Here is a 115343-nt window from a genome sequence, read left to right on the forward strand (position 1 = left end):
CGATACCTCTTCCAGCGATATGCGCTGTCCGAGATTAAGCGAGACGTATTGGAACGCCTCGGTTATTTCGCGGCGTCTGCTGACTGGCGTCATTTCTTCCCGTGTATGAAGAAACGACTGCAATTGCCCCTTCAGCCATTGGAATAACTCAAGCAGCGTATCGAACTGGGCAATTTCCTTATGCAGCGTCTCCGCAGAGGACGACGAAGGCTGATACAACAGCGCATGAAGCTTCAACCTCAGATCGATGAGCAGCTTCAGCACCCAGTCTCTCACTTCTTCCGACGGGTATCGCGCTTCCTGCATCCGTTTCTCCCATACGGAAGCAATCGCCAGCATCTTCGCCTCATTCTTCTCCATGAGCGCCTCGCGGATATCAGCGCTCGCTTGATCGTACAGCGTGAATAGGCCTGCTCCCGACACCTGTCCCGACTGCCATCTGGCGATCTCGCCCGGCAAGAGATAGAAGCGCTGCTCGACAGCGCCAAGCAGTCCGCAGAGCATCGGCTTCAGCTTCTCTGGATGCTCGCAGCTGCCGCCAATCAGAAAGGCCATCTTAATCTTCAGCACCTGCTCAAGCGTCTGTCCAATCATCCGCAGGCTCTGCTGCACTTGATCATGCACATTCGTCTTGATGCCGGGCTTGAATGCGAACAGCAGAAGCGACTGCCGGTTGGTATAGCCGATATGCACCGTACGCAGCGGCAGCGTGCCGATTATCTCTTCCATTACATTGCTCAGCGCAAAATGCAACGTCTGATCCGAATCGAACCGATGTTTAATCACATCGTAATTGTCGAAACAGCCGATGACGGGCAGCACTTGTTCACCAGCGTGGAACAAACCGTACGCGCCAAATGTTTTCTGCCAATCCGCCATCGACAGCATCGGCTGTTGAATAAAGTCGCGGAATGCCTTCTCCTTGCGCAGTTCCCTCGTCTCATTGACGAGATGCTTCATCTGCACCTGCTCCTGCTGCAGCACACGCTCGCCGTCGAGTCCCGACTTGAACTTCGCCAGCAGCTTCTCCAGATCTTCCGGCTCCAGCAAATCCTTCAGCAGATAATCCTGGATATTCAGCCGCATCGCCTGCTGCGCATACTGGAATTCGCTGTGGCAGGATAGAATCGCGATCCGTACCGAAGGATTCAACTCCTTCATATGGGCAGACAGCGTTAGCCCATCCATCTTCGGCATCCCGATATCGGTGACGAGAATATCGGGCGGTTCCGACTGCGCCTGCTCCCAAGCCGCAAGCCCATTCTCATGTTTACTGCAGAGCGTAAGGCCAAGCGACGTCCAATCAACCGCCTCGGACAACAGCTCGAGCACCGGATAATCATCATCTACGAGCATGACTTTATACATAATGTCTACTCTCCTCTCGCAGCGGAATGTGCATAATGATCCGAGTTCCTTCATTAGGACTGCTGTCTGCCGTCATATCGAATGCATCGCCGAACATGATACGCATGCGCTCGGCTACATTCATAACGCCGATGCCCGACATACCGCCTCTCGGCCGTTCTCCCTTCGCCTCTATCAGAGCCGCGGCGGCAGCAAGCTGCGAAGACAGCTTCGCCAGCGCTTCCGGCTCCATCCCATTCCCGTTATCTTCAACGGTCAGCTCCAGGAACCGCTCCTTCATAACGGTGCGCACGATGATCGTGCCGGCGCTCCGGTTCAACCCGTGGATAAGCGCGTTCTCGACCAACGGCTGAAGAATGAATCTCGGAACCTCGATATGGAACGCTGATGCATCCACTTCGAGCTGCAGCCGAACTTCTTCCTTTTGCCGCAAATTCATCAGATCAACGTAATGCGTCAGCAGCTCAATCTCTTCATGGAGCGTAATCGCATCCTCATCTCGGCTGATCGTCATCCGAAGCAGCTTGGATAAAGAGGCGATCATCTTCGCGCTGTCCGAGTCGCCGCCGCGCATCACTTTCATCCGAATCGAATTGAGCACATTGAACAGAAAATGTGGATTAATCTGCGCCTGAAGCATCGCGAGCTCCGCCTTGCGCTTACGCGCCTGCGTCACGGACACTTCCGTAATCATATCTTTAATCCGGTCGAGCATCTGGTCGAACAGGAAGCCGAGTCTTCCGATCTCGTCCTGCCCGCGAACGCCGGAGCGAACCTCCAGGTTGCCCCGCTGTACGCTCGATGCGACTCGGCCCAGACGAATTAACGGCTTCGTAAACGCTCTCATAAGTACCAAGAGCAGAATGAGAAAGACGAAGAACGAGACGATCTGGAACGTGAATACTCGACTGAAGATAGAGCTGATATTAAGAATCGCATCCTGATACGGCTGCTCCGCTACCAGATGCCAGTCATTGAATGAAAGCTTCGACGTCGTGACAAGAAGCTTCTGCTTGCCATCCCGCATAATCTGAGAAGCTGGCGTTAGTCCATCCTCATTCAGCAGATCGCGATATTGAAACGGTGAATTAATGCGTTCCCCATGCGAGGAGGAAATGATCGTCCCTTGGCCATCGACCAGCATGACGTCCTGCCCGCTTGTAAGTCCATTGAATATCTTGCTGATCTTGGTCTCCATCATCGTGACGATGACATAACCATAGATCTTCGAGCTCTCCAGCCGCAATGTGCGCGCAACTGAGATTTGATACGGGTTATCGATTCGATCATAAGGGAATACGGTCGGCGTCGACCCGACCCAATACGAGCGTAAGCCCGCCAAACCTTCCAGCTGCTGAAACCATGACTCTTGCTTGAACTTGAGCGGATTGAATTCATCCTTCGAATAATTCGTGAACGTCGCGCCGTTCGTCAGAATGATTGTAATATAACTTTTCTCGCCGATGTAGGTAAGGCCTTCCAGCTGCTGCATAATGCGGCTCGTTGCCGTAAATCGGTTGTACGGGTCGGCGGTAGACTCCGAACCGTCTGCGATTCGTTTCAAGGTGCTGTTAATATCGGTATTGACTTGAATATAATTCGCTAGGTTGAGCATCCCCTGCAGCAAATTGTTGACTGATCCTCTGACAAGCTGCATCGCATCCTCACTGTTCGAGCGCGCCTGCTGTTCAACAGCGTCCTTGGTTAGTGCATTGTAGATCAGCATGGTGAAGAGCGCCGGCACAAGAATGCATACGATCGAAGCGAACGACAGCTTCGCACGCACCGTCTTGAAGTAAGAGCCGCGAAGAAGCCGGTACATGGTTCATCCCCCTCGTCTATAGAAAGCAAAAGGGGGACTGGCGAACCGTCCCCTTTTGACTCATTATATCGACTATTTTTTGTTCGCGGCAATGATTTCGTCAACGCGTTTCTTCGCATTGGCAACCGTTGTATCAATGTCCTGCTTGTCGAGGATGAGCTTCTCGTATTCCTCGTTGATCGCCTTATACACTTCGGCTTGATACGAAGCCGGTGCGATGATCTGCGATGCTTTGGATTTGACGAGCGTATCGACGAGCGACGCCTTGTCGACGAGCTCTGGATTCTTCGTGCCGCTAAGGATCGTATCGATGATGCTCGCCACTTGGTCCGAATTCACGCCGTTCCATGCTGGAATGTTCTTGCCTTGAACCACTTGGCCCTCCGTTGTGTACCAACGAACGAATTGGTACGCTTCTTCCTTATGCTTCGACGTATCGGACACGGCTACATAGTCCGTCGTCACTGGCGTCAAGCCCGTCGGATCGCTTGCGTTGTTCTTAGGGAAAGGTGCGACAGCGACGTGGAACGTAAGCGGCACTTTATCCGTTCCGCCGATCTCCGTATTCATCCAAGAGCCGATCGTCAGCATGCTTGCCGACTGGTTGAAGAACTGGTTGCGATAAGCAAGCTTCTGCGAAATCATATCCGAATAAGGAACGGAAGACTTATCTTCCTTCTCCATCTTCACGCGCAGCTCAAGCGTTGCCTTGAAGTTCGGATCATCCAGGTTCGAGGAACCGTCTGCCTTCAAGAATTCCGAACCTTGCGGCTGGTTCTCCATCTTCAGCTTCAGGTACTCCATCCATCCGCCGTTCTGCGGGCCGTGGAAATAAGTGCCGTAACGTTTGGTCGCGCCTTCGCCTTTCGTCAGCTTCTTCGCATAGTCCGCATAGTCGTCCCATGTCCAGTCTGTTGGTACCGTTAGTCCCGCTTCGTCGAGATGATCCTTGTTCAGCAGCACGTACCATGGGTTGAATTTGCCTGGTAGCGCATACACTTTGCCGTTCAGATGGGTGTCGACTTTGTAGTCCTCTTCAACCTTGTAGCCATCCTTGGTGATATAGTCATCGAGAGGTGCCGCCATGCCAAGCGCTACGCGCTGAGCATAAGCAGCCGCGTCACTGAACATGAGAATGTCGATCTGCTCGGAGGAGGCTGCAGCAAGATCCAGCTTCTTCGTCGCTTCCTGCGTATCGCCCTTCTCGCTCAGCTGTACCAGCTCGATCGTTACGCCTGGATGAGAGTCTTGATAAGCGGTGAGCGTCTTCTTCCAGTTGTACGCTTCTTCGGTGCCGTACGTGTAAAGCCTGAGGTTGACGGGATCGCTCTTCTTCGTGTCGTCCGTCGTGCTCGTATTGCTTGTCGTGTCTGTACTGGCATTCGTATCTGTCGTCTTCTTCGTGTCATCGGTTTTGTCGCTGCCGCATCCTGCGAGCAACCCTACTACCATGACGCTTGCCAGGCCTGCCGTCCAAATTTTCTTCATCTTGCTGCCCCTCCTAAAAGTTTTTTGTGCAGCTTCCATGCGTGATCTACTTGTAAGCAAAAAACTTGCATCGGAAGCATACGCTTTGTTTTTTGTGCAGCTTCCATGCGTGATCTACTTGCAAGCAAAAAACTTGCATCGGAAGCATACGCTTTGTTTTTTGTGCAGCTTAGCTTCCTGCGTAATCTGCTTGCAAGCAACAAACTTTCGTTCGCACTAGCTATGTTTTATCTCTTACGGGTTTGATTATAGGGAGCATCCGGCATCGCGTGATGCAAGTATTTTTACTTATTTGCAAATAATTCGACTTTTTAGCGTTATCTTACATCAACCTTTTACGCCACCCAAAGCGATGCCCTCGATGACGCTCTTCTGTCCGATGATGAAAATAATGAGCAGCGGCAGAATTGCCGACACCGCTCCTGCCATGATCAGCGAGTAGAACTCGCCGCTGAGCGACGTGAACTTCTGCATGGCCAGCGGAATCGTAAACAGCTTATCGCTGCGCAAGAAGATGAGCGGATTCTGATAGTCGTTCCAAGTCCAGATGAAACGGAGGATCGCATAGGTTGCAACGGCTGGTTTGACGAGCGGCAGGCCGATGCTCCAGAAGATGCGGAAGTGATTGGCCCCGTCCATTTTGGCAGACTCGATAAATTCCTGATGCACCCCCATGAAGAACTGGCGCAGCATGAATGTTCCGAGCACACTGAAGCTTCCTAATAGGATAAGGCCAATATGGCTGTCGAACAAGCCGATCTGCCGGTACAGGATGAACTGCGGAATAAGAATCGCTTGGCTCGGCACCATGTACGTCGCGAGTACGATCAAGAATACGTAGTTGCTGCCTTTGAAATGGATCTTCGAGAAGCCATAGGCGGCAAGCGCGGATACCAATGCCGAGATGGCAGTTGTCGATACGCTGACCTTGATGGAGTTCAGATAATATTTCCAGAATGGATAGTCGCCCGCCCATACTTCCTTGTAGTTGGAGATGGCGTTCCATTCCTTCGGTATCCATTGGATCGGGTAGACGAATACGTCCTTCTCGATCTTGAATGAGGTGACGAGCATCCAGAAGAACGGCATCAGAAACAGAAGACTGACAGCGAACATAAGCAGCGTCAAGATAAGCTTACGCCAGTTCTTCGCAGCGAGAGTGGTAGGCATACGGCCGTTACGCTCCTTTCTTCGAGCATTTATCGTTTAGTAGTTCACCCATCGCTTCTGCGCCAGCCACTGTCCGAACGTAATGAGCAAGACGAACAGGAACAGTACTGCAGCGATGGAGGAGGCGTATCCGACCTTCAAATTGACGAATGCCGTATCGTACAAATACCAGACCATCAGCGAGGTCGAGCCGATCGGCCCCCCTTGCGTCATAACCGCGATGATGTCGAACACTTTGAACGTCGCGATCACGCCTGTTACGAGCAAGAAGAACGATGTTGGCGACAGCAGCGGGAACGTGATGCGGCGGAATTTGGTCCAACCGTCCGCACCGTCGATGTCAGCCGCTTCATAGAGATCCTTCGGAATCGACTGCAAACCTGCGATGTAGATAATCATGTTGAAGCCTATCGAGGTCCAGACGACGATCATCATGATCGAGATGAGCGCATACTTCGGATCGGCAATCCACATCGGCGGATGGCTGATGCCAATCGCCTTCAGCATCTCGTTAATCGGACCATACGATGGCTGGAACAGTACCTGCCATACGACTGCGACCGCTACAATGCTGGAGATGTATGGCATGAAGTAGGCAACCTTGAAATAGCTCTTGAGGTAAACATGACGGTCAATGATTACCGCTAGCACCATCGAGATCAGCATGTAAGCCGGAACCGTGAACAGGAATAGGAAGTTGTTGCGCACCGAGCGAATGAACTGGTCATCATGCAGCAGCTTCTTGAAGTTGCCAATGCCGACCCAGTTGATCCCGTCCCAGCCCTGCACGAAATTCCAGTCGGCGAAGCTCAGCACGATCGTCGCAATGATCGGTATCAGCACAAGCACGAACACACCGATGAGCATCGGACTGATGAACAGCCAGCCGGCCAAGTTCTCTCCGGTCGACAGCGACCACGCCTTCCTTGGCTTCTTCTCAAGCCCGCCTTTCACAGCGGCTTGGGTTGGAGTCTCCATAACGAACACCTCTAATTCAATGAGTAGGATGTGATGTTGTCTTCATTATAGGAAACGGGCAGGCGGTGCCGATGACGGTATTTTGATCTCTTATGCGACAAATTTGACTTCTTGCTGGAGGAGGAGGGAAAAGAGTAAGAGGTGGAAACGGAACATAGAAAAAGCCAACCAGAAAACTCTGGCTGACCTAATAGTACGAGGAAGCTCTCCCGGGTGGGAGAGCTTTGGATGTAGAGAAACGGTATTCGGTCCGATTACCTGCTGCTTCTTGTCCGTGCACTCGTCGGCTCATACTCGACCTGACCAGACATAACCAGACCAGACATGACCTGTCCTGTCCTGTCCTGTCCTGTCCTGTACTCGCTAACGGACTATAGTGACGCTATTCGATCTATAGAGGTCAGTCTGTCGTGTAGCGGACTGAGCGGGCGCTATTCGGCACTTCGTCGGCTCAAACCGCCGATTTGCTGCTCAATAGCGTCACCTGTGTCCGTTAGCACCCCGATAGGTGCGTTTTGCACACAATAGCGCCTTTCTGGTCCGTTAGCAATCGACTCCTGCTTGTCCGCACACTCGTCGGCTTATACTCGCACTGACCAGACTTAACCAGACCTGACCTGTACTGTACTCGCTAACGGACTATAGTGACGCTATTCGATCTATAGAGGTCAGTCTGTCGAGTAACGAACTGAGCGGGCGCTATTCAGCTCATACTCGTATCAAACCGCCGATTTGCTGCTCATTAGCGTCACCTGTGTCCGTTAGAGTCCCAATTGGTGCGTTTTGCACACAATAGCGCCTCTCTGGTCCGTTAGCATTCTACTATTGCTTGTTCGCAATTACCTCGTCACCACCTGCATCGACTGACAGAGTGACGAAACTCTATACCAACATGTTCATCGCAATAATATGCATGTTCGTGCATACCGGCAATTGAATGGAGTCTATAACACCATCTCCGTCAAAAGAAACCGTAACGCGGAATAGATAGGCGTCGCTCATGTTCAACCCTTTATTTTTATTGACCAAGCTTAGTTTCATCTCAATCGATTCGTTATAGCTCGGCTCGGTTACGATATCCGATAGGATAAAAGGGTACTTCTTCACCGTACCATCTTGATGGTTAACGGTAAGGAACGCGCTGCTGTCGCCCCATTCGGAGCAGCCTAGTATCGCAACTCCCTTACAGCGCGTCGGTTCAATAGGGATGACCTGCCCCATACAGGAGATATTGTCATTTCGATCTCGATCGATCGTCGAAATATGGAAGGTGCTGGACTGCAGCTGGCCGCAAGTTACATACACATACTCGCCAGTTCCCGTTATATCAGCCTCGCTAGCCGCTGAGAGCTCATGGGAAAAGCCTTGATTGTTAAGAAGCTCGGAAAGATCAAGCTGCACGTGACGCCAATGTTCCGTAAGTTCCCCCGCTTTCTTCTGTTCTTGAGTCGCCTCGCTTGAATCGAGTGACATCGACACGATCATATGGGCAAGGCCGTATTCCAATTGAACGATATCTTTCGCTTTCGTAATGAAATGGTCTTTCATTCGCGGACTGATCTTCGAGTAAATTGCGGCTTTGGTCAACGCATTCAAGGCTGCTTCCCAATGCGTAATAATGAGATCTAACTGAACAATCATAGCCTGGAGAACCGGATGTTGTCCTACTTCATCGATACAGTGCTGGACGAACTGCTTAAACTTATGTCGATTCAGGATGATATGTGTTTTGATCACCCGATAGAAATTCGTATGCCAGAAGGTTAAGCCCTCTGAAACTTTGCTCCAAATAAAAGATAGATCGTCCGTCCAATATCGTTCCATATCCGATACAAATTGCAGCATCCCGTTTTCTTGCAGAAAACGTTCACCCGATGCGTACAGAAGCTCCAATGATGCTGGACTGTCAACGACCGGCAATAATTTCACGCTGCCGTAATGTCCGCCTGCCGCTTGCTCGATCACCTCAAAAGGAACAACTTCATTCTGTTTACCGAAATAAGGGTCGCATATCGTAAACGTACGCGACTGCCGATCCATTCCGGTGATGAGGCATGAGTGATCATTATGCTCTTTGCCGTACAATTGGTCCCACGGGTTGTAATACGAATCGAACCTGGATATAACGGGAAGATTCTGAGTCAAATTCGATTCTACCAGTTCGAACACTTCATGCGATTGCAGTTCATTGTGCAAGACGATTTCGATTCCGAGCAGAAAGTACAAACACTTCGCTTGAGCGTCCGACAAAATAAACCTCTCGGCTATCGACTTCCCGCCATCCGACGAATCATAATCAAATGTCCATGATTGCGCAAACATCAATCGGTGATCTCTTCCGACATGTTCAGCAATAGAAGCGATGATGTCATCTGTGCAGGTTTGAAAGCTATTTCGGGGAATTGAAGGGAAACACTGCTTACCAATTAGATCGATCTGCATGAACCATAGCCCCTTTGAATCAGCGATTTTTCAAACTCTATTAGTATACCAACGAACTATTAATTAAACAATATATTACATAATTAACAATTGTGTTAATCTAAACTGATATTTATATAAAAACAGACCCCCTATAATGACAGGGAGTCCACGGGGTCCAATTCAACCTCAAATTTCATTCGTCACTTCACGAGTTCATTCTTTTGCCAATAAGAGAATCGGCCAAGCATATCTTTACGCCGATAGGCACCCAGCATAAGTCCAAGCGCCCCCAGCTCGAATATCGTCCAGCTCGACCAATTGACGATTGGCAGCTGAATCCCCATAATCGGCAGCAATCCGATGCACATCAACATCGTCCACACATATTGAACAGCGAATACGGAGGTTAAACCAATGATGATGCTTCTAGCATATCCATCTCTTACTTGCATGCCCATTCTCGCGATCCGAATGATCAACATTAAGGCAAGCAGCGCCACAGCTATACCAAACACCCAGCCTAAGCTATAGACCAAATACGAGAAGGTCATCTCGCTATTAACGCCAGGCAATCGTTCGCTTGGTACTCCAAAGCCATGCCCCCACCAGCCGCCGGCATGGATCGCCTCGATTGAACGGTTCAACATGTATGAATTTCGATCTGTAGGGTGGATGAAAGCCATGTGACGCTCCAATGTAAATAACAGCTTATCTCCCTTCCATATTGGCAGCGCAGTCAGCAGCAATCCCCCCATCGTAATGCCACTGGCAAGGATCATCTTCCATTTCCCTTTAATGAGCAAGAGAACAGAAATGCTAATGATATAAATAAGGAGAGGGCCCATCGCAGGCGCCGCGATGAAGAAACAGGACGGCACAATGATATATATTAAGGCACCCTTCCAGAACTGTCGCAACCGCTGCATATCATCCCCAACCGGCGCGCGAGCCTTTTCCTGGTATAGTAAACCTGCAGCAGCGACAATCAATAGATAAGGCACCGTTGTATAGACATTCCATGTAAACGTCGCAAAGGAGAGATATTTCACTCCATTGATAGCGAAGCCATACCGAAGGGTAATGACCATGAGGAGCAATGTTCCTACATAAAGGAGCCCGGAATACTTCAGCAGCCGTCGATAATCAACGAAATACAGCACGCTCATAGCGGCGACACCGACTGCTGCGAACGATATTTTGCGTAGAATCGATATTTTTCCTTCATCCATGGCACTGTACAACGAGAATAAGGTGATTCCGCCAATGATCATCATACCGACTAGCAGTGCGACAACATCCCATGCCAGCTTCGGCCGATGTGCCGCATTCAACTGCTTCCCTAGCAAGTTCGGATCGCCCATCTGCTCGACTGCAGCAGCAATCGCTTCTTCCTCCGTCTTTCCTGCGTCCAATCCCTCGATGATGCGCTCCTCGAGATGATTCAGCATCTCCTGCCGAATGTCGTCATGTACCGCAGATGCCCGGACCTTACTGCAAATGCGATCGAGGAAGTCCTGAACGAGAGGATGTTTACCTACATCACGTTTCAGGTTCATACACTCCCCTCCCCAACGATACGGGACACGGTGTTGCTGAACAGCGACCATTCCTGCTGCTTCAGTCCAAGCTCTCGGCGCCCTTTGTCCGTAATTCGGTAATATTTGCGTTTGCGGCCGCCTTCTTCATCCCAATAAGACTCGACCAACTGCTCCACTTCTAGCGTATGAAGGATAGGGTACAGCGTCCCTTCCTTGAAGGTGAACAAGCCTTCCGACTTCTGCTCAATCAGCTTCGTCATCTCATAACCGTACAGAGCTTTGCTATCTAGAAGCTTCAGAATCAGGATGACCGTGCTGCCCTTCATCAGTTCTTTGTTGATTCTCATGTTGTGGTTATCCCTCCTTACCATCGTTTATCTATGTATCGGATATCTAGGTATCAGTATACATAAAGACTACTCCGTTTACAAATAAAACCATCACAAGAAAACGAAATTCATTCCATTGACCCCGCCTTCGACAAAAATACAAAGGACCTGTTTATTAAACAGGATGGCAAGACGGCTATTTTGCTCGTCGAGCAGAGTCTTGAATTTGTCCGAAGCGTGGTGACTATTTCTATACATTCTCGATAAAGGCGCTGTTGCTTGGGATGGCGAGCTTCATAGGCTGAGCGATGAAGTGGTGCGAAAGTATTGGACGGTATAGGTGCGGAAGAAAAGGAAGTGGGGATGAAGGAAAGCCCCTCAGCGGGCTAACTGATGCGACATCGAAGATGATTGTCATGTTTTATATGAATTCTCGTACACCCCCCTGACTCCATACGACTTCCTGACCGCTTTGTATGATTATTCGTACAAAAACTCAATCTTAAGTTGGATGTCGGCCCGTATTATATGATTTTTCACACAAATCGCTTATATGAGTACCATTGCCTATCTGGTTTGTACGATTTTTCGTACAAACCTTATGACTCAAGTGTATATATTGTAAAATTTTCCAACCAGTTGCGCATATTGTCCGCTTGTACCTCCTTAGACAATAGTTACTTCATTATGTTATAGGCGGCCGTTAAATTGGTTCTGTTCCATCTTCGGATAGGAGCAGTCTGACAAAAAGACCCGCGTCTGCCGAAGCTGCGCGGGCCTTTCGAATACACATTGTGCTGTTAATTCATCAGCCCTGCCGCTTGCAGCAGTCGGCCAATGACGACGGTTGCCTCTGCGCGGGTTGCGAGATCGCGAGGCGCAAACTCACCCGATGGATTGCCTTGCATAATGCCTAGCTGAGCCGTCAATGCGACGGCATCCGAAGCCCAACCGTGAATGGTTGAAGCATCCGAGAAACTAGCCGATGCCGCTTCACCGGAAGTCGATTGCTTACCCTTCACGATCGCAATCGCCTTGGCAAGCATAACCGCCATCTGTTCCCGTGTAATCGAATCGCTTGGGTGGAACGCACCGTCCGCCATCCCTTGCACGAGACCGAACTGCGATGCCGTACGGACGTCTTGCGCATACCAGGCGTTCGCTCCTACATCCGAGAAGCTCGTGCCGCCTGATTGCTCATGAAGGCCAAGCGCGCGAACGAGCAGCGCTGCGAACTCCGCTCTAGTAATCGAACGGTTAGGGGCGAAGGAAGAAGTCGCGACGCCTTTGACGATCATTCGGGATGCGAGCTGCTCGATCCATCCTTTCGCCCAGTGCGTCGATACATCTCCGAACGTAACGGGATGAACCGCCACGCCATAGATGCTGTTGCCCATACTCATGATCGTCACCGTCGTCTTGCCTCCGGACGATGCGAATGTTGCCGGCACGTATTGGAATTCGCCCGTCGCCTCGTTGTAGGCGAGTGCGGTTGCCGTCTTCGGATCGAGCGTGCCGTCTATCACGAGCGTGCGAGTGACATAAGTGCTGCCGAAGCTATCGATAGCCATCGTCTTACCGTTAGCTTGCAGCGTGATGCCGAAGTCGATAAGCGTTCCCTTGAGATCAAGTCCCTGCTTCTTCGCCAGCACTGCCAGCTTATTCGCTGCCGCTACTTCAAGCGGTTTGACGGTGAACGTCACCACTGCATCCGAAGGAATGGACTGACCTTTCAATAGATCTGCTATCAACGGCAGTGGCAATTCATAGGATGTGCCGCCATTCTGTACGATGATCGTGCCGTCCGGATGTGCAGCGATTGCTGCTCGAAGCCCTTGCACCGTGAACGCTGCTTGACCCGCAGCTCCTGACGAATCAACGGCGAACGTAATCGTGCTTCCCGTCATCGCCGCCAAGCTTGCATCGTTGTCAGCCGCACTGCCGCTTACGATTACGCCGCCTTCACCCGTCGAGCCTGTGCTGCCTGTATGACCTGGATTAGTGATTGTGCCGCCACCGCCATTGTCGCTGCCCGCAGACGGAGCGACGACAATCGTGTAAGCACGAACGGCACCGTTGTAAGTAACCGTAAGCACCGCTTCACCTGCCGATTGCCCCACAATAGCCTTGCCATTGCCAGACATTGCAGCCGCGCCAGATCCACTGATCGCCAGCTGCGCTTGTGCCGTTACATCGCTTCCGTCGCTATTCAGTACTTGAATAGCGAGCGAGCTGCCAGTCGTAATGCGGAAACGGCCCGTCGTGCCGTCTGCCGCCTTCAGCGAGAACGGCTTCACTACATTAGCGAAGCCTTCGTTCACTTCTTTCAGTTGGAAGTGGGCTGCATTGTTCGCTACCTCCGCGATCCGGCTGTTGCGGACAATGACGTTATCGATCACAAGCTTGCCGCTTACGCTGCTCGCGACATCGACGCCTTTGGTACCAACACCATCGATAACCAAATCTTCAACAGAGACATTATCGACTCCATAAATCCCCTGCACCGTCAAGCCCAAGTAGGTGCTGTCGAGCGCAACATTATTGCGAATAATGACCTTGCCATTCAAATCTTTCTCGCTCGCGAATACCCAGATCGCGCCCAAGTCCGTCAAGTAACCCGTATCATAGCTGCCCGTACGAATGAGCGTATTGCGTTCCACGATCGTTGTGCCGGCAAATGGAACCGGATTGAACCGCGTCGATACCGCGATGCCCGCACCGTTCGTAATCGTATCCCTCGCAATGTTGTCCTGAATCTTATTGCTCGTACCGCCGAATACGACGATGTTATCCGCCAGCCAAGGCAGCGCCACTGTGTTGAAGCGAGCCGTATTATTAATGCTCGCGCGTCCTTCAGCCGACCACATCGCGATGCCATCATCACCTGGATAACGGATGTCGCTCTGTTCCATCATGCTGTTGCTTGTGCCGACGCAGAAGTTGATTCCGTCAGCCATCAGGTCGCGAATGCGCAGACCAACCATGTACAGACCATCTGTGTAATCCTCGCTGTCCTTCAGTTTCGTAAGCCACAAGCCGGTCTTGGAATGCTCGATCCATACGTCCTGGATGACAGATCCTGGACCAAAAGCGCCTTCAAACGCATGGGTATGCGCTTCGTCATCGCGGATATTGAGATCGCCGTCAATGAGCAGATCATACACCTCAATATCGCTGCCCTTGCCCATGAAACGAGCGCCGGTCAGCTGCGTATACCACATCCCTGCGCCGCGAATCGTTACATGACTGCCAAGCACAATCTGATCGCCGCGCAGCTCGAATTCGCCTTGCGGAATCCACAAGCCTGTGCCGCCGGCCTGCGCCGCAGTAAGTGCCGCTTGGAAGGAAGCCGTATCATCGACGCCATCATTAGGTGCCGCGCCATAATCGGCTAGCGACACGAAACCGTCCGGCATCTCAAGAGGCGCTGCCACTTGCTCCAGTTCAACTAAGTCCACGACGTAATAATCCGCCATGCTGTCCGCATCCTTCTCCAGACGAATCGTTGCGCCAGCCGGCACATCGCCGATCAGCGCATGCGCCTCGTCGAAGAAACGGTGTGCGCCGCCTTGGTTCGGATCGTTGGACCAAGGATAGCTGCCATATTCCCAAGCATGATCGGAAGAAAGGTTCAGCTTCTGACGGAACTCGCCATTGACGTACAGGCCAAGCGTTGAATCAATCCCCGTACCTGTGCTGCTGTCTGGCATGGAGAACCGCACAACGATGGAATTGATTGCTTCTGTCGTTGTGAATTCCACATACTGGCCCGTTGTATCCAGACGAACCGCTTGTCGACCCGACGCTTCCGATGCAACGTTCATGTACGTACGGGAAGGTCCAAGCTTCGTTCCGTTCGTCACCGCTTGCTCGGCTTCATAAGCGGTATAAGGGACCGTTGCTCCTCGACCGTCCGGCGCTGTACTGTTCTTCACGGTAAGCGAATCGATCAAGGCATTGCCGCCGCTGCTGCCGCTGTCATATTGCACCGTTACATTGTTAATGCCTGCACGCAGCTCAATCGTTAAAGCTGCGTCCGTCCAGCCTGCCGATGCCGGCAAGTCGATCGGCTGCGACAGCAGTCCATTCACATAGACGTTCAGCTTGGCATTCGCTCCGCTTGCCTTGTAGCGGATTGCTGCCTGATAGCTTCCTGCCTCAGGCGCATGAACTGCGAATGCAAGCTTTGCACCTGCCTTCGACAATCCTTCGGCGTAACCAGTGCCCATGAAGCCCGCTGTCGACTGCGATTCTTGAGCACCGCCGCCCATGAAGGCTTGCTCGGCTTCATAAGTAATATCTGCGCGAATCGGCTGGATCGTCCAGCGTGAGTCGCTGGCAGCGGCATTCTCTTCTGCTTTCGCCTTGCCTCCCGAATGCGTCAGCGTCGGACTGGCATTCGAGGCGCTGCGAATCGTCTTGTAGCCAATCGCCTCATCGATCCTCCACTGCGATCTCACATCCACTGCGTTGCTGAAAGCCTCAGCAGATAACGAACCGCTATCTTCGAGCGTCAACAACTTGCCAGTCGCCTTGTTCTGGAGCAGTTGGCGTCCGTTGTAATCGTAAGCGAGCCACTGCGTGTCAACGCCCGTGCCGTCTGCACTCAGCGAAATCGCACCGTTGGCTTCGCTCAAGTAACGCACATCAGCAGCTTCTGCTGCCGGCACGGCAATGCGCACTGCATTGCGCGACGGGAGCGCCGGCGTACTCGTCGCATCATTGCGTGCCGCGTCGACGGACGGTGTATCGAAGTCCGTCGGAGCTGTTTCGAATTGCCATTGCAGCGATCCGTAGCTCGACGGGTAGAGGCCGCGTTCAGCGTAACCGGCGCTATTTTGCACATTCATATACTCATCGTCATAGCTGCCGTTCAAGCTCCGAATTAATGAACTCGCTCCGTCTGGCGTCGGTTCGATCGCCCACAGCGACGACGAATCCGTGCCGCCAGAAGTGGATACACCTTCGATGTAGCGGTAATCGCCGCTCATCGCCATCGCGTCACCGGTTACACGGTTCACGATTCGTGTGCTGCCATCCGGCGATTGCTCCAGCAGCCAATGCGAGTAGCCATTCGATGCGTCCACATTGCCGTAGAGCACAACGCCGCCCTTATTCTCGTATAAGTACTGCTGATTGAACACGTTGCGGATACGGATTGCGCCAGTTGGCAGCTCCGGTGTACCCGCTGTTGCAGTTACTACGCTGAACAGCGCCGAATCGGCGATTGAGCCGTCTTCAGCCTTCACCGTTTTGCTCACCTTGGCGGCGCTGTCCGGGTCTTCAGCCTTGATATAATGCTGCGCCCAAGCGCTTCGCAGGGCGATGTAGCCCGGCTCCTGCGTCGTATCCATGTACCACTTGGCGCTGCCCCATGTCGGATAGATCGTCTCGAGCGTCTGCAGCGGTTCCGGCGGATTATCGAGCGTGACGTCGGTGTCGCCAACATTTTGCATCGTGATGTAATGGTTCGTTGCCGTATTCTTCAGTCGAATCGCGTTATCGCCTGCATCCTCAATGAACCAGACGGAAGCGGCATCAGACTCATCGCGAACACCGTATTTCACAGTCCCTTGCGTTGGGTCGGTCGCCGACACTTCCTCATACAAAGACTGGCCCGACTTGTTCACAAGGCGAATGTTCGTTGGCCGGTCGTCAACGACGTTTATAAACTTCCATTTGGGACTGCCCCAATTGCGGTTAATGACGGCATACTCCGCATATTTGGTCAAGTTCTGCAAGTTGATCAGACGATCGGTCTCGCTGCCTGAGCTTGGATCGTTAACGCTGTGAATAAGCTTCGATCCTCCGCTCACCGTCTCGATGATCCAGATCGCGCTCCGCCAATCATCCTGCACATCGGTCACTTGAATGCGGCCGTCCTTCATCGACTGAAGGTTGATGTAATGGCCCGTTGCACGGTTCTTGATCCGTTTGCGACCGTTAAACTTCTCGATCGCCCACTGGTCGCGTTGATCATCACGCATGTTGCCATACTTCAAGTTGCCCTGCCTATCTTCATACAACACGAACGGCTGCCATTCATTCTGAATGCGAATGTACTGTACCGACCCGTTGGTCTTAACTGCCGGATCCTCAAGCAGCCACTGCGCACCGTCCGAATTCGGATCGACTCCGCTCACATGCGCCGTATCGGCGGCTGCCTCAACATTCAAGTAGCCCCCAGCCGCGCTTCCGATCGAGACATAATCGTCATATTGCAGCGAAGCTGCGATCTGCCATTGTCCACTCGAAGCAGAGGCAGCCGTACTGTCACCCATCGTCAACGAGTCGCCCGCAAGCGCGTAGCGGCCCGTCTCCGCATTGCGAATCCGCTTCGTTCCGTTATAGTCCTCAACGTACCATTGATACTTAAGGTTATCAGCGTTAGCCGCGCCTAGCGCACCATGCTTCACGGCGCCGCTTTCCTCATACAGATAGTCAGTACCCACATTGCCCGTCGTAAAATTAACGATACGCACCGGCTTCATATCGGCAGCAGGTACGACCTTCCAATGCGCATTCGCGAGCTTCGCATTGGACCAATCGTTCGAACGTGCATAGCTGTCCGTCGGGAACTGCGTATTCAGCACATAACCGCCATTGAATGCGCTCGAGATCGTCACAAAGCCTGGAACTGGCGTATCCTCAAGGTTGACGGAAGGCTTAATGCTCCATTCCAGCTTCAACGGATCGTCCGAATCGCCCATCTCGATTGCACGCCAATAATCGCCGCCGTCGAACTGAACGATATATTGTCCTGTCGCACGATTCTTCAGCCGGTAATTCCCGTTATCGCCAGGCTCTAAATACCAATGCGAGCTCGGATCGTTGGCATCGACTTGGCCGAATGCCGCAACGTCCGCTGTCCGATCTTTGTCCGGGTTCGTCTTCACGTACAGCGCTTGTCCGGCCCGCTCCTCGTTAATAATGCGAACCGGCTCACTATCTTCGACCGGCTCTAACTTCCACTGCGGACTTTCGAACGTTACATTAATGTCGCTGCTTACTTCCGCGAAGCCAAGCTGGTCCTCCTCGTGAATAACGAGATTGACCGCTGAATCGGCTGCCGCACTCTTAATCAACACGTAACCGGGACGGCTCGCCGTCTCGATATACCATTGATCGCTGGCGCTTGTCGCCGCAACTTCACGACTCGTCAGCGCATCCCTTCGTTTCGATACATCAACGATCGTAATGAAATGACCCGTCTTGCGGTTCTGAATCCGCCTCTTGCCGTTCTCATCAACGATTTGCCATTGCGACGATTGATCGTTGACCGCCGTAAAGCCATAACGAACAATGCCATCGGTCGATTCGTACAAATAATTGCTTTGCCACTTGTTCTTAATGCGGATGAACTCCGCTGTAGCAGCCACTGGCGCAGCCTGAGCAGCAAACGTCGTTCCATCATCGCCCTTCGCCGAGTCATCTGCCGCTATGCTCTCCGCATAAGCCGGTAGTGAGCCGAGAAGCAGCATCACCGTCATGAGACAAGCCAGCCATGTCCTGAATCGTGCCATGAAGAATAGACCTCCCCAATATCTGGATTCGATTAAACTCGAACCTATCATATTGAGAAATCGCTTATACAGCGATGTGTATTCTTCTAGGATGTAGTCGTTTTATTACGCACTTGTATGATGCCGATTGCAACCATAAAGTGCAGATGTACGTCAATGACTGGGTCTGGTTTATTACGAAGAGGGAGGGTATCAGATGAATCTGCGTATGCTCTGTTTAGTCGTTCTATTCATTTTATTAACGGGTTGTCAGGAGAAGGAAGCAGCGCTAGATGAACCAAATCCAAGCAGCGAACAAACTGCTGAACAAGGAATGCCCCAGGCTCTGCAAGCTGACGACCAATCCGATGATGAATCCATGAATGCCTCTCCATCAGACGACGGTTCTGTAAACCAGCGCGAGGAAACCTTTTTCCTAAACGATCAAATCGGGTGGAAAGCAGCGTACAAAGATTATGGCATGCATCGTGAAGATATGATCCTATACAAAACGACGGACGGGGGTGCCAATTGGGCTTATATCGCAAGCTCCGATGATGCCCACAGTAATCTTCCAGGGGGAGTAAAGTCAGGATTCGTGTTCTCGAGTGAAAAGAATGGCTGGATGACGACAAATGCTCCATGGCAGGGGAAGGTTGGATTGTCTTTCACTAGTGACGGAGGAGTGACGTGGAATGAGGAGCATCTAGCTGTGCCTGAGGAATTGAAAGAGGCTCAATTATTCGCTTTCGCACCCTTATTTATTACACAGGACGAGGGAATTGTAGTTGCACAATCAGACACATCATCGATCATCCTATACTTCACGATTAATGGCGGTCAGGATTGGGAGTCATTTTCCAATAAGAGCAGCGGTGAATACAAAGGATTATCCTGGAACGTTTCCGAGAACACTATCTCGATCTCAGCCCATAGCAAGGAATGGACAATCCACACATCGGAGAATGCAAGGTGGTTCCAAGACTGATCAATCAGACCTTATCCTTATTGCTCAGAAAAACATCGACCTTATTACAAAGAAAGACAAAGCGAGCACGATATTCGTAACGCCGAGGAAGGTCGAGAACTTTTGTTCTTTGGTCATATTGTTCTTCTTCAGCTCCATACGATCAATGCGAAGGATCATAAGCCCTGAGAAAAGCAGAAGAGGAATCGCATAGCCGATAAAATTAACCGTATAACCAACAACGACATTCATGACGATCCCTCCTGCTGCACCAGCGTCTTACATTGACATGGGTATCAATATCGAACGTCACGTCCTTATATTGCTCCTGCCACCGCTCTTTTGTTGTTACATTCGTGTTCCAATAGCTTCTCTTCTTGGCTCGGATGAACTCCCCGAACCCGAAGATATCGCTGCCCGCTTCCTGCGTTTGCGCGATAAGCATTCTTCAGTCCGTTATTATTGGCAGTAAACGAGCTGTTAAGCGGCATCGTGATCCCCCCTGTATCGGTATAGCCACATACTAATATGTGGAATTTGATGATATTTATTCTTTCGTGCGTTCCAAACAAAAAGCTGACGCAGGTTTTAACCCGCATCAGCTTTATTAGCGTTATTGTATTTCTAGATACTACTGCTGCTGTTGTGCATCAAAATGGTAAGTTCCCGAGCCGACGCGGAATTCCAGCCACTCTGCCGTCTCGACGATATCGGTTACGCCCTCCGCAGCGGCGAGCGCAAGACCTGATTCGGTTACGCTGGACTTGCTCGCTCCTTGTAACCGTACCAGTGCGGACGTGTTAGCCGGTACCGTCACTTCGTACGCAATTCCGCCGTCCTTCTGACGCGACCACGCCGATCGGATCTCGCCATATGGCGACTCGAGGGACGCTTCAGCGGATGTCAGCGAGCCGCCGGGAATCGGGCGGATGATGATACGTCGATAACCTGGCTCTGTCTCATCGGCATCAATGCCTGCAACTGTGCCGAACAGCCAATCACCTACTGCTCCATAAGCGTAGTGGTTATAGGAGTTCATATCGTCGCTCCAGAAGCTGCCGTCCGGCTTAATGCCATCCCAATGCTCCCAGATCGTCGTTGCTCCCTTCGTTACCGGATACAACCAAGACGGATATTCGCGCCGTTCGAGCAGCTTGTAGGCAAGCTCCACATGACCGAACTTGGTGAGCACATGGCACAGATAAGGGGTGCCAACGAAGCCAGTCGTCAGTTGGTTGCCTTCTTCTTCGACTATCTTGGCAAGCCGATCCGCTGCTTGAACACGATCTTCTTCCTTCAGCAGGTCGAACATTAACGCAACAGCGTAGGCCGTCTGCGTCGGTGATGCAACCCGACCGCTTGGCGTCACATATTCATCGCGGAAAGCTTGCTCGATGTTCGCTCGAAGATCCGCATACTTGGCTGCATCTTCCGTATAGCCCAGCAAGGCAGCCGCCTTAGCCAACAACCCCGTTGAATGCGCATAGAAAGCTGTCGCAATCAAATCTCGCGGTGTCGCGCCTACATAGCTGTTCTCCTTCGCATCGAGACCAAGCCAATCGCCGAAGTGGAAGCCCGTATTCCACAGCAGTTCGTTCTCTCCCTGCGCACGAATGTACTCTACCCAGCCCTTCATGCTCGGGTATTGCTCACGCAGCACTCGTGCATCGCCATAGCGCTCATACAATACCCATGGCACGATCGCTGCCGCATCTCCCCAAGCTGAGGAGTTCTCGCCAGCAGACGTCGATAGATCCGGCACAACATGCGGAACGCTTCCGTCTGGCTTCTGATCCGCAGACAGATCCCGCAGCCACTTCGTGAAGAACGGCATAACGTTCCGATTATAGGTCGCTGCCCGTACGAAAGCTTGTGCATCGCCTGTCCAGCCCAACCGTTCGTCACGCTGCGGGCAATCCGTCGGCACGTCAACGAAGTTGCCGATCTGGCCCCAGACGATGTTGTCCGCCAGCTTATTAATGAGCGGATCGGAGCAGCGGAATTGTCCCGCTTCCTGCAGGTCGCTCGTCAACACACAACCGACGAAGCGGCCAGGAATTTGCTCAGGCGAGATGCCTTCCACCTTGACATAACGGAATCCTTGGAACGTAAAGAATGGCTCGAACGTCTCTGCGCCGTTACCTGAACAAATATACGTAACCGTCTGTTCGGCTCTGCGAAGGTTACCGATATAGAAGTTGCCGTTACGATCCAGCACTTCGGCATGCCGAAGCTTCACGACCGTCCCCGCCTTAGTCTGAACGCTGAAGCGCATCCAACCCACCATGTTCTGTCCCATGTCGAGTACGGTCTCACCGCTTGGCGTCGTTAACACAGATATAGGTACGATTGTATTCACGATCCGAACCGGCTCATTCTCCTGCGCGACGAGCAGCTCCTTCGAGTGATCATAGTGGACGACAGTTCCCCATTCCGAATCGTCGAAGCCTGCAAGTGACCAACCGATGCGTTCCAGCCTTGCATCGTACCGCTCGCCATCGTAAATTTCGGAGCTGCGGATGGCTCCGTCGCTGCCCTTCCAGCTGTTATCCGAGCTAACGATGTATTCCGAACCGTCCTCGTAACGCACGTGCAGAACAACTAGCGCTGCCCTTGTGTCGCCATAATACTGCTTCTTGTCCCAGCCCATCTCGCCGCGATACCAGCCGTTTCCGAGCATGACGCCAAGTGCATTATCACCTTCCGACACCAGCTGAGTCACATCATAGGTCTGGTACTGCAGCCGTTTGGTGTAACTCGTCCAGCCTGGATTGAGCCTTGTGTCGTCTGCTTTCTCTCCATTCACGAACAGCTGGTACATGCCAAGCGCCGTCGCATAGACGCGGGCTGAAGCAATCGGCTTATCGAGCGGGAAGCGCTTGCGCAAATAAGCGATTGGTTCGTCCCCTGCTTCGTCGCGCGGCTGCGGATACGAGATCCATTCGGCTGCTGCCCATTCCTCATTCGACAATAGCCCTGTTTCGAAATAAGCTGGCGCGCTCCATGCCGACTCCGCTCCACCCGTTCCCCATGTCTTCACCCGGTAGTAATACCGTGTCCGCGGCTGCAGCGGTGCTCCTTCATATCCGACATTCGTCGATTGGCCGCTCACTCGTCTTCCTGTACTCCAATCAAGCTCACCGCTGAAATCCACACGCTTCCCAACTTGAATCTGATAGCCCTCTTGTAGAAAAGCCCTTCCTGCCGAACGAATTTTCCAGCTTAACGCAGGTGCTGCGTCACCGATTCCGACTGGGTTCAACCTATGATTACATGTTAGTCCGTATACTTCGATTTCCGTCATCCGTCCATTCTCCTATCACGTATAGAGTAGCTGCTTCTGACAGCAGTGTACCGCATACTAGACGTTTGTTATATTGCTGTTTCGGACGAAAATACATGGTAAAATAGACATAATAGCAATCACTCAAGGAGGCGATGAAATGGCGCGTCGCACCATAAGAGGGGTTGACCTGTTTCGGAGCGGGCTGAGCGTATTCGTCAACCGAATCGAGGAGAACTTCGTCAATTCAGATCTCCACGAGCATGACTTCATCGAGTTGAATTACGTCGCCGAAGGGATCGGCTTTCAATATCTTGGGGACAAAGCCGTTCCTGCTTCCCGCGGCGATTTCTTCGCGCTGCCGATTGGTTCCTCTCATGTATTCCGTCCCTATTCCACCGAGAAGAAGAATAGGCTCGTCGTCTATAATGTCGTATTCACACCGGCAGTGTTGGAACAAATCTCTCAGGCGGCACCTGAGCTTGCGTTCGACCGCATATGGCAATCGCTGTCCGAACAATCGATCGAGAGCGGGATCGTGCGAGATACGCGTTCTACGCTGGCACCATTGTTCGAACGCATTTATGTGGAGCATGCCGCTATGCGGCCTGGTGCATCGGCTATGTTGACGGCCTTGTTGACGCAAATTCTAATTGAATGGACGCGACTTCGTACGACGGTGGAAGAGCCGAATTCATCCGCGCTCGCGAGTATGGACGAAGCGATCGGCTATGTACGCGAGCGAGCATTGGAGCGGCTGACGCAAGCTGATGCAGCTGCTCGGTTCGGGCTAAGCGAGCGGCACTTCCAGCGCCTGTTCCAGCGTCATACGGGACAGACGTTCCTCGACTTCGTCCAGCATCAGCGGATCATGACGGCGTGCGAACTGCTTCGCAGCACGCAGCACAAGCTGGAAGCGATCGCCGGGCTAGTCGGCTATCGCGACATCCAGTCGTTCAGCCGCGTGTTCAAACGGATCGAAGGCGTCACGCCGGGCCAATATCGCAAAGCGACAGTTAAGCTGCAGCCCGACAAATGAAAAGGTCAGCCCATGCATGAGGCGCTTAGGCTGACCTGCTATTTTACTCCACAACAAGAATCAAGAAAAGCAAAGAGCTGCTGCTGCAGCATCCGCACATGCAGGTCAAAGAAATCGCAGCGCTGACGGGCTTCGATACCCCTGATCAGCTCATTTGACATTTCCCGGGAAATTGCGACGATTCGGGTCTAAACAACCGACATTATTCCATATACTCATGACCTTTATCATATAGCTGGATGTTCCGAATTGATCTAGAATGAGGTCACCCTTTCGGAAAAGAGGCAATGACCTTATGACGGATATACGACCTTTTCTAGCTAAAATACGGCGTTCTATCGCAGCCCATCGAACAGCCGCTGCTGATGGATACCGCCGTAAGCTATCCGACTCATCTGCATCGGCGGATTTATACGGAACGGCGAACGCGGTCATTTTGCTATATACGATAAATGAACTGCCAGCGTTCGGTACAGACGAGCACCTTGCTTTCGTCTCTTCCCTGCAGCAGTTTCAAGATCCGCACACAGGCCTGTTTAACGGAATCGGACATCATCCTCTGCACGGAACCGCCTTCGCGATCTCGGCGCTGGAGCTGCTGGACAGCAAACCTCTGTATCCCCTGACTGACTTACAGGAACTTAAGGATAAGGCTGCGCTTTATGAATTTCTTGCCGGCCTTAACTGGGTGCGCGAGCCCTGGGCAGAATCACATAAAGGCGCTGGCTTGTACGCAGCAATGGTACTAGCTGGTGAAGTAGACGCTGCTTGGGAAGACGCATACTTCAACTGGCTGCACGAAGAGACGGACCCGGCAACCGGCCTATGGCGAAAGCAAGCGATGCATACAGTTGCTAGCGCACCATTGTTCCATCACTTAGCCAGCTCGTTCCACTATCTATTCAATCTCAATTACCGCAACCGCAAGATGCGATATCCGGATGCATGGATTGATACCTGCTTGCAACTTAATAACGCGGGCGAGATCCCTTTGAAGGCAGATGCCTTGTCGTTCGTTGAGCTCGATGTGCTTTACACCCTGATTTGCGCAGCCTCACAGACCGAACATCGGGCAGCGGAACTTCAAGCCATGATCCATGCCATTTGCCACCATCTTCTGAATAGCGTCGAGTCCCTATCCGGTGGACCAGACGACGACGTATTCGAAGATATTCATGAGCTGTGCGGCACGACCTGCGCTCTAGCGCTTGTGCAATCGGTCATGTCGGGGCAGATCGTTTCCGGTCGCATACTGCAGAAGGTACTCGATCGGCGGCCTTTTATCTAACCGTTATAGCTGCTCGAAACTTATGGTTGCTTGGTTAGTTGACAGAACATTGAATCTATTGTAAAAATGTACTATCCCAATTTTATACAACTATGCATTGATGAAGAGAGTACGCATAACGAATACTCCAGAGAGCTGATGGGTGGTGCGAATCAGCGTAGGGATTATGCGGAAGTGGGCTTCGGAGCATCCAAACCGAAACGTTGCGAGTAGGCTTTGGCGAAAGTCCCGTCGTTACAAGGGACGCGTATTCAAACATGCTGCATAGACATGTTTAGATACGTCAAAGCGAGTCCGATGATTCCCATCGGGCTAACGAAGGTGGTACCACGGGGTTTTCTCGTCCTTTACAGGATGAGGAAACCTCTTTTTGCATTGATAAGGAGGAATCATATGAGTCAAGAAATCGTATTAACAGGCATTAAGCCAACGGGCAAAGTACATCTTGGAAATTACATCGCAGCCATCAAGCCTGCGCTTGCCATCGCGCAAGAACGTCCATGCACCGCGCTCTATTTCATTGCCGACTATCATGGACTAACGTTCATTCAGGATAGGAATGAATTCAACGACCTTTCCTACGGAATTGCAGCAACATGGCTGGCAATTGGTCTGGATCCGGAACGTGTTATTTTCTACAGACAATCCGATGTTCCAGAGATATTCGAGCTGAGCTGGATCCTATCATGTCTGACTCCCAAAGGGCTGATGAATCGCGCCCACGCCTATAAAGCTGCTCTTGATACTAATCAGCAGTTAGACGTTGATCCAGACACTGGCGTTAATATGGGCTTATTCACTTACCCGATATTGATGGCGGCTGATATCCTGCTGTTTCAATCGGACATCGTGCCTGTCGGCAAGGATCAGATCCAGCATGTTGAGATCGCTAGAGATATTGCAGAAGCCTTCAATCGAAATTATGGGGAAACGTTCAAGATGCCGAATTACTTGGTAGACGAACATACTGCAGTCATCCCCGGTCTCGATGGCCGCAAAATGAGCAAGAGCTACAATAATACGATTCCGCTGTTCGAAACAGCAGAGAATCTGAAGAAGCTAATCGGCAAAATCAAAACCGATTCCACTCCCCCTCATGAACCAAAGGAACCGGATACATCGAATATTTTCTCGTTGTATACCCATTTTGCGACGCCAGATCAGATAGAAGCATTCAGAGATCAATTCCGCAGTGGGATTAGCTGGGGGGATGCGAAGCAGGAGCTGTTCCGAGTCGTGAATGCATTCTTGGAGCAACCGCGAGAGAAGTACAACGATCTCATTGCATCGCCAGATCAAATAGATAAGATTCTATATGAAGGCGCACAAAAGGCAAGAGCTCTGGCAGCACCTTTGCTGAATGAGGTCAAGCAGAGGATCGGACGTTATAGATGAGCAAAATGAAGACCGGGTAAGCGGAAGCTTATCCGGCCTTCGAGTTACACTCAGTTTTACCTATCCTAACTAATGCTGTTGATGTCCGTCACCATCAATTCCTTATTGGAATCTCAAGACAAAACCGATAATGCCCTTGGTTATGGTTAAGCGTTAGGTCGCCGCCATGCAGTCGGGCAATGCTTTGTGCAATAGCAAGTCCCAGCCCGGTACCCGATCCAATTAATGTGTTATCCGATGCACGCGAGTCATCGACACGATAAAATCGATCAAATAACCGCTCTTCCTGCTCGCTGGATAAAGCTTCCCCGTCATTCTCAATCTGAATGCTGATGCTGTCATTGATTAATGCGCAATGGACTTTAATCTCACCAGGACGATGCGAGAACTTTAAGGCATTCATAAGAAGATTGTCGATTGCACGAACCATTTTGTCCGGGTCAAGCAAAGCTGCTGTTTCGCTATCTGGCAATGTCCATGACACGGCGAGATCATGCTCCGCTGCAATCGGTTGAAATTCTGTTAAAAGTTGATGCAATAGTTCTTTAAAGTATATCTGTTGCAGTTGCAGCTTGGCCTCAGGGGAAGTAAGCCGGGTGTATTCGAATAACGAATCTATTCGTTTCTGAAGGCGAATGGCCTGATGATAAGTATGCTCTACGTATCTATCATATTCGGTTTCCGTTCGATAGCTCCTATCCTTCAGGAGATGAATATATCCGATCATGCTTGTGAGCGGAGTCCGAAGATCATGAGAGATCCCCGTAATAAGCTCCATGCGGTTCCGTTCATCCCGCCGCTCCTTTTCCCGTTGAATTTGCAATCGTTCAGCCATCGAATTGATATGAACGGCCACTGTTCCGAGTTCATCTTCTCGATCCACGGATGCTCGTTCTTCGAAATTTCCTGCGGCAATGACGGAGATGCTGTGGATTGTTTTCTGCAAGAAGCGAATAATCGGTCGGGTCAGCAGAAGAAAGGTAAAAAAGAAACTAAGAAGAAAGATAGATGTCGGCAACATAACAAACACGCTTATGGTGAAGCTATTAATATTATCTTGAATCCATTCCCCTACCCATTGGAAGGCGATTCCCCAAACAAGATAGGTGAAAATTAAAGCGAGTATTGCGCTTAACAACATAAGCCAGAACAATTTCAGACGTAAATTACTGATGCCAAATAGTTTCAGAACCCTATGCATCTATTTTGTATCCCACTCCCCAGACAGTCTTAATGAACCGCGGTTCTCGTGGATTCGTCTCGATCTTCTCTCGTAAGTTGCGAATATGAGCCATGACATTGTTCTCGGAGTTCATCGCTCGTTCTTTCCATACCGCTTCGTAGATGTGATTTGCACTAAACACCTGTCCCCGATGTCTCCCAAGCAGTTCCAATATTCCGAACTCAAGCGGTGTCAGCTGCACTTTCTTCTCTCCTATGCTCACCAGATGACGTCGGAAATCGATAATAAGGCTGCCGATTTGAATATAGTGTTCGTCCTGTTGAGGCGTTATACGTTGACTTCGGCGCAACTGCGCTTTGACCCGAGCCACTAACTCAAGCGGATTAAACGGCTTACCTAGATAATCATCTGCCCCCATGGTTAGTCCGTTAATCTTATCAATGTCTTCTTGCTTTGCCGATAACATAAGAACCTGAACCTCAGACTGTTCACGGATTTTCCTACAGGTCATAATACCATCAAGCCGGGGCATCATAACGTCGAGAATAACCAAATCGACCATCTCTCGACTCATAACTTCCAATGCTTCGATTCCGTCAGCAGCCTCAATGGTTCGTATATTTTCATTGTTAAGATACACAGTAATGACATCGCGAATATCTTTCTCGTCATCTACGACAAGGACTAGATGCTGTCTCAAGTCAATCAACCCCTTAACTCTAATGCTAGTTCCATTCTTCCTGCTCCGTCCATTTGCGGCAGCAATAAACAAATGCAGGCGGTAAATTCAATGGTACCAGACGAATATCTTCGATTTCAAAGCATTTCGCCAGCAGCGGCTTCATTTGAAGCGAATATTGAAAGGCTATAAACTGTCCTCCAGGCTTCAGCGACATTGTAATTTGTTCAAGCAGCCTTTCCCTGATTGCTGGAGAGAAATTGAAGAATGGGAGCCCGCTTACGATGCAATCTACCTGATCAATCCCATTCTGATGAAGAGCATCCACCATATGCTCAGCAGCAGGATAGCAGTGGTAATCGGGAAACTTAGCTTGAAGCTCAGAAGCCAACCTCGGTTCTTTCTCGAACAACACCACTTTTGTATCGCAGTGAACACGCTGCGCAAGTGCGCGAGTAATAGCGCCTGTACCGGCCCCAAGCTCCGCAATTACGCCTAACGAATCTTCCCTGATCGCATTCACCATCGTTGTGGCTAGTCGAGGGGAACTCGGAATGATGCTCCCCATTTGTCTTGGATTCCTTAAGAAATGAGTTAGAAACGAGCGGCGCTCCTTATTCAGTAGAAACATGATGCTTGCCTCCTTTCAGAGTCAAGCGTCTCTGCTGCATCCACACTAAAGCGATACCCGCAACTTGGAATAATAACTCACCGACTAGAATGCCTCCGACAACATCTGCTAATACGTGCTGCTTGATCAATATCGTGGAGGAGATAATAAGGACGGACATCGCTGTTGTTGCCCACCGGAATAATCGGTTGAATCCTGCTCCGCCGCGAAGCATGAGATAGCTGGTTAACACATGAATGCTCGGGAAACAGTTGAATGGCTGGTCATGTCGATACACGATCCAGACTAAGCGGTTGAACAATCCAGTCTCAGGCAGATTCTCCGGACGCGGGACAGTCGTTTGAAATATATAATATACGAAATATGCAACGATCAGGCCGCTGCATAATGCAAACAGCGTTCTATAATAGGCCGCCCTATCCTTGAATGCCAATCCGATTAATACAACCGCAATAAACGGATACCACAGAACATACGGGATAACGAAACTTGAAACGAAAGGCGTTATTCGATCAAGATCCGTTACAAGACTATAGACGTGTTCCGTGGGATGGTTTAATCGCTGATAACAAATATTTAATAATGGAATCATGAGAAGCCATAGTAGAGGCAGCCACGTTGAACGGTTTCTTGTTAATCGGTTCACAGTATCATCTCCTGAGTTTGTTGATAAGGAGAATGATATCCATCAACTCTGAGAACCTTAGAAGGATTTTTCTGAAGAAATTCTGAAGAAGTATAGGATGCTCATGGATTAGACCGCCGCTTTAATACAATATAAGAACTTGATGCTACCATGATGAGAAGCAAGAGCATTTTCTGATCAAATAAGGGGTTCAACATGTCCCCTAGGTGACTTCCGACAAACTTGCCAAATACAAAAAAGGTAGATGTCCAAACGAATGCACTGGAATAAGAAATTAAAGCGAATTTCTTAAACGACACGTTGCTTAAGCCTACAAGCAGGGGAAACATGTATCGCACGATCGGCACAAAAAAGGCAAGACACATAGCGAGATCTCCGTGTTTCTTAAAAAGATTGTTCGCTTTTTCAAAATAACGATTCTCTTGAAGCTTTTTGTTGAATTTCTCCCCGAACAATCTACCGGCAGCAAAAGAGATTGTTATTGCGATGAATAAGCCGACTAAGATCGATATATACACCAGCCAGGGATTTAATGCACCTTTATTGCTTAGAATGGCACCTGTTAATAACGTGACTTCATTGGGAACTGGAATTCCGAACGGTCCTAAGCAGAAAGCTAAGAAAAAAATCAAATATCCGTAATGCTCCACTTGATGGATGATGATATCGCTTATCATTAATACTCTCCCCTTGGAATGTCGTTGAGAGTATATTAGTTTAGAGATCTGAAAAGCTTAGCAGAATAATTCTGAAGAAATTCTGAAACTCTCATGAGTCGTCTCGGGCAGTCAAACAGAGGATTGGATGTTATAGATGAGCAAAATGAAGACCGGGCAGACGATTGTCTGCCCGGTCTTTCACCAGTCGTACGAGATTAAACCCCAGTCCATTTCGCGATCAACGCTTGCGCGTCTGCGATCAGAATGCTTCGCACCGTGCCGTCTACGGCCTGGACCGAAGCGTTATTCAGGTGCTTCAGGAAGTCTTGCATATGCTTAGCCGCTTGATCCGGTCGGTTCATGTCCAGCTTATGCTGCGCTTGATCGAGCGCATTGTGCAACTGCTGGCTCATCGCGTTGTTGAAGCTGGCTTTATACCGCTCGAGCAATTGATTGATCGAATCAATGCTTGTTGTTACATTGATTCCTAAGCTTTGTTCAAGCTTGTTGCCTGCCGCATCCACTACGGTAACAGCAGCTGTGTAAGCTCCCGACTTGCCAGCTAGATCGACCACTGCTTCTGTACCTTTGGTAAGATCCACTTGATAGATCGTACTATCAATTACGATCTGGGCTGCAGCTACACCGGACAAGTCGTCCGCAACTCGGAACGTTAACGGTATGCTATCTTCGATCGTACCTCCATCTGCGAACGGCTGACCATTCACGGACAGTTCGAAGCTAGGCTTCTTCTGATCAAGCAGCACGGATACCGCATCCGACAACGCCGATTCCCCTGAGAGACTTGAGCTGCTGACCTTGTAAGAATAGGTCACCGCAGGATTCAGACCGCTGTCCGTAAAGGACGTTGCGCTTCCCGAATAAACCGGACTGTAAGGACCATCCGAGCTTGCAGCTCGGTATAGTGTATACGATGTTGAGCCGATTACTTTATCCCAAGCCAAGGATGCTGAATCCGTCGTTGTCGCGGTGACTTCAAGCCCCTTAAATGGATTCGCCGGGATCGTCAGATCGTTGTCGACGATCATGATCCAGTTGATCAACGGATCCTGCGCCGCCGTATTCCGTACCGTTACATCGATCATGCCGTCCGTAACGTTAACCGTGTTGGCATACACTTGGTTAGAGATGAACGTAATGGCCGTCTTCTTCACGCCATTGATGTACAGATCTGCCTTGCGGGATGAATTGCTCCAAATATCGTTGAAGCCTGTATAAACCGTGTAAGCACCGTTGTGTACCGTAAACTTATAGGTCAGGTCCGTCCCTGCAGAGGAGCCGGAGACATTGCCGCCATTCAAATAACGAAGTGTGCTGAAAATATCGCCGTTCGCAGCGCCTGCCGGATTCGACTTCGTTCCCACATAGCCCCAAGGAGCCGGATCTCTTGGATTATAAGCTTGCTCCACAACAGATTTATTGATTAGTGTCTGCTGCATGTACGAGGCCATCAAATTATAATCACTTGTTGCTAGACCACCGCTGTTTACCCAATAGACCGTCTTCTCCGGAATGGCGCTGATCGTGAACCGCAGCGCTTTGTTGTTGAAGGCTGTCAGCTTGGCATCGAGCGTATAGGTGCCTGGCATTGCGAACGTATTTGCCGTCACCGGCTGCGAGTTAACCGACCAGGTGACCGGTGTTACAACGGAAGCCGACGATCCGATCGGCGTAACCGGAATTGCGGTTGGCAGCGTAAGCGCTGAGCCCGTTGTAACGACTTCCGGCAGCTGAATATTCGCGTGCACCCCGACCATTTTATCCAATAAATCCTTCGTCCAGCTGCTGTACCACTTGATCGTCATCTCGGAATCTTGGCCGAACTCAATCGGCAGCCATACGTACTTCGCGGCTCCGTTCGCAAACGATCCGCCGTTCCAATCATCGCCGACATAGATGAACTTGCCGCTGGCAGCATCAACTGGAATTACCGCCGACGACTGGGAGTTGAAAGCTTTCTTCGGATCGGGATCGGAGGCCGATGTTCGAACGAACGGATCGGACAGGGTCGACCATGTTCCGAGCATACTGTCCGCCACGCTGAACATGTTCACGTTCGGAGCCCATCCCGTTGCGCCTGACGTGATCAGGTAATACTTGCCGTTATATTTGAACGCAGCAGGAGCTTCACGCACACCACCTGGGAAGACTCGAATATAATCCGTGCCGTATATCGCTTTGTAAGTCGTGTCGCGAACCGGATTGCCATTGGCATCAACATTGCCGTCCTTGTGCCAACCTGCAACGTCGGAGTAATCGTCCAGCAGCTTGGAGATGTAGATCGTCCGATTCTCTTCACTGGAGTAAATCAGATAGGCAGTGCCGTCATCATCCTTGAACAGGTTCATATCCCGCGCCATCCCTTTGTCGGATGGGAAATAGTCCGTCTGATCCGCAGGTGCCATATCCATCCGGTAGCTCCGCTGGTAGACGAATGGACCCGTCGGCGAGTCGCTTATCGCGTAACCTGCTTGCGCTTTGCCATAGTTCTGCGCATTGTTGTCGGCATTCTTATCGCCGTCCATGTGTGCCCACATGACGTACTTATGCGTCTTCTCATTGTAGATCACTTTCGGACGCTCGAGGATCCGCCCCACCCGAATATCCGCCCAAACGTTATACGTATCCGTTCTGCTGGCATACAGCTGGGAGATAAGCGGATCGTTCGTGAAATCATCCATCGACTTCACCAACGTAAGCGCCATGCCTTCATCCTTCCAATTGTACAGGTCTGTGGACGAATAAACGCGGACGCCTTGACCAGGCCACACCCCGTTATGGTACTCGCCGTACCAATAATATTTGCCCGTCTGCTCATCGTACATAAAGCCAGGTCCATGGGCATCAATCACGTTGCCATCCGTATCCCGCATGATCTGATCTGGCAGGAAGGACGTGTAAGGTTCCATATGAAACAGCCCCGTACGCGCGGCGGCCAGCTTGCTTAGCTGATCTCTAACCCCGCCTGCTCCGATCTGGGCAGCATCTGAGTCCATAACGATTCCTCCGCTAGTCACCTTATCCGCAAAAGCTTGCGCCGCGACGAGTGCAGCATTCGCAGCGGCAATCGTACTGGAGGTATAGTAACGTGTGCCGTCCGCATTCGTCCGTAACATCTCAGACTGCAAGTCTGCGATCTTCGTCTGTAAGAATGACAACGGAATAGCCGTCTGTACCGTAATCAATCCAACCATCGGGTCATGATATTGATCATAAGGACCAGCCGAAGGCGCTTTCACCGCTACATTCAGTTCACCGTCGGAAACATTCACTTTATAAGAACGTTCCACGAGTGTAGTCTCAGGCATACTCAGATCGCCGGAGACGTTGCTTCCTTCCAGCACAATGCTGAAGTTCCGCGTGCTCCAAGGGTTCCTGACGCCAACGGTTACATAATAATTGCCAGCCTCCGGCAAAGCGAAGCTGTAATTGACTGCCGTGTTAGTATTGTGCGTACTGCCCGAATAATAGCGGACCGAAGAATACTTATCGCCCGAGGTGCTTGTCCCCGTGTTAGAGCCGTATCCCCACTTCTTGCCCGTTACCGGATCGGTACCATACGCCTGATCCGTTACGCTCTGATATAAGCCCATCACATCGCCCGGGTCTGGTTGAGTCGGACTGGCGTCAGCGGCATCAGCGTAATAAAGCGTGTAATGATGATCGGCAAGCTGTTCATCCGAATAACCGCCAGCGGACGAATCGGCCGCTGCCGCTATCCCTGTCAACGCCTGCGTTAAGGTGAGCGATGAGAGCAGAGGCAGCATCATAAGTTTGGACTTCATTCTCATAAGTTCATCCCCTCTTTCCAAGTATGTATGATGGCATCCCGTACAGCATCAGTATAGAGGGAGACGAACAGAGAAGGGGAGTGAACGATTCCGCGAAGTCTGTCCATATGGCGGCGGCGGCATATGAACTTTTTGGACACAAGTGAACAAATACGGAAAAGTGCATAGGAATGCGGCTTCCGAGTGGTTTAATGCGTTATTCCTACCGTTAAAAAAAGCTCACCGCCTCATGCGCGGCGATGAGCTCTCCTTTAGGTGACTATTCGGGTCAGGACATGATCCCAACATGCTTCTTAAAGTTAATGATTAGTTGGTGCCGCAAGTCCAACCTGCTCGATCAATTTCTTGCTTTCTTCATTCAGGCCGATGATGACGACCTTTTTGCCTAATTGCTCATATTTCGTGATCGCCTTCCCAATAGCCGTGACTGCCGAATGATCCCAAACATGCGAGGAGCTGAAATCAATGACGACAGACTCCGGATCGTTGCGGAAATCGAACAGATCTACAAAGTGCGTCATCGTGCCGAAGAAGAGTTGTCCGGTAATGCGATAAACCTTCGTTCCCTTCTCATCGACCGATGCATTCGCTTTGATCTTCGCCAGACGCCATCCGAAGTTCAGTGCGCTTAAGATAACACCGGTAATTACACCGATTGCGAGGTCAGACGTCGTAACCACCACCGCTACCGTAACAACCATAATAACGGCGTCACTGCGTGGGATCTTCGTAAGAGTCCGCAAGGAATTCCAGTCGAATGTGCCGATGGACACCATGAACATGACACCAACTAACGCTCCCATTGGAATTTGTTTGACGACGCTGCCCAATACTAGAATCAAGAACAGAAGAACAACGCCGGAGACGAGTGTAGAAAGACGCGATCGGCCGCCAGACTTCACGTTAATGACCGTCTGACCGATCATCGCGCAGCCTGCCATACCGCCGAATAGACCGGATACTACGTTCGCAATGCCCTGCCCTTTCACTTCTTTGTTCTTATCGCTCTTCGTTTCCGTCATTTCATCAACGATCGTTGCCGTCATTAATGACTCCGTAATCCCTACGACTGCAAGCGCAAGCGAAATCGGCAGGATCGTCCAAATCATATCCAAGGATAAGACAACGTCAGGGAGATGGAAGAACGGCAGCTTCTGCGTGATCTCTCCCATATCGCCTACCGTCCGCAGATCAAGATTGAACGTAATGGATATAATCGTCATGATGATGATTGCTACTAATGCAGATGGAACAGCCTTCGTCACAAGCGGAAGCAAATAAATAATCGCCAGCGTTGCCGCAACCATCACGTACATAAGCCACGTTGCTCCTTCAAAACTTGGAAGCTGCGCCATGAAGATAATAATCGCCAATGCATTCACGAAGCCCGTGACGACGGAATGCGGAATAAACGTGATGAACTTGCCGAACTTCAGAAGTCCCATTACATACTGAATGATGCCGGTAAGAATCGTCGCTGCAAATAAATATTCGATGCCATGCTTCACGACTAATGGTCCCATCAAGGAAGCCATAGCTCCGGTAGCCGCAGAGATCATGCCCATCCGACCGCCGACGATAGAGATCGTAACTGCAATGCAGAAGGAAGCATACAGTCCGACCATCGGGTCGACGCCGGCAAGAATCGAGAATGCAATCGCTTCCGGAATCAACGCAAGCGCAACGGTCATGCCGGATAGGATGTCCCTTCTCACGTTGAACAACCAAGAATTTTTCAGTTTGTGGTACAACAAAAAAACGTCCACTCCTTGTCTCTTTTTAATAATAATGGGGTCCGCTCATATACGTTGGGGTGAAGCAATACAAGTAAAATGACTTTCCACTCTCAGAAAAGTCGGGTCCGATAATCAACGTTTTCAATTATACCTAGGATGACTATTTTTCTCTACCTCAAATTTTGTAAATGCTCTTGTCTTTTAAACTAAGTTGTATATAATGGAGTCTAAGTTTAAAACTTTTAAGGTTATCTAGGGTTCCGCGATGATGAATCGGCTGGTCCGAGAGATAACGCACAACTAATAGGTTGTGTCACGGAGGGATAAAAGCCTGGGAGATAAACTGTCGATGACAGTTTGTTTCCCAGGCTTTTTTGCTGCTTAAGGACACACCATCAACAAGATTTCGACTCTGAAAGGGAGTGTTTGGAATGAACAAAACATGGTTGTCCGTATTAATTGCCGCATTATTCGAAGTGACTTGGGTAATCGGTTTGAAACATGCCAATGAAGTCTGGGAATGGGGCGTTACCATTGTTGCAATCATTGTTAGCTTCTATTTGATGATCATGGCGTCTCGCTCGCTTCCCGTGGGGACTGTTTACGCTGTTTTCGTAGGCCTAGGTACCGCTGGCACTGTTCTAGCTGAGATCCTGTTATTCGGTAATCCCGTACAGCTCTCCAAGGTGGTGCTTATCGGCACGCTGCTTGTTGGAGTAGTTGGGCTGAAGATGTTAAGCAAAGATACACAGAAGGAGGCTGCATAACATGGCTTGGGTATCTCTTGTTCTAGCTGGTTGTTTCGAGATGTTTGGTGTTCTTATGATCAACAAATTAAACAAAGACAGAAATGCCGCAGCCTTGTTACTGCTATTAGCAGGCTTCGGGTTAAGCTTTCTGTTCTTATCTATAGCAATGAAGACTCTGCCGATGGGAACAGCGTACGCAGTATGGACGGGAATCGGCGCATCCGGGGGAGCCATTCTTGGGATGATCTTTTATGGCGAACCTAAGAATATCTCCCGCATCCTATTCATTGCGTTGGTTCTGGCATCGGCAGTCGGGTTGAAGTTGGTTAGTTGACGATTCACGGATAAGAAGACACAAAGAGCGCGACCGCCTAATTCGGGCAGTCGCGCTCCGTTCTGTGACCTACTGTGCCGATACGTTCATACTATCGATATTCGGCCCCTCCGTGCCGGTCGTTACGACCCGAATCGTATTCGTTCCGCTGTTCATTGCGACCTGGATTGTTTGCTCTCCCCATGTCGTCCAACTGCCAGTCGCCGCGAAGGCTGCATTGCTGATCACTTTGGTTCCATTCACGTATACATCGAGGTTTCTTGTACCGGATGCGAGTGCGTACCGGAACTTCACATTTTTCGTTCCGGCTACGGCGCAATATACATTGTTCCACTGAATGGCTGCATCCGAATAAGCATTGAAATTGACATAGCCAGTGCCGTTATAACCTGTGTACAGCGTTTCGGTCACGGCGTTCGTCAAGGTTGTGCCCGTCTCTGCTTCATACGTCGTACTGCTGCCGCCTCCCGTGCTGCCCGTGCTGTAATCGCCAACGAAGGTTGTCACGCTCTGAGCCGGAAGCTGGGCCGTGAAAGCGCCATTCGATACGCTAATGTTGCTTTGCGCTGCCGCGTTTCGGGTTCCGTCCGTTACATATGGCGTTACTTGTGCAGCGGTTCCGTTCTGCAGCACGAATCGTTGACTCACTGCGGATGTCCCTCTGTTAATCGCTACAATAACGACCTTGCCGCTTCCTTTATAAGCAGACACAAAGACGTTCGTATCCGGGTTCTTCGTTGCATCGACCCTGACATATCCAGGACGAACGAACTTCGAGAATTGCGCCATGGAGTAACCGCGTTTGCTTATCGTTCCATCCTCTTTCAATGGACCGTATTGCCTGCGAATATACCACCATACATACGTTTGAAAATCGCCTTCGACCATCGCGTTGTGCATATGATAGGCAACATCCAGAGCTTCAGGCCAGCGATCCGCCGAGTTGGCGTCGCTGTTCGGATAGTACACTTCCGTCATCCACAACTCTTTGCCCGCTCCTTTCTGCTTGAATAGCGGATAGGCGAAGCTGCTGAACGGCGTACCGTACGTATGGGCTCCCAGAATGTCCATATTCGCAAGCGCTTGCGCGTCGTTCAGTATCGGGTCGGACATGTTCTTAAGATATTGGAACGATTCCGGCGCCATCACTCTGCTATTGATAGAGCCCGCATTCTCTTTCATGAAACGAAGCATCTCTTCAGGCGTCCACCATGTCCACGTATGCGCGTAATCGGGTTCATTCTGAACCGAGATGGCATACAGATTGACGCCGTTATTTTTCATATACGTTACAAAATCATTCAGATGCTGAGCATAAGCCGCATACTTATCGTAACGCAGCCTCTTCGCTGTCGTATCGCCGTTGCGATTGAACGTCTCTGTCATGCTGCTTGGCGGGTTCCACGGCGTAGCGAATACGATCGCGCCGTGCGCAATCGCGCTCTGCGCGGTCGGAAGCTCTTTATACCAATTGTTCGGATCCTCATCGACATGAATCCTCAGAACGGAGAAGCCAAGCTGATTATTGCCATTGCCGAAAACCGTTTCCCGCTGCGCAGCAGTCAAGTCCGTTGTCCACACTGGGTGGTTCATGCCGCCAAAGCCGCGAATCAACTGCTTCTCAGCCGATAGATTGACGACCGCATCGCTCGCGGCTGATACCTCGTTAGAGTAACTTGTCGTTAGCAGACACGATAATGCCGTTACGCATGCGAGAAGCAAGCTGATTGACTTTCTTAGGCCAGTTTTCACTGCATTCATCTCCTTCATATTTTATTCACTTCCTGCAAGCTCGAATTCCTTTTTCCTGTCATTCTCCTCCTTCTAAGCATTTGACGCCGTACAAGTGCTCCTCCTTTCATGGAATGTAAGGGAGTTTGGTCGTGCAACTAGATATTAAAACGCTTTCTTTTCCAGTTAAAGCAACTATTTTTTACTTTTAGTTCACTTTTTGTCATCTTCACTCGGCTACTAATCAAGCTAGCTTAATAGAAAAATAGCGGCAGCTATGGACTGCTAAAGTCCACGGCTGCCGCTATTTTCTTGTTTCGGTTGACTGTTCGATTAACGTACCGTAATTAAAAAGGCGTACTGTACGCCTACCGCTCCTCTACGATCGCTACACCCCAACGCGCCAGCTCGATCGTCTCTCCTGAGACAACTTCCCGATCGTTAAGCAGTTCGCTGCCATTCCCGTATGGATAAACAAACGACTGCGGTTGGTCCGAATAGTTGAAATAATAGCGAACATTATTGTCTTGCTCGTTAGTCCCGGACTTTACAATGATCGGGAATTGAAGCTCCTGATCCACTCCCCATATTCCCGCTTCTCGGCTGGCGCCCTCCAACACTTTGCGTACAACGGCTTCGCTTGGCAGGCAGCCGATATAGGTTGCCATGCCCTTGCCGTAACGGTTCGTTGTGATCGCGGCATATTGTCCCCAATGCGGATGCTCGTACCAAGCGAGCACCTCGGCTGTTGTTGGGGTGAGCAGCTCCATCCAGACGCTGACGGTGTTCTCCGACGCCTTAACGTCGAATGGATTTTCCTTGAGCGATACTTTGCCCGGCTCTACGAACTGCGAATAAGAAATGCCGCAAGCCTTCTCAATCAAGCCCGGTTGAGCGCTTGTCCGCACTTTGATATGCTCGTTGGCAAAACCGCTCTTGAACGTGTACACGACATGTCCGCCGTTCTCGACGTACTCGTTCAAGGCATTCAACAGTTCATCTGAAGCGGTGTACAGAGCTGGTACCACTATGAGATCGTAATTGCCGAACTGATCGGATGAACCCGGATACAAGATATCGCAGCCGATGTTCATCTCATACAAACGATCGTACATTAGACGAACTATATCATTGTAACGAACTTCGCCGCCAGGCAGCTTGAACCAATCCAGCGACGTCAGCGCTTCGTTGCTGACAAGAACGGCGGCGCGGTTCTCCTTCTTCAGGTTGACCAGCTTGTCCGACAGACGTGCGAACTGCCGGCCAATCGTTTTCGCTTCGTCATACGTCGGGTTCGGCCCCATGTCATGGCTGAGCAGACCCTTCCAATACGTCTCGAATGAATTATGAATGGAGTGCCAATGCCAGTACTCAACCATATTTGCGCCCGATGCCAGATGGCTGAATGCCTGCAGCGTCAGTTGGCCAGGATAAGGCGTCCAATTCGGAAACGCCTGCGCTTGAGTTTCAAGTACGAAATAGTTCGAACTTTTGAGCGAACGTGTCGAGTCTCCGCCGAACGAAATCTCCTTGCCGGTAAGGTCGTCCTGCGAAGGATGGTAAATATCGACGCCTGCGATATCCAGCGCTTTGGCAGCCTCATAATGATCGACATCCGGCTGAACGCCGAAGGAATACCCGCGCCATTCGAAGTCAAAGTTATGCGTCACGAATTGACCCGGACGTTTGTATTCATTCACAATCGCCGTCTGCCATGCGAGGAAATCGGTAACTAGCTTACGCTGGAACTTCGCGAACGCTGCACCAAGGCTGCCATTGATCGTACCCACGACCGAAGGGAAGTCCTCCCAGCTATTAATCCGGTTGCTCCAATAATCAAGACCGTACGCTTCATTCAGCTTCTCCACCGTGCCGAACTGCTCTCTCATCTGTTTGACGAACTGAAGCTGCACGTTAGGACCGCTCGTCCGATAATGCTTCGTTTCATTATCGACCTGATAGCCGATGACAGCTGGATGATTGCATACCCGGCTGATCAGCTTGCGGATGATACGTTCAGAATAAAACAGGTACGATGGATGCGTGATGTCCATGATCTGCCGTGCACCATAACGTCCCGGTCCATCCGGTGTCTCCGCCAGCACATCCGGATGCTCCTTGACCATCCAAGTAGGAATCGCGTATGTCGGCGTTCCTACAATGACATGAATTCCCGCCTCATGCATCGCATCCAGCACGCGGTCCACGCTGGAGAAATCGAATACGCCATTCTGCGGCTCATGCGTGCTCCACGTGGATTCAGCAATGCGGACAAGGTTAATGCCCGCTGCTTTCATCATTTCAATATCGGTGCTCAGTCTCTCGTAAGGCATATATTCATCGTAATAAGCAACCCCATATAGCAGCTTCTTCAATGTCATCTCTCCCATGTTTGTTTTCGCTTGCTATAAACCGAACTTTGTGAACACGAACTATAAGTTATTGCGGTACTGCGTTGGCGTCATGCCGGAATACTTCTTAAACACTTGGAAGAAGTACTTCTCATCCTGATAACCGGATTCATGCGCAATATCCGATATCCGAAGGCTTGGATCCCTCAACAGGCGGGAAGCATACTCGATCCGAATACGGTGCAAATACTCGATAAAGCTTGTCTGCAGCTGCTGCTTGAACAAATAGCTGATATATCCAGGCGTCACATAGACCTCGCGTGCGACGGACTCCCTGCTGATATCCAGACGGAAATGTTCTTGCACGTAAGCCAATATGGACTCGAACAGCTTATTGCCGTTCTTACGCGTGGACAACTGATCAGCGATGGTTAGGGCTGTTTCCGTCAGCGTCGTCATGATGTGCTCAAGACCGGAACGAGCCATCATGCGGGGGATTTCATCGAGTCCGCTGCCGAACACCTCGTTCACATTGACATTGCGCTCGATACAATCCCGATAAAGCGCAAAGTAGAGCGCATAAATCGAGTTGATTACGCTCTCCTTCGAAGAGCTCTCCGGCTTAAGTGAGGCTAGAAAATCCTGCAGACTGCCGCGAATCGCTGTTTCGTCCCCTTTGCCGATTGCCTGAAGCACCGCCCGCTCGTTCTCTAACGGATACGAGGTTTGGGTAAAATCCTCTTCCTCCGCTGCCTCGAGATAATCCGTGATTTTCGAATCGCCTTCATAGAATCTTGCATTCAACGCTTTCTGTGCCTCAAGAAACGACACGCGGAAATGCCGGATGCTCTGATCAAAGCTGCCAATCCCAATGGAGACCGTGAATGGGAGAAAACGCATCGCGTTGTGTTGAGTCGCTTCGGCGTATGGAACAATCAGCTTCGTATCCAGCCATTCGTCTGCATTCATGAGCAGCACGATGTCATCGTTATCTTCGAAGGCAGCGGAATGGCATATAGGAATGAACGTTTCCTCGGCAATATTTTTGAGTGCGTATTTGTATAGCTCAATATCGACGCTGCCGTATTTCTGCTGCACGAGATGCAGGTTGTCGATCTTTACGACGAGCACTCCAAAGAAGGGCAGCGGGAATGTGATGTCGCTAAGCTTTAAGTTGCTCATCAGCCGCTCCAATGGAGGATTCTCGGACATCACTAATCGGTTAAGCGCGTACTCCTTCAAGAAAGGGAAGCTTTCTCGAAAACCGCTGCGCAGCCCCTCCAGTTTCTCATTCTCCTGCCTTCGCTTCGCGATATCGTTCGTAATCTTGACGACCAGATCCAGAATCTCTTGACGGCGGCTCGGCTTGAGCAGATAGTCGACGGCACCAGCGGCCATCGCCTTCTGGGCATATGCGAATTCGTCATATCCGCTCATAATGATGCATTTGGCAGCCGGATATAATTTCGAGACCTGCTCGATCAGCTCAAGTCCGTCCATAACCGGCATCCGAATATCCGTCAGCAATATGTCTACGCCGGTGCCTTCCATGATCTCGAGCGCTTCCGCCCCATCCCGAGCTTCTCCTACAATCTCAATCCCGTGAGCTGCCCAATCAATCAGCATTCGGATGCCCGTACGAGCTCTCTCTTCATCATCCACGATAAGCAGTCGATACATGCTTCCTCACTCCTCCTTCATGGATAGAACCGCAGGTATCGAAAGCTGCACCCGCGTACCCTGTCCAGGCTTGCTGTTATAGATCAATTCGAAATCGTCCTTATAATAATGCTTCAGCCGTTCATGCACATTGCGGACCGCATAACCGCTTGTATCCTGCGCGACGTTGATGTCGTTCTCCTTCGGCAGCTCGGTTAGCTTGGCCAGCTCCTCTTCACACATCCCCAGACCATCGTCTTCGATAATGAACGTCAGACGTTCACCTTCTTGGCAGCCTGTTACCCGAACGAGGCCGCCACCTCGTTTCCGTTCGATGCCGTGCACGATGGCATTCTCGACGAAAGGCTGCAGAATCAGCTTCAGAATGATGTACTCGCTCATAGCCGGCGGAATATTGACCTCATATTCGAGCACATCGCGGAATCGCATTTTCTGCAGGGAAAGATAGAGTTCGAGCAGTTCCCGTTCTTTCGCGACGCTCGTGAAGCTTTTGCCGCGATTGAGGCTTAGACGGAATAAGCGCGATAGATTAATAATCATCTCGCTGATCTTGTCCTGTCCGGCAGACTCCGCTTCCCAGAATATCGTATCCAGCATGTTGTATAGAAAATGCGGATTGATCTGCGCCTGCAGCGCCTTGAGTTCTGCCTCCTGCTCCCTAAGCCGGAGCACGTAAACATCGTCAACCAGCGACTTAATATTTTCGACCATATTGTTATACCCCTGACTTAGATAGCCAATCTCATCTCCATATTTGACCTCTACTTTCTCATCGAACTGGCCGTTCTGGAAACGGCGCATCGACAGCAGCAGATTCTTAATCGGAGCGGTTAGGAAAGAAGTAAGCAGCAGCATGATCGGAATGCTCATAACCAACATACCTACAACGAGCAGCACGATAAACTGCTGGATGGAATTGAGCTCCTTGGTCAAGACGCTGAGCGGAACCGCATAGAGATACTGCCAACCATTCTCTCCTTTGCTGTACGTTAAAAGCAGGCTCTCCCCGTCCAACCGCACAACCTTGGATCCCGACTCCGGAACGGATCGAATCATCTCCAGCTCAGACTGCCCTTCCTTGTAAAATGGTTTGCCCGCTTCCAGCAGCGGCGCGCCGCTGGCATCCAGAATGACAAGCCCATGATCCTTGTCGTACAGATTCGCCAAGTATTGCGCCTTGATCGTCTCCTGATTGACGCCAACGAATATGAACCCGATCGCATACCCGTTATTCACATTCCGGACGATCCGGGTCATCCCAATCTTGTCCTTGCGGTTATTCTGAATAAACACATTGTCCGCAGGCATTGGAAACCAGAGCGGCGCACCGCGCAGATTGGCAGTCAGCTTATAGATCGGGTTCGCTTCAATCTGCTGAATCGTACCCGAACCGCTGCTGTCATCGGTTGCGACCTGGAATAAAGGCGGACCTTCCTTCCCATACAGCGCAACGTAGTCGAAGTTGCCCGTTAAGAGCATCTGATTCATCAGCGTCGTCGTCGACCCATTGTACAAGGCAGGATCAAGCGAACCTTCTGACGGCCTGACATCCGATTGAAGCGTCGACTGAATATAAGGGTCCATTACAAATACCGTTACCCAGTTGGAGATCGCCTTTTGCATCGACCGCATATTGTTCTCAACAACCCGTACAACGCCTAGATTGGTGGAGCTGACCTTGTTTACGACTTGGGTCTTTGACGTTTCAATCGCATAATACCCGAGCGCAACGGAAAACACTGTCATAAGCAGCGTGAACAAAATAATGATTTTGAATTTTAGGCTTAAGTTGAAATAAGCGCGAAGCATAAGGATCACAAGCCTTTACATATATGCTTTTTTTGTCATTCTAATCTTCCCTTGCAGCAATCACAATGACTCGGGTGAAGGTTTCGACAATCGTCTACCTTCGTCTTTTTTTCTCTACTGACCGTTCATTATTCCGCTTGTTATGATCAGTGCAGGCCAAATGAGTTGCCAGATTCCTTAATCAACCATCAGGGGGAATAACGATGAAGAGATATTCCAAGTTAGCGCGTGCATCCATATTAACGCTTGCTATTGCATCCGTAGGTTCGCTTGCTGCATGCGGCAGCGACAACGGTTCCAGTACGTCGGACAACAACAGCGGCAGCGGCGACAGCAAAGTAACGCTGCGCTTCTTCTCCAACCTGCCAGACCGCAAATCCGGACAAGGACTTGCTGAACAAACGGTAATCGATAATTACGTGAAAGCAAATCCGAACGTCAAGATCGATGTCGAGACGCTTGCGGAAGAGCCTTTCAAGAACAAACTGAAAGCTTATATGTCCTCCAACGAACCGCTTGATATTACCATGGTTCACGGCGGTGCCGAGCTTAATACACTTGTACAAGCCGGTTATGTAACGGAGCTGGATCCGAAGCAGTATGAAGGCGAGCAATACAACTTCCTGCCAGGCGTGTACAAATCGTTCACCTTCAACGACAAGCTGTATGGCTTGCCGCGTAACAGCGACTATGAAGTCATTTACTACAATAAGAAATTGTTCGCAGATAATGGCGTGAAAGTGCCAACGACACTCGGTGAGCTGCTCGATGCTGCCAAGGCATTCCGTGATAAAGGCATCGCACCGATGTCCATTAACGGCAAAGACCTGTGGAGCTTCGGCGAGATGTATCAGAACCTCGTGCTGCGTTACAGCGGCAATCAGAATCTGATTCTTGATGCGATCGATAAGAAAACCAAATTCGCAGACGACGAGAGTTTCTTGAAGGCTGCGCAATTCCTCGGTCAAGTGCGCGACGCAAAGATGTTCCAAGATTCCTTCATGACGGCCGACTACGGCGCATCCCAGAACATGTTCACGCAAGGCAAAGCAGCGATGTGGTACATGGGCTCGTGGGAAGCTGGCATGGCGACGAACGAAGCGCTGCCTGAAGAGTTCCGCCAGAATCTTGGCGTCGTGAAATTCCCGGTTGCCGAAGATGGCAAAGGCACATTGGATGATCTGCTTGCTTGGAACGGCGGCGGCTATGCAATGGTAAGCAGCTCGAAGCATCCGGAAGAAGCGAAGAAGTTCTTCGATTACCTGATGAGCGCTAACCAATGGGCGAAGACAGCATGGGATACGGGTGCTGCAGTTCCAGCACAGAAATATGATCTGACGGGCTCCGAGAGCGAAGTTCAGAAGACGCTGACGGACATTCTGGTCAATGCAGCGTCGACATCCGGCGCTTCCGCAATCGACTACGGCACGCCGAAGTTCAAGGACGACATTCAGAATGCACTAGGCAAGTTCTTCTCCAGCAAACAATCACCTGAAGATCTGTTAAGCGCGCTCCAGACAGCGGTGGACAATCAATAATGGCATAGAAGGAATCGGATAAGGACAGGGCGATCCTGTCTTTATCCCTTTCTAAAGGATGGAGTGATTATCATGCATCGAGTGTTTAGAAACAAAACAGCCATTTTTCTATTCGTAGCTCCTGGTATGCTGCTGTTCGCGTTAACCTTCCTGGTTCCGATTATCGTCAGCGGCTACTATTCCTTCACGGATACGCTTGCTCCAGGGACGAAAGTCACGATGGTTGGCTTCGACAATTATACGAACCTGCTCTTCCACGACGAGCGATTCTGGCTTGCGCTGCGCAACGCCCTGCTGCTTGGCATCGGCTTTATCGTCATTCAGCATCCGATCTGTATTTTCTTCGCTATCCTGCTCGACCGACTCGGAGGCAAAGCGGAGAAGATCTTCCGTACGATTTTCTTCATTCCGTGCGTCATCTCGGTTGTCGTTATTTCGAAAATGTGGCTTTCCCTGCTCGATCCAACGTTCGGCATGCTGAACAAGTTGCTGGATCTGGTTGGGCTTGATTCCTTGAAGCACGCTTGGCTTGGCGAGAGCAGTACGGCGCTAGGCTCCATGCTGTTCATTCTGATCTGGGCAGGCTTTGGCTGGGGACTTCTGTTCTATTATGCAGGCGTTAAAGGGATTTCCGAGGATCTGTACGAGGCCGCTCAGCTCGACGGCGCTTCCGGCTTCCGTATGCACCTGAAGATTACGGTACCGCTCTTGAAACCGGTTATTGCTGTTCAACTCACGCTTGCGATCATTACGGCATTGAAACAAATGGAGACCGTCTTCCTCACGACCAACGGCGGACCTGGCGACTCTACGCAATTCCTCGCGGTTTATTTGTACAACAAAGCATTCTCGGCCAGCCAATACGGCTATGCCAATGCCATATCGGTATTGTTCGTTATCGTATGTTTACTTGCAACATATTTGAGCAATCGTCTCACTCGCAATGATGCGACGGATTTCTAGGAGGGCGACAACATGATAGCACGCAAAAAAACGGCAATCTGGATCTTCTTCCTGATCGTCGCCGCAGGACAATTATTTCCGCTCATCTGGCTTGTTGACTTCTCGTTCAATTCAAGCGCAGACTTTTATTCCAATAGCATTCTGAAATGGCCCAGCTCGCCTCAATGGCATAACTACGTAAATGCATGGGTGGATGGGAAATTTTTAAAATATCTAGGCAACAGCTTGCTTGTTTCCGTAGTGACCATCGCACTGACGGTCGTTTTGTCTCTCACGTTGTCTTATGCGTTCATCCGCATGCAGTGGAAGCTGCGCTCGCTGTTCTATACGATCTTGCTGCTCGGGATCATGATTCCGATTCATGCGACATTGCTGCCGAACTTCGCGATCTTCAAGGCGCTTGGTCTTACCGATTCCTACTTCGGACTTATTCTTCCTTATACGGCGGTATCCGTTCCGCTCGGAACGTTCATGCTCAGCGGCTTCCTGCGCAGCATTCCGAAGGAGCTTGAAGAGTCGGCTCTCATGGATGGCTGCAGCATCTACCGCATCGTGTTCCAGATCATTGCGCCGCTGCTTAAGCCAGCGCTTGTCACCGTTATCGTAACGACGTTCCTGAACTGCTGGAATGAATTCATTATGGCTTCGACGTTCCTTAGCAAGGATGCGCTCAAGACGCTGCCTTTCTCGGTCATGAACTTCGCGGGTCAATATTCTTCCGATTACGGCTCCCAGTTCGCTGTCATGGTGCTCACTTCGATCCCTGCCATCATCATCTATGCGGTGTTCAATGAGCAGATTACGAAGGGCGTTACAGCTGGCGCTGTCAAAGGCTAATAGGAGCGGAAGGAGACAGACGGTATGATTCAGAACCCTATTCTTAAAGGCTTTAACCCCGACCCTTCCATCCTGAGAGTCGGGGACGATTACTACATTGCGACTTCAACGTTCGAATGGTATCCCGGCGTACAGCTGCACCATTCCAAGGATCTTGTGAATTGGCGTGTCATCGGCTATGCATTGGATCGTCAGTCGCAGCTCGATCTCAAAGGGATCGAGGCTTCGGGCGGCGTATGGGCGCCATGTCTAAGCTACGATGATGACGCTAAGCTCTTCTATCTCATCTATACGATCATGCGCAGTACGAACGGCAACTTCTTCGATCTCGACAATTACGTTGTCACGGCAAGCGATATTGCCGGACCTTGGTCCGATCGTACTTATTTGAATAGCTCAGGGTTTGACCCTTCCTTGTTCCATGATGACGATGGCCGCAAATGGCTGCTCAATCTGGAGTGGGATAACCGTCCTGGCTACGAGCATCCCGGCTCCATCGTTATTCAGGAATATGACCCGGAACGCCGCGAGTTGATCGGTTACCCAGTCAGCATATTCCGCGGAGCTACCGATATGGGATGCCTGGAGGCTCCGCATATTTACAAGCGGAACGGTTATTACTACATGATGGCGGCAGAAGGCGGTACGGGCTTCGGGCATGGCGTAACCATCGCTCGTTCCGAATCGTTGTTTGGTCCATACGAGTCTGACCCTTGCAACCCGATTATCACCTCCGCTAAGGAGATAAACCTCAATCGGCGAGGCGTCGACGATTACTTAAAGCCGTACCAGTACAATCCCGAATCTATTCTGCAGAAAAGCGGTCACGGCTCCCTGGTTGAGACTGCAGCCGGCGAACCTTATATTGCCCATCTCACGGCGAGGCCGCTCGCCTCTAATCAACGCAGCATGCTGGGACGGGAGACGGCCATCCAGCGCTGCGAATGGACCGAGGACGGCTGGCTGCGGCTGGCTTCCGGCGGGCAGCGGGCGGAACTGACGGTGCCGCCCCCTCTGCTTGCACCAGCGCCTTGGGAGACGGAACCATCCCGCGAGCACTTCGACAGCGGCGAATGGAACGTGCATCTGAATTCGCTGCGCGTACCGCTAAGCGAGGATTGGGTTAGCCTTAGCGCGCGGTCAGGTTATATGCGTCTGCGCGGCCGGGAGTCGTTGTTCTCCCTTCACGAGCAAAGCCTGATCGCCCGCCGCCTCCAATCGGTTCATGCGATTGCCGAGACATGCGTGGAGTTCGAGCCGGACAACTTCCACGAGACCGCGGGTCTGACGCTATTTTATGACCAGAATATGTTCTATTACTTAAGGATCTACTATAGCGAAAGTCTTGGCAGCAAATGTCTGGGCATTCTGTACGCGGACAACGGCGTGAGACTGCAAGAGTCCCGTATGCCGATTGCCGATTGGGATCGCGTTTACTTGCGGGCCGTTATCGAAGCCGAGGAGCTCCGGTTCTGCGGATCGCCGGACGGTGAGGAATGGACGCAGATCGGCCCTGTGCTCGATGCGAGCAAATGCTCGGACGAATATTCCAAGTACGGCCACTTCACAGGGGCATTCATTGGGGTATGTTGCCAGGATTCGTATCGTAAGCGTAAGCATGCGGACTTTGATTATTTTGAATACAAAGAGCTGTAAAGACGCAGATTAAAATGGAATATGGACACAAATCAAACGAACACAAAGGAACACTCCTCAGATGAAGAGAGTTCCTTTGTGTTCATTGCAATATCAATGGCTATGCGCGATCGCGATCGCGGTTGTGGCTTCTCATGCCGGCAAGACCGAATAAACCAAGGAGACCAAGCCATCCCCAGTTAAATCCTTTATTGGTTGTGGTGGCATACGGGCGATAGTTATTCGTGTGCACGTTATTACCGGTGCCAACGTAATTCATGTCCGTGCCCAATGCGCGGTTTGTTGTGTTGATTCCTTCATTCACGCCATGACGAATTTCATTACCTGGCGTATTGTACGTCGTATACGCAGAAGCAGGAGCAGCGGAAGACATCATCAAGCATGCCGCCAGACCACAGATCGGTAACCATTTTTTCATGTTCTTACCCCTCTTCGATTAATGTTTAAGCATTAATTATTGTCCATCTGGGACGTGCTGTTTATTCTCGGCGTGGGGCTGAACAATTTGACAATTGACACATTTATTTGAATGGAAACGCCGTTTGTATCGATGTTCTCGCGAACACAAAAAACGGCCCCGCCATTGGAGCCGTTCCGTTCTTCTATTCCATTTCGTTTAAAGCCAGATTCCCTACCACGAGTTTGCTGCCTTTCACACTGTACTCTGCTTCTACATTCGCTATAAAGAAGCCAGGCGATACTTGCGCCGAAACTTCCGCGAGCAGATGCTGATTCTCCACCCGATACGTTACAATACTGCCGATTGCCACATCGTCAAACCACATGCCGGCGTCCTCATCGTTATATTGTTTGTTGATTGTGTTATCTTTGTACGTTAACGTGTAGTCCTTCTTCCCGTCCTTACTGCTCGCTGATGAGATCAAACTGCTCTTCACTACAGAAACAGCATCTTGTATGTCGAGCTCCGTGAAATCATTCCTAAGAACATGTACTTCTGAATCGCGCAACCCTGTACCGTATCCCTTGGTCAAAATGATAACGACCTCCTGATCGGCATCTTGATCCAGATCGTCTCGAATAATCTCCGGATAGTAGCCATCGTTCGTTACATTGGTCCACGAGAAATGCTTGCTGTTCTCCCCAAGCTTCACCGTAATACCTGTCAGCATATCCCCGGATACACTCGTATCCGCAAACAGTTGAACGTACTTATCTGGACTCTCTGCAATGACAGACTCCTTATCACCACTCGCGTTATTCTTCTGATCAGCAGGTGGCTCTGTATTGCTCGAGCACCCAGCAGCAGCTAATAAGAATAAAGCCAGAACGACCGCAATACGTTTCATCATAATCCCCCATATCGTTACCTGTAGCTTCATTCTCTTATTTAGACTCGCCAGCGTTTCCAAATGTTTCATGCGAATATGCAAATGCTTGGACTTATATGTACGATAATAAAAATGGCCGCCTTCTGCAGGCAGCCATTCGCTATTGGTAACGGTTGTAATAACCTGAAACGCCGCCACTATTATGCATTTATAGAATAACGCCGTCCTTAAAGATCGCGATCTCTTTATAACCATTCTTCTCGTTGTGCGTCACTTTCTCTCCCGAGGCAATTGCAATCGCATACTCCCACAGGTCGTCAGCAAGCTCTTCCATGGAGGTTCCTTCCAACAGCCTGCCGGCATTGAAATCGATCCAATTCCGTTTGCGCTGCGCTAGCTCCGAATTGGTCGATAGCTTAACAGTTGGTACAGGTCCGCCGAAAGGCGTACCTCTTCCTGTTGTGAAGAACACAATGTGCGCCCCTGCAGCCGTTAGTGCCGTTACGGAAACCAAGTCATTGCCTGGCGCTTCAAGCAAGTTCAGCCCATTCTTCTTTACCCTTGCCCCGTAAGGGAGAACGTCGGTAACGACCGCATGTCCCCCCTTCTGGGTACAGCCGAGCGACTTCTCCTCCAGCGTGCTTATACCGCCCGATTTGTTGCCTGGCGAAGGGTTCTCATAGATGACCTGGTTATGCCGAACGTAATATTGTTTGAAATCGTTAATGAGCGTGACGATTTTGCCGTACACCTCTTCGTCGCATGCGCGATTCATCAGAATCGTCTCTGCGCCGAACATCTCCGGCACTTCCGTCAGAATGGACGTGCCGCCGGCCGCAATTAACCGGTCGGACAGCTTGCCGACTAACGGATTCGCCGTGATACCAGAGAAGCCATCCGAACCTCCGCATTTCAAGCCGATCTTCAGCTTTGATACAGGGATTGGCTTTGCAGTGAACGTCTGCGCGTATTCGACCAGTTCCCCGATCAGCGCTAGCCCTTCTTCCTGTTCATCTTCGGCTTCCTGCGATTTCATAAACTTGATCCGCCGTGGATCGTGGTCTCCGATAACCGACTTGAACGATTCAATCTGGTTATTCTCGCATCCTAATCCCACGACTAACACGCCTGCCGCATTCGGATGATGAACAAGCGATGCCAGCAGCTTTTGCGTATAAACCAAGTCATCTCCAAGCTGCGAGCATCCGAATGGGTGTGCAAAATGGTAGATTCCATCTACCTGACCGGCATATTGACGGTTGCCATCGCGTGCTAGCAGCTCACAGGATTTATTAATGCAGCCAACGGTATTAATGATCCATATCTCATTGCGAATGCCGACCTCACCGTTAGGCCGCTCATATCCCATAAACGTACGTCCCGCATCTACCGATGATGGAGGTGTAGAAGCGTTCAAACCTGCGAGCGGCTCGTACTTATAATCGAGAATGCCATCCAATCCCGTTCTAAGATTATGCGTATGCACCCATGAGCCTGGCGTGATTTCTTCACGGGCCTTGCCGATCGAGTAGCCGAACTTAAGGACATCGTCGCCAGAGGACACCTTGCTCGTCGCAATCTTATGCCCGCTTGTTACATCCTCTGAAAGTGTAAGCACGTCCCCGTTCTCCAGAATTAGCTCTTGTCCTTTGGATAACGAATCAAGCGCAATAATAACTTGATCGTTAGGCGATAACCGTACCCATTGCTGCATTAGCTTTGTCCTCCTTCCGCCATCGTCCACCAACGGCAAATGGCATCAATCAAGCCTGGCCAACTCGATAGATCTTGCTCCCACAGAGTTTGTAGTGCGAGCAACTGCTCCACGGTTGTGCGCAGGTCTTGTTCCTTCTGCTCCGCATTCGCCCATATTGCAGCAATTTGTTGTAATAGTTCCGCATTATCCCGGACGACATACCGCCCGCCTTGCAAGTCGCGCCCTTCGTAATGACCATCAGCCTGCGTGATCCGATAATATCGCAGCAAGCCTGCTAACCCCGTCGCAAGCCCCTCTGGGATCGACTGGCCAAGTTCCGCATAATGGCTTAAGGTCGGCAGCAAACGCACTTTGAACTTCGATAAGCTGTTCATTGCAATATCTTCTAACCGATGGCGGATATACGGGTTACCGAATCGTTCGAATACCGTATCAGCATACTCGTTCATATCGTCCAGTGGATAAGGGATAGCCGGAATAATCTCCGCGCGCACCGTTGCTTGTACACGTTGGCCTAGTACCGGATGCTCCATGAACGCCCGAACATGTCCGACTCCATATAGGAGGCCAAGCGGTGCCATCCACGTATGGGACGCATTCAGGATGCGCACCTTCCGCTGCTGATAAGGACGCAGATCATCTGTCCAATGGACATTCAAACCCGCTTTCTTCAGCGGCAGCAGCTCATCCAGTTCTTCTTCTCCTTCTATAGCCCATAGATGATAAGGCTCCGCTGTCGTCAGCATCCGGTCCGAGTAAGACCATTGCTCGAACCATGCCGCCGCCTGATCCTCGGAAGGGTATCCCGTCACAATACGATCGACAAGCGAATTTAAGAATCGGCAGCTTGAAGCGATCCATCTTCTGAAGTCATCCGGATAACCCCAGTCTAGGCTGTATCTCACAATATTGTCCCGCAGAGCATCGCCATTCCGCTCTAATAGCTCGCATGGCAGGAAGATGATGCCTTTGTCTAATGCACCTTGAAACTTGATATACCGTTCGTATAACAAATAAGCCATTTTACCAGGATAAGAAGCGATCGGACCATATGTTAACGGTTCCTTCTTGTAAGCGATTCCAGCTTCCGTCGTATTCGAGATGACGAATCGCAATGTCTCGCAGCCAGCTAGTGTTGTGAACGCCTGCCAGTTCTCATAAGGATCGAATACTTGTGAGAACACCGATATGATATTACGGCGCTCGACTGGCTGCCCATCTTCCAAGCCTCGAACGACTAACGTATAAAGTCCATCCTGCGCGGCTAATTGCTCAATGTTATGTTTACCGGAAGGTCTCGGCTGGGTAACCGCAACACTGCCTTGGAACAACCCCTGCTCCTTACTCACTTGCAGCATCCAATCCGCAAACCCTCTTAAGAAATTGCCTTCCCCAACCTGTAATACGGTGACTGGACTTGCAGTGACGGCCTCATATTGCTGCTTCTGTTCCGCTGTCAGTCGAGCTGCGCTCAGCTGCTGAAGCTTCGTCTCTTTTGCTTTCACGATCTGGTCCCCCTATACGTAAAGTTAAAGTTTCTATCTTCTTGTTTTCATTTTTACGCATCGAAAAGGAAAAGAAAATGTCCATTTTCTATTATTTTTTATCCGATTCTGATATGATGAACCTATATTCTCCCGAAAGGGGATAACCGCTATGCAGCCCTACCGTAAGCCTTTTCATTTTGACCCGAATTTCCCATTCGAGCTCGTCTACAAGGGTATTCGATATTCAGATAAAGAATTGCCGGACCATCTTCACGACATGTATGAGATCGTCTATGTCCACGAGGGCCATGGGATGTTCTTCATCAACGGCTCCTTATATGAGAAAGGCAAAGACGACCTGTTCCTTATTCCAGGCAACACGCTGCACCGTGCTTATCCTTCCGAGAATGATCCGATTGTCTCCACCGCTATATTCTTTGCCCCATCTCTCATCCAGAACGATTCGCTAGACGACGGGTATGATCCACTTCGATGCTTCAATATGGCTAGAAGGAAGAAACAGTACAAGATTGAGCTGTCCGATCCCCTTCGGCAGACGATCGAAGCTGTCATTCATACGATGGTAGGCGAACTGAAGACCCGAGAGTATGGATATCGCCATGCTCTGCAGCTGCAGTTGCAGCGGTTGCTGCTCGATCTAAGCCGACATCCGTTCACGAAGGAAGCCTCCCCATCGAAGGTATCGGGATTTGTTCCCCAGTGGATCCACAACGCACTTCGTGACATTGACCATGATCCTGTGCGCTGCGGCGGACTCGCCGAGTTATCCGAGAAAGCAAACATTAGCCCTGGTCATTTCTCAAGAGTATTCAAGCAGATAACGGGCATGAACGTTATCGAATACGTGAATGCCAAGCGACTCATCATCGCCAAGGAACTGCTGCTATCAACTGATGATAACGTCGAGACAATCGCATTAGCCTGCGGCTTCCAAGGGATGCGGCACTTCTATGAAGCGTTCAAGAAAATTACGGGTCTCACCCCGCGGGCTTATCGTATCCAGGGGAAGTAGATGATGATGGTTGACGACAAAGAGGGCATCCTGGACGAATCCAGGATGCCCCTTTATTACACACCTAGCGGTTGCCACAGTAGTTATTCTACTAGAATCGGCAGCATTCTACGCCTTACGGTTGCCAGCGAGGCTATTCGTGCTGATCGGACCCATTTATAGGCTAGTTCGAGCAAATAAGCACCATCGCAACCTTTACACCGTAGAATGGCGCATTTTCGAACAAATAAGCATTTTCAGCAACCGTTAGCGCGCTCTAACAACAGGTACTCTCCCCTGTCATGCAAACAACACACCCGTTGATAAAGTCGAATGCTCCTCTCCAGCCGCATTTTGCCGCTGAAGCCGACAATCGGACCATCCTCTTATCACTCCGCATTGAATCGCCCGGCTGCGACTCTCCCAGAAGCTAGCCCGCACCACTTGATATAGATCATAGACTTCCTGCGCCTGATTAATCGATTCATATAGCTCAGGTTTAAGTTCATTCGCTAATTGAACATATGGCAGCTTCGCTACCGCCTTCATCGAACGGATATTTTGCTTGCGAACCTTCAAATACACCGTCTCTATCTGATGTTCAAGAAACAGTTCCGTGAAAAAGGTTTCTTTTGCCCGCCCATTGTAACCTTGGCCAAAATAAGGTGCTCCTATCCATGTTGCCAAAAAGCCCGTTCTGTTCGTTATATCATATAACTGAATCGTTCCAATCGGGTGCCCAAGCTCATTCATAATCGTTCTTGCAATCAATGTATTCTGCAATTCCAATTCCAGGGTGATCAACTGTTTGGTGACGAACAAATACTCTTCATAGGATTGGCATTTGTGACGGACGTAAGGGAAAACTGCAGGATCCACCATTAAGTCATACAGGGTATGGCACTCATGCAGATCAAGTTTTTTAAGTATGTGAACGATCACCCTACCCTAACGATTTGAATGTCAGACCATTTCAGTATATAAACGGACATAGGCGGTTATATTAATTCTAATTGCGGTTTATATGAACTCTATTTATGGTTTATGTAAACCTCGCCTTAGAAGTTGTCAGACCACTAAATCCCGCAGTTTACGCGGACTTCTGCAGCTAGAATCAGAGAAGGAACCAATTCCATATTTGAGTTAATCGCCTATTAACAAATCAGATTTATACTAGGCGTATCACCAACAAATCATCTCTTATTCAAAGAAAGGAATCCACTACATGGGGATCCATACGTATTTTCAATCGTTAACCGATTTAGAGCGAATCATTCGCTGCCCAGGCAAATTCAAATTCCAGGAGCACAGCGTTTCGGCTCATTCTTGGAAGGTCGTCCAATACGCGAAGACGTTGGCCGATATTGAAGAAAGCAATGGAGTCGTCGTGAATTGGAAAAAGTTATATGAAATCACAAGCAGTCATGATTACGGCGAAATTTTTATCGGAGATATCAAAACACCCGTGAAGCATTATTCGTTAGAACTCCGAGCCATGCTGCAACAAGTAGAAGAAGGAATGGTTGAACATTTCATCGAAGATCATATTCCCGAGGACTTCAAGCACATCTTCCGCAGACAACTGCGCGAAGGCAAAGATGATACGGTGGAAGGTCAGATACTTGAAGTAGCCGATAAAATGGATCAAATCTACGAGGCATTCGCGGAGCTGCAACGAGGGAATACAGAGAAAGAATTTATCGTCATGTACCGAACTGCCCTTATCAAAATCAAAGAAATCAAGCTTCATTGCGTGGCGTATTTCCTGGAAAATATACTGCCCGACTTAGTTAGCGAAGGATCTAGATCTCCAATCGATATCGCGAAGATTACGAATGAAGCGTTGGCATCTTAAAACTCCGTCCCCCTATTATAACCCCTCTCCCTTCTTTTCCTTACCCGACTACAAAATGAAGTCTCCTTAACTGTCAATCGACCGAATCTCTAGTAAGTTCGTACTTAAAACTAGAAGCCCGCATCTATTATAGATACAGGCTTCTGATAACCACATATTTATCTCCGTTTCATCTTCTAAACAATACCTCTGTGACTCGATTTCATTGTTTTATTTTTCCGATCCGATTGTGTAGAAATAGTCTGCTATTTTTCCAATTATTAGACTACTATTAAGAACAGGAGATACTTGTACAATACTCTGGCCACCTAAAGGAGAATATCCATGTATATCGAGGAACAGAAGAAGATCGTAACCGAGATCATAACACCAAAAATGAATAATTTAGGATTTAAAAAATCTTCGTACAATTACTACAAAAAAGTAGACGATACTCTCGGCATTTGCTTTAATTTACAACCTAATAAATATAACGATCAAGAGGAAGTGCGGTTCACTTTTAACGTTGGAACATTTGTGCCTAATGCTTATGAAGTATACATTAATCTTAATTCCAATAATGAATTGCCTAAATTCCCCAAAGAATACAACTGTATTGAAAGAAAGAGAATAGGAAATTTGAAGAAAACGACGGATCTCTGGTACACACTAAATCCATCGACTGACATTGAGACTGTACATAAAGAAGTTTCGAATGATTTGGATCATTACATCATCCCTTACATCCAAGGAATTAATCAAAGGAAGCTACTTGAAACTTCGGATGAAACGTTAGGATGGCCTGATAAAATCATTCTGACCATTTATAAGATTCAGAATGGACTTGTTACTGAGGGGAATGATACTTTAAAGAAACTGTATCGTAATAAACCTAATCATTATATAGCGGAACAAATTATGAAGATTGCATCAAAATATAACATGTCAGTGGAGCAATAGACCCCTACATCCTGTAAACCACTCTCAATCTAGAGCCACTATGAATAGGCCAACCTATCTCGATGGCTGGCCTATCTTGACGGAAATCCGCAGTTTCAGTGGACCCTTGTCTTATGCATATTGCAAGCGATAGAGCTGCGCGTATCGCCCGGAACTCGCGAGCAAGCAATCATGGTTCCCTTCTTCCAGCGTTTCTCCATTCTCCATGACGATAATACGGTCTGCGCCCCGGATCGTGGATAATCGATGGGCGATCACGATCGCAGTCCGCCCCTCCATTAGCCGTTCCAAAGCTTGTTGAACGAGTTCCTCCGATTCGCCGTCCAACGCGGAAGTAGCTTCATCAAGCAGCAACAATGGCGCATCCTTCACCATTGCGCGAGCAATGGCTATACGCTGGCGTTGTCCGCCCGATAATTGTGCACCATTCTCACCTATTCGCGTATCCAAACCATCAGGTAACCGATGAATCAATTCCTCCAAACCTGCTTCGCGCACGGCCTGCCTAACGCTTTCATCGTTTGCCTTTAAATTTCCCCATGCGATATTCTCCCGAATCGTACCGTCAAATAGATAACAGTTCTGAGGTACATATGCGATAAGTTCTCGTACCACCTCCTGTGAATATCGTTCACGCGACTGCCCGAACAATTGAATGTCACCGTTATCCGCTTCCGCGAGTTCCATCAAATAGCGAATCAGCGTTGTCTTGCCTCCACCGCTTCCACCGACAATCGCCAGCTTTTCTCCGTTTCTGACTTGCAAGGACATATTGTTTATGACTGGCATATCGGCACCGTAAGACACCGTGACGCCTTGCATATCGATTGCATGCACCGCATTTGGGTCTGGCTTTGTCGTATTCTCCCGCATTTGCTCTTCGGGACGATCAAGGACTTCCTTGACGCGTGACGCGGCAATCGTTGCGTATTGCAGCTGATGGTACGAGTTGGTCATCAACAACACATCATTGTTGATTTGCGACTGCATGAGCACAATGAACACCACCGTTCCTAAATCGGTCATGCCCATGTGAACGAATATACTGCCTGCGATAAGCGTAAACACGATAGCACTCCATTGGATGGCCGAACTCGATGATGAACGCAGCGCATTATAGTTAGCGCCGCGCATCGCATAGGAATAAGCCGTTCCGGAATCGGATTCATATTGTTCACGCAAATTCGGGGTAAGCCCGAACATACGCACGACAACGCTGCCTGCAATCATGTCGATCATTCGCTGCGTCAGAGACGACAAGATGCCCATTTGTTTCGTATGCCAAGCGTATTCCCTGCGAATGCAGGCTAGGTTCGCGTAGATGCTGATGATTACGAATATGAGATTCATCATGCCGATGGCAGGCTGCTTCACGATACAGATGATCGTGGCTATCAGGATGCTGACGGGGATGGCGAATAAACTGCGATCACCGGTCATCATGGAACCGAAAAAGGCGGAAGTGCGTTCTGCATCCATGCTCATGCGAGCGGCCAAATCACCGGACAATTGCTTATTCGCTTCCGATGCAGGCATCGCGGTTAATTTGGCAAATAGTGATTTACGTATCTGTGCGAGCCCAAGTATATGAATGCGGGATGCATGATAATTGACAGAGGTGATGACGATGATACCTGCGATCACGACGACGGCAACAATCCCGATCGTATTCAACATCGCTGCGAAGTTACCCGTTACGGCAAGCGCCGTCGTCTGTCCGATTAGATAGGCGGAGGTGATCGACATCCATGCGTTCTGCAGGATGCTGAGCATGGAGCATAGAAGATAACGCGTTCGCCACGTCCGTATAAACCGCCAGGACCATGCCATCATTCGAAGGGTGTGCCGAATGTTGTCCATCGCTAATTTCATAGGTCCGCCTCCTGCGATTTATAGAGTCGATAATATACGCCCTGCAGCATCATCAGTTGTTCATGTGTACCGCTTTCCGCAATTCGACCATCTTGCATGCATACAATGCGGTCGATATTACGAAGGGCAGACAACCGGTGCGCAATAATGATCGTAGTGCGCCCCTGCATGAGTCGTCGAAGCGCTTCCGTCACTAATGCTTCGGCTTGCGTATCTAACGCGGAGGTAGGTTCGTCAAGCAAGAGCAACGGGGCGTCCTTCAACATCGCGCGGGCAATCGCGACCCGTTGTCGTTGTCCGCCGGACAGACGAAGCCCACGTTCGCCGATTTCACGCTTCACATCCATTTCGTTCAGCAGCGCTGCGTCAATCGCAGCTTGTATGTTTTCGTCCGACGCGCCTCGATTTCCCATTGCTACATTGTCCCATATGCTTCCGGCAAACAGATACGTATCCTGCCCCACATAGGAGATGTATTCGCGAAGCGCATCCGTTGACCACGCCTCCACGGCATTGCCGAATAACGAGATTTCACCTCCGTTCTTACGGTACAACGCCATAAGCAGTTTGATCGCGGTTGACTTGCCCGAACCGCTTCCGCCAACAAGCGCAATATGCTCCCCTCGACTGATCGAGAAGGATAAACCGTTTATAACGGCCGGCTTATCCGGGTAGGAGAACTCAACATTATCGAATATGATCGCATCTCCTCCCGGCTTTCTTTCGGTGCCGTCTGTCGGTTCAAGCGGAAGATCCCACAGCTCGAATACGCGTGAGGCGCAGCCGCGCGCTGTTTTGAAATCGGTCAGCACGGATGAGAAGTCTCCGATCGGGTTCCCGATGAAGACACTCAATATAATGACCGACATGACGCCACCAGAAGTGATGTGATGGATGCTTGCCAGATACACGCCGAATCCGCATATGATGATTTGCGGAAGGAAGAACATAATCCGCCCCAATGGAGAGAGCAATAGTGTCGCTCGATTGGCATTCATTCCGCTATCGGCCGCTCGATCTACCGCCGCGTCATAACGGTGACGTAGATTGGAGCCCAAATTGTACGCCTTTGCGATTTCGTAGCCGCCCATCAGATTATTCGCAATGGACAGCGATTCGCCAGCCGCTTGCTGCCACTGTAAGGCGAAACGGGTTAACGGAGCCGAAATTTTCATTTGCAGCAATGCAATAACTGGCACAATGGCAAGCGAGAACAGCGTTAATTGCCAGCTTATAAGGAGAGATACGATAAACGCTGCAAGGCCGATGATTTGCTGTGGCAGCCGTACAGCATAATAATTTTGCAACGTTGCGTTAATCTGGCCTAAATCGCTATTGGCACGAGACAGGATGTCGCCCATCCGCTGGCTATCCAGCGTCTGCATATCGATCTGGGACATGATCGCGAACGTTTTATCTCGCATCGTGCGATCGCACAACCCGCCATATTTGATTCCTAGAAATTGCTGCAGATATTGCGATGGAATCAACAGCGCGAGCGATAGCAAGAGAATCGCCGTCTGCATGTTAACGATCGTACCCGTTGCGCCATAATCATCAATCATTGCATGAAGGCACTGCGTCATGACGCTCAATACGGCAGATGTTAGCAACGAGAATAGGATCGTTGATACAAGAACCGGGTTGTGCTTCGCATTAACAGCCAAATAACGCTTCATGACTTGTATCGTGCTTGGGGGAACTTCATTTGTGGACAGCATCGTGTCAACATTCATTTGTCCATCTCCTCCTTAGTGAATGAATTATTCATTCATTTTCGTTCATAATAGATAGCACGCCAAGGCGTGCCGAGTTTTGCATATTGGGTCTATCTCCACTCCTCTCCATCGGTGAATGAATAATTCACTCATTTTCATTCATATATTTTGGCACGCCGAAGCGTGCCGGGATCGATCATTATGAATTGTTGTCGCTTAAGTAAGCCCTCGTCACGAGGTCGATTGCGGTTTCACGAGCTGCATCGCGCGGCACCGAGATATCAGGCATTAAGATGTTAGCGTTCATGGCCCACCAGGTCAAAATATCGTTGATGCACTGCACATGGACGCGCGGGTAGTCCAGTTCCCTGATCTCGCCGGCTTCCATGTAGATCGTCAAGTTCTGCTCGAATACTTGGAAGAACTTATCCTTTAGCGGGAAGAAGGCAGCTGCCAACTCACGAAGAATACTCGCATTCGTCTCGATATTTCCGGTCGCAAGAAGGATGTCTGCACTCATATCGAAAATATCCGATACCATCTGCTTAAAGTGCTTAGTAATGGATCCGTTCGCATCTGTGATTCGCAGAACATCGTCGAAGATTCGGTCATTAAGCTTATCGCCAAGCTCATTCAAATGATTCATATCGGCCTCTTCAACCGGCAGCGCAATATCGGAGTCGAGATAGTCTTTATCCAATGACGCGCGGATGACGAAGGTCAGGATGGCCTTTTTACTTGCAAACAGATTGTATATTGTGCCAGTTGCGATACCAGCTGCGGAAGCAATTTCAGATACTTTCGTATTCGCGTATTGCTTGGTATTGAAAAGCCTGCCCGCATGAAAAAAGATGCTGCGAAGTCTAGCGTCTGCCATGTCACACCTCGAAATGAATGATTCATTCACATTGTATGCACGCAGTTACTTGTTGTCAATCCCATCCAGTAAAAACGTTTACGTCATAGAAAACTCTTATTCAATCTAAGCAAGGCTGTAAAATAATCAAGAAGGAATCCCCGAAAGACTCGCGAATATTTGGACATAGTTCTAAGAAGAAGAGGAGAGTAACCATGTATATCGAGGAACAGAAGAAGATCGTACCGTCCAGGGCTGACTCTAGCAATCCTTGATAGCTTCCAATCGTCGCCCCTGTCGGTATCAGATGATAGAGGAGAGTGACTAATGAACCATATTTACTATGTCGAATGCGATGCTGCGCACGCGAGCAACTTTTACTTTGATATTCCCCAAGGTCATAACTGCTGGCTCCTTGTCATCACCAAGACTCCCGCTCAATTCTGGGTCGATGGGGAGCTTAAGGAATACCCCGCTCATAGAGCCATTGTTTATCGTGCGCATCAGAAAATTTATTACAAGGCTTGTGCCGAGACATACGTTAATAACTGGATCCGTTTTTCATCCGACGAAGCCTATATTACCAAAACATCGCTTCCGTTCGGCATTCCATTCTCTATAGATGATCCTGACTACTGCCACAAGCTATTTGAGCTGTTGGTCATCGAGCACAACTTTAACAGAGACTACAAAAAAACATCAATCGATCATCTGCTCCGGATTATGTTTAACAAACTTCTGGAATCCTATTTCCATGATGGTTTTACACCTCAATACTATAATTTATTAAAACTTCGCTCAGCCATTCAGAACAACCCCGGCGACCAATGGACCGTTCCCAATATGGCAGACTCTCTCGGAGTCAGCCCAGGTTATCTGCAGTCTATTTACAAAAAGACCTTCGGCATCTCCTGCATGGAAGATGTCATCAACAGCCGAATCCGGTTGGCCAAAGAATATTTGTATTTGTTCCATGGCACCCAAAGCGTTGCCGAAATCGCCTTTCAATGCGGATATCATAATGTGGAACACTTCTGCCGGCAATTCAAACAAATAACCGGCTATACACCCAGAGGATTCCAAATAAAAGACGATTTCGCAGCCGCTTCGGTCATCTCGTCATAGCAAACAAAGCCGACAAGCCATCCATATCTCATAGATCGGCTTCATCCGGCTTGTCGGCCTATACGTACTTTTACAACGGGTTTTTCTTGAAATATTGCCCGATGATGAATTTCATAATATCGCTAGGCTGATCTCTGATGAATTCAGCTTGATCCGCGAAGCGCATGCCGTATGGCGCCTTCGACGTATAGGGCTCCCACCGCGGCAAGTCGTCTCCCGTAGAATCTTTGCCGTTCGGATCTCCCGAGCGGATGAAGTTCGCCCAGTAATGGCACATCTGCCTTGCAAGATCGTAATGTTTGCCTATGAAAGGTCTCCAGCATTTGGCTAAGGTCTCGAAGAAGAACCAGAGATCCACCGAGTGGAACGTTCCTGGATTGTCCCATCCAGGAATCTCCGCATCGAAATTGTAATAGTACATCGGGAGGTTGACGCCGGTATCCGTATTGACCTGCCCGGCGATCCGAATCGCGTATTCAATGCTGCTTACGGATGCTTGTCTCAAGACCTCATCGAAGTTTCCTGACGAGAATCCGCAAAGTGCCAGAAAATCTTCGGCATCATCGCCGAACAGGTCGACTGCCAAGGTTTTGAACTCATCCGGCGTAGTAACCTGAGGGACATTGAAAAACTCGGATGACGTATGGCCGAACATTACCGGTACCGGCCAGCGCTTGTTCTGAAGAAGCCGTTCGAACGGGTCGCCTACGTTGAACTTGTTATCGATAACGGTGCCCCAGAACGCTTTGGACGCCAGATACTTATCGCGGACGTAGACCGCATCAAGCTTACGGGCATCCGCAAGCGAGGATACGCCGAGAGATTCAAAGAAGCGAACGCCATCTTGTTCAGCTTCTTCCAAGGTGCGCAGAAACCTTGGCGTGCGGCCTCCTGGGTAGAGTCTCGTGATTAACCCGCTCTGAATGATCGCTCTTTGGAAGAGTCCTTCGTTCTGGGGCGAAGTGAGCTGGTTCATAACACTGCCGCCCCCTGCCGACTGCCCGCCGATGGTGATGTTGTCCGGATCGCCGCCGAAAGCCGCAATATTGCGTTTGACCCAGTTCGTAGCGAATTGTTGGTCGAGGTGACCGAAGTTCGCCGGAGCTTCCGGCGATTCCTCGGTAATCTCCGGATGGCATAGAAATCCGAATACGTTCAGACGATAATTGATCGTCACCACGACAACGCCTCTTCGAGCAATGCGTTCGCCGTCGAACTCCATTTCCGCCGGATGGCCTACCTGCAGCCCTCCCCCGAAATACCATACGAATACCGGCAGCTTCTCGTCGGAACGGTTTGCCGGGGTCCACACGTTAAGGTAGAGACAATCCTCGTCCATGGCAATATCCGGTTCCACAGCCCATTCTCGAGTGTAGATATTATTGACGTCGATTTCCTGTCTGACCTGCATGGAGACCGGCGCGAATTCGTAAGCTTTAAGAACGTCCTCCCACTCTCTCGCAGGCTGCGGAGCACGCCAACGGTTCTCGGCTACGGGCGGGGCAGCAAATGGAATCCCCTTGAAACTTGTGATTCGGGGATCGGCTGCCGGCAGCCCTTGAACGACCCCGCCTTCAACTCTTACGACTCTAAGCATATTTGATTTCCTCCTTTAGTAAAAAGGCCGGGGATATATATGTTGATATATATCCCTGGCTTAATAAGAAATAAAGAAATAAGATTTACTTAGTGGCCGTTGCATCAGCACGCATTTTTACAATCTTCTGAGCCCTTTCCGTATCCACGGCAACGACATCATTCCAACCGAGACCTACTACATCTTTCTGCATCTTTGTCCACAGCTGGTCGAACTCGGCTTGATCTTTCGCGAATACCATTTTCCAGGATGTGTTCTTCACATAGTCCGAGATTTGGCTTCGTTTGTTCTTAACGTCCGATGAATCGCTTCCAAGGCTTGTGTTAATGTTCGGCACGATATCGATCATATTATTCTTCTGGTAGTAGTCCGTTGCATTCGTTGCGTTGAAGGCTTTCTGCCAATCCGTTTTCAGAGCCGTTTTGTTCGCTTCAATGGTACTGCTCCAATAATTTGTGTTATAAAATTCCTTGGTGTCCGGATCTACGACAAAATCGCTCATGATCATGGTGTTAAGCTTGCTCTGTCCGTCCTGGTATCCGCCTCCGCCGTATTCATCTGGAACAGGCGTATTGTTCTGGAAGGCAGTCTGTCCGACTTCGGTAAGCTTAAACTTGCCATCTGTTGTCTTTTCATAGTTAAAGCCTTCAAAACCAGCGGTATAGTAGCGCAGTCCTTCAGGTGAATTGAGCCAATCCAGGAATTCCATGATCCGATCGGGATCCTTCGCTTTTGATCCAATCGCAAATACTCTTCCGCTGCCGTAATAAGCGTCGCTGTTCTGAATGATATGAGTATCCGCGATCGGAACCGAAACATTGCCGTCCCCGTTCTTGCCTCTCTCAATCGTATTGTAGAAGCCTGTCTGCCAAGAGTACCACAAGAGAAGAACCTGCTTGTTGGTCAGCTTCTCGGCTACTTTGTTCCAATCCTGGGTAGGAGAGTCGGGATCGACCAGCCCCTGTTGATTGGCGTCAAAAAAGAATTGAAGAATCTTCTTGTACATGCTGTTGTCGTCGATGAGCGGAACGATGTCGCCCTTCGCATTTAACTGAATGGTCGAAGTGCCATCCGGCTGTTGGTAACCATACCAACCGCTCAGCCAGCGCACGTTCTCCATGCCGCCTCCATCCCAATCCTTCCACAGGGTGATCGGAACGATCGGCTTACCGTCCGGCGTCTTCGGATACTTCTCTTGCATTTGCTTCAAGACGTTCAGAAGGTCGTTCAGATTGTTGAGCTTGGGAGCCCCAACTCCCTTGTAATAATCCCAAGGCATGATCGGGCTCGAGTAAGGGAGCTCTTCCGAGAAGGTCGTAGGCGACGTATCGGCTTCGAACGTCGGCAAAGCGTATATCTTGCCTTCCGGATTGACTTTATCGAAGGCCGCGTTGAATGGCTTAAAATGTTTGTCCACGTACTGAGACAAGTACTTCGTATTTTTGAGCTGATCCGTGAGATCCATGACAAGACCGGCCGGAATCAGTTCTTCCAACTGGCTGTTATCGACGATCACAAGATCCCCCAGGTCGCCCGCTGCCGTTCTCGTCTTGTATAACTGATCGCCTGCCACTTGAGGAGCAAGTATGTTCAACGTGATATTGAATTTATCTTTGATAATCTTGCCATACCAACCGGTCTGCTCTCCTTGGTAATTGGCCGCATTGTCGAATACGGTGATGGTAAGCGGCTTGCTATGATCGATCGTGCCGGTAGCTTGAGTTGCGCTTGTACTCGTACCTGTGTCAGACGACTTGTCGGATGAAGATGTATTGTCGGATCCGCTGCTGCACCCGGTCAATGCGACCGACACCACTAACAGACCAGCCAACGATACTAACACTGATTCCCTTGCGGATTTCTTGTTTTTACTCAAGTTCATCCCCCACTTTTGTCAATGTTTTTTGGTCAAATGTATTATAATAGCGCAGGTCAACCTTTGACGGCGCCGATCATAATCCCCTTAACGAAGAACCTCTGGAAGATCGGATAAACCAACAGGATGGGCGCCACGACGATAATGGTCACCGTCATTCGGATGGAAGTCGTCGTCTGCTTGGTCGTCAGACTGGCCATAGCCGTCGAGCCGGCGTTCTGAAGATTGACCATGGTCGATAATGAACTCGCCTGATTAATGTAGTTGTATAGAATAAACTGCAAGCTGTAGAGCTTGCTGTCCGTCACCAACAGCAGCGTGTCCTGAAAAGAATTCCACTGGTCTACCGCGGCGAAGATTGCGACCGTCGCCAATATGGGCTTGCTTATAGGCAGCATGATCCTGAAGAAGATGGTCATGACGCCGGCCCCGTCGATGCTGGCTGCCTGCTGCAGTTCCTTCGGCGTTGACTCCACGAACGTCTTGACCAGAATGATGAAGAAAGGCGCGACGATCGTCGGCAGAATATAAGCTAGAAAGTTGTTAGTCAGATGCAGCGATCTCATGGTCAAATACCATGGAATAATCCCGGCACTGAAAAACATCGTAATAATCGTGTAGCGATACCAGAATTTCCGCCCCCACATATCCTCTTGGCTAAACATGAAGCCCAGGAATGCCGAAGCCCCTACCGTCAAAGAGGTTCCGATGACCGTTCTTCCTATCGACACTAGCGCCGCGTGCCCCAGCCCCGGGATCTTAAACACGTCGACGTAGTTCTGGAAATGGATATGCTTCGGAAAGAATACGACATCGCCTCTGGCGCTGATATCATTAGCGCTGATGGTGTTAATGATGAGCGAGTAAAAAGGATAGATGCAGACGAAAGCGAACAGGGAAAACAAGGTATAGATCACAACGGAAATCAACTTGTCCGTCGCGCTGACCTGATATCTCACTTTTTTATCGAAGCGGCTTTGACGTACCTGTTCTTGTGACGTTAGATTGACTGTGCTGTCGCTCATACAATGCCCTCTCCTCTTAACAATTTGGATAGTCCGTTCACCGAGAAGAGAAGTACGACGCTAATCAAGCTCTTCAGCATGCTGATCGCGACGGACACCGAATAGCTGCCGCCACCCATGGCTAGGTTGTATACGTACAGATCCAATGCCTGTATGCTGTCCTTATTAAAAGCATTCTGGAAGACGAAGTATTGCTCCAGGCCGTTATTTAAGAAGCTCGCGATTTGCAGCATCAGCAGCACGAAATACGTCGGCAGCATGCTTGGCAGGACAACATATCGAATGACCTGCATTCTTGTCGCGCCATCCACATGAGCTGCTTCATAAAGTGAATCGTCGATTCCCATGATCGCCGCGATATACAGGATGGCTGACCACCCCAGCACTTTCCAAGTCGTCCACAACCACATCATCAGCCACACATGATGCGAGCTTTGAAGGGGTAATATCGGAGAATCAATACCTAATTGCCGCAAAAGACCATTGACGATGCCATCGCTGGAGAACATGGTGAACGCCAGCGAATAGACCAATACCCAGCTGATGAAGTTCGGAAGAGTCGTAACCGTCTGGATGAACTTGCGAAAACGGACAGCCTTGATCTCGGTCAGGAAGATTGCAAAAACCATGGGAAGCCAAGAGAAGAGAAGGTTTAAGCCGCTCAATCCGAACGTGTTCTTAATGATCTGCAGCAGTTGATCGACCTTCACCTGGTTCTCAACCAAGGAATGAAACCACTGGAAACCGACAAATGGCGATTTCGATAACGGAATCGGCGGCGAATAGTCGAAGAAAGCATAGACCCATCCATATAACGGGTAGTAAGCAAAGATAGCGAGCAGAGCCATGAAGGGCAGTATATAGAGAAACTTCCTTATAGACATGCTTCTTATACCGTTTTTTTGTACGTGCATCATGTCACTCCTCTTTGTTATGGTGCTGTTCGTAAAATCCAACGGATCGTTCAAATAAATGAACTTTCCTAATATAAAGGGTAACAAAGCGCTTGATGATGACAACGTTTTCATGCGTGAACTTATCATAGGACATCGACTTTTTCTAAACAATGACCGATCCTCATCGTTTATTGATCTATTCTCATCGCAGGTATTCGACGGCATATGTTTTCCCTGATCCGCTGGCACCCGTTACAATAACAGGTAACCTATTCCCCATTCGTCTCCCCTCATTTTTTGAACACGCCCATACAAGAGACATCTCTGCTTTCCTAACTAAAGAAAAATACTCCGTTCCCCTTTAGTAAGAGAACGGAGTATTTCTCAATGAATGTCTCGTCGAACCAATGCAGGTTGTTTCATAACAAAGGACCGTCTACCCGACGGCCCTTTGAAGTAACGAATGGGTTTGGTGAAAACTGCTATTAATTTGATTGTTCGCCATTCGAACCGGCGTAGAATGTTAAGTAGTTCTCTATCTGGCAGCTAGCAGGTTATTGGACCTTCGATTGGGATAACAAGTATTGGGCATCCCGGATCAAGCAATCAGCAGCTTCCACTGAAATATGCTTGCCTCTCTGCGCTTTCACTTCATTCACCAAGGCTGCAAGCGCATTCGAAGACAATTTGCTTAGCAGGCTGTTTGCGATACCTGCATTATCGATCCACCCCGACTTCTTAAAGTTGGTTATCAAGGTCTGCATGGATTGGATGCTGGTAGTCGTCTGGAATACGATCTTCTTGCTGCTTGTATTTCCGGCAAAGTCACTTGCAGTGACAATCAACGTATGCGAACCGAGCGTCAGCGTATAGAGCGGTATAGCCGCTCCTTGCTGCACGCCTTTCCCATCCAGTGTGATCGTCGTCTTGGCGGCGTCAACTCCGGATAAGCTATCCTTCAGCGAGATGTCCGCCGTAATAGCAAGCGAATCGTTGTACGAGCCGTTTGTCACATCCGTTAATGTAATTTCCGGCGCGGTCGAATCCAGGTTGAAGTTGATGGTTTTAACGGATTCAACATTGCCGGCGTTGTCCGTCGAACGATAGCTCACTGTCTGTTGGCCGTCTTGACTAATAGTGACAGGCGCCGTGTAGATTTGCCATGCAGATCCGTCATTCAGACTATACTCCGTCTTGGCTGCGCCCGTTCCATTGTCGCTTGCAGTCAAGCTGACTGTCACATCCGATGTATACCAGCCGTTGCTTCCATTTGGAGCCGATGGATTTATAGCAGCTGTTGCAACAGGAGCATCATGATCGCTGTCGGCAAATGCGGTGACAAACACAAGATTGGCAGTAGAACCAACAGTATGCTCATTTGTGGTCCATTCGGTATAACAATCCATAAAGTTTTTGGCAGGGAATATGGAGATTAGCGGATTATTATACTGATTAGGCCCTAACGGCATAATCCCTTTCGGCACCCCTGGTCTAGGGTCGTTGTTCATAATCCCATATACATGTTCTAGACTGTCTTCGCCATATCCCGTTACAAAGCTTTTTCTCAATGGATTAGCGCCTAGAATATAATTTAATGCAGCAAGCGCCATATTGTTAATCGTTTCGTTATTCATACCTAGAAGCTTGGAACCGATCAGGGCTTCTGTAGCCGTATTAAGTATGATGTTGTTGCTGCCCCAGTAATAATTTCCTTGATAAATCGTATTATTCCAAGCATTGTTTCGATATCTATCCGTTTTGTGGTTTAACCAAATCGTAAATTCATCTTTATACCAGTTCACCGCATCCATGTCGCGGTTATCAGATCCCATGTAGTAGAAGAATGCCCAATGCCAAGCGCCGAGCCAATCTCCTGTCGGATCCTCAAATCTATCCTTGCTTTGCGCATAGCTATTCACAAAGTAGTCGTTATACTTTGCATCGCCGGTAACCCGATACAAAGATGCGGCGGCCATCAGCCTCGATTCCTTATCGGTGTCAGATTCATAAGTTCCTGACGGACCTTTAATATTATCGGGATTTTGTTCGAGATACATCCAGGCAAGCTTAGCAGCCTCTAAACATTTATCGGCAAACGCCGGATCATACTTGGCATACACGATTGAAGCATGTGCTAAAGCGGCTGCTGCCCATGCCGTATCATTGGTCGGCCTTACATTTGCGGCATCGTCTCTTTTATCCCTTATTGCCCTAGTATTATTATCATTATTCATTGACTCGACTTTGGCGTAGAAACCGCCGCTTTCAGGGTCTTGCATATTCAGAATCCACTCAAGTTCCCATCTTGCTTCATCAAGGATATCAGGAACATTATTTCCGCTTTCCGGTATATTGGTCTGATCCGTATAGGTCTCCGGGAAGAACTCAATAGACCATAATAGAGTCATAACCGCCCCCGCTCCTGCAGTTACATACTTTCCTTTATCACCGGCATCAAACCAGCCTTTCGATACGTCTTTAACAACCGCTGAATTGGATTCAAAGGCGGCAGCCGTATCCATAGGCGTTATATCCGCCCTTGGATAAGGAGTGTACTGCGGCTCAAGCGCAATTCCTGAACGTTGAAAATAATAATATTTGGCCGCATCCTCCAATAATGGCTTATAAACATCATCTCCGATCTTAAATTTGGGAGACTTATTTATACCGGTTGCATTAACCGTAATATAATAATCACCCGGTTCTTTAAGGTCCGAGAATACAGCTTTTAGAACCCTTTCTCCGGAATCAATGTCATAATTTTTCACGAGTGCCAGTTGCCCGCCGTAAGCAACTGTGTCGTCAGCAGCTCTCCTTACCTGGAACGGGGTTCCGACATCAGCGGTTAATACATCCTCAAATCCGGAAACATAGGCGTATTTCTCGGAAGCGTTCCGGAATCCCAACTGATTTACTTTAATAGCCGGAAATCCTGGTTCTTTATCGGGAGAAGTTAGTTTAATCTGATTCAACCAAACCGTAACCGGTTCGTCGTTTGCTCTGTCCAGTAGGATAGACTTTGCATTGTATTCATCCAAATCAACCGAGGGGTCATTGTAAATATCCTTTAAGGGGATCTTTACATGCTGCCAATCCGTAGTAACTGTAACGTAATCCGTTATTGATTTAAATACAGTATGTTCAACGCCCGACGCACGTCTCTCGACATGGTCATCGCCGCCGATTTTAAATTGCTCTCCGCCGTTTTTGCCCTTTACATTAAACTCCAGATATCCGTTCGGAACATAATTGTGCATATCATGATTGGCCCATCCTGCCATTACAAGCACAGCGGACATCCAATCTACCTTCGTTGAAATATTAAATCGCAATGAAGGTAAATTCTCATAGGTTTCTTGCGTATCGACAGGCAAACCACCGTTTACCGTTTCCAATCCGCCGCTGCTCCCGGACCACCCGCTGTAACTATCTTTGAATACATAATAGTCCGGGAGGTTTCTCCACCCTTCAGGCGCGCCGTAACTGCTTGCATAGGCCTCCATAGACGGCGAGATTACAGGCGTAAATCCGATTGCAATACCAGCGATTAGAGTTATTATTTTTTTACCTTTCATAAACTGCCTCCTCATTCATTTGAGAATAATCGACATTACGATCAGGAGATAAAAGTAGACCTGACGCACTGCTGTCCTCTCTCGAATTAAACCGCTTACAAAAATCCGAATATCACCTCCTAGAATACCCGTATAGCTATAAATTTTCATGTCGTAGTAATTGAATCTTGTTGGAAAATGCCGAGTGGACCTGCGGGAGTGGAAAAAAGTAGGGGCATATTTACGATCATATCAGAAGGATTGAGAAGTATCCTTAGTATTTCGGCCACAAAACTAGCATAATAAAGACATCCTCGCATCTCGAAACATATTCGATGTGTTTCTTGCTTGTGTTGTGTGTCAGAATTAGTGAGAAAAATGAAGTAAAAAACGTTGATTTATCAAGGGGGGTTTTCATAATTCATGATCCAAAAACGTAATCTCTGCTTCAGTAAATCCTGTTCTGATTTTTCTCATGATGTTCATTCCCCTTGTGTTCCTCGATAGTATGATTAAACACAAAACCCGTAAGAGGTCACTTTTTTCAAAGTGTCCATCTTACGGGTTATAGTTCATAGCCACACTCGCATGTGGCGCTTGTCTATTCCTCAAGCAAGCTACTATTCTCTCTTTGAATTAATTGAGTAATAAGGAACAACGTCAATTACATACTTTTTACCAGACCGTTTTTAATATTTTTTTTAAATCATAGTCATAAATGCTGAGGTATCCTTTAGGTGTAAAGTATTTTCTAAATGATGCCCTGCTAACGGGATACAATATTTCCCATTTTTTTACATTTAGATCAACGTATAAAACATTGGTTTCCTTATTTTTTTCTAATCGCCCTACTTCACCCACTAAAAGAAATTTATTTTCGATTTCAAACCATTTAAAATCAAACTCCTTATCATCTAGATACTTATTCGGGCTATTTAGGGATACTTTCACAGCAATGTTCTCTTCTAAATGTGTATTAGTATTTGTTTTTGCAATCCATCCAGTATCAAGAACATATTTAGATTCTGTAACACAAATATAATTTCCAACTTTTAATTTTTGTTGTGCATCTTCGAGTTTAATTGCAAACTTGATTGGAACAAAGTTCAACAATATCGGAATTAATAATACACATAAAGTAATAGAGATAACTATTCTCTTCACTCTCCCGACTCTATCCATTACCATTTACATCACCCTTATCATGTAAACTTCAACAAAGTCGCCCCGCCTGTCGCTTCAGGGTATCGTGCAGAGCCAGTACTGGAAAATCCATATGACATTCTTGCTAAGTCAACAAATTCAGCGTAAGTAGACCATTTACCACCTAGTGCTCTGTTGACTTTTGCTTTCCAAGAAAAATACTCTCTTGGATACATCATATATTGATATGTTGTTTTACCTTCATATGCCCAAGTAGTCCCTCCAACTTGGTTAACCCAAGCCTGAGCAAAACTTTGACTTCCGCCTGTTCCAGTATTGCACGAGTAAAACCATGAAGTAGGATCTGAAAACGCATTACTATTAATGTACTGAATATTAGCTATAGTTAAATTTAAATTCTGATTGTATGAAGAACTATAATTATATCCTAATGGTATCATGCCAGTTAACCCATGTGAGAACACCGTAAAACTGGTTATTTTATCATTCATCCTACTGTTACCACCAGTCTTATTGTTAATGTAATTAATGAAATCGTCCGCACTACTTAATTTTACTATATTTACATTTAGTGAGCTAACAGCTTCTGAGAAGTTAGCCCAATCTTCATCACTCCACCCTGCATCGGCAATAAGCCATGCAATTGTTTCGTTGGGATTAGCTTCCCTTAATTCCATAATTTTTTTCAATGCAGGTTCAATAAAATTATAACTATATCCCCCATGGGAATCGACAGAATAATCCCCACCCGATACGACTATTCCTTCGTGTCCACTTGGATCAAAATACTTTATAGGATTATTAGTTACATACGTATAAAGATTTGACGTCAACGGATTCGTAATATCCCCTTCATACGTATCCTTATTTATAAATCGTTTATCGACGGGGTTATAATAACGAGCCCGGAGATAGATTAGCCCAGATTCATCATCATAGATTTCCCCAGTGTACTTGAATGGATTTGACATCCGTTCAACCTTTGAGATAATATTGCCCCAGATATCATAATCATAACTATTAAGAATAGCTCCTGTATTATCCCGGATCTCAACGACGTCACCGTGTCCATTATACGTATAATATCCCGCTTTGTTTGAGGCTACGTCCTTTCGGTAAAGCAGCTCATTTCCCCAAATGTTACGCCCAATCGTATTACCACTAGTATCAAGTTCTTCAATGACATGTCCGTTCAGATAGACGTATCGCGTCTTGACCCCATTTACCGTCTTCGTTGCACGAAGACCATCTCCATAATAGGTATAACTTGCCGTGGCTGTAGGAGAGGCATACGTACTGAGTTGATCCAATGCGTTGTACGAATAGTTCTGGTTGGCGATAGATAAAGTGTTGCCTCTCGCATCATACGTATACGTTTTATTGACAGTAGGAGAGGTATAAGTACTAATTTGATTCAATACATTGTATGAATAGTTCTGGTCACCGATGGTCAAAATATTACCTTTTTTATCATACGAATACGTGTTATTGAGGTTTAAGCCGACAGAGGTTTCGTTCTTGATTCGATTCAGATCATCATATTTGAAGTCAAATCGCGTTCCATTCCTGTCGATGGACGATATGTTCCCCATGCCGTCGTAACCGAATGTTTCAGACCATACGTTGGAACTACTACCATTGGTTACTTTCACACTGGTTAACTCATCGAATGCATCGGTAAGCCGAGTCTGAGTCATCCCGTTAGGCGACGAAATCGAATACTTATTCTGGTTGTTTGATGTTTCGTATGCATACGTCACTGTTCCCATATCCGGATAGGAGACCGTTTGTAAACGGCTCAGCTTATCATACGTATAGGTAACCGCCTTGTTATCAGGATAGGTCATTTGCGTTAGCCGATCGTAACTATCATATCCCAATATATAAGACTTTCCGGCAACGGTTTGTTTATCCATCCGCTTCCATTGATCATAATGATACGACAAGTTTTCATTGTCCTTGGTCGTTACACCAGTCAGTTGCCTTGTCGTCGGATCATACGTATACTTTCTCCAGTATACTTCGGTCCCTGATGCATTTTTGATACTCTCTTGGCTCGGCTCATTGTAATCCGTATACGCGTAAATGTGAATGAATCCATTCTCGTCAGTATACTGATTAAGTAACCCATTATTCTTATACGTATAGAGCTCCGAAAGTCCGGCTGCATTGGTCTTCTTCAATAGTGTGCCGATTTCATTAAATAGGTAGTTTCGCTGCGTTACACCATCAACTTTAACATTCGTCACTTGCCCCGCGCTATTGTTCACATAATCGTAGTTCTGTCCCAAACTATCCGTTACATGGATTAGATTACCGATCGCATCGTAAGCGTACGAAGTTGATTGGTTAATGCCGTTGGCCGTAACGGTTTGATTGGTCAAATAACCAAACGGTGTATAACGGTTAGTCGTCAACCGCAATTTAGTAGCGCTCTGCTCCTGATTCTTCACCAACTGACCCAGCTTATCAGAGTAAGACCACGTTTCTTTGCCATCCGGTTCTATAACCTTGACTGTTGATTGAAGCGTACTCGACGAACCATTGATAGCATAGACAGCGTTACTGTAGTAATACTTCGTCTGTTGGCCTAATGGATTCGTTAGTGTGCTTAGTTCACCATTCTTGCCGTACACGTACGACGTTTTCTGATTATTGTCGTTATATGGTTTTGTCTCTTTAAGTAACACTCCGCTGCTGTCATATTCGTTCTTTAGCACAATACGGCTGGCGCTGCCTGTGACCTGTCTTGTCTGAACATCAACCTCACCAAATGGTGTGTACCGTGTCAGAGTCGATTCACCGTCCGGTGATACCATGGTGACTATGCGATTCGCGTCGTCATAGCTATAACTGGTTGTCCGAGGCGATGCAGTCGTAACGGTAGGAGTGAACTTGTCCGTTAGAATCCGATCTTTATAGTCATATGTATATTCCGCTTTGCTGTTGTCCGGATACGTTACCTTGATTAACCGATTAAATGCATCGTACTGATATTGAGTAGACAGAGCTGTTTGGGCTTGTCCGTCACCTAGCTTCGCCTTGACTGTCTGCTTCGTAACATTGAGCAGTTTCGCATCATATTCGAGCGTTTGTTCGGTCGTGCTTGCATTCGTCGAGTACTGCGCGCCGGAGCTCGTTTCCACAATTTTTGTTGGCAATCGGCTTGCTGTATACGAGACATAGTCAGTTGTAGTCGTATCTTGCAAGGTCTGGGTTGAATTGTTTGGATTGCGATATTTACTGATAGTCTTTGCCGTTTTCAACGTACCGTCGGCATTGTAAGTATAATTGTTCTCTACCACGGTCAAACCATCGCTTGAAGTGTTCTTGACGAGACTAACCTTGCGGAAAGGGCCAGTATATTGACTCTCGGTTACGTTACCTGCGGCATCCACTTGATAAATAATAAAACCGTAAGCATCATACTCTTGCTTCACTAACGTACTATAATTGCCTAGATTGCTTGGCAGCGTGCGCGAGTTTCCACTCTTCAAGAACGTCTTGATTGCGGCCGGCGTCGTATCTCCTGCCACTCCTTCTCCGAAGGTCTTGATCAAATATGGCTTCGTCTTCCCATCGTCGTATTGATAGCTGACCGTCTGCTTCGGCGCATAAGAATACTGTGAAGCCCCGTCGTTCAAGCTAAGTCCGTTGCTGAGCGCTGCCGTTTCATTCGTTACGGAGTCGAGCTGAAACTGGCCAAGTTTAGTGGCTGAGAAAGCATAGTTTGTCTTCTTCGTAAAATCACCATAGTAGTACGTGAACGCCGTATTCACTTTATCGCCAGAACGATATCCACCTGCCTGTTCCAGTCGATTTTTTGGTAAATAATTGCTATATGGTGTTTCCGTTATGTTTTGCTTCGGCCGCAGCCAAATTTCATTCGCCTTATTTGTTGTATCTGTGGTAACACTCATCTGTAGGCTTTTTGTCGCATTGTCGCTATTCGTATAGCTGTAATAGACGTTAACGACAGGCAGGTAGCCAATATATTTCAAAAGATAATTATCGATATAAGAACGAATAGTTCCGCGCCTCTGATCCCGCTCTTTAAAGGTGTTATACCACCGCCAGCTTCGATCGAAAGTTTTATACTGTACAGTTGTTTTGAAACCTGTATCATCTGTCACTTCTTTTAGGAGCAGGCTAAGTGCTTCACCGTAGGTGCTCCGATCATGTTCATCGGCGAACGAGGACTCGATCTTGGTTGTCCCGTCGCTGTCTGTCACATCCAGTATGATTTTCGTCCCGTCATACGGCATGAGCCAATAATCGGAGAAGTTGAAATCGACAACCGTTTCAGTCGGATCATAGTAAGTATATGTTTTTAAGACGCGATTATTAATTACATCGCTCACGGAAGACAACTGGAAGTAATTAATGGGACGAAAGCTATTATTACCATAACTTGCACCATTTAGAGATATATTTTTTTGAATCGCTATAAAATCAGCGTTGTAAACAATATGCTTGAGTAGTACGTTGCTACTGTCATAGACCGCAATTCCTATGATTCTATTAGTAGAAGAATTTCTTTCAATCACGATCTTCTGGTTTAAGGAGTCTTTGATCGTCGTACTCCAATTTTCGTTCCAGGGTTCGTTGTAGGTATACGTCACCTTATCTCCGAAAGCATTGGCTTTTTCAAGTAATCTCCCATCTGAACCAAATGTATAGATAAGTTGATCATTATTTAGATATAGTTTAGTTTCCCATCTACTGTTCGCTGAATTATATACGGATTCCCCCATTCTTGCATCTTCATATGGATGACTGATCGACTTGTTACGTTGATCCGATAAAAATCTATAAGTCGTTCCATCTTCGATTGTGAAGGAATAGAAAGCAATATTTAACCCAATTGAACTTATAAGAATACCCGTTGGATAATTAGGGAGAGGATAATTGTTTCGAATCTGCTCTCCCATATCGACATAACCGGATAATTTCATTGTCGGTATATTCAAAGACCACCCGCCGGCAATATAATTAATGTCAGTAGTAACCGGATTACCTGGTATAGTGTTCACTGTCGTGCCACAAGGGTTATAGGATATTATCGGCAAACATCCGTACTGCGGCTCTGCTGCAAACGAACTGTTGGAATCGTAGCTACGGACTAACGAGATATCTAACCCTTCCCGCCCTGGCAGGAAGACATCAACATCTCGCTGATGAAAGGCTCGCATCGTCGGATCGACATCCGAATCGATGTTGTGTTTGTAATCAAATATAGCGTCCTTGAGGGAATACTTAATGTCACTCGACCCACTGGAAGCGGCAGCAGCTACCATCTGATTCGACATGTCTAGTCCGGATTGTTCAAGAGCGTCTGTCGATGGTTCCTGATCGTCTGATTCGGCCTTATCCTCTTCGCTTGTTCCACTATTGTCCATCAGAAGGCTGGTATCCGAGTTGTATTGTATGACGAGTGGGGCCAGCTGCAGTAACAAAGCTTTTTCTTCTTCCCTCATCGTATCGACCATAGAGTTAACGATATCTCGATTCCAGCTTAGTACGATTTGAGTAGAGTTCTCGTCTAGTAGATGCATCAACTCAGGGTAATAATAAGCTGATGCCATCAGCATGACTGACGTAAACGACTGTTGCATCTGCAGAATCTGTTCCATTGTAAAATTGCCGTACTCTGCGATAATCGATAAGTCTGGGCTGCCATTTTGCTGATCCTCAGTCTCTGTATTTAGGTCGACTACACTTTCCTGAATCAACTGCTGCTGTTGTACGCTCTCTCTCTCCACATCATCAGCGTCCACCTTACCCGTAATGGACATTGAAGTAACTAGCAGAGAAATGCCGAGAATAATCGTTAGTAACTTCCTCACTTTGTCCCCTCCACAATAAATTTTCATTTTTTTTCAAAACACTACCATTCTACCATATATAATCCAAAATAAAAGTCTTATAGATTGTAATAATACGGATATCCTTCGCGTCATCTTTCGGTTTTCCATTTTCACAAAGAAGAAACAGCAATAGAGGATCAGCATTAAAGCCATTCCATTTAGTTGGTACCCAGCATACTCCCTACCACAGTCACGGATTGCAATCCGTTAGCGAATATCTTTGTTTCAGAATATAATTATATTTGCCAAAATAAACAGATATTGAGAAAGTTACAGAAAAGTAAAGAATTAGTCTCTCAATCAGATTTGGATTCAACATTCAGGCTCCGTATTATTAATTTGCAGCCGAATTTTCCGATAAGTAATTTTAATGGTTTAAAATTACTTATCGCAAAGTAGGAGATGGAAAATTGAAAAAGAGAATTTTAATCGCTTTCCTTGTAACCTTAGTAATTGGTATAGGTATGTTTGGGGAGGCGTATGCCAAGAGTTACGACAAACTACCACAGGAAACATGGTCACAGAAGCCAAATGCGGATTATGTACCAATCCAAGAAGATATCTACATGGTTCCAGGCACGAATACCATCTATCTTCACGTAGGAGAAGAAAAAGCCTCTCAGACGAAAGTGTGGGCGCCTGATACGCTTCGAGCAGTAGATCAGACTACCGGAAAAGTAAAGTGGGTCTTCTCGTTTGCAAAACCAGGTTACGGATGGCCAAGTACGGAAGATCCCTTCGTGTATACACAGGACGGAAGCGTTTATGCTTATTTCTCATCCGAAAGGTTACTATACGCAGTCAACGCTAATGGCAAGGAGAAGTGGAGCAAGCAGTTACCTATAGACACGCCATTTGATGGGAAGCTTCATCGTTTAAGCGATGGAACATTAGTTATTGTCGCAGTGAAGTCCTCTGCCATTGGGAAGGAATCAGTACGGCTTGTAGGATTTGACGCAAACGGAAAGTCTAAGTTCGATAAAACCATCTCAGGCAGTCTTGTAACCGTCTCGAAAGACAGAATTGTGGTCAAAGCAATAACTAAATCAACAGACGCTGTAAAAATCGTAGGTTACGATTCTTCCTTGAAGCAGGTGTATAATTACTCCTTTAACAAAGGGACATACGTTAATGAGTACACCTCTTTCACACTTACGGATGGGACATTGGTTTTCCCGACCATCGCTCCAGAAAGCAAGCAGAAGCAAACACTAATTGGCCTGTCCTCGTCCGGGAAGTTGGTCTGGAAAAGAACACTGGACCGCAATGGACTAGCGTTTTCGGCTGGAAATGGATACTTATTCATTAATTTTACAACTAACAAATTAAGCTATTATAATCACAAAGGATTGGTAAAGGAACGTACGTTAACCGATTTCAATATGCCTGAAGGTGATGTATTACCAACGGCGAGAATTTCCTCGGACGGGAAGATCTTAGTAGATCTGATCAGTCGGCAGTATATTTTAGATCCAGTAACATTGAATAGTGTGTATGATTTCGGGGTCGGTATTAAGGGAACCATTCTGGATTATAAAAATAAAAACATAATCGTTCATTTGTGGAAAGAAAATAAGATTTCTAGCTATCATCTGACCTAGAATTAGGATAACGGTCGGATGAAATCGGGCACATAGTTGCCCTGAACGTTATTTTCCCAAGTGACACTTGAACTGTTTGATAAGGAGAACTCCTGCAATAAAGGTTGTGTGACGAATATGGATGAAGCCCGCTTCACAATCGTGGAGCGGGCAATTTGTTTTTAAGATACGCGCTGTTCTGATCCTCCATATCAATGACCCTCCTCCTTCTTCATCAGATTGATCCTCATCATCCCCCCATTGACAACCACCTCCCCATATGTTTAGTATTAGGTATTAGTATCTGGTACTAATACCAGACAAACAAAAAGGTGGTTATCGCAATGACTTCATCCTCTCGCATTCGTTCCAACGCTAAGCTGACGGCAATCGGTTCTTATGTTCCTGATCGAAAACTTACGAACGCTGATCTCGAGCGTCTCGTCGATACGAATGACGAGTGGATCGTGCAGCGCACCGGCATCTCGGAGCGCTGCATGTCGGCGCCGGGACAGTTCACCAGCGACCTGTGCATTGAGGCTGTCGCTGATCTGCAACGCCGATATAACGTCCAGCTGGAGGACGTCGACTATATTATCGTTTCCACTACGACGCCTGATATGCCATTCCCATCCGTATCGGCACGCGTCCAGCAAGCGTTCAATATCCAGGCATGCGGTGCAATTGACCTGCAAGCAGCATGTGCAGGATTCACGGCCGCTCTGCAAAATGCTAACGGGCTGCTCCTATCCGGCATCGCCCGCAAAGTGCTTGTCATCGGTGCCGACACGATGACGAAGATTACCGACTACACGGATCGCACGACGTGCATCCTGTTCGGAGACGGCGCTGGCGCCGTGTTGGTCGAGGCTGATGACGACCGTGAAGGCGATCTACTCGCTTCGTACTCCGTCACGACTGGCGCTGGCGGTCATCATGTGTATCTGACCGGCCTGTCCGAGAAGATCGGCGAGCACGAGCTGCAGAACCCGGGCAAGATCGTTCAAAACGGCCGCGAGGTGTACAAATGGGCAGTCAGCACCGTGCCCGTCGGCATCGAGCAGCTGCTGGAGCGCGTCGGCCTGACTGTCGCCGATATCGACTGGTTCGTTCCGCACAGCGCGAATATGCGTATTATTGAATCGATCTGCGAACGTTCCGGCATCCCTGTTGAACGGACGCTCGCATCGCTCAAGCATTACGGCAACACTTCGTCTGCTACGATTCCGCTGGCGCTTGACTTGGCGGTACGTGACAACAAGCTGCAGCAAGGCCAATTGGTACTGCTGTATGGCTTCGGCGCAGGTCTTACCCAAGCTGGCGTTCTATTGCGCTGGGAACTATAACCCATAACCAATCCATAACTTCCTTTCTTCCTCGCCCGCAACAAAATAGTCTCTTGTGGAGGAGCAGATGACGTGTCCCTGCTCCTCCTATTCTCGTATGCTATCAAGAGAGCTACTACGAGAATGAACGGAGGATACCCATCATGCAGCCGGGCATGCCTATGGTGTCTATTATTATCCCCTTCTACAACTGCCCCTATGTGGATCAGGCTATTACTAGCGCGCTCAATCAGACCTACCCCAATGTCGAGATTATCGTCGTAGACGACGGATCCACGATGCATCAGGACAAACTTGCCCCTTATCTCAATCGCATTCACTATATCGGCAAAGCGAATGGCGGCACTGCTAGCGCACTTAATTACGGGATGAGCCTAGCGTCAGGCAAATATGTTGCATGGCTCAGCTCGGACGATCAATTCAAGCCGACGAAGGTCGAACGTCAGGTGGCATTCATGGAGGCAATCGGCGCGCAAATCAGCTATACCGATTTCGATATTCTCGATCAGTATTACACGATTGTCTCCCGTAATGCATCTGCCAAATACCCCTCCATGCGGGCATTATATGATGCGCTGCTGGGCGGTTGTCCCATTAACGGCTGTACCGTTATGATGACGAAGCAGCTGTTCACGGGGATGGGCGGCTTTAATGATCAGCTTCCTTACACCCACGACTATGAATTGTGGATTCGGGTCGTGCTTGCCGGCTTCAGCCTTCCTTTCATCAATGAGTCGCTGACCGTTTATCGCAAGCATCCGGGCATGGGAACGCAGAAGCATTACGATATGATTGTGCAGGAAGCACGCAATATCGGGGGGATGTATCGCTCCGCGCTTACGTCGCTGATCGCCCGCACACCTGGATAAAATAGATCGATTCGCAGCCATTGTTCCGCGCAGCCGGAAGAAAGGAAGGTGCATCAAGCGGCTATGGAAATATGGTTCATGTTCGTCATCCCAAGCGGCGGCATGCATACGCTCAATTGCGAACGCATACCCGCCTTAACAAAAACTGGCATTCGCTGCAGACTGATCTATTTTCAGCAAGGTATCGGCAGTACGCAAGGAACGATGCCTTGCCCTGTTCACTATGCGAACAAGCCGGAGGAGTTCAAGGAACTGCTCCGCCAGCATCCCCCATCCGCTATCGTCGTCAGCTCCTGGTATACGAAAGTCTATACGCTGCGCGAGGTCGGCTACGCCGGCCCGATTATCTTCGAAATTCAAGGGTTAGGCCCTCCGCAAAAAGCGCGTGAAGAAATGTCCAAGATGTACGGGTATATCCAGCCTCATGCAACTGCTGTCCTTCATCCAGGCAGTCCGCTCATTACCAGTTTACTTAGCGTCATGATGCCTCACAAAGTAAGCTATGTAATCCCAAACCCGATCAATGCTGACGCTTTTCATTACCGTTCGAAGCCTATGGACCGTAAGCTGCCGATGGTTCTCATCTGGATCGGCCGGGTCGAACCGAATAAGAATTGGGCTGAATTTTTGCTTATCGCCCACGAACTGGTGAGGCGTGGAGAGGATCCAGAGCTGTGGATGTTCGAGGACCCGACACTCTCCGAACAGAAAGATCGGCAAGCGATGGCGGGCGCGATTCATGCGCTTGGATTACAGAACCGCATCAAGCTGCTGCCGCATGTTCCCCGCATGCAGATGGCCGAATACTTCTCTGCAGCGGCGGATGCGGGCGGCGTACTGCTTATGACCTCGTTGTCAGAAGGCGCGCCATATGCCGCATTGGAAGCGATGATATGCCGATGTCCGATCGTTACAAGCGATAATGACGGCATTCGTACGATGGTTGCTAACGGGGTTCACGGTATCTATTACAACTTGGGAGACATTGCAGGAGCCGCGAATGCCGTCCAAAACCTCCGCCATGATAAGAAGCTTCGCAAGGCGATTGTCAGTCAAGCCGAGCAGCGCGTGCTGTCCGAATTTCAGCCAGCCAATTACGCTGCAGCCTTCCGCTTAATATTGAATCAGCTCGGGGTCCGATGAATAATAACGGATAACAACAGGGAAGCTTGTCCTTCATCGCGCTGGCTGCAGCCAGCGGGTCGGCGATCTTCCCTTCCGCCGTTCCTGCCGGCTCATATACAGCACCTCTTCTAACGAATGCCGAGCTGCCCAAGATACGCTGACCAGCGATGTTCATAGTGACGGAACAACGCCTTCGTCTCCTGCTCAATCACAGCCTTATGCTGAACCGTCCCCATCCCTTCATGCCATCGATAAGCAATAAGCGGCTCCGGCGTTAGATGAACGGGATACCCAGCCAGCATTACCCGATACCAATAATCGAGGTCGTGCGTATACCGCTGATGCTCATTGAATAAACCGATTCGTTTGAACAGCTCTTTCCTCATCATAACGGTGCAGCCGTTTATCGGATTGCTGTTACGGAACGTCCGCAGCATATCATGCGCCGCCTTCGGCGGAATGACGCCTAGTTGCGTATATTTACCTCTGCCGTCCACGACATCGAAGCCTGTATGGCCGATCCAAGCGTCCGCCTTCTGCATCGCTTCAAGTTGGCGTTTTATTTTGTCCGGATAGAAGAAATCGTCAGAGCTCAGCCAAGCCACATAATCTCCGCTCGCGTATCGAAAACCGTGGTTCAACGCGCTTGCCGTACCGCCGTTTCTTTTTCCCAGATAGCTAATTCTGCCGAGGTAGGGCTTAAGCAGGTCCGCATGCTCCGTCGACCCGTCATCGACGACGATGACCTCCACATTCGAATAGGTCTGCGCAAGCGCGCTCTCGACAGCTTCTCTGATGTAAGGATCGTTGTAGAATGGAATGACAATCGACACTTTCGGATTTCCTAAGACCATTCGTCAGCCCTTCCCTTTCTGTGCCAAAATCGCTCTCGCATCGTTAAGCGCATCCCGAAGCGACTGCTCAAGCGGTATGCGAGCCTGCCAGCCAAGCGCATGAATGCCGCTTATATCAACAGGATCAGGCGATGGCGCCGACGAATCGCCAATCTCGAATACCAGCTTGCCATGCGCCATCGCGGTATAATGGAGTGCCAGCTGCTCCAGCGTCACGAAGCTGCCGGAGGCAACCGGATAGACGCCTCCGCTTATGCCGCTCCGCAGCAGCACCTCATAAGCAGCCATCGCATCGCGAACATCAAGGAAGTCGCGCCGCTCGTGGCGCGACGACAGGCGGAAAGGCGGCGCCGTCTCGCCTGCTGCTTCTGCCGCTTCGGTCTGCGCCGTATAGCGCGCCAGCAGTGCGCACAGCCCCTGCGAGGGACCAGGTCCAATCAGATTGGATGGCTCTGCAACGATAACATCCATGCCATAAAGCGACGACCAGCATTGCGAGACAAGCACCTGCACCATTTTGCTCAAACTATAAGGATGGAGAGGCGCAGGTACCACAGCATGGTCAACCGAGAGTCGGAACCGCAGCATCGAGCCTGCAACGAGAACACGGCACGGGCGGCCCGCCGCTCTAACCGCTTCGAGCAGATGAACCGTCCCCATCCCGTTCGTCATCAGATAAGCCGCAGGGTCCTGCCAGGAACCGCCGACTGCGTTCAGTCCTGCCAGATGAACAATTGCATCCGGCTGTGCCTGCGCAACCGCTCGTCGTGCATCGTCCCGGTCCGTCCAGTCACAAGCGATCACTTCAAGCGTGCTGTCATGACCGGGCGCTGCGGCTCCGTGCTGTGTACGCCGAGATACAGCGGCTATGACTTCCCATCCCGCCTGTCGAAAATATGCGACGGCATGCTCGCCGCTGAACCCGCCCGCTCCAGTCACCAATACGCGCTGGCCGTTCATGTCGACCGCATCCATGCCGCCAATTCGCTTAACATTTGCGGGTAGTGCGGAGCCTCATAGCTCCAATCGGTGCGCGACGGAGCAAGCGTCCGATCAATGGCAGGCGTATCCGTCGGCGTTATAACTGCCTCACTATGATCGAATGCCCTCTGGAACAAATGCAGCAGCTCATGCTTGCTCACGACTTCCGGTGCAGCAAGCTGCACCAGTCCGCCGATCTCCGGATGCTGAATGGCATAGTGTACGGCCTTCGCAAGCTCCAGCGTCGTAACGCCATTCCAGTAGACGCGCGAATAGCCTTGAATGATCCCGGTCTGCTTCAGAAACCATTGCAGCAGACCAATTCCCGCTGGATTCAGATCCGGGCCGATAATGGAGGTGCGGATCGTAAGATGCCGCGGATCCGTCACCTCGCCAAGCGCTTTCGTCCGGCCATACACCGTCGGATTATCTGGCGAATCCTGTTCCGTGTACCGACCTTTACTTCCTGAGAAGACGCAGTCGCTGCTAATATGAATGAGACGTGCTCCTATCGTATCTGCTATATGGCGCAGCCAATGCGGGAGCAGCCCATTCACCTGATAAGCGGCGAGCGGATGCTGTTCAGCATCCGCATTAAGGATACCTGCCGCATTGACGATAACGTCAGGACGATATGCGGTAACGACAGCCAGCACCTGCTCGAGGTCCGATGCATCGAGCGGAATGCCTTCGCGATCATCGGACCTTCTCGTCGTATGCGCGACACTTATGCCTTCCACTGTGCGAAAATAGTGAACCAGCAGATGACCGGCCATCCCATTGCCGCCGATCACAAGCAGCTTCATGCGAGGAACCCCCCGCGCTCCAGCAGCTGCCGGATATGCTCCTTATCCATAATGTTCTGACTGGAGCTGAAGCTGTCGAATTGAACCGGCGCATACGAGCTGTAACGTTCCTTCAAGCCTGGCACATCGAGCGCCGGCAGAATAACCAGGTACTCATCGTCATAAACGACCGTGCTCTTGCTCTCGAATTCCGTCAGCAGAATTTCATGCAGCTTCTCGCCGGGGCGTGTGCCTGTCTCCACAATATCCGCCTGACGTCCGAGCGATTCCATCAGCACTTCGGCCAGATCAACGATTCGGCAGGTCGGCATCGTCATTACGAATATTTCGCCGCCGATGCTTTCCTCCGATGCTTTGAACAGCAGCTTAATCGCATCCTGCAGCGTCAGGAAGAACCGCGTCATGCGCAGATCCGTGATGCCTACCTGCCGCTTCGACTGAATTTGATGAATGAACAGATGGACGACGCTGCCGTTCGTTCCAAGCACATTGCCGCCGCGGACGCAGACGAATTTGGTTTCCGAACGAAGCAGATTGGCGTATACGATCAACTTCTCGCCTATAGCCTTCGTCATCCCGTAGAAGTTCGATGGATTCGCTGCCTTGTCGGTCGAGATATAGATAACGCGTTTGACGCGGTTCGCAATAGCCGCTTCGATCACATTCTGCGTGCCGATTACATTCGTCTTCAACGCTTCATAAGGCTGATCCTCGCAGACCGGAACATGCTTCAATGCCGCTAAGTGGAAAACATAGTCCACTTGTTCGCAAGCACGCATCAACGCTTCTTTATCGCGAATATCGCCAATGCAGAACGTCAGACGCGAGTCTTCGAAAAACCGGCTCATCGACACTTGGCTTGATTCGTTTCTCGAATAGACAATAATTTGCTTCGGATTTTGCGGCAGCAGTTGACGAATTAATTCGTATCCCCACGAGCCCGTTCCACCCGTCACCAGAATACGCGAATTGTTAAACATTCCATTTCCCTCCAAGCACATATTTCACCACAATGTCCGAGACACGTTCCGCCTTGTACCCTTCCGGCACGGACCAGTTCGCCGGCAGGCTCATCATAACAGCAACTGCGCCTGCTATATTCTCAGGCTTCAAGCCGCACACCACATTACTTCCGCAATCGACCGTCTCAGGACGCTCCGTCGTATCGCGGATCGTTACGGTCGGTACGCCGAACAGGCAGCACTCCTCCTGCACCGTTCCGCTGTCCGTAATCGCAAGCCGCGCGTATTTCTCCAACTTTACAAAGTCCAGAAAGCCAAATGGTTCATACAGCTCAACTAATGGATGAAGCGTATGGGCAACGCCGCCTTCCAGCTTGGACCGGGTCCGCGGATGAACGCTGCAGACGATGCGCAGATCGGATTGGTCCGCAACCATGTTCAGCCCATCCATAATCGATCGTAGACGCGCAGGATCATCGACGTTCTCCGCTCGATGTGCCGTCACGATCACATATTGGCCTGCAGTTAGTCCAAGCCGCTCCATTATGCTGCTTGCCTCAATGCGCGGCATATAGTAGCTGAGAACCTCATGGATGGGGTTGCCCGTCTGTACGATCCGATCGGCTGGAACTCCTTCCCGCAGCAGATTGCTTTTGCTGTATCCGGTATAAGGCATGTTGATTGTAGACACAGCATCGATGATGCGGCGGTTTTTCTCCTCCGGCACCTTCAGATCATAGCAGCGATTGCCCGCTTCCATATGAAGAACCGGAATGCCCATCCGCTCCGCAACGATAGCGCACAAGGCGCTGTTCGTATCCCCGAGCAGCAGCACGACATCCGGCTTCTCTTGCAGCAGCAGCCGCTCGATCTCTCCGAAAATCGCGGACAGCTGTGCGCCAAGCGTCTGCTTACCCGTAGACAGCGTATAATCAGGCGGACGAACCTCCATCTCTTCGAAAAAAATGCCGCTTAACGAAGGCGAGAAATTCTGCCCGGTGTGGACGAGCGTATGCTTCTCCGCCAGCTGATCCAGCTTTGCAATAATGAGGCTCAATCGGATAATCTCCGGTCTTGTGCCTAGAATGGTCATGACACGCATGGACTTCCCTCCATTCCTTCGTTATTCAGCCTCGTCGTTTGCGACGCGCGCTGCGCTTGCGGGCGCTGACGCTCCGTCTTCTTGTTGAGGCACGGCCTCTCGATTTGCTAGACCGTTTCTTCCCGCCTCGGACCCTTGTGCCCCGGCGTCCTTTTCTACTGCGAGAACGGGACATTGGAGCAGGCGGCGCTGGCGTCTGAATTGCGACCGACAGCTCCAACCGCCCGATCGGCTCGCCTTTCGGCAGCGCGTGGATCGTTGCATCATCGATCTCCATTATCTGATCAAGCGAGTAACCTGCTTCGATAACCGCCGCCTCCGAGCGGAAAGGCCGAAGGATGCCACCCTCCAGCAAATAAATGACGGGACCGCTGCCGCGTACGAGATGTGGAACCCGAATCGTATTCGCTCGAAGCAGCTCGAGCAGCCGAAGCAGCTTGATCCGGTAAGCAGTCAATCCGTATGCCAGGTCGGCTGCATGCGCATTTTTCTCCCCGATGGTGTATAGATCACCGGAGTGGAGCAGCGCGTCCACACGCGCGATTAGACCGCCAATGTCGCCAACAGGTACTGCATTCGCTGCGTTGCCGGTAGCTGCCATAATTTCAGCTAGTCCGCCTGATGCGAAGGCAACGACTGGTTTTTTGAAAATAAGCCCTTCAAGCGCCGTTAGACCGAAGCCTTCTGCTGTTAGGCTGGGCACGACAAGCAAATCGAACGCTGGATAGATCGTCTCGATCTGGTCCTCGAACTGCACCCATCTGAACCGTTCCAACAGTCCAGCTTGCCTAACCATATCGATGCCAGAGTCGAACAGTGGCCGGTCGACCGGATTGCCAACGACCAGAAACATGGCATTCGGGTGGCGCGTTGCGATTTCGATCGACATTTTGATATAAGGGATAAAGCCTTTGTTCTCGTAAATCGAGGAAGCGATAAAGCCAATCAGCTTATGCTGATGCTTAATGGCAAGCCGGTTGCGCCTGTTCTCCCGATTCGTCAGCCAGCTTGTAGGGCGTAGTGCATCGATATGCCAGGATGGCGGGAGCAGCATCATTCGGTGTGCCAGATGAGGGAAGAACATTCGGATCGGCTGCAAGGTCGATTCGGAAATGCCGACGATCCAATCGGAGTAACGCTCGATAAGGGCAACAGAAGCGGAAGTATACGGGGTTAGTCTAATCGTCTCCATCAGCATCCAGACGACTGGAATGCCTAACTCCTTCGCTGCAATTGCAGGCATCGGGTGTACCGAGGTGCTCACTAGCACAACATCAGGACGCTGTTCAGCGAGCAGCTGCACTAGCGCTGCGTAGTCGGAGTGGCTTCTGAACTTATGCAGCTCTTCCATCAGATGCGGCTGCGACAGATAGAGCGGAACCGAGATTGGAATCGGCTGAACGATTATCGCAACGCCCGCCTGTTCGGCTTGAGCCGACAAATACCCGGTATTCGGAACGACAAGCGTACAGTTGAAGTATGGAATCAGCTCCTTCAGCATGAACAGCAGCAGCTTCTCCGCTCCGGTAATATACGACTGGCTGCAAATGTGAGAGAAAGCGAACAACCGAGGCTTGGAACGCAAACAGACCTCACCTCCTACAAGTTTTGCTGCCGCTTATTCATCCCTTAGGATGAATAAGCAGCAGTAACACTTCGCAATCAACAATTCCTACTTCTGAAACAAATCTAGCTTCCATAGCATCGAAAGGCCTTCATCGCATCGATGAAACCAGCACAACCATTAGCTTTGCAAGCACCCTGTCGCTATGAAATGCTGCTACCTTTATATCTTCGTTTCTATAATATATTGACGAGACGTTGGAACCGGCACGACAGATAGACCTGCACCAAATGCACAAAAAATCGGCGGTACGAACACCGCACATGACGTGCGGCATCCGACCGCCGAGCAATCGTCTAACCGTCTATCCAAGGTGAAGCGGCTGTCGTCGTCTTTATACTCCGAACAGAATGGCCAGCATCGTCTCCAGCCGTTTCACGTACGTATGCTCACGCAGCGTCCGATGCAAGCCCCGCAGCGCGATCAGCCTCCGTTCCTGCTCGTGAGCCAGGTAATACTCGATTTTCTCGATCATTTCCTGCGGCGAAGAGTACGTTACGATCTCGATGTCGGGCAGGTAGTAGAGCGGCAGATCCATTCGAATGTCGGTCAGCTGGAGCGTTGCGCAAGCCGATATTTCGAATGTCCGCGGGTTCGGAGATACCGCATTAATTGCTAGACTATTATTGTTGAACGATTCATCGTCGTGCGCTCGATGCATGTTAATGACTATTTTGGCTCCGTTATAGTTAGCAGCTGTCTCATCTGGCTCCATCCACCTGCTTGTAATCTTAGGCGCCAGCTTCGAGTAGTCGCGCAGCCGCTCCCACCAGATGCCGGTAATGAGCGTATCCTTAGTTTGCAGATAATCGGATATCTGATCGAAGAACCCTACGCGTTTCCAATAAGCCGAACCAACGAAGCTTATCTCTTTGCGTGCGCTTCGCGGCGGGTTGCCCGGACGGAACACAGTTGGATATACCCCTAGCGGCAGATGATGAACATTCTGGCAGCCAAGCGCCTGATAGAAAGGCACGCACGTCCGTTCAAGCGTGAACACATGGTCATAGTGCGGCGCAAGACGTGAAGTAATGTCCGTATAGTAGGGATCATCCGTAAACCATACGACAATTCGAATGCCTTCACGCCGAATCGCGTCCACCTCGGTCGTCTCGAATTCCAGCCCGTCCAGTACGATTACAACGTCGGGTCTAAGTCTTGCAGCGATTTCGGCAACCGGCAGCTTGGCACTCGCGATACTAACGCGTACAGCGAGCATTCGAAGCGTCTCCGCGATTGCTTCATCTAGCGGCGAATACGGAAAACCTTTGCCAGTCGCAACGAACAGCACATGAATCGGACGAATCTGAACAGACTGCGGTATAGATTGAATGAGCGCCTCGCATTGTCCATACCAGTAGCCATGTTCCCATCCTAGGGCATAAGCGGCCTCTCTTCCATGCAATCTCGATCCCCCCTTTGCCGTTCGATGCTTGTCATGGCGAATCGGAGTTGGCAATTTTACCACCCTCTCTTCCTGCATTAGACTGCACCTTAGGCGCTACAATCTGTTCGAATAACCTAGAACCTGCATCAGCCGAGTCATCCTCGACAAGTAAGTATGCTCCCGCCTAGTTCGCACAAGACCGCGAATAGCAATCAAACGGCGAGCCTCTTCATTAGCTAGATAGTAACGAATCTTATCGGCGAGCTCGACCGCGCTGCCATAAGTCTCGAGTTCCACGCCAGGCCGATAGTACGTGCCTAAATCTTCCCGAATGTCCGTCAGCTGCATCGTGCCGCATGCCGCAATCTCATACGTACGCGGATTTATCGAGCGGCCTGGGTATTGATAGCTGTTCTTATTGTCTGAACCGGCTTCCGTCGTCCGATGTAGATTGATAACAATTCGTGCGCCATTGTAATACGCGGCTGATTCCTCGATCGGCAGCCAGCCGTGGCGTATGAATGGCTTCAGCAGCTGATATTCCTTCAGGCGGTCCCACAAGCCGCCTGCAATGAATACATTCAAGCCTGCAAGCTGCTGCGCGATCGCATCAAACATTTGCACCCGGTTCCAGAACCCCTGACCGATGAAGCATACGTCCGACATATAGCTGCTCCCTACACGCATTGGCTTGAATATTCCAATATCGACTCCAAGCGGCATATAGTGAACTTCTCTGCATCCGAGCAACTGGTATAACGGAATCGTGCTCAGCTCGTGCGTCAATATCGTATCGTAATGCGGTGCTATAATGACGGTATCATCGGTAACGTACGGGTCATCGGCGAACCAGATGATGGTTCGGATACCAGCTGCACGAATTCGGTCAACCTGCGCGAGATGATCATCAGGGAAAACATGCAGACCATTCAACACGAGCACGAAATCCGGACGAATAAGCAATGCCTGCTCTGCCATGCTCACCGCTTCAACAACATGCAGCTCCCTTACCGACTGGCGAAGCGCTTGGATAATCCCATCATCAATGGCTTGAAAGCCTTGCGGCACGTATAGAACCCGCAAGTTGTACACCATAGGAACTGGCGGATTGGCGAGCCGCATAGCAGCCTCGCAAGCACCGTCCCGCCAGCCGATCCGATATCCATCCACCAGCCCTCGCTCATGCGAGTCTGCTGCTAACGCGGCTTGAGGCCGCTTTATCCAGCTCATACCGTTCACCCCTTCTCCACAATATGCTCTCCATGTCGAGCGCACACGGGTATATGCGTACGGGCTGCAAAATTGGCTGATGACGGGTATCCGCCTGTCCGATATTGGGCCACACGACGCACGAATAGCCCGGCTTGCACGTCACGGATCGTAGGATCCGTCGGCGCTAACCGGGCGCTATCTAGGACAACGCGGCATTGTGTTATGGCTGATTCTCGTACGCAATCTGATGACCATCCTCGAACCCTTTGGCAAAGCCTGTATTATACCCTTCGTTGTAGGCTGTGTCATACCCTTGATTATACGATGGCTCCCGTCCCGTCCGCGGAACGGTATGCTTACGCGGTATACGCCGCTTCGTGACCGATTTCTTCGACCGTCGTGTAGAAGTCGTTTTCCGCTTGGACGATGCCGCCTTCTGACCTCTCTTCGAAGTTGTTCTGGAAGTCCGGCGCGCTCTCCGTTTGCTGCTTTTCACTGCCATTACGAATGATCCCCCCTGGTCCTCCGCTGCCTGCCGCTCGCTTGCTGATTAATCCACGGTCCGGACGGCCGGCCCTGCCGCCGCTGTCCGAATCGAATGCCGACCACAGACTCCGTCAGCGTCTGCTGCATCTGGCTCAACTGCGCGATGTTGTCGCGAAGGGACTTCGCGACCGGATCGGCGTGAACGGATACATCGGCAATCGATTCCAGAATGCGGGCCAGCGCTTTCTGGCTGCGCGCAATCGAGCTGACCAGCTCAAGCTTAACCTCGCGTTCTCGTTCGGCTAACCGACTCACGGATGAACTCCTGGTCCCGGTCCGCCGAGCATACCGCCGTTATCGTCACCTTCTAAACCATGTTCCAGTGCGACGCGCATAACGGCATTCATTCCCCTGCCTATCTTGGTGAGCCCGTCAATGACCTCCACGATCTGATCGTGCATGCGCAGCGACTCCTTCAATTGCTGTTGCTGCTCATAATAAGCGTCTGACGAGACGTGATTGCATATCCAGTTTCTCACTTTCTCCGCTTCAACCGCTTTGGCTTCCAATATCATTGAAATGTCCCATTGCAGCTTGGCGGCAGTATCCAGCATGCGCTGAAAGGCCTGCTCGCGTCCCGCCATATCATTGCCGCCTCCCATGGTTCATCATTGCTATTCTTCGTCTTCCATTTCCATAATGACGTGATACATTTGCTCCGCCATCATTTCTTGCAGCTCTGCCACACTGAACAAATACGCGATGACGCTCTTCGTCACCCCGCTCGCTTGATCGAGAAGCCCTGCGAAGCCGCCGAACTCGGGGTCTTCATCCGGCAGCGCGTGAACCATCTGCGCCATGCGGACAGCTACATGCCGTTGTGCCTCCAGCACGCGGGCGACTTGCCGGCTCGTATGTGATACATGCTCAATCAGCGCGTCTACGGAATCCTCCACTGGCGCCGCCCCTTTCACTAAGTTCTGCTGTTTCAGCATATGCTCCGCCAGCCGTACGGTGACTGGGCTTGCTGGTCGCTATAGCGATTGGCGAAGCACAACCGGCGCAATGATCGGAAGTTCATCCTGCAGACTGCTCAGCTCCGTGTCATCCATAAGCCGCGTCTGCCCCCGATCCAGTCCCCAGCGCTCTGCTGCTTCCTGCGTTGCAACCCGCCGTTTCGTTCCTGCTTCAACCCAATACCGCAAGCCATCGGCGCTTGCAGCGAGCGATCCAGCAGCTCCGCTCTGTGCAGACAGAATAGCAGGATCATTCGCTTCAATCGGTTCTCCAATCGGATACCTTCGCATATCCAGCTGCGACAGCCTAGCTACCGGCAGCATCGCATTGCCTGTCAGAGGACGCCGTTTCCCATTGTCCAGCCAGTAGATCGTTTCCCCGACACCTTTCACAAGCACATGATTCGGATAAAAATCGGTCAACCCGCCTGCCCGAGGCATCGTACCGAACAGCTCATCCCGCTGAATCCGCCATTCATTCACCAAGTGAATGAGCTCGTGCGGGTTTCCCCATTTGCTCATATAGAAACGCATATTACGTTCGTTAATGCTCTCGAACTGCTGACCGGTCGCTTTCATGCTGACGCTTCCGAAATGGTGGATGAACGAATCCCTCGCAATGACAAGCGAATATCCCTGCAGTCGCACACGGATGTTGTAATCGTCATCCTCGAAGTTGCCAACCTCGAACCCTTCGTCCAAATAGCCGACCTTCTCCAGCAACTCACGCCGGAACAGTAGACAGAAGCCGACCAGACGGTCCGTTCGAATCCATCTTGCAGAGTTTAACTCGTTGTTACGCCGCGCGAATTCGTACATATCGACGATATCCGTATAAGGAACATCAATCTGCTGATCGCCGCTAATATAGTTCGTAACCGGCCCGACCATCCCGATCTTCGACTCGCTGTTCAGACAAGCGAGCATGTTATCGAGCCAATTATCCGTTACAAGCGTATCATTGTTGAGCAGCAGCAGCGTTGTCCCCTTCGCCATCATCAGCCCGATATTGACAGCGCCTGCGAACCCATGGTTGTCCGCAAGTATCCGATATCGCACCTGCGAGCCAATCTGCTTCAAATACTCCGCGGTTTCATCCGTTGAGCCATTATCAACAATGATAATCTCGTAAGGAAGATCGGTGTGCTCGCTGATGCTCTCCACACAAGACTTCAAATATTTCGCCTGATTATAAGTCGGTATTATGATGCTCGTGCCGTCGAATAACGTCTCAAAGCTTTCGATTCCGGCGCGCTTTCCATCTTCGTATCCTGCACCGTATCCTAACTCCTGCCGTGTTGGTTGTGTTGTGGAAGAACGCCTTACAGCTCTTGGCGCTTTACGCCGTGAGCGTCGCCGGGAGCCTCGAAGCTGACGCAATGTGCTTCTCATGCTCTTCATCCTCTTTCTGGACCAAAGTTAAAGAGGTAGTTCAACTTAAAGCGACAACTCCCGCTTCGTGATCCCATCAGCCAAATGTCCGAAATCGAGCGCCGCCTTGCCAAGCTCAGTCGCAATGCGCGAAGCAATGACAACCGCCGGTATGCCAGCAGCCACGAGGGCAAGATCGAAATCAGCACCGCCTGCTTCCATCACGACGCGGTCAATATCCGCCATCCCGCGCACTGGTGCGATGACCCCCGTCACCCGGTAGCCCCGAGCAGTCAATAGCTCTGCTAGCCCAGGGGACGCATTGCCGATCAGCAGCAGGCTCTTCCCTTGCAGCAGCCGCTGCAGAAGTCCTTCCTGATAAAGGCTGTAATTAATCGTGGAGCTCGTAATCCGCATCGATCGTATATCGAGATGATGCCCCCTCAGCACAGGGAAGAGCAGCGGTTGAAACTGCTTGCGTCGCGAGAGCGGCACACCAACGATCGTTGCCTGCCGAATTGCTGTCGCAAGCAAATTGCGCGAAGCAATATCAGGTGGCGTAACGCCTGCATAGGGTAGAAAAGCAGCTTGCGCCGCTGTCTGCTCGGCTGGAATGACGATATCCTGGGCCAGCGCCATCAGCTCGCCATCGCCTAGACGGACGATCGAATAAGGAGTACGGTCACGAATCGCGTTCTCCAGCTCGTTGAATACTTCGGCTGTACTTGTCAGCCGGATGCCGAGCGGCAGCAATTGTTCGACTCCCGCAGCAATAACATCACGCAAGCTGATGTCCGGCAAAATAACGCCATAAGGCATCGCCTTCTCATACAGTTCTTCGCCAGCGGCGAAGATCGCTTCTTCCCGCACCTCATCTTCCCACTGAGCGGATCGGCGGTCATGCTGATGCGGTTCAACCGTCGAAGCCGCAGGGACGACTGCTTCCGGTGACAATGGATACTCCGCCTGATAGCTCGGCGATTCAGCTGTCAATCGTTCCCGCTCCAATGGCCGTCTATTATACGTACGGCTTCTCCTTTTTAACAGCGACCGCTTGCGGCTTTGGGTACCTGTCCATATGGAGCCGCGGCGAGACTTGCGCTTCGACATGCTGGCACCTGCACGGATCGGAGTCCGTCGGTCGACCAATGCACGGATCGGGGTCCGCCGGTCGACCAATGCACGGCTCGCAGGCCGAGCTGGCTTGCGGGAGGGGAGGGCATATATTGGTGTAGGTCTACGAACCATCGTCTTCCCTCGCTCTCCTTAATCAACAGTCGGTGGCGTACCCATCATTCGAACGGCAGCTTCATGAAGCGATTCGAACGTGCCTGCGTCCGTCCACCAGCCGTTAAGCACCATATAAGTCAGCTTGCCCAGCCGGGCATATGCATTGTTCAAATCTGTAATTTCCAGCTCCCCACGCTCCGATGGCGTCAAGCCGGCAATGAGATCGAAAGCAGATGAATCGTAGAAGTAGATGCCGGTCACACTGTAGCTCGTATCAGGCATCTTAGGTTTCTCCGTAATCCGTACAATCGACTGTCCGCTCTCATCGAAGGTCGGAACACCATAACGCCTGGGATCTGGTACATGCTTCAGCAGCACCATTGCGCCGCTCGCCTGCTTCTCGAACTGCTCTGCGAATCGCGTTAGCGAGTCTTCGAACAAGTTGTCTCCGAGCAGCAGAACGAATTTCTCATTCGTCCCAATGAATGGATTCGCCAGATCAAGCGCCTGTGCGATTCCGCCTGCCTCTTCCTGTATCCGATACGTAATCGAGACGCCAAACTCCGCACCGCTGCCGAAATAGGTAATGAACAGCCCTGCTGTTGCACGGCCTGTAATAAGCAAAATATCGGTAATGCCAGCCTCTTTCATTTTGTCGATCGCATAATGAATCATCGGGTAGCGGCCGACGGGCAGCATATGTTTATTGAGCAATGTCGTTAGCGGCCGGAGCCGCGTGCCGGTTCCGCCAGCCAATATGACAGCCTTCACTTACGATACCCCTCCTGCATGAACGGGATAGGTGCCCGTCCGTCATGTGCCGATAAAAGTACTTGGATCGATTGACCACTTGTCGATGAACAATTGGCGATTGCGTGCAAGCAGTTGCTGAACCGTTTCCTCGCTTTGCTGGCGGAAACTCGCGCTGCCCTCGTGGTAGATGAGTGCGTCACGGCACATCATCAGTCCGTAACCGTTCATCCGAACGCGCAAACAGTAATCGTCGTCCTCATAATGACCAGGCGAGAATCGTTCGTCCAGCTCGCCGACCTTCTCATATACCTCTCGCTTGATCAGCATGCACAGCCCGACGATTCGGAGAACACGCTCGCGTGCAGCAGGATCAGGACGGTTCGTCTGCTCAGCAATGCGCATGAACTGCTCGATCCCATCGAACGAATACGTTACTTGCTGCTTTCCGCTCGCATAGTTCGTAACGGGTCCAACCAATCCAATGCCTGGCTCCTGTGCGAGACCAGAAGACAGATTAAGCAGCCAGTTCGTCGTAACGACAATATCGTTGTTAAGCAGCATCAACTGATCGCCTGACGCAATTCGAAGCCCCTTGTTGCATGCTGCCGGGAAACCGGCATTCGCAGATAATGCAATGAAGGTAATGCCCCTGCCCACACACCATTCAGCCGTTCCGTCACTCGAGCCATTATCGACGACGATTAGCTCGTAAGGGGTTATTCGGTCATCGGTATACGTTCGAATGGACTGGATTAATCGCTGCAGCAGCGGCAGCCCGTTATTGGTCGGAATAACAATACTCGTCAGTTTCGTACTCATTAAAGCTGCCTCCGCATGACGACATGCCGCCGCCGACCGCTATCCTCGTTCGTTAATCGGTTGCCGCCTGCATTCATCGCATATTTGAGCGCTTCGATATGATCGCCGATTATGAGGCGGGACACCTCATTGTCCTTGCCAACATTGCTCTGCCGAAGCCGATTGGATTGCAGGACATTAACGGAAGCAGCCGTTCGAACGTGTAATCCCGCTTCGATAGCGGCAGCCTGCGCCTTCGGCGGTACGGCGAGCAATCCGCTGCCAATCCGCTCGATGGCACGCCGCGACATCGCATGGGGCACACATGTCATCGAGTTCGCCCGCAGGTCGGGACGGCCGAGCGACAGGTTCAAGAAAGCCTTCATCTTCGTCACTTCATCCCAATCACGAAATAGCGGCAGAAACGGCGAAATATCGTTTAACGCAACATCAGTCCCTTGCGCGATCGCGGCGATAAAACGTTTGAGACGATCGGCCCCGATTGGTATATCGCCATCCACGAATAGAACAATATCGGACTTCGTAAGTTTGGCGCCAATGGAACGGCCTACGTCGTGCCCAAGCTTCTCGGTATAATGCACAACCGTTGCCTGCGGGAATGAACGCGCAATCGATAAACTGCTATCTGTACAGCCGTTCAGAACAACAATCGTTTCTTCCAGCGGAAGCTTCCCAAGCTCTCGTAGTACGAGCGGTAGCGTCTCTTCCTCATTCAATACCGTTACGACGGCGGATACTCGGCATCCGATCGGCAGCACGGCAGTGGTTTCCTCTGTCTCGGGTCGTTTCACTCGTCGTCGGCTTGACACGCTGTCCTCACCTCGCATAGTGCCTTTTTCTCGTTCGGTCTACAAATCCGCACCGGTCGTCCCCTCGGCTTATCACCCAATCCAGCGCTTCCAGATGGTCTCCAACGATCACTTGCTCAAGCGGTCTGATCCGCTCCCTCTCCGTACGAGGCGGGTTCAACTTACCTACATTCACACGTTGCACGGCTTTTACTCGAAGTCCTAATTGAATCGCTTTGGCGTGGGCGAGAGGAGGTACTGCGAGCGACTCCACTCCAACCATTGTAAGAGCCGTTCGGCTGAGCGCATGAGGAACAGCCGTCATGGAGGTTCCATTCAGATCCGGCCGCTGCAGTATCGCATTCAGCGTATGTTTCGCTAACACGACGCTGTGTACCACCGGTTTGGCAGTTGGCCCGGAATAATCATTAAGCGCCACATCAACGCCTTCGCGAAGAACAGCGTTTACGAATGGTCGCAGCCGCAGGGCGGGAATAACCATGTCGCCATCGATGAACAAAAGCACATCGCCTCGCGCCGCTTCTGCACCAACTGCGCGCCCGACATCATGACCAAGCGGTTCGGCATACTCAATGACGCGAGCGCCTGCTCGCTTCGCTATAACCGATGATCCGTCCCTAGTGCCATTGGCGACAACGATCACTTCTGTTGACGGGTGGACAGCGAAAGCTTCGCGAATAACGCGGCGTATCGTTCGACGCTCATTCATCACGGGGATAATGACCGATACGAGCGGTATCGAATCTACGCGTTCTGCATCGCCAGTCAGCCTTGTGCGGTATCCAGACGATGCAGGTCGGCCCAGCTTGCGGCCTGACTGTCCCTTGCGACGTACAATTCGGCCTCGTGCTCCTCCAGCATCTGAAGACTGCGAGCTTCTCCTGACTCTGCCAGAACGAGACCGATTTCCGCTAATCTTAAATCGGTTCATACGGTTGCCACCTCTTGAAGTACGTGTTCAAAAAGTCGGGTTTTCAGCACCGAGAAGATTGCGAGAACCTGAAAAGCGTATGCTTACGAGGTTGTTATTTGCTCGCAGGTTGTAACACTGCAGTATCGCAAATAACTTCAGGAGGAACGGAGTGTAGGCAACACCTACATGTACAAGGTTTCCAGCGGAAACCTGCATCGGAAGCATAAACTCCGGACTCCGAAGGTGAACGCAAGCTTCGACGTCGAATAGGCTTCATGAATTACTTCGTGATCAAAAGACGACTTTTTGAACAACCTCTTGAATGAATCGCTTGCGGTATATTGTATGTTGGTCAACCTACTTGGCAACGGCGTATGTACGTCAAGGCATTAGCGGTTCCTTCACCCGCGCTGTTGCTGGCGAGACGACTGTCCAACTTTCTCCCTCCTATTTAGGCTAAGGTCCCGCCTTCTCTAAGAAACTATCTGGTACTACTGGATGTCCCACTTCCTATCGCAGTCACACCATTGCGATTCAATTTCATAGATTGCGTCCTTGTTAATCTCATTGACGAGAAGACGAGCCCCTGTACGAGGCTCGTCTTCTCCATGCAATAACTAATTCTATCAATCGTTATGGAACGCACAGAGGAACCGGCATGAACCGTCACTTAGACCGCCAAGCAGCCAGATCGCGACATTGGAGGGTCTTGCAAGTCTTGCGAGCTCGATCCACTAACCATCAATATCGTCCTATTAATAATAAAAGAGCTGCACAGCCGTTTGCGCTGTGCAGCCATAGAACAACATCTTTAATCGCAATTACCGCTTCGTACCCACTGCAATCCAGTTAATAAAGCCTACCGGCTCCATACTGAAGCGGATGCGGGAAATCGTCACGAGCGCAAATTCTTCCGACTTTCCCTTCAGCGTTGCTATGCATGCAGGGTGGTCTGTCATGGCTACGAATACATATCCGTTGTCTTGGAACGATTCCTCGAACGGAATAATGACCTCGCAGGACTCCTCTTGACCCGTAAACGCAAAGGACGTCAACCCACACTGTTGGAATGTCCTCTTGCTTGCCGATGGTACGCTTACTGGCGTGAAGGTCAGATTGCTCTCCGCTACTGCACCATCTGCCAGTTCCCTTGAACCGACCGCTCCCTCAGCCAGATGAGTGCCTGCTATCGCTCCAGGTTGCAAATGCCTCGCTTCAATCGACCCTTCCGTCACGATCGGCTTGCCGCTGCCGATCAGACTAACGACATCCGCAGACAGCTTGCTGACACTTATGCTGCCATCGGCAAGTGCGTCATTCGTAACAGCTCCTGCTGTCAAGTGATGCTCGCTTACGCTTGCATTCGCCAGCTTATCGCCATCTACTGCACCAGCTGTCAGATGATCCGCCACAATCGTGCCGTATGCAATGTGCGAGGTACGGACAGCCAGATCGGCCAGCTGATCCGAACCAACAGCGCTGCTGGCAATTTTGCTTTCGGTCACAGCTCCGTCTGCCAGTTGCTCACTGCGGACCGATCCGCCAGCCAGCTTGCTGACCGTCACAGACCCCTCCGCCAGCTTCGCTGTTGTAACGACGCCATCAACCAGCTGCACATTGCCTACAGAAGATGTTGCCAGCTTTGCTGCCGTTACCGCTCCGTCGACCAGCTTCGCCGTCGTTACAGCATTGTCGGTCAGCTTCGCTGCCGTCACAGCTCCGTCCGCCAGCTGCAAGCCTCCTACCGATGCCGTTGTCAGCTTTGATCCCGTCACCGAGCCATCTGCCAACTTCGCTGCCGTTACAGCGCCATCCGTCAGCTTCGCCGCCGACACGGATCCATCCGCCAGCTGCACGCTGCTGACCGATGCGGCTGTTAGCTTCTCAGCTGTTACCGCTCCATCTGCCAGCTTCTCAGCCGACACGGCCCCGTCTGCCAGTTTCGCACTCGATACCACGCCATCGACAAGTTGTTCCTCACCGACCGACCATGCTGTCAGCTTAGCTGCTGTTACAGATCCGTCTGCCAGCTTCTCAGCCGACACGGCCCCGTCTGCCAGTTTCGCACTCGATACCACGCCATCGATCAGTTGATCCTCACCGACCGACCATGCTGTCAGCTTAGCTGCTGTTACCGCTCCATCTGCCAGCTTCTCAGCCGACACGGCCCCGTCTGCCAGTTTCGCACTCGATACCACGCCATCGATCAGTTGATCCTCACCGACCGACCATGCTGTCAGCTTAGCTGCTGTTACCGCTCCGTCTGCCAGCTTCTCAGCCGACACGGCTCCGTCTGCCAGTTTCGCACTCGATACCACGCCATCGATCAGTTGATCCTCACCGACCGACCATGCTGTCAGCTTAGCTGCTGTTACCGATCCGTCTGCCAGCTTCTCAGCCGACACGGCTCCGTCTGCCAGTTTCGCACTCGATACCACGCCATCGATCAGTTGATCCTCACCGACCGACCACGCTGTCAGCTTAGATGCTGTTACCGCTCCATCCGCTAGCTTCTCCGCAGACACAGCTCCGTCTGCAAGCTTCTCAGCCGACACAGCTCCGTCTGCCAGTTTTGCAGTTGATACTGCGCTATCGATCAATTGATCTTCACCGACCGACCATGCCGTCAGCTTCTCTGCTGTTACCGATCCGTCCGCCAGCTTCTCGGCCGACACAGCTCCGTCTGCCAGTTTCGCAGTTGATACTGCGCTATCGATCAGTTGATCTTCACCGACCGACCATGCCGTCAGCTTCTCTGCTGTTACCGATCCGTCCGCCAGCTTCGATGCTATTACACTGCCATCGGCAAGCTTCGCACTCGACACTGCGCCGTCGATCAGCTGCACTTCACCAACCGACGATGCTGTCAGCTTTGCAGTCGTCACGGATCCATCGGTAAGCTTAACTCCTGTTACGCTGCCATCGGCAAGCTTTGCATTCGATACCGCGCCATCGACCAGTTGCACTTCACCGACCGACGATGCTGTCAACTTCGCAGTCGTCACGGATCCATCGGTAAGCTTAACCCCTGTTACGCTGCCATCGGCAAGCTTTGCATTCGATACTGCGCCATCGACCAGCTGCACTTCACCGACCGACGAGGCTGTAAGCTTCTCGTTTGTCACAGAGCTGTCAGCCAACTTCGATGCTGTTACGCTGCCGTCTACAAGCTTTGCATTCGATACTGAGTCATCGATCAGCTGCGCTTCGCCTACCGACCATGCCGTCAACTTCTCGTTCGTCACAGAGCTGTCAGCCAACTTCGATGCTGTTACGCTGCCGTCTACAAGCTTTGCATTCGATACTGAGCCATCGATCAGCTGCGCTTCGCCTACCGACCATGCCGTCAACTTCGCAGATGTCACCGAGCGATCGGTAAGTTTTGCCGCTGATACACTGCCATCTGCCAGCTTTGCTGCCGAAACCGCACCATCGATCAGCTGCACTTCGCCTACCGACTCTGCAGCTAGTTTCTTACCTGTAACGGAGCCGTCTACCAGCTTCGCCGACGTCACGCAGCCATCTGTCAGCTTCGCTGCCGATACCGCGCCGTCCAGAAGCTGCAGCCCGCCTACCGATGCTGCCGCCAGCTTCGCTGATGTTATAGATCCGTCCACAAGCTTCACTGCCGTAACAGCGCCATCCGCCAATTTCACAGTCGATACAGCACCGTCGACCAATTGCAGTTCGCCTACCGATTCCACGGCCAGCTTCTCTGCTGTCACCGATTCACTCGCCAGCTTATCAGCCGTTACAGCTCCATCAATCAGCTGCACTTCGCCCACCGATGCTGCCGTCAGCTTCTCTCCAGTCACCGATCCGTCGGCAAGCTTCGTTGCTGTAACAGCGCCATTCGTCAGCTTCGATGCCGATACGACGCCATCTGCCAGCTGCGTGCTGCCTACCGACGCAGCCGCAATCTTCGCCGCTGTTACGGAGCCGTCTACGAGCTTCGACTCGGTTACGGCGCCATCGGACAGCTTCGATGCCGATACAGAACCATCCACAAGCTTGAACGAGTTAACCGAACCATTCTGCAGCTTCGATTCCGATACTGCACCATCGGCCAAATGCACGTTATAGACCGATGCTTGCGTCAGGTTCGCTGCTGTAACTGAACCTTCCGCCAGCTTAGCCCCAGTAACTGCACCATCTGTGAGATGCACCGCGTAAACTGACGCCTCTGCCAACTTGGACGCGATAACAGAGCCATCTACAAGCTTCGAAGCCGTAACCGAATCATCAGCCAGCTTCTCTTCCGTAACCGATCCTTCTACAAGCTTCGATTCCGTTACAATCGCATCCGCCAGATGGATGCTCTTAACCGCTGCATAATCCAGCTTCTCCGCCGTCACCGCTCCATCCGCAAGCTTTCCGTACGTAACGGAACCAGTTGCAAGCTCGCCTGTGCCTACCGATCCGGCAGCAAGATGAATGCCCAGCACTGCACCTGGAGCCAGCTTCGCGCTTGTGACGCTGCATTCGTTCAGATGGTTCGCGTCTACCGAACCGTCTGTCAGCTTCGTGCCATCAACCGATCCTTCGGCCAGATGTGCTAAACCGACAACACCCCGCGCCAGCTTCGAGCTCGTAACTGCATCGTCTGCCAGATGCTGCTCACGAACGGCTTCATCCTGCAGATGAACACTGCCTACTGCATACTCATCAAGCTGCCGCTCACCGATAGCGCCGCTCACTAGCTTCTCCCTCGATATAGAACCTGAAGCGAGCAGCGCGGAATCGATCGAAGATGGCTGCACGAATTTCGATGCATCCCACAATCCATTCAACTTACGCAGCGACACCGAACCGTCTGCCAACTGCTCAGCTCCGACGCTGCCAGCAATAAGATGCGCGCTGTGTATGCTGCCCTCGGCTAGCAGTCCGCCTGTCACCGTACCTGGCTTCAGCTTGCTGCCATTCAAGCTGCCTTCCGGCGCCTTGTCGAAGGACAACGCATCACCAGCTAGATGAGCAAGCGTTACAGAGCCTTTGCGCAGATGATAACCTTGAATCGACTCTGCCTTCAGATGTTTGCCCGATACCGACTCGAGCATCAGATGCTCGCCGCTCACGGAGCTTGGCGCGATTTTGTCGCTGTTGACTGCATCCTTCTGAAGTGCCTGGCCGCTCACTGCATAAGGGGCAAGATGCTCCGAGCCGACCGCGCCCTGCGACAGATGAATGCTGCGGACAGCACCGTCAGCCAAGTGTTTAGCCTGCACCGTGCCGCTCGTCAAGTGCGCAGCATTAATGGCTCCATCCCGGAGATGAATCGAGCCGACAATACCGCCCTGCAGATGGCTTGCGTCCACGCTCTCAGGCGACAAATGTTTCGATTCGATCGCACCAGGCAGCACATGATCCGAACCAACGCTGCCGGATGTCAGATGAATGCCGAATACAGAACGTTCCGCAAGATGTCGGCTGCCCACCGAGTCCATTGCCAGATGACGCTCCGTGACCGCCTCGTCTGCCAGTTCACGCGATGTAATTGCCGATTCCTTGAGCAGTTCTGATGAGATCGCGCCAAGTTTGACGTGTTGAGATGAGACTGCCCGCTGCGCAAGCTGATCCGTTCCAACGGATCCATCCGCAAGATGCAGCTGCTGCACGGCATCATCCCGCAAATGTAAAGCGCCAACGCTTCCGTAGGCGAGCTTCTCGCTTGACACGCTCTCGTTGCCGAGTTTGTTCGTTGTGACAGCATAATCCGTCAGTTTATCCGTCGTAATCGATTCTGGCGACAGCTTCAGCGAATTCACTGCATAGTCGGCCAAATGGTGTGCGAATACCGTACCGAAACCGATATGACGCTCCGACACCGATTGCGAAGCCAGCTTCGCCGATGTGATCGCACCATCCTTCACCGCATCGCTCTCTACCGACCATTCGGCCAAATGACGCGCCTCAATCGCACCTGGGCAGATGTGAGATGAATCAATCGTCTCCGTCTGGATCGACTCGCCCGTAACAGCGCCTTGCGACAGATGATAGGAACGAATCGAATCCGGCGCAATTTTATCGAAAGTAACGATCTCATCCTTCAGATGCTGCCGGTCAACAGCGCCCTCAGCCAATTTCCTCCCGCTCACGGCACCGTCTGCAAGCTTGATCTCAAGCACCGATGCATCTGCTAGCTGCTCTGTATCGACGGAATACAAGCCGATATTCTCCTGGAGAACCGACTGCAGCGCCAGCTTCTCGTTCGTCACCGACCTATCCTGCAGATGCGCTGCATCCACTGCACCTTTCTGAATCGCCTTCGACGACACCGAGCTTTCCGTCAGATGACGCTGTTCGATCGTATTATCCGCCAGCTTATCGGCTGTAACGGATGCACGACCTATATGCTTCTGCTGAACGATCTCATCCGCCAGCTTCGCCGACGTAACGCTATAATCCGCAAGCTTGGAAGAGGTTACCGCATGGTCGGCCAGCTTGATCGTCGTAACAGCTTGCTCCGACAGCTTCGTTGCCGTCAGCGTTTCATCGACGATGTGGCTTCCTTGTACTTGCAGCGCTGCGATATGTGTTCCGTGTACGGCCCCCGCTTGAAGATGCTCCGAGGATACCGCTTCGGCGGCCAGTGCGGATGAGGTGACGGACCCGGATGCCAGCTCCCGTGCCCCTACTGCTCCTTCGGTCAAATGCTCCGCGGCGATTTCTCCCGGAGCTAAGTGCTTCCCCTGAATGGCACCCATCGCCACATGCTCAGCCAACAGCAGTCCCTGCTTAAGATGAGCCGAGTCAATCGCAGCCTCGGCGATTTTGTCACCGGTCACTGCGCCGTTACGAATTTTCGATTTCGTAACAGCACCGTCTGCCAGCTTCGAATTATTGACGGCTTCGTTCGCAATGCTTTCCGTTTGAACCGCACCGCTTCTCAGCTTAGAGGAAGTAACGGTCTGTTCCTCCAGCAGATCGCCCGTAATGGAGAACGGCTTGAGATGCTTCGCGTCAATCGAGCCCTCGGCGATTTTGTCCGAGCTGATCACGCGGTCTGCAAGCTTCTCGCCGGTAATACTGCTATCGCGCAGCTTGTCGCCCGTAATGGAGCGGTCGCGGATCTTTTGGCCGGAAATTGCATTCTTCGCTAGATGCTCGCCTGTAATGACTTCCTGCCCAAGCTTAGAGGATGTGATCGCACCGTCTGCAATTTTGACCGAATCGACCGCATAATCCGCAATCGCGTCCGTTCTGACTGCACCGCTGCTAAGCTTCGTGCTGTCGATCGCGCCAAAGGCGATTTTGTCCGCTACAACGGAACCGTCAGCTAGATCATCGGAGTAAATAATCGGCTGCGGTCGTGGCTTCTCCGGCTGGCGCTTCTCCTCCAGCTTCGCAAGTTTCTCCGCTTGAAGCTGCTTCGCGGTCTCTTCTGCTGCTTCTTCCTCTTCTTCGATAGCAGGAACGACGTCGATCGTCTTCAATCCTGCTGCTACAGCGGTTTTGTCAGCCGGCACAAAGACGACAATGCCAGCATTAGCCGCCGCTGCTGCCGGATTCACTGCAGCTGGTGAAGTCGTCTGCTGCGGGAGTTGTTCGATAGGCGGCTCTACTTGCGCCTGCTGTCCCGCCGAATCAAGTTCGCGTGGTAGCAGCACCGATACTTGCTCGCTATTTACTGCTGGTGTTGGCTCTGTATCCGATGAAGCCGCAGGTTTTGTACTATCGCTTGATTGCGGGCTTCGGAGGGTGGATGTTGTCTTCGAGGTTGGCAGGAGCGACAGCTTAGAGCGCGGCTCCCCCCTCTTCGAGGATGCGACCAATTTACTGACAGGCGCAGATTGTAATGCTGCTGCGCTCGAATGAATCGTCACTTCAGGCTCTTGCGTCTCGGAAGATGCTGTTACTGGTGGTGTCACAGCTTCTTGAACGGGTTCAACCGCCGCAGATTGCGAAGTTGTATGGATAGTTTTGGACGAGGCAGACGCACTGCCCTGTTTCTTCTTTACTTCATCCAGCCAGCGAAGCTCGGATGTCGAATTCGGATTATCGACATAAAAAAACGGTTTCTGTCCTTTGGGACTTTTCCCTTTCTTGTTTTTCATAATAGCCCTCTCCTTCATCCACCTAAGATGTCATAGGCAATATATGCGTTCACCCATAGGCGCGCGACAAGCAAATAAAAAGGCTGCGATTCGATTTCCTCGAATTCGCAGCCTTCTGGCTATTATTTGATTTACACTTCCAGTGCTACCCGCTCATTCGTCCGAGGACGATTCGCTGAAGACGTGCTGCCGAACCGTTCAGGCCGGCAGTCGTAAATATCAAGCTCGGTCTCCTTACCGTCCAGCAGATCCGCAACCAGGAAAGCAGTTCCTGGGCTAAGCAGAATGCCGTTGCGGTAATGACCAGCCGCTACTACGATTTCTGGTCTGCCTTCCGGAATTCCGATTAACGGTCTTCCGTCGCGCGTTGCAGGACGCAGTCCCGCCCAACGCTTCACCGTCGGCTTCCCGGCAAGGAACGGGAAGGAGCGGTCCGTGGCGCGGATTAAACGTTCAATGCCTCGCTCCGTAACCGTTGTATCGAATCCTGCTACATCTTCCGAAGCTCCGCATACGATTGTTCCATTCCCTTTGCCCACCCAATAAGCCTGGCTCGTGAATACCATATGCCGCACCTCTGCTGGCGCAGAATCGAATGCACAGATCTGTCCGCGTATCGGATGCACTTCCGGCGAGAATCCGAGCGTCTCTGCATAAGCGCCCGACCAGGCACCCGCGCAAATGACTAGGCGATCCGCCTCATAACGCTCGCCCGATACCGTCGTAACAGCAACCCCAGCTTCACTGCCGCTATGCACAGCTGCGATTGGTCCAGCATAATCGACGAGGCGAACGCCAAGCCTGCGGCATGCTTCATGGAGCGCAACGACAAGATTCGGTGCGTAGACATGGCTTTCCTCTGGGCAATACAACCCAGCGACCGCGCGCTCTGTGAGCCGCGGCTCCAGCTTGCGCAGCGCAGCGCCTTCGACGAGCTCGGCACGGGCGCCGCGCGCGTTCTGCCACAGCAGCCTTGTCTGCATCGGAAGTACATCCGCCTCGTGGAAAGCAATGTTCAAACTCCCCGTCCGCATCAGTTGGGCGTCCATACCAGAGCAATCCTCTACAGCATGCGTCCAAGCGTCATACTTGCCGAAGCTGTATAGACACAGATCGAAGAATGAGTCTGGCTGCTCCGTATTCTCGGAGTACGGAGCCAGCATGCCGGCCGCTGCTCCGGATGCCTGCCCGCCGAACCGATCCGGCTCCAGCACGGTTACCCGCTTGCCCCTTCTCGCCGCTTCGAACGCACATGACAGCCCGATAATGCCGCCGCCTGCGATTAGGACATGCTCTCCCATTAGAGGGCTCCTTTCGCAGGGGACGCGAACAACGAATCATCTGGTGCGCTGCTAGCCGATGCATATCGTTTCTTCGGAATCCGGCCTGCCAGATAAGACAGACGGCCCGCTTCGATCGCCAGCTTCATTGCCAGTGCCATCGCGACTGGATCCTTTGCTTTCGCTACTGGCGAGTTGAGCAGGACTGCGGAAGCCCCCAGCTCCATTGCCTGCGCCGCATCTGCCGCCGACCCGATCCCGGCATCGACGATAATCGGCACATTCGCTTCTTCAATGATTAATCCAAGGTTATAAGGATTCATGATGCCAAGACCTGAGCCTATCGGAGAGCCGCCTGGCATGACTGCTACAGCGCCTGCTTCCTCCAGCCTTTTGCACAGAATCGGATCATCCGATGTATATGGCAGCACATCAAAGCCTTCCTTCACGAGCTGCTCCGTTGCGCGCAGCGTCTCGATCGGGTCAGGGAGAAGGGTGCGCGGATTGGCGCTGATCTCAACCTTAATCCAGCTGCCAAGGCCTGCCGCACGCGCCAGCTTGGCGATGCGAACCGCTTCCTCCGCATTATTCGCGCCCGATGTGTTAGGCAGAAACGTATAATGGCGGCCGCTTAGATGCTGCAGAACCGAATCATCCTCGACCTCCTCGAGGTTGACGCGGCGAACAGCGAACGTTACAACCTCTGCACCGGAAGCCGTCAGCGCCTGCTGCAGCACATGAGGGCTCGGGAACCGTCCCGTCCCCAGCAGCATTCGGGATTGCAGCTTCACCCCGGCAATTACGAGCGAATCTTGATCGTTCATCATCATCAGCCTCCTCCTACAAAATGAACAAGCTCCACCGCTGCGCCCTCTCGAATCGGCGTACGGCTCCATTCCTCGCGAACGACAATCGCGCCGTCCAGCTCCACAACGATCCGCCTATCCTCCAGGCGGTGCTGACAGATCAGCTCCCACACCGTACGGGCGGTCGTTCGCTGAGCGACACCATTGACGGTTACACCGGTTCCGGCAAAATCATGCGGCTGCGCTGCGCTGCTCTGGCTATCATTAGGACTTGAAGTGCCTTGACTTTGACCTTGTCGGCTTGGGCTTTGGCTATGGTTGGCTGCGGCATTCAGCCTCGCCTTGAACGCGCGGCATACCGCCGCGGGATCGTCAGCTCCTACGATTTCGGATACGGCGCAGACGCGATTCGCGCCTGCAGCGATGACTGTGTCGACATTGCCAAGCGTGATGCCGCCGATCGCAACAAACGGAATGCGGATCTGTGCGGCAGCCTCCTGTACGTAACTCGTCGTTACAGCAGCTCGGCCAGGCTTCGTTCCCGTTGGATAAACGGGACCAACGCCGATATAGTCGGCACCGCCTGCTTGCGCAGCCAGTCCCTGCTCGATGCTGTGAGTCGAGATGCCAATTATCCGATCCGGTCCGAGCAGCTGCCTTGCTTCCGCCAAGGATAGATCATCCTGCCCGAGGTGGACGCCATCTGCATCCGCCTCCAGTGCAATGTCGATATGATCGTTTATGATAAGCGGTACGCCATAACGTCTCGTCAATTGACGAAGCTTGTGCGCGTTCTCGCGTATATCCTGCTTCGATGCGGTTTTGTCCCGCAGCTGTACGATGTCTGCCCCGCCGATGAGCGCTTGCTCAACCACGTCAACGATCGATCGACCAGGGTGATAGTTGGCACCCGTAATGACGTACAGCTGAAAATCAAGTTTCGATGTTGATTCAGCCAACGATACTCTCCCCTTCCTTGTGCGGCTGCAGCATGGTCATGCACAGCCGGATGGCTTCACCTGCGTCGCTAGTGCCTTGGACAAGCACTCGGCCGTCCGAGAACAGCACGAGCCTCTTGCCGTCTGGCAGTTCTGCTTTGGTTAGGTATGGATTAACAGTCAGCGAGCAGCCCTGCTCCTCCAGCAAGGGACGAATCGCATCCAATGCAATCGCCCCCCCCAACGTTACCTGAACCGAATCGCGCCCGCACAGAACTGCTGCCTCAATCGCGGGCGTGTCATCGTAGCGCCGGTCAGCAGCCGTTGAAGCGGCTGTCCCGCAGCATGAACAGCGGGGACTGCCGCTTGGCAGCTTCATCTCTCTGACGCGGAACGACCAGATGTCCGCGGTCACCCATGTTCCGCGCATCGCTTCGCGATTGCCGCAGAGCCACTTGAGCGCTTCAGCGGCCTGAAGCGCGGCGACGAACTCGACAGCGGGCGAGATAACGCCCACTGTATCGCATGTGTCGGCGCCATCGTCTGCCGCGCTGTCGCCGATCAAGCAGCGAAGGCAGGCGGTCCGGCCAGGAATGAGCGCTGCGCTCATTCCTTCAGAAGCCGTTACGCCGCCGTAGATGAGCGGAATGCCGAGGCGGAAGCAAGCATCGCTGAGTGCAAGCCGCGTCGCAGCATTGTCGGTGCCGTCGAGCACAAGGTCGACGCCTTCCAGCAGCGGGCCAAGCGTCCGCTTGCTGACGTCGACAACATGGGCTTCGATGCGGACACCGCCATTCATCCGCTTCAGCTTCCGGGCAGCAGCGACGGCTTTCGGCGCCGCATTCCGCGCATCCTCCTCGTCGAACAGCATCTGCCGCTGCAGATTGCTTGGTTCGACGTAATCGCGGTCGGCGAGTCGGACGATACCGACGCCGGCACGCGTCATATGCTGGGCCAGCGAGGCGCCAAGCGCGCCTGTCCCGACGATGAGCACTCGCGCTGCCCGCAGCCGCTTCTGGCCATCCGATCCGATTGGCCCGAATCGGATCTGCCGAGAGTAGCGGTCGCCGAAAGCCGCTTCATCCTGCACCGCTTCGAATATTTCGACCGGATGCAATGTTTGGAGCGCCTTATTATCCATAGATCGAGCTGCCCCCTGTCCGGAATGCAGCAGATCGTTCTTTCATGCCGACCACGATTGCTTCCTCGGTGTCCAGTCCGTTATCGGCGGCATAGTCGCGAATATCCTGCGTAATGCGCATGCTGCAGAACTTCGGTCCGCACATCGAGCAGAAGTGAGCCGACTTTGCCGCCTCCGCAGGCAGCGTCTCGTCGTGGTATTCCATCGCCCGTTCAGGGTCGAGGGACAGATGAAACTGGTCGCGCCAGCGGAATTCGAACCTTGCCTTCGACAAGGCATTGTCACGAATTTGTGCGCGCGGATGGCCTTTGGCAAGATCTGCCGCATGCGCAGCTATTTTGTACGCGATTACGCCTTCACGCACATCGTCCTTGTTCGGCAAGCCCAAATGCTCCTTCGGCGTCACATAGCACAACATCGCGGTACCGAACCAGCCGATCATCGCGGCGCCGATCGCCGATGTGATATGGTCATAACCCGGCGCAATGTCTGTCGTCAGCGGCCCAAGGGTATAGAACGGCGCTTCCGAGCAGATTTCCATCTGCTTATCGACGTTCTCCTTGATCATGTGCATAGGCACGTGACCAGGCCCTTCGATCATGACCTGCACATCATGCTTCCATGCGATCTTCGTCAGTTCGCCAAGCGTCGCAAGCTCCGCGAATTGCGCGGCGTCATTCGCATCTGCAATTGAACCCGGGCGCAGGCCGTCGCCAAGCGAGAAGGAGACATCATAGGCTTTCATAATCTCGCAAATATCCTCGAAGTGCGTGTACAGGAAGTTCTCCTGATGATGGGCCAGACACCACGCCGCCATAATCGAGCCGCCGCGCGATACGATGCCTGTTACTCGCTTCGCAGTCAACGGCACATAGCGCAGCAATACGCCTGCATGGATCGTGAAGTAGTCGACGCCCTGCTCCGCTTGCTCGATGAGCGTATCGCGAAACACTTCCCACGTCAGATCTTCTGCGACGCCGTTCACTTTCTCCAATGCTTGATAGATGGGCACTGTACCGACCGGCACTGGCGAATTCCGTATAATCCACTCGCGCGTCGTATGGATGTTCTTGCCCGTCGACAAATCCATGATCGTATCCGCACCCCATCGAGTCGCCCACGTCATCTTCTCGACCTCCTCATCGATTGAGGAGGCAACGGCCGAGTTGCCGATATTCGCATTAATTTTCACATGGAAGTTCCGTCCGATAATCATCGGCTCGCATTCGGGGTGGTTAATATTCGCCGGAATAATAGCCCGCCCTTCGGCTACCTCGAGGCGTACGAATTCAGCGGCCATGCCTTCGCGAATGGCGATATACTCCATCTCCGGCGTAATGATGCCGCAGCGCGCATAATGCATCTGCGTAACGTTGCAGCCAGTCTTTGCTCGCAACGGCCTGCGGGACAGGTCCGGAAACTGCTCGAGACCTTTGAGCGCGGCGCGTTCCGCGCTTGCAAAGCCGTTATCCTCTGGTTTGATTGCTCTTCCGTCGTAGCTCTCCGTATCGTTCCTTGCTTCAATCCAGCGGCTGCGTACCGATGGAAGACCCTGACGAATGTCGGCTTCGTAGTTCGTATCCGTATAGGGTCCGCTGGCATCATAGACACGCACAGGCTCATTGATCGTCTCCTGGTCTCGAATGACACTCGGCGCGAGTGCGATCTCTCTCATTGGCACTTGAATATCTGGCTGCGATCCCGGTATGTACACCTTGCGGCTGCCTGGCAGCGGCTTCGACAATATTGGCATCATTCATCCCTCCTAAAGATTCTGCGAATGCTGCGTCCATCTTCTTCACGGAGATAGACTTACAGCTCCTTGGTGCGAGCTGTATGCGAAGCATCAACAAAACAAATAGGAATCCCTAGGAGGCATGCGCCTGCATGGTAGCTTCCTCCGCCGAAGCCGCACTTCTTGTTCACCGAGTGAAAACTTATATTCCCTCAGATGACAAAAAAGCCGCTTCCGGCGAGGGAAGCGGCTGAAAAGCGCTGTCGATCGCACATTACTCATGGATGTCTGAAACGACGCAACTAGACCGCACATGCGGCCGCGATCGCAGCAACAATGACCTTGCTTCCTGAGTAATATGACAAGACGAACATTCGCAATTTAGACCACTTTCCTACGCTGGCATGACCCAGATCAGGTTCAAAGGGACCAAAGCATCTCGCTTTATCTCAGCCCATAAAGGCGCCCCTAGTGGATTTCCTGAACAAACTATACCCCCATGCTCCGAAGGTGTCAACCCTGTAATTTCCAACCAAAACCGCTGCTGGAAAGCGATTTGGCTATACCGGTGCGCATAGCGTAACGCTCCGACGCAGCTTGCCAGCTGAAATACGTCTCTGCTTTCTCGCGGCTTCTCCGCCCCATCTCCAGCCGAAGCTGGTCGTTGCTGAGCAAGTAATCGAGTTTCGCGAGCATATTAGCCGTCAAGC

General features: G+C 50.7%; 81 protein-coding genes, 1 pseudogene, 2 riboswitches and 1 other annotated feature (2 of these 85 cut by a window edge). Of the genes and pseudogenes, 18 read left to right on the top strand and 64 right to left on the bottom strand.

The window, feature by feature from the left end; translation table 11 throughout:
* The 9 genes from H8B09_RS14580 to H8B09_RS14620 all read right to left on the bottom strand — a co-directional run.
* Window positions 1-1368, bottom strand: partial view of a response regulator transcription factor gene (locus H8B09_RS14580; RefSeq protein ID WP_191204240.1) — the 5' portion only. It extends 234 nt beyond the left edge of the window; the window shows 1368 of its 1602 coding nt (coding positions 1-1368); its start codon is at window positions 1366-1368; its stop codon lies beyond the left edge, outside the window.
* Window positions 1361-3190 carry a cache domain-containing sensor histidine kinase gene (locus H8B09_RS14585; RefSeq protein WP_191204241.1) on the bottom strand — a complete coding sequence of 610 codons (1830 nt, stop codon included), beginning with the start codon at window positions 3188-3190 and terminating at the stop codon, window positions 1361-1363. Before H8B09_RS14585 ends, H8B09_RS14580 begins: the two co-directional genes overlap by 8 nt.
* Before the next feature lie 72 nt (window positions 3191-3262).
* Window positions 3263-4678 (bottom strand): ABC transporter substrate-binding protein, encoded by a 1416-nt coding sequence (locus H8B09_RS14590; RefSeq protein WP_191204242.1) that lies wholly within the window; start codon window positions 4676-4678, stop codon window positions 3263-3265.
* Window positions 4679-5005: 327 nt separating this feature from the next.
* Window positions 5006-5848: a carbohydrate ABC transporter permease gene (locus tag H8B09_RS14595; protein ID WP_191204243.1), complete on the bottom strand. Its 843-nt coding sequence runs from the start codon at window positions 5846-5848 to the stop codon at window positions 5006-5008.
* A 36-nt stretch (window positions 5849-5884) separates the two neighbouring features.
* Window positions 5885-6826 (bottom strand): carbohydrate ABC transporter permease, encoded by a 942-nt coding sequence (locus tag H8B09_RS14600; RefSeq protein ID WP_191204244.1) that lies wholly within the window; start codon window positions 6824-6826, stop codon window positions 5885-5887.
* A gap of 882 nt (window positions 6827-7708) precedes the next feature.
* Window positions 7709-9148, bottom strand: a complete 1440-nt coding sequence (locus tag H8B09_RS14605) for a C39 family peptidase (RefSeq protein ID WP_191204245.1) — start codon at window positions 9146-9148, stop codon at window positions 7709-7711.
* 302 nt (window positions 9149-9450) lie between these two features.
* Window positions 9451-10806: an FtsW/RodA/SpoVE family cell cycle protein gene (locus tag H8B09_RS14610; protein WP_191204246.1), complete on the bottom strand. Its 1356-nt coding sequence runs from the start codon at window positions 10804-10806 to the stop codon at window positions 9451-9453.
* Window positions 10803-11135: a PadR family transcriptional regulator gene (locus tag H8B09_RS14615; RefSeq protein WP_191204247.1), complete on the bottom strand. Its 333-nt coding sequence runs from the start codon at window positions 11133-11135 to the stop codon at window positions 10803-10805. Before H8B09_RS14615 ends, H8B09_RS14610 begins: the two co-directional genes overlap by 4 nt.
* Window positions 11136-11917: 782 nt before the next feature.
* Entirely contained in the window at window positions 11918-18640 is a 6723-nt protein-coding gene (locus H8B09_RS14620) for an S-layer homology domain-containing protein (RefSeq protein ID WP_191204248.1), read from the bottom strand.
* A gap of 196 nt (window positions 18641-18836) precedes the next feature.
* Between H8B09_RS14620 and H8B09_RS14625 the strand changes: the two genes are divergently transcribed.
* On the top strand, window positions 18837-19607 hold the full coding sequence (locus tag H8B09_RS14625) for a WD40/YVTN/BNR-like repeat-containing protein (protein ID WP_191204249.1): 771 nt from the start codon (window positions 18837-18839) through the stop codon (window positions 19605-19607).
* A gap of 24 nt (window positions 19608-19631) precedes the next feature.
* On the opposite strand, the gene H8B09_RS14630 is transcribed toward H8B09_RS14625, so the two are convergent.
* The 4 genes from H8B09_RS14630 to H8B09_RS14640 all read right to left on the bottom strand — a co-directional run bounded on the left by H8B09_RS14630 (window position 19632) and on the right by H8B09_RS14640 (window position 22890).
* Entirely contained in the window at window positions 19632-19838 is a 207-nt protein-coding gene (locus tag H8B09_RS14630) for a CLC_0170 family protein (protein ID WP_191204250.1), read from the bottom strand.
* Window positions 19810-19974, bottom strand: coding sequence for a Ger(x)C family spore germination protein (locus tag H8B09_RS14635; RefSeq protein ID WP_318152637.1), 165 nt, complete (start codon window positions 19972-19974; stop codon window positions 19810-19812). Before H8B09_RS14635 ends, H8B09_RS14630 begins: the two co-directional genes overlap by 29 nt.
* On the bottom strand, window positions 19904-20077 hold the full coding sequence (locus H8B09_RS31035; RefSeq protein ID WP_318152640.1) for a hypothetical protein: 174 nt from the start codon (window positions 20075-20077) through the stop codon (window positions 19904-19906). Before H8B09_RS31035 ends, H8B09_RS14635 begins: the two co-directional genes overlap by 71 nt.
* A 140-nt stretch (window positions 20078-20217) precedes the next feature.
* Window positions 20218-22890 carry a family 78 glycoside hydrolase catalytic domain gene (locus H8B09_RS14640; protein WP_191204252.1) on the bottom strand — a complete coding sequence of 891 codons (2673 nt, stop codon included), beginning with the start codon at window positions 22888-22890 and terminating at the stop codon, window positions 20218-20220.
* Between the two features lie 139 nt (window positions 22891-23029).
* Here H8B09_RS14640 and H8B09_RS14645 point away from each other — a divergent pair, with 139 nt between their 5' ends.
* The 3 genes from H8B09_RS14645 (at window position 23030) to H8B09_RS14655 (ending at window position 26591) form a co-directional block, all read left to right on the top strand.
* Complete coding sequence (locus H8B09_RS14645) at window positions 23030-23908, top strand: AraC family transcriptional regulator (protein ID WP_191204253.1); 879 nt, start codon at window positions 23030-23032, stop codon at window positions 23906-23908.
* A 295-nt stretch (window positions 23909-24203) separates the two neighbouring features.
* Window positions 24204-25196 carry a hypothetical protein gene (locus H8B09_RS14650; RefSeq protein ID WP_191204254.1) on the top strand — a complete coding sequence of 331 codons (993 nt, stop codon included), beginning with the start codon at window positions 24204-24206 and terminating at the stop codon, window positions 25194-25196.
* A gap of 88 nt (window positions 25197-25284) precedes the next feature.
* Window positions 25285-25547: a binding site (T-box leader), on the top strand.
* 42 nt (window positions 25548-25589) lie between these two features.
* Window positions 25590-26591, top strand: a complete 1002-nt coding sequence (locus tag H8B09_RS14655) for a tryptophan--tRNA ligase (RefSeq protein ID WP_191204255.1) — start codon at window positions 25590-25592, stop codon at window positions 26589-26591.
* A 94-nt stretch (window positions 26592-26685) separates the two neighbouring features.
* On the opposite strand, the gene H8B09_RS14660 is transcribed toward H8B09_RS14655, so the two are convergent.
* From H8B09_RS14660 to H8B09_RS14690, 7 genes are all read right to left on the bottom strand, one after another.
* Window positions 26686-27792: a HAMP domain-containing sensor histidine kinase gene (locus H8B09_RS14660; RefSeq protein ID WP_318152624.1), complete on the bottom strand. Its 1107-nt coding sequence runs from the start codon at window positions 27790-27792 to the stop codon at window positions 26686-26688.
* Window positions 27785-28474, bottom strand: a complete 690-nt coding sequence (locus tag H8B09_RS14665; protein WP_191204257.1) for a response regulator transcription factor — start codon at window positions 28472-28474, stop codon at window positions 27785-27787. The genes H8B09_RS14660 and H8B09_RS14665 overlap by 8 nt, the downstream gene beginning before the upstream one ends.
* A gap of 25 nt (window positions 28475-28499) precedes the next feature.
* Window positions 28500-29084, bottom strand: coding sequence for a class I SAM-dependent methyltransferase (locus H8B09_RS14670; protein WP_191204258.1), 585 nt, complete (start codon window positions 29082-29084; stop codon window positions 28500-28502).
* Window positions 29068-29730 (bottom strand): phosphatase PAP2 family protein, encoded by a 663-nt coding sequence (locus H8B09_RS14675; RefSeq protein ID WP_318152625.1) that lies wholly within the window; start codon window positions 29728-29730, stop codon window positions 29068-29070. Before H8B09_RS14675 ends, H8B09_RS14670 begins: the two co-directional genes overlap by 17 nt.
* A gap of 101 nt (window positions 29731-29831) precedes the next feature.
* Window positions 29832-30407 carry a DedA family protein gene (locus H8B09_RS14680; protein ID WP_191204259.1) on the bottom strand — a complete coding sequence of 192 codons (576 nt, stop codon included), beginning with the start codon at window positions 30405-30407 and terminating at the stop codon, window positions 29832-29834.
* Window positions 30408-30604: 197 nt separating this feature from the next.
* Entirely contained in the window at window positions 30605-34201 is a 3597-nt protein-coding gene (locus H8B09_RS14685; RefSeq protein ID WP_191204260.1) for an FIMAH domain-containing protein, read from the bottom strand.
* A gap of 299 nt (window positions 34202-34500) precedes the next feature.
* Entirely contained in the window at window positions 34501-35955 is a 1455-nt protein-coding gene (locus tag H8B09_RS14690; RefSeq protein WP_397376070.1) for a SulP family inorganic anion transporter, read from the bottom strand.
* Window positions 35956-36178: 223 nt separating this feature from the next.
* Window positions 36179-36277: riboswitch (guanidine-I (ykkC/yxkD leader) on the top strand.
* A 91-nt stretch (window positions 36278-36368) separates the two neighbouring features.
* Between H8B09_RS14690 and H8B09_RS14695 the strand changes: the two genes are divergently transcribed.
* The gene (locus H8B09_RS14695) at window positions 36369-36704 is read left to right on the top strand and encodes a DMT family transporter (RefSeq protein WP_191204261.1); all 336 of its coding nucleotides are present in this window, start codon (window positions 36369-36371) and stop codon (window positions 36702-36704) included.
* A 1-nt stretch (window position 36705) separates the two neighbouring features.
* On the top strand, window positions 36706-37020 hold the full coding sequence (locus H8B09_RS14700; RefSeq protein ID WP_191204262.1) for a DMT family transporter: 315 nt from the start codon (window positions 36706-36708) through the stop codon (window positions 37018-37020).
* 69 nt (window positions 37021-37089) lie between these two features.
* Here H8B09_RS14700 and xynC read toward each other — a convergent pair whose 3' ends face one another.
* From xynC to H8B09_RS14720, 4 genes are all read right to left on the bottom strand, one after another.
* Window positions 37090-38781 carry a glucuronoarabinoxylan endo-1,4-beta-xylanase XynC gene (gene xynC, locus H8B09_RS14705; RefSeq protein WP_224753670.1) on the bottom strand — a complete coding sequence of 564 codons (1692 nt, stop codon included), beginning with the start codon at window positions 38779-38781 and terminating at the stop codon, window positions 37090-37092.
* 338 nt (window positions 38782-39119) lie between these two features.
* Complete coding sequence (locus tag H8B09_RS14710) at window positions 39120-41126, bottom strand: beta-galactosidase (RefSeq protein ID WP_191204558.1); 2007 nt, start codon at window positions 41124-41126, stop codon at window positions 39120-39122.
* A 57-nt stretch (window positions 41127-41183) separates the two neighbouring features.
* Window positions 41184-42782, bottom strand: a complete 1599-nt coding sequence (locus H8B09_RS14715) for a response regulator (RefSeq protein WP_191204263.1) — start codon at window positions 42780-42782, stop codon at window positions 41184-41186.
* 6 nt (window positions 42783-42788) lie between these two features.
* On the bottom strand, window positions 42789-44591 hold the full coding sequence (locus H8B09_RS14720; RefSeq protein ID WP_224753606.1) for a sensor histidine kinase: 1803 nt from the start codon (window positions 44589-44591) through the stop codon (window positions 42789-42791).
* Window positions 44592-44794: 203 nt separating this feature from the next.
* On the opposite strand from H8B09_RS14720, the gene H8B09_RS14725 reads away from it, so the two are divergent.
* The 4 genes from H8B09_RS14725 (at window position 44795) to H8B09_RS14740 (ending at window position 49585) form a co-directional block, all read left to right on the top strand.
* Window positions 44795-46129 carry an ABC transporter substrate-binding protein gene (locus H8B09_RS14725; protein WP_191204265.1) on the top strand — a complete coding sequence of 445 codons (1335 nt, stop codon included), beginning with the start codon at window positions 44795-44797 and terminating at the stop codon, window positions 46127-46129.
* Between the two features lie 72 nt (window positions 46130-46201).
* On the top strand, window positions 46202-47092 hold the full coding sequence (locus H8B09_RS14730) for a carbohydrate ABC transporter permease (RefSeq protein ID WP_191204266.1): 891 nt from the start codon (window positions 46202-46204) through the stop codon (window positions 47090-47092).
* A 12-nt stretch (window positions 47093-47104) separates the two neighbouring features.
* The gene (locus H8B09_RS14735) at window positions 47105-47929 is read left to right on the top strand and encodes a carbohydrate ABC transporter permease (protein ID WP_191204267.1); all 825 of its coding nucleotides are present in this window, start codon (window positions 47105-47107) and stop codon (window positions 47927-47929) included.
* A 24-nt stretch (window positions 47930-47953) separates the two neighbouring features.
* Window positions 47954-49585: a glycoside hydrolase family 43 protein gene (locus H8B09_RS14740; protein WP_191204268.1), complete on the top strand. Its 1632-nt coding sequence runs from the start codon at window positions 47954-47956 to the stop codon at window positions 49583-49585.
* 100 nt (window positions 49586-49685) lie between these two features.
* Here H8B09_RS14740 and H8B09_RS14745 read toward each other — a convergent pair whose 3' ends face one another.
* The 4 genes from H8B09_RS14745 to H8B09_RS14760 form a co-directional block, all read right to left on the bottom strand.
* A complete protein-coding gene (locus H8B09_RS14745) occupies window positions 49686-50003 on the bottom strand; it encodes a WGxxGxxG family protein (RefSeq protein WP_191204269.1) in 318 nt (105 codons plus the stop codon).
* Between the two features lie 184 nt (window positions 50004-50187).
* Window positions 50188-50925, bottom strand: coding sequence for a hypothetical protein (locus H8B09_RS14750; RefSeq protein WP_224753607.1), 738 nt, complete (start codon window positions 50923-50925; stop codon window positions 50188-50190).
* A 157-nt stretch (window positions 50926-51082) separates the two neighbouring features.
* Entirely contained in the window at window positions 51083-52588 is a 1506-nt protein-coding gene (locus tag H8B09_RS14755) for a UxaA family hydrolase (RefSeq protein ID WP_191204271.1), read from the bottom strand.
* Entirely contained in the window at window positions 52588-54096 is a 1509-nt protein-coding gene (locus H8B09_RS14760; protein WP_318152626.1) for a tagaturonate reductase, read from the bottom strand. The genes H8B09_RS14755 and H8B09_RS14760 overlap by 1 nt, the downstream gene beginning before the upstream one ends.
* 151 nt (window positions 54097-54247) lie before the next feature.
* On the opposite strand from H8B09_RS14760, the gene H8B09_RS14765 reads away from it, so the two are divergent.
* On the top strand, window positions 54248-55111 hold the full coding sequence (locus H8B09_RS14765; RefSeq protein WP_191204272.1) for a helix-turn-helix transcriptional regulator: 864 nt from the start codon (window positions 54248-54250) through the stop codon (window positions 55109-55111).
* Between the two features lie 405 nt (window positions 55112-55516).
* On the opposite strand, the pseudogene H8B09_RS14770 reads toward H8B09_RS14765, so the two are convergent.
* Window positions 55517-56020, bottom strand: a pseudogene (locus H8B09_RS14770) (GNAT family N-acetyltransferase); the annotation flags it as partial.
* Window positions 56021-56315: 295 nt separating this feature from the next.
* On the opposite strand from H8B09_RS14770, the gene H8B09_RS14775 reads away from it, so the two are divergent.
* Together H8B09_RS14775 and H8B09_RS14780 are read left to right on the top strand one after the other, a co-directional pair.
* Entirely contained in the window at window positions 56316-56945 is a 630-nt protein-coding gene (locus H8B09_RS14775) for a YfbR-like 5'-deoxynucleotidase (protein ID WP_191204273.1), read from the top strand.
* Between the two features lie 324 nt (window positions 56946-57269).
* Window positions 57270-57884, top strand: coding sequence for a DUF4304 domain-containing protein (locus H8B09_RS14780; RefSeq protein WP_191204274.1), 615 nt, complete (start codon window positions 57270-57272; stop codon window positions 57882-57884).
* Window positions 57885-57995: 111 nt separating this feature from the next.
* On the opposite strand, the gene H8B09_RS14785 is transcribed toward H8B09_RS14780, so the two are convergent.
* The 3 genes from H8B09_RS14785 to H8B09_RS14795 all read right to left on the bottom strand — a co-directional run bounded on the left by H8B09_RS14785 (window position 57996) and on the right by H8B09_RS14795 (window position 62351).
* A complete protein-coding gene (locus tag H8B09_RS14785; RefSeq protein ID WP_191204275.1) occupies window positions 57996-59756 on the bottom strand; it encodes an ABC transporter ATP-binding protein in 1761 nt (586 codons plus the stop codon).
* Window positions 59753-61492: an ABC transporter ATP-binding protein gene (locus H8B09_RS14790; protein WP_191204276.1), complete on the bottom strand. Its 1740-nt coding sequence runs from the start codon at window positions 61490-61492 to the stop codon at window positions 59753-59755. Before H8B09_RS14790 ends, H8B09_RS14785 begins: the two co-directional genes overlap by 4 nt.
* A gap of 181 nt (window positions 61493-61673) precedes the next feature.
* Entirely contained in the window at window positions 61674-62351 is a 678-nt protein-coding gene (locus tag H8B09_RS14795; RefSeq protein ID WP_191204277.1) for a TetR/AcrR family transcriptional regulator, read from the bottom strand.
* A 306-nt stretch (window positions 62352-62657) separates the two neighbouring features.
* Here H8B09_RS14795 and H8B09_RS14800 point away from each other — a divergent pair, with 306 nt between their 5' ends.
* Window positions 62658-63455, top strand: a complete 798-nt coding sequence (locus H8B09_RS14800) for a helix-turn-helix transcriptional regulator (RefSeq protein WP_191204278.1) — start codon at window positions 62658-62660, stop codon at window positions 63453-63455.
* A 70-nt stretch (window positions 63456-63525) separates the two neighbouring features.
* Here H8B09_RS14800 and H8B09_RS14805 read toward each other — a convergent pair whose 3' ends face one another.
* The 7 genes from H8B09_RS14805 to H8B09_RS14835 form a co-directional block, all read right to left on the bottom strand.
* Window positions 63526-65052 carry a carboxylesterase/lipase family protein gene (locus H8B09_RS14805; protein ID WP_191204279.1) on the bottom strand — a complete coding sequence of 509 codons (1527 nt, stop codon included), beginning with the start codon at window positions 65050-65052 and terminating at the stop codon, window positions 63526-63528.
* An 85-nt stretch (window positions 65053-65137) separates the two neighbouring features.
* A complete protein-coding gene (locus tag H8B09_RS14810; protein ID WP_191204280.1) occupies window positions 65138-66928 on the bottom strand; it encodes a type 2 periplasmic-binding domain-containing protein in 1791 nt (596 codons plus the stop codon).
* Window positions 66929-66984: 56 nt separating this feature from the next.
* A complete protein-coding gene (locus H8B09_RS14815; protein WP_191204281.1) occupies window positions 66985-67953 on the bottom strand; it encodes a carbohydrate ABC transporter permease in 969 nt (322 codons plus the stop codon).
* Entirely contained in the window at window positions 67950-68870 is a 921-nt protein-coding gene (locus H8B09_RS14820) for an ABC transporter permease subunit (RefSeq protein ID WP_224753608.1), read from the bottom strand. The genes H8B09_RS14815 and H8B09_RS14820 overlap by 4 nt, the downstream gene beginning before the upstream one ends.
* A gap of 533 nt (window positions 68871-69403) precedes the next feature.
* Window positions 69404-72424, bottom strand: a complete 3021-nt coding sequence (locus H8B09_RS14825; RefSeq protein ID WP_191204283.1) for a glycoside hydrolase family 9 protein — start codon at window positions 72422-72424, stop codon at window positions 69404-69406.
* Window positions 72425-73078: 654 nt separating this feature from the next.
* Entirely contained in the window at window positions 73079-73591 is a 513-nt protein-coding gene (locus H8B09_RS14830) for a hypothetical protein (protein ID WP_224753609.1), read from the bottom strand.
* Window positions 73592-73605: 14 nt separating this feature from the next.
* Complete coding sequence (locus tag H8B09_RS14835) at window positions 73606-79413, bottom strand: RHS repeat domain-containing protein (RefSeq protein WP_318152628.1); 5808 nt, start codon at window positions 79411-79413, stop codon at window positions 73606-73608.
* A 431-nt stretch (window positions 79414-79844) separates the two neighbouring features.
* On the opposite strand from H8B09_RS14835, the gene H8B09_RS14840 reads away from it, so the two are divergent.
* From H8B09_RS14840 to H8B09_RS14855, 4 genes are all read left to right on the top strand, one after another.
* Entirely contained in the window at window positions 79845-81035 is a 1191-nt protein-coding gene (locus H8B09_RS14840; protein ID WP_191204285.1) for an outer membrane protein assembly factor BamB family protein, read from the top strand.
* A gap of 323 nt (window positions 81036-81358) precedes the next feature.
* Complete coding sequence (locus H8B09_RS14845; protein ID WP_191204286.1) at window positions 81359-82360, top strand: ketoacyl-ACP synthase III; 1002 nt, start codon at window positions 81359-81361, stop codon at window positions 82358-82360.
* 143 nt (window positions 82361-82503) lie between these two features.
* On the top strand, window positions 82504-83229 hold the full coding sequence (locus tag H8B09_RS14850; RefSeq protein ID WP_191204287.1) for a glycosyltransferase family 2 protein: 726 nt from the start codon (window positions 82504-82506) through the stop codon (window positions 83227-83229).
* A gap of 63 nt (window positions 83230-83292) precedes the next feature.
* On the top strand, window positions 83293-84372 hold the full coding sequence (locus H8B09_RS14855) for a glycosyltransferase family 4 protein (protein ID WP_191204288.1): 1080 nt from the start codon (window positions 83293-83295) through the stop codon (window positions 84370-84372).
* 110 nt (window positions 84373-84482) lie between these two features.
* Here H8B09_RS14855 and H8B09_RS14860 read toward each other — a convergent pair whose 3' ends face one another.
* From H8B09_RS14860 to H8B09_RS14980, 25 genes are all read right to left on the bottom strand, one after another.
* Window positions 84483-85208, bottom strand: coding sequence for a glycosyltransferase family 2 protein (locus H8B09_RS14860; RefSeq protein WP_191204289.1), 726 nt, complete (start codon window positions 85206-85208; stop codon window positions 84483-84485).
* 3 nt (window positions 85209-85211) lie between these two features.
* On the bottom strand, window positions 85212-86168 hold the full coding sequence (locus H8B09_RS14865) for an NAD-dependent epimerase/dehydratase family protein (RefSeq protein WP_224753610.1): 957 nt from the start codon (window positions 86166-86168) through the stop codon (window positions 85212-85214).
* Window positions 86165-86995, bottom strand: a complete 831-nt coding sequence (locus tag H8B09_RS14870) for a dTDP-4-dehydrorhamnose reductase family protein (RefSeq protein ID WP_191204291.1) — start codon at window positions 86993-86995, stop codon at window positions 86165-86167. The genes H8B09_RS14865 and H8B09_RS14870 overlap by 4 nt, the downstream gene beginning before the upstream one ends.
* Window positions 86992-87975, bottom strand: a complete 984-nt coding sequence (locus H8B09_RS14875; RefSeq protein ID WP_191204292.1) for a polysaccharide biosynthesis protein — start codon at window positions 87973-87975, stop codon at window positions 86992-86994. The genes H8B09_RS14870 and H8B09_RS14875 overlap by 4 nt, the downstream gene beginning before the upstream one ends.
* Window positions 87968-89059, bottom strand: a complete 1092-nt coding sequence (gene wecB, locus H8B09_RS14880; RefSeq protein ID WP_191204293.1) for a non-hydrolyzing UDP-N-acetylglucosamine 2-epimerase — start codon at window positions 89057-89059, stop codon at window positions 87968-87970. The genes H8B09_RS14875 and wecB overlap by 8 nt, the downstream gene beginning before the upstream one ends.
* 25 nt (window positions 89060-89084) lie before the next feature.
* A complete protein-coding gene (locus tag H8B09_RS14885) occupies window positions 89085-90644 on the bottom strand; it encodes a glycosyltransferase (RefSeq protein WP_191204294.1) in 1560 nt (519 codons plus the stop codon).
* 373 nt (window positions 90645-91017) lie between these two features.
* On the bottom strand, window positions 91018-92088 hold the full coding sequence (locus H8B09_RS14890; RefSeq protein WP_224753611.1) for a CgeB family protein: 1071 nt from the start codon (window positions 92086-92088) through the stop codon (window positions 91018-91020).
* A gap of 96 nt (window positions 92089-92184) precedes the next feature.
* Entirely contained in the window at window positions 92185-93300 is a 1116-nt protein-coding gene (locus H8B09_RS14895; protein WP_191204296.1) for a CgeB family protein, read from the bottom strand.
* Window positions 93301-93502: 202 nt separating this feature from the next.
* Entirely contained in the window at window positions 93503-93784 is a 282-nt protein-coding gene (locus tag H8B09_RS14900) for a hypothetical protein (RefSeq protein ID WP_191204297.1), read from the bottom strand.
* The gene (locus tag H8B09_RS14905; protein WP_191204298.1) at window positions 93784-94083 is read right to left on the bottom strand and encodes a hypothetical protein; all 300 of its coding nucleotides are present in this window, start codon (window positions 94081-94083) and stop codon (window positions 93784-93786) included. Before H8B09_RS14905 ends, H8B09_RS14900 begins: the two co-directional genes overlap by 1 nt.
* The gene (locus tag H8B09_RS14910) at window positions 94080-94412 is read right to left on the bottom strand and encodes an alpha-helical endospore appendage domain-containing protein (protein ID WP_191204562.1); all 333 of its coding nucleotides are present in this window, start codon (window positions 94410-94412) and stop codon (window positions 94080-94082) included. Before H8B09_RS14910 ends, H8B09_RS14905 begins: the two co-directional genes overlap by 4 nt.
* Window positions 94413-94442: 30 nt before the next feature.
* Window positions 94443-94763 (bottom strand): nucleoside-diphosphate sugar epimerase, encoded by a 321-nt coding sequence (locus H8B09_RS14915; protein WP_224753612.1) that lies wholly within the window; start codon window positions 94761-94763, stop codon window positions 94443-94445.
* Window positions 94764-94802: 39 nt separating this feature from the next.
* Window positions 94803-96176 carry a glycosyltransferase family 2 protein gene (locus H8B09_RS14920; protein WP_224753613.1) on the bottom strand — a complete coding sequence of 458 codons (1374 nt, stop codon included), beginning with the start codon at window positions 96174-96176 and terminating at the stop codon, window positions 94803-94805.
* Between the two features lie 45 nt (window positions 96177-96221).
* On the bottom strand, window positions 96222-97403 hold the full coding sequence (locus H8B09_RS30505; protein WP_224753614.1) for a GT-D fold domain-containing protein: 1182 nt from the start codon (window positions 97401-97403) through the stop codon (window positions 96222-96224).
* A gap of 18 nt (window positions 97404-97421) precedes the next feature.
* Window positions 97422-98156, bottom strand: coding sequence for a sugar phosphate nucleotidyltransferase (locus tag H8B09_RS14930; RefSeq protein WP_191204300.1), 735 nt, complete (start codon window positions 98154-98156; stop codon window positions 97422-97424).
* 42 nt (window positions 98157-98198) lie between these two features.
* Window positions 98199-98957, bottom strand: a complete 759-nt coding sequence (locus H8B09_RS14935; RefSeq protein WP_191204301.1) for a glycosyltransferase family 2 protein — start codon at window positions 98955-98957, stop codon at window positions 98199-98201.
* A complete protein-coding gene (locus tag H8B09_RS14940; RefSeq protein ID WP_318152629.1) occupies window positions 98957-99766 on the bottom strand; it encodes a glycosyltransferase family 2 protein in 810 nt (269 codons plus the stop codon). Before H8B09_RS14940 ends, H8B09_RS14935 begins: the two co-directional genes overlap by 1 nt.
* Window positions 99767-99773: 7 nt before the next feature.
* Window positions 99774-100697: a glycosyltransferase family 2 protein gene (locus H8B09_RS14945; protein ID WP_191204303.1), complete on the bottom strand. Its 924-nt coding sequence runs from the start codon at window positions 100695-100697 to the stop codon at window positions 99774-99776.
* A gap of 803 nt (window positions 100698-101500) precedes the next feature.
* Window positions 101501-108733, bottom strand: a complete 7233-nt coding sequence (locus tag H8B09_RS14950) for a WIAG-tail domain (RefSeq protein ID WP_191204304.1) — start codon at window positions 108731-108733, stop codon at window positions 101501-101503.
* Window positions 108734-108864: 131 nt separating this feature from the next.
* Entirely contained in the window at window positions 108865-110034 is a 1170-nt protein-coding gene (gene thiO, locus H8B09_RS14955; protein ID WP_191204305.1) for a glycine oxidase ThiO, read from the bottom strand.
* A complete protein-coding gene (locus H8B09_RS14960; RefSeq protein ID WP_191204306.1) occupies window positions 110034-110843 on the bottom strand; it encodes a thiazole synthase in 810 nt (269 codons plus the stop codon). Before H8B09_RS14960 ends, thiO begins: the two co-directional genes overlap by 1 nt.
* On the bottom strand, window positions 110843-111778 hold the full coding sequence (gene thiE, locus H8B09_RS14965; protein ID WP_191204307.1) for a thiamine phosphate synthase: 936 nt from the start codon (window positions 111776-111778) through the stop codon (window positions 110843-110845). Before thiE ends, H8B09_RS14960 begins: the two co-directional genes overlap by 1 nt.
* Window positions 111771-112898 (bottom strand): ThiF family adenylyltransferase, encoded by a 1128-nt coding sequence (locus H8B09_RS14970; protein WP_191204308.1) that lies wholly within the window; start codon window positions 112896-112898, stop codon window positions 111771-111773. The genes thiE and H8B09_RS14970 overlap by 8 nt, the downstream gene beginning before the upstream one ends.
* Window positions 112891-114651: a phosphomethylpyrimidine synthase ThiC gene (gene thiC / locus H8B09_RS14975; RefSeq protein WP_191204565.1), complete on the bottom strand. Its 1761-nt coding sequence runs from the start codon at window positions 114649-114651 to the stop codon at window positions 112891-112893. The genes H8B09_RS14970 and thiC overlap by 8 nt, the downstream gene beginning before the upstream one ends.
* Window positions 114652-115007: 356 nt before the next feature.
* Window positions 115008-115113, bottom strand: a riboswitch (TPP riboswitch).
* Between the two features lie 33 nt (window positions 115114-115146).
* A protein-coding gene (locus tag H8B09_RS14980) for a glycosyltransferase family 4 protein (RefSeq protein WP_191204309.1) crosses the window boundary here: on the bottom strand, window positions 115147-115343 show its end. The gene runs 1000 nt beyond the window's last position; the window shows 197 of its 1197 coding nt (coding positions 1001-1197); its start codon lies beyond the right edge, outside the window — the gene reads right to left on this strand; it ends in the stop codon at window positions 115147-115149.

The organism is Paenibacillus terricola, assembly GCF_014779765.1.
Classification (GTDB): Bacteria; Bacillota; Bacilli; order Paenibacillales; family Paenibacillaceae; genus Paenibacillus_T; species Paenibacillus_T terricola.

Bases quoted from the DNA above. Each gene is read 5' to 3' on its own strand.
- H8B09_RS14585 (WP_191204241.1), bottom strand. From the start codon at position 3,190: ATGTACCGGCTTCTTCGCGGCTCTTACTTCAAGACGGTGCGTGCGAAG.
- H8B09_RS14590 (WP_191204242.1), bottom strand. From the start codon at position 4,678: ATGAAGAAAATTTGGACGGCAGGCCTGGCAAGCGTCATGGTAGTAGGG.
- H8B09_RS14595 (WP_191204243.1), bottom strand. From the start codon at position 5,848: ATGCCTACCACTCTCGCTGCGAAGAACTGGCGTAAGCTTATCTTGACG.
- H8B09_RS14600 (WP_191204244.1), bottom strand. From the start codon at position 6,826: ATGGAGACTCCAACCCAAGCCGCTGTGAAAGGCGGGCTTGAGAAGAAG.
- H8B09_RS14605 (WP_191204245.1), bottom strand. From the start codon at position 9,148: ATGTTTGCGCAATCATGGACATTTGATTATGATTCGTCGGATGGCGGG.
- H8B09_RS14610 (WP_191204246.1), bottom strand. From the start codon at position 10,806: ATGAACCTGAAACGTGATGTAGGTAAACATCCTCTCGTTCAGGACTTC.
- H8B09_RS14615 (WP_191204247.1), bottom strand. From the start codon at position 11,135: ATGAGAATCAACAAAGAACTGATGAAGGGCAGCACGGTCATCCTGATT.
- H8B09_RS14620 (WP_191204248.1), bottom strand. From the start codon at position 18,640: ATGGCACGATTCAGGACATGGCTGGCTTGTCTCATGACGGTGATGCTG.
- H8B09_RS14625 (WP_191204249.1), top strand. From the start codon at position 18,837: ATGAATCTGCGTATGCTCTGTTTAGTCGTTCTATTCATTTTATTAACG.
- H8B09_RS14630 (WP_191204250.1), bottom strand. From the start codon at position 19,838: ATGAATGTCGTTGTTGGTTATACGGTTAATTTTATCGGCTATGCGATT.
- H8B09_RS31035 (WP_318152640.1), bottom strand. From the start codon at position 20,077: ATGCCGCTTAACAGCTCGTTTACTGCCAATAATAACGGACTGAAGAAT.
- H8B09_RS14640 (WP_191204252.1), bottom strand. From the start codon at position 22,890: ATGACGGAAATCGAAGTATACGGACTAACATGTAATCATAGGTTGAAC.
- H8B09_RS14645 (WP_191204253.1), top strand. From the start codon at position 23,030: ATGGCGCGTCGCACCATAAGAGGGGTTGACCTGTTTCGGAGCGGGCTG.
- H8B09_RS14650 (WP_191204254.1), top strand. From the start codon at position 24,204: ATGACGGATATACGACCTTTTCTAGCTAAAATACGGCGTTCTATCGCA.
- H8B09_RS14655 (WP_191204255.1), top strand. From the start codon at position 25,590: ATGAGTCAAGAAATCGTATTAACAGGCATTAAGCCAACGGGCAAAGTA.
- H8B09_RS14660 (WP_318152624.1), bottom strand. From the start codon at position 27,792: ATGCATAGGGTTCTGAAACTATTTGGCATCAGTAATTTACGTCTGAAA.
- H8B09_RS14670 (WP_191204258.1), bottom strand. From the start codon at position 29,084: ATGTTTCTACTGAATAAGGAGCGCCGCTCGTTTCTAACTCATTTCTTA.
- H8B09_RS14680 (WP_191204259.1), bottom strand. From the start codon at position 30,407: ATGATAAGCGATATCATCATCCATCAAGTGGAGCATTACGGATATTTG.
- H8B09_RS14685 (WP_191204260.1), bottom strand. From the start codon at position 34,201: ATGAGAATGAAGTCCAAACTTATGATGCTGCCTCTGCTCTCATCGCTC.
- H8B09_RS14695 (WP_191204261.1), top strand. From the start codon at position 36,369: ATGAACAAAACATGGTTGTCCGTATTAATTGCCGCATTATTCGAAGTG.
- H8B09_RS14700 (WP_191204262.1), top strand. From the start codon at position 36,706: ATGGCTTGGGTATCTCTTGTTCTAGCTGGTTGTTTCGAGATGTTTGGT.
- xynC (WP_224753670.1), bottom strand. From the start codon at position 38,781: ATGAATGCAGTGAAAACTGGCCTAAGAAAGTCAATCAGCTTGCTTCTC.
- H8B09_RS14715 (WP_191204263.1), bottom strand. From the start codon at position 42,782: ATGTATCGACTGCTTATCGTGGATGATGAAGAGAGAGCTCGTACGGGC.
- H8B09_RS14720 (WP_224753606.1), bottom strand. From the start codon at position 44,591: ATGCTTCGCGCTTATTTCAACTTAAGCCTAAAATTCAAAATCATTATT.
- H8B09_RS14725 (WP_191204265.1), top strand. From the start codon at position 44,795: ATGAAGAGATATTCCAAGTTAGCGCGTGCATCCATATTAACGCTTGCT.
- H8B09_RS14730 (WP_191204266.1), top strand. From the start codon at position 46,202: ATGCATCGAGTGTTTAGAAACAAAACAGCCATTTTTCTATTCGTAGCT.
- H8B09_RS14735 (WP_191204267.1), top strand. From the start codon at position 47,105: ATGATAGCACGCAAAAAAACGGCAATCTGGATCTTCTTCCTGATCGTC.
- H8B09_RS14740 (WP_191204268.1), top strand. From the start codon at position 47,954: ATGATTCAGAACCCTATTCTTAAAGGCTTTAACCCCGACCCTTCCATC.
- H8B09_RS14745 (WP_191204269.1), bottom strand. From the start codon at position 50,003: ATGAAAAAATGGTTACCGATCTGTGGTCTGGCGGCATGCTTGATGATG.
- H8B09_RS14750 (WP_224753607.1), bottom strand. From the start codon at position 50,925: ATGAAGCTACAGGTAACGATATGGGGGATTATGATGAAACGTATTGCG.
- H8B09_RS14755 (WP_191204271.1), bottom strand. From the start codon at position 52,588: ATGCAGCAATGGGTACGGTTATCGCCTAACGATCAAGTTATTATTGCG.
- H8B09_RS14765 (WP_191204272.1), top strand. From the start codon at position 54,248: ATGCAGCCCTACCGTAAGCCTTTTCATTTTGACCCGAATTTCCCATTC.
- H8B09_RS14775 (WP_191204273.1), top strand. From the start codon at position 56,316: ATGGGGATCCATACGTATTTTCAATCGTTAACCGATTTAGAGCGAATC.
- H8B09_RS14780 (WP_191204274.1), top strand. From the start codon at position 57,270: ATGTATATCGAGGAACAGAAGAAGATCGTAACCGAGATCATAACACCA.
- H8B09_RS14785 (WP_191204275.1), bottom strand. From the start codon at position 59,756: ATGAAATTAGCGATGGACAACATTCGGCACACCCTTCGAATGATGGCA.
- H8B09_RS14790 (WP_191204276.1), bottom strand. From the start codon at position 61,492: ATGAATGTTGACACGATGCTGTCCACAAATGAAGTTCCCCCAAGCACG.
- H8B09_RS14795 (WP_191204277.1), bottom strand. From the start codon at position 62,351: ATGGCAGACGCTAGACTTCGCAGCATCTTTTTTCATGCGGGCAGGCTT.
- H8B09_RS14800 (WP_191204278.1), top strand. From the start codon at position 62,658: ATGAACCATATTTACTATGTCGAATGCGATGCTGCGCACGCGAGCAAC.
- H8B09_RS14805 (WP_191204279.1), bottom strand. From the start codon at position 65,052: ATGCTTAGAGTCGTAAGAGTTGAAGGCGGGGTCGTTCAAGGGCTGCCG.
- H8B09_RS14815 (WP_191204281.1), bottom strand. From the start codon at position 67,953: ATGAGCGACAGCACAGTCAATCTAACGTCACAAGAACAGGTACGTCAA.
- H8B09_RS14820 (WP_224753608.1), bottom strand. From the start codon at position 68,870: ATGATGCACGTACAAAAAAACGGTATAAGAAGCATGTCTATAAGGAAG.
- H8B09_RS14825 (WP_191204283.1), bottom strand. From the start codon at position 72,424: ATGAAAGGTAAAAAAATAATAACTCTAATCGCTGGTATTGCAATCGGA.
- H8B09_RS14830 (WP_224753609.1), bottom strand. From the start codon at position 73,591: ATGGTAATGGATAGAGTCGGGAGAGTGAAGAGAATAGTTATCTCTATT.
- H8B09_RS14845 (WP_191204286.1), top strand. From the start codon at position 81,359: ATGACTTCATCCTCTCGCATTCGTTCCAACGCTAAGCTGACGGCAATC.
- H8B09_RS14850 (WP_191204287.1), top strand. From the start codon at position 82,504: ATGCAGCCGGGCATGCCTATGGTGTCTATTATTATCCCCTTCTACAAC.
- H8B09_RS14855 (WP_191204288.1), top strand. From the start codon at position 83,293: ATGGAAATATGGTTCATGTTCGTCATCCCAAGCGGCGGCATGCATACG.
- H8B09_RS14860 (WP_191204289.1), bottom strand. From the start codon at position 85,208: ATGGTCTTAGGAAATCCGAAAGTGTCGATTGTCATTCCATTCTACAAC.
- H8B09_RS14865 (WP_224753610.1), bottom strand. From the start codon at position 86,168: ATGAACGGCCAGCGCGTATTGGTGACTGGAGCGGGCGGGTTCAGCGGC.
- H8B09_RS14870 (WP_191204291.1), bottom strand. From the start codon at position 86,995: ATGAAGCTGCTTGTGATCGGCGGCAATGGGATGGCCGGTCATCTGCTG.
- H8B09_RS14875 (WP_191204292.1), bottom strand. From the start codon at position 87,975: ATGTTTAACAATTCGCGTATTCTGGTGACGGGTGGAACGGGCTCGTGG.
- wecB (WP_191204293.1), bottom strand. From the start codon at position 89,059: ATGCGTGTCATGACCATTCTAGGCACAAGACCGGAGATTATCCGATTG.
- H8B09_RS14895 (WP_191204296.1), bottom strand. From the start codon at position 93,300: ATGAGCTGGATAAAGCGGCCTCAAGCCGCGTTAGCAGCAGACTCGCAT.
- H8B09_RS14900 (WP_191204297.1), bottom strand. From the start codon at position 93,784: ATGGCAGTGAAAAGCAGCAAACGGAGAGCGCGCCGGACTTCCAGAACA.
- H8B09_RS14910 (WP_191204562.1), bottom strand. From the start codon at position 94,412: ATGGCGGGACGCGAGCAGGCCTTTCAGCGCATGCTGGATACTGCCGCC.
- H8B09_RS14915 (WP_224753612.1), bottom strand. From the start codon at position 94,763: ATGCTGAAACAGCAGAACTTAGTGAAAGGGGCGGCGCCAGTGGAGGAT.
- H8B09_RS14920 (WP_224753613.1), bottom strand. From the start codon at position 96,176: ATGAGAAGCACATTGCGTCAGCTTCGAGGCTCCCGGCGACGCTCACGG.
- H8B09_RS30505 (WP_224753614.1), bottom strand. From the start codon at position 97,403: ATGGTTCGTAGACCTACACCAATATATGCCCTCCCCTCCCGCAAGCCA.
- H8B09_RS14935 (WP_191204301.1), bottom strand. From the start codon at position 98,957: ATGAGTACGAAACTGACGAGTATTGTTATTCCGACCAATAACGGGCTG.
- H8B09_RS14945 (WP_191204303.1), bottom strand. From the start codon at position 100,697: ATGAACCGATTTAAGATTAGCGGAAATCGGTCTCGTTCTGGCAGAGTC.
- H8B09_RS14950 (WP_191204304.1), bottom strand. From the start codon at position 108,733: ATGAAAAACAAGAAAGGGAAAAGTCCCAAAGGACAGAAACCGTTTTTT.
- thiO (WP_191204305.1), bottom strand. From the start codon at position 110,034: ATGGGAGAGCATGTCCTAATCGCAGGCGGCGGCATTATCGGGCTGTCA.
- H8B09_RS14960 (WP_191204306.1), bottom strand. From the start codon at position 110,843: ATGATGATGAACGATCAAGATTCGCTCGTAATTGCCGGGGTGAAGCTG.
- H8B09_RS14970 (WP_191204308.1), bottom strand. From the start codon at position 112,898: ATGGATAATAAGGCGCTCCAAACATTGCATCCGGTCGAAATATTCGAA.
- thiC (WP_191204565.1), bottom strand. From the start codon at position 114,651: ATGCCAATATTGTCGAAGCCGCTGCCAGGCAGCCGCAAGGTGTACATA.